Annotated in this window: 95 protein-coding genes, 1 tRNA gene and 1 pseudogene (2 of these 97 cut by a window edge); 54 read left to right on the top strand and 43 right to left on the bottom strand. The window is 73.2% G+C overall.

From position 1 onward, the window contains the following. Positions 1-420, top strand: the end of a protein-coding gene (locus tag LUZ64_RS10415) for a S1 family peptidase (RefSeq protein ID WP_232390411.1). 501 nt of this gene lie to the left of the window's left edge; the window shows 420 of its 921 coding nt (coding positions 502-921); its start codon lies beyond the left edge, outside the window; it ends in the stop codon at positions 418-420. A 112-nt stretch (positions 421-532) separates the two neighbouring features. On the opposite strand, the gene LUZ64_RS10410 is transcribed toward LUZ64_RS10415, so the two are convergent. Beyond that, complete coding sequence (locus LUZ64_RS10410) at positions 533-994, bottom strand: subtilase-type protease inhibitor (protein WP_095579566.1); 462 nt, start codon at positions 992-994, stop codon at positions 533-535. A 413-nt stretch (positions 995-1,407) separates the two neighbouring features. On the opposite strand from LUZ64_RS10410, the gene LUZ64_RS10405 reads away from it, so the two are divergent. The 4 genes from LUZ64_RS10405 (at position 1,408) to LUZ64_RS10390 (ending at position 7,240) form a co-directional block, all read left to right on the top strand. Next, positions 1,408-2,370, top strand: a complete 963-nt coding sequence (locus LUZ64_RS10405) for an ABC transporter permease (RefSeq protein ID WP_095579567.1) — start codon at positions 1,408-1,410, stop codon at positions 2,368-2,370. Positions 2,371-2,441: 71 nt separating this feature from the next. Next, complete coding sequence (locus LUZ64_RS10400) at positions 2,442-4,226, top strand: ABC transporter substrate-binding protein (protein WP_095579568.1); 1,785 nt, start codon at positions 2,442-2,444, stop codon at positions 4,224-4,226. Between the two features lie 6 nt (positions 4,227-4,232). Continuing rightward, a complete protein-coding gene (locus LUZ64_RS10395; protein ID WP_095579569.1) occupies positions 4,233-5,225 on the top strand; it encodes an ABC transporter permease in 993 nt (330 codons plus the stop codon). Positions 5,226-5,353: 128 nt separating this feature from the next. Then, positions 5,354-7,240 carry a dipeptide ABC transporter ATP-binding protein gene (locus LUZ64_RS10390; RefSeq protein ID WP_232390410.1) on the top strand — a complete coding sequence of 629 codons (1,887 nt, stop codon included), beginning with the start codon at positions 5,354-5,356 and terminating at the stop codon, positions 7,238-7,240. Here the strand turns inward: LUZ64_RS10390 and LUZ64_RS10385 are convergent. Together LUZ64_RS10385 and LUZ64_RS10380 are read right to left on the bottom strand one after the other, a co-directional pair. Beyond that, a complete protein-coding gene (locus LUZ64_RS10385) occupies positions 7,220-8,158 on the bottom strand; it encodes a terpene synthase family protein (protein ID WP_095581156.1) in 939 nt (312 codons plus the stop codon). The genes LUZ64_RS10390 and LUZ64_RS10385 overlap by 21 nt on opposite strands. Positions 8,159-8,345: 187 nt before the next feature. Continuing rightward, a complete protein-coding gene (locus LUZ64_RS10380) occupies positions 8,346-9,389 on the bottom strand; it encodes a YhgE/Pip domain-containing protein (protein WP_095583694.1) in 1,044 nt (347 codons plus the stop codon). A 218-nt stretch (positions 9,390-9,607) separates the two neighbouring features. On the opposite strand from LUZ64_RS10380, the gene LUZ64_RS10375 reads away from it, so the two are divergent. The 4 genes from LUZ64_RS10375 to LUZ64_RS10360 all read left to right on the top strand — a co-directional run bounded on the left by LUZ64_RS10375 (position 9,608) and on the right by LUZ64_RS10360 (position 15,886). Beyond that, on the top strand, positions 9,608-13,201 hold the full coding sequence (locus LUZ64_RS10375; RefSeq protein ID WP_095583693.1) for a DNA polymerase III subunit alpha: 3,594 nt from the start codon (positions 9,608-9,610) through the stop codon (positions 13,199-13,201). Then, positions 13,198-14,217, top strand: a complete 1,020-nt coding sequence (locus tag LUZ64_RS10370) for a DNA polymerase Y family protein (protein ID WP_095583692.1) — start codon at positions 13,198-13,200, stop codon at positions 14,215-14,217. The genes LUZ64_RS10375 and LUZ64_RS10370 overlap by 4 nt, the downstream gene beginning before the upstream one ends. Before the next feature lie 163 nt (positions 14,218-14,380). Beyond that, positions 14,381-15,253, top strand: a complete 873-nt coding sequence (locus tag LUZ64_RS10365) for an esterase/lipase family protein (protein ID WP_095583691.1) — start codon at positions 14,381-14,383, stop codon at positions 15,251-15,253. 135 nt (positions 15,254-15,388) lie between these two features. Further along, a complete protein-coding gene (locus LUZ64_RS10360; protein WP_095583690.1) occupies positions 15,389-15,886 on the top strand; it encodes a ribonuclease FAU-1 family protein in 498 nt (165 codons plus the stop codon). Positions 15,887-15,935: 49 nt separating this feature from the next. On the opposite strand, the gene LUZ64_RS10355 is transcribed toward LUZ64_RS10360, so the two are convergent. Then, complete coding sequence (locus LUZ64_RS10355; protein WP_232390409.1) at positions 15,936-16,160, bottom strand: hypothetical protein; 225 nt, start codon at positions 16,158-16,160, stop codon at positions 15,936-15,938. Between LUZ64_RS10355 and LUZ64_RS10350 the strand changes: the two genes are divergently transcribed. From LUZ64_RS10350 to LUZ64_RS10315, 8 genes are all read left to right on the top strand, one after another. Beyond that, on the top strand, positions 16,150-17,049 hold the full coding sequence (locus LUZ64_RS10350) for an RNA-guided endonuclease InsQ/TnpB family protein (protein ID WP_232390408.1): 900 nt from the start codon (positions 16,150-16,152) through the stop codon (positions 17,047-17,049). The genes LUZ64_RS10355 and LUZ64_RS10350 overlap by 11 nt on opposite strands. A 118-nt stretch (positions 17,050-17,167) precedes the next feature. After that, entirely contained in the window at positions 17,168-18,724 is a 1,557-nt protein-coding gene (locus LUZ64_RS10345; RefSeq protein WP_095584482.1) for a carboxyl transferase domain-containing protein, read from the top strand. Between the two features lie 242 nt (positions 18,725-18,966). Next, positions 18,967-20,220, top strand: a complete 1,254-nt coding sequence (locus LUZ64_RS10340) for an ATP-grasp domain-containing protein (protein ID WP_095584481.1) — start codon at positions 18,967-18,969, stop codon at positions 20,218-20,220. Continuing rightward, positions 20,217-21,965, top strand: a complete 1,749-nt coding sequence (locus tag LUZ64_RS10335) for an IucA/IucC family protein (protein ID WP_095584480.1) — start codon at positions 20,217-20,219, stop codon at positions 21,963-21,965. The genes LUZ64_RS10340 and LUZ64_RS10335 overlap by 4 nt, the downstream gene beginning before the upstream one ends. A gap of 102 nt (positions 21,966-22,067) precedes the next feature. After that, complete coding sequence (locus LUZ64_RS10330; protein ID WP_095584479.1) at positions 22,068-23,774, top strand: IucA/IucC family protein; 1,707 nt, start codon at positions 22,068-22,070, stop codon at positions 23,772-23,774. Beyond that, complete coding sequence (locus tag LUZ64_RS10325) at positions 23,771-24,958, top strand: type III PLP-dependent enzyme (RefSeq protein ID WP_211305161.1); 1,188 nt, start codon at positions 23,771-23,773, stop codon at positions 24,956-24,958. The genes LUZ64_RS10330 and LUZ64_RS10325 overlap by 4 nt, the downstream gene beginning before the upstream one ends. A 310-nt stretch (positions 24,959-25,268) precedes the next feature. Further along, positions 25,269-27,131 carry an asparagine synthase (glutamine-hydrolyzing) gene (gene asnB, locus LUZ64_RS10320; RefSeq protein WP_095584478.1) on the top strand — a complete coding sequence of 621 codons (1,863 nt, stop codon included), beginning with the start codon at positions 25,269-25,271 and terminating at the stop codon, positions 27,129-27,131. Between the two features lie 55 nt (positions 27,132-27,186). Continuing rightward, complete coding sequence (locus tag LUZ64_RS10315; protein WP_095584477.1) at positions 27,187-27,561, top strand: GntR family transcriptional regulator; 375 nt, start codon at positions 27,187-27,189, stop codon at positions 27,559-27,561. Positions 27,562-27,697: 136 nt separating this feature from the next. On the opposite strand, the gene LUZ64_RS10310 is transcribed toward LUZ64_RS10315, so the two are convergent. Continuing rightward, entirely contained in the window at positions 27,698-28,903 is a 1,206-nt protein-coding gene (locus LUZ64_RS10310; RefSeq protein ID WP_372472038.1) for a DUF5925 domain-containing protein, read from the bottom strand. Positions 28,904-28,973: 70 nt separating this feature from the next. Here LUZ64_RS10310 and LUZ64_RS10305 point away from each other — a divergent pair, with 70 nt between their 5' ends. Then, positions 28,974-30,353 (top strand): glycoside hydrolase family protein, encoded by a 1,380-nt coding sequence (locus LUZ64_RS10305; RefSeq protein ID WP_095584476.1) that lies wholly within the window; start codon positions 28,974-28,976, stop codon positions 30,351-30,353. A 62-nt stretch (positions 30,354-30,415) separates the two neighbouring features. Here LUZ64_RS10305 and LUZ64_RS10300 read toward each other — a convergent pair whose 3' ends face one another. The 6 genes from LUZ64_RS10300 to LUZ64_RS10275 form a co-directional block, all read right to left on the bottom strand. Next, a complete protein-coding gene (locus LUZ64_RS10300) occupies positions 30,416-34,369 on the bottom strand; it encodes a lipopolysaccharide biosynthesis protein (RefSeq protein ID WP_095584475.1) in 3,954 nt (1,317 codons plus the stop codon). Further along, the gene (locus LUZ64_RS10295) at positions 34,362-35,162 is read right to left on the bottom strand and encodes a polysaccharide deacetylase family protein (RefSeq protein WP_095584474.1); all 801 of its coding nucleotides are present in this window, start codon (positions 35,160-35,162) and stop codon (positions 34,362-34,364) included. Before LUZ64_RS10295 ends, LUZ64_RS10300 begins: the two co-directional genes overlap by 8 nt. Continuing rightward, positions 35,159-36,223: a glycosyltransferase family 2 protein gene (locus tag LUZ64_RS10290; RefSeq protein ID WP_232390407.1), complete on the bottom strand. Its 1,065-nt coding sequence runs from the start codon at positions 36,221-36,223 to the stop codon at positions 35,159-35,161. The genes LUZ64_RS10295 and LUZ64_RS10290 overlap by 4 nt, the downstream gene beginning before the upstream one ends. Next, entirely contained in the window at positions 36,220-37,035 is an 816-nt protein-coding gene (locus tag LUZ64_RS10285) for a glycosyltransferase family 2 protein (protein WP_095582395.1), read from the bottom strand. Before LUZ64_RS10285 ends, LUZ64_RS10290 begins: the two co-directional genes overlap by 4 nt. 421 nt (positions 37,036-37,456) lie before the next feature. Next, positions 37,457-38,551, bottom strand: coding sequence for a GNAT family N-acetyltransferase (locus LUZ64_RS10280; protein WP_095582396.1), 1,095 nt, complete (start codon positions 38,549-38,551; stop codon positions 37,457-37,459). A 1-nt stretch (position 38,552) separates the two neighbouring features. Further along, positions 38,553-38,897 (bottom strand): hypothetical protein, encoded by a 345-nt coding sequence (locus LUZ64_RS10275; RefSeq protein ID WP_232390406.1) that lies wholly within the window; start codon positions 38,895-38,897, stop codon positions 38,553-38,555. A gap of 406 nt (positions 38,898-39,303) precedes the next feature. Between LUZ64_RS10275 and LUZ64_RS10270 the strand changes: the two genes are divergently transcribed. Next, positions 39,304-40,134: an SGNH/GDSL hydrolase family protein gene (locus LUZ64_RS10270; RefSeq protein WP_095582398.1), complete on the top strand. Its 831-nt coding sequence runs from the start codon at positions 39,304-39,306 to the stop codon at positions 40,132-40,134. On the opposite strand, the gene LUZ64_RS10265 is transcribed toward LUZ64_RS10270, so the two are convergent. Further along, entirely contained in the window at positions 40,123-41,793 is a 1,671-nt protein-coding gene (locus tag LUZ64_RS10265) for a serine/threonine-protein kinase (RefSeq protein ID WP_095582399.1), read from the bottom strand. The genes LUZ64_RS10270 and LUZ64_RS10265 overlap by 12 nt on opposite strands. Positions 41,794-42,035: 242 nt before the next feature. Here LUZ64_RS10265 and LUZ64_RS10260 point away from each other — a divergent pair, with 242 nt between their 5' ends. Then, entirely contained in the window at positions 42,036-42,299 is a 264-nt protein-coding gene (locus LUZ64_RS10260; protein WP_095582400.1) for a hypothetical protein, read from the top strand. A 156-nt stretch (positions 42,300-42,455) separates the two neighbouring features. Here the strand turns inward: LUZ64_RS10260 and LUZ64_RS10255 are convergent, their stop codons facing one another. Further along, complete coding sequence (locus LUZ64_RS10255; RefSeq protein WP_095582401.1) at positions 42,456-43,241, bottom strand: ABC transporter permease; 786 nt, start codon at positions 43,239-43,241, stop codon at positions 42,456-42,458. Next, positions 43,238-44,228 (bottom strand): annotated as a pseudogene (locus tag LUZ64_RS10250) (ATP-binding cassette domain-containing protein). The gene LUZ64_RS10255 and the pseudogene LUZ64_RS10250 overlap by 4 nt, the downstream one beginning before the upstream one ends. Positions 44,229-44,292: 64 nt before the next feature. On the opposite strand from LUZ64_RS10250, the gene LUZ64_RS10245 reads away from it, so the two are divergent. Beyond that, the gene (locus LUZ64_RS10245) at positions 44,293-45,027 is read left to right on the top strand and encodes a TetR/AcrR family transcriptional regulator (RefSeq protein ID WP_095582402.1); all 735 of its coding nucleotides are present in this window, start codon (positions 44,293-44,295) and stop codon (positions 45,025-45,027) included. Positions 45,028-45,121: 94 nt separating this feature from the next. Here LUZ64_RS10245 and LUZ64_RS10240 read toward each other — a convergent pair whose 3' ends face one another. Both LUZ64_RS10240 and hmgA read right to left on the bottom strand, forming a co-directional pair. Next, positions 45,122-45,871, bottom strand: a complete 750-nt coding sequence (locus LUZ64_RS10240; protein ID WP_095582403.1) for a GntR family transcriptional regulator — start codon at positions 45,869-45,871, stop codon at positions 45,122-45,124. 10 nt (positions 45,872-45,881) lie between these two features. Further along, positions 45,882-47,216 carry a homogentisate 1,2-dioxygenase gene (gene hmgA / locus LUZ64_RS10235; protein WP_095582404.1) on the bottom strand — a complete coding sequence of 445 codons (1,335 nt, stop codon included), beginning with the start codon at positions 47,214-47,216 and terminating at the stop codon, positions 45,882-45,884. A gap of 227 nt (positions 47,217-47,443) precedes the next feature. Between hmgA and LUZ64_RS10230 the strand changes: the two genes are divergently transcribed. Further along, entirely contained in the window at positions 47,444-48,862 is a 1,419-nt protein-coding gene (locus tag LUZ64_RS10230; RefSeq protein WP_095582405.1) for an aldehyde dehydrogenase family protein, read from the top strand. Positions 48,863-48,921: 59 nt separating this feature from the next. Then, entirely contained in the window at positions 48,922-50,019 is a 1,098-nt protein-coding gene (locus LUZ64_RS10225; RefSeq protein ID WP_095582406.1) for a Zn-dependent alcohol dehydrogenase, read from the top strand. Between the two features lie 36 nt (positions 50,020-50,055). Here the strand turns inward: LUZ64_RS10225 and LUZ64_RS10220 are convergent, their stop codons facing one another. After that, positions 50,056-50,604: a DUF2165 domain-containing protein gene (locus LUZ64_RS10220; RefSeq protein WP_095582407.1), complete on the bottom strand. Its 549-nt coding sequence runs from the start codon at positions 50,602-50,604 to the stop codon at positions 50,056-50,058. Between the two features lie 205 nt (positions 50,605-50,809). Between LUZ64_RS10220 and LUZ64_RS10215 the strand changes: the two genes are divergently transcribed. Together LUZ64_RS10215 and soxR are read left to right on the top strand one after the other, a co-directional pair. Continuing rightward, positions 50,810-51,427, top strand: coding sequence for a TetR/AcrR family transcriptional regulator (locus LUZ64_RS10215; protein ID WP_095582408.1), 618 nt, complete (start codon positions 50,810-50,812; stop codon positions 51,425-51,427). Between the two features lie 14 nt (positions 51,428-51,441). Next, positions 51,442-51,903, top strand: coding sequence for a redox-sensitive transcriptional activator SoxR (soxR, locus tag LUZ64_RS10210; protein WP_087928793.1), 462 nt, complete (start codon positions 51,442-51,444; stop codon positions 51,901-51,903). Between the two features lie 136 nt (positions 51,904-52,039). On the opposite strand, the gene LUZ64_RS10205 is transcribed toward soxR, so the two are convergent. From LUZ64_RS10205 to LUZ64_RS10185, 5 genes are all read right to left on the bottom strand, one after another. Next, positions 52,040-53,482 carry an amidase gene (locus LUZ64_RS10205; protein ID WP_095582409.1) on the bottom strand — a complete coding sequence of 481 codons (1,443 nt, stop codon included), beginning with the start codon at positions 53,480-53,482 and terminating at the stop codon, positions 52,040-52,042. Between the two features lie 110 nt (positions 53,483-53,592). After that, complete coding sequence (locus LUZ64_RS10200) at positions 53,593-54,204, bottom strand: hypothetical protein (protein WP_095582410.1); 612 nt, start codon at positions 54,202-54,204, stop codon at positions 53,593-53,595. A 171-nt stretch (positions 54,205-54,375) separates the two neighbouring features. Further along, positions 54,376-55,728 carry an alpha/beta hydrolase family protein gene (locus LUZ64_RS10195; RefSeq protein WP_095582411.1) on the bottom strand — a complete coding sequence of 451 codons (1,353 nt, stop codon included), beginning with the start codon at positions 55,726-55,728 and terminating at the stop codon, positions 54,376-54,378. A 110-nt stretch (positions 55,729-55,838) separates the two neighbouring features. Then, positions 55,839-57,176 carry an erythromycin esterase family protein gene (locus LUZ64_RS10190; protein WP_095582412.1) on the bottom strand — a complete coding sequence of 446 codons (1,338 nt, stop codon included), beginning with the start codon at positions 57,174-57,176 and terminating at the stop codon, positions 55,839-55,841. Positions 57,177-57,597: 421 nt separating this feature from the next. Continuing rightward, entirely contained in the window at positions 57,598-58,869 is a 1,272-nt protein-coding gene (locus LUZ64_RS10185; RefSeq protein WP_232390405.1) for an exo-beta-N-acetylmuramidase NamZ family protein, read from the bottom strand. 152 nt (positions 58,870-59,021) lie between these two features. On the opposite strand from LUZ64_RS10185, the gene LUZ64_RS10180 reads away from it, so the two are divergent. Both LUZ64_RS10180 and LUZ64_RS10175 read left to right on the top strand, forming a co-directional pair. Next, a complete protein-coding gene (locus tag LUZ64_RS10180; RefSeq protein ID WP_087928799.1) occupies positions 59,022-59,801 on the top strand; it encodes an SDR family oxidoreductase in 780 nt (259 codons plus the stop codon). Then, a complete protein-coding gene (locus LUZ64_RS10175; RefSeq protein WP_095579169.1) occupies positions 59,798-60,418 on the top strand; it encodes a TetR/AcrR family transcriptional regulator in 621 nt (206 codons plus the stop codon). Before LUZ64_RS10180 ends, LUZ64_RS10175 begins: the two co-directional genes overlap by 4 nt. Positions 60,419-60,545: 127 nt before the next feature. On the opposite strand, the gene LUZ64_RS10170 is transcribed toward LUZ64_RS10175, so the two are convergent. The 4 genes from LUZ64_RS10170 to LUZ64_RS10155 all read right to left on the bottom strand — a co-directional run bounded on the left by LUZ64_RS10170 (position 60,546) and on the right by LUZ64_RS10155 (position 64,503). Next, on the bottom strand, positions 60,546-61,778 hold the full coding sequence (locus LUZ64_RS10170; RefSeq protein ID WP_095579168.1) for an acyl-CoA dehydrogenase family protein: 1,233 nt from the start codon (positions 61,776-61,778) through the stop codon (positions 60,546-60,548). 6 nt (positions 61,779-61,784) lie between these two features. Beyond that, positions 61,785-62,867 (bottom strand): phosphotransferase family protein, encoded by a 1,083-nt coding sequence (locus tag LUZ64_RS10165; protein WP_095579167.1) that lies wholly within the window; start codon positions 62,865-62,867, stop codon positions 61,785-61,787. 127 nt (positions 62,868-62,994) lie between these two features. Beyond that, on the bottom strand, positions 62,995-63,933 hold the full coding sequence (locus tag LUZ64_RS10160; protein WP_095579166.1) for an MBL fold metallo-hydrolase: 939 nt from the start codon (positions 63,931-63,933) through the stop codon (positions 62,995-62,997). Positions 63,934-64,062: 129 nt separating this feature from the next. Beyond that, positions 64,063-64,503 (bottom strand): MarR family winged helix-turn-helix transcriptional regulator, encoded by a 441-nt coding sequence (locus LUZ64_RS10155; RefSeq protein WP_095579165.1) that lies wholly within the window; start codon positions 64,501-64,503, stop codon positions 64,063-64,065. A 185-nt stretch (positions 64,504-64,688) separates the two neighbouring features. On the opposite strand from LUZ64_RS10155, the gene LUZ64_RS10150 reads away from it, so the two are divergent. Continuing rightward, a complete protein-coding gene (locus tag LUZ64_RS10150) occupies positions 64,689-66,197 on the top strand; it encodes an MFS transporter (RefSeq protein WP_095579164.1) in 1,509 nt (502 codons plus the stop codon). A gap of 34 nt (positions 66,198-66,231) precedes the next feature. Next, positions 66,232-67,158 carry an NADP-dependent oxidoreductase gene (locus LUZ64_RS10145; RefSeq protein ID WP_095579163.1) on the top strand — a complete coding sequence of 309 codons (927 nt, stop codon included), beginning with the start codon at positions 66,232-66,234 and terminating at the stop codon, positions 67,156-67,158. 374 nt (positions 67,159-67,532) lie between these two features. Here the strand turns inward: LUZ64_RS10145 and LUZ64_RS10140 are convergent, their stop codons facing one another. Beyond that, positions 67,533-68,078, bottom strand: a complete 546-nt coding sequence (locus LUZ64_RS10140; RefSeq protein ID WP_095579162.1) for an NUDIX hydrolase — start codon at positions 68,076-68,078, stop codon at positions 67,533-67,535. A gap of 96 nt (positions 68,079-68,174) precedes the next feature. After that, positions 68,175-69,059, bottom strand: coding sequence for a DMT family transporter (locus tag LUZ64_RS10135; RefSeq protein ID WP_095579161.1), 885 nt, complete (start codon positions 69,057-69,059; stop codon positions 68,175-68,177). Between the two features lie 232 nt (positions 69,060-69,291). Here LUZ64_RS10135 and LUZ64_RS10130 point away from each other — a divergent pair, with 232 nt between their 5' ends. After that, the gene (locus LUZ64_RS10130) at positions 69,292-70,248 is read left to right on the top strand and encodes a hypothetical protein (RefSeq protein ID WP_095579160.1); all 957 of its coding nucleotides are present in this window, start codon (positions 69,292-69,294) and stop codon (positions 70,246-70,248) included. Between the two features lie 80 nt (positions 70,249-70,328). Here the strand turns inward: LUZ64_RS10130 and LUZ64_RS10125 are convergent, their stop codons facing one another. From LUZ64_RS10125 to LUZ64_RS10115, 3 genes are all read right to left on the bottom strand, one after another. Further along, positions 70,329-70,739: a (2Fe-2S) ferredoxin domain-containing protein gene (locus LUZ64_RS10125; RefSeq protein ID WP_211304932.1), complete on the bottom strand. Its 411-nt coding sequence runs from the start codon at positions 70,737-70,739 to the stop codon at positions 70,329-70,331. Positions 70,740-70,875: 136 nt separating this feature from the next. After that, positions 70,876-72,327: a uridine transporter UriT gene (uriT, locus tag LUZ64_RS10120; protein ID WP_095579159.1), complete on the bottom strand. Its 1,452-nt coding sequence runs from the start codon at positions 72,325-72,327 to the stop codon at positions 70,876-70,878. A 164-nt stretch (positions 72,328-72,491) separates the two neighbouring features. Then, a tRNA-Leu gene (locus LUZ64_RS10115) sits at positions 72,492-72,576 on the bottom strand. 313 nt (positions 72,577-72,889) lie between these two features. Here LUZ64_RS10115 and LUZ64_RS10110 point away from each other — a divergent pair. The 3 genes from LUZ64_RS10110 (at position 72,890) to LUZ64_RS10100 (ending at position 75,650) form a co-directional block, all read left to right on the top strand. After that, a complete protein-coding gene (locus tag LUZ64_RS10110; protein WP_095579158.1) occupies positions 72,890-74,233 on the top strand; it encodes a M20/M25/M40 family metallo-hydrolase in 1,344 nt (447 codons plus the stop codon). A gap of 129 nt (positions 74,234-74,362) precedes the next feature. Further along, a complete protein-coding gene (locus LUZ64_RS10105) occupies positions 74,363-74,596 on the top strand; it encodes a chaplin (protein WP_095579157.1) in 234 nt (77 codons plus the stop codon). A gap of 145 nt (positions 74,597-74,741) precedes the next feature. After that, positions 74,742-75,650 (top strand): chaplin, encoded by a 909-nt coding sequence (locus tag LUZ64_RS10100; RefSeq protein WP_095579156.1) that lies wholly within the window; start codon positions 74,742-74,744, stop codon positions 75,648-75,650. Positions 75,651-75,731: 81 nt separating this feature from the next. On the opposite strand, the gene LUZ64_RS10095 is transcribed toward LUZ64_RS10100, so the two are convergent. Together LUZ64_RS10095 and LUZ64_RS10090 are read right to left on the bottom strand one after the other, a co-directional pair. Continuing rightward, positions 75,732-75,920 carry a DUF5703 family protein gene (locus LUZ64_RS10095; RefSeq protein WP_095579155.1) on the bottom strand — a complete coding sequence of 63 codons (189 nt, stop codon included), beginning with the start codon at positions 75,918-75,920 and terminating at the stop codon, positions 75,732-75,734. 147 nt (positions 75,921-76,067) lie between these two features. Beyond that, on the bottom strand, positions 76,068-76,274 hold the full coding sequence (locus LUZ64_RS10090) for a hypothetical protein (protein WP_095579154.1): 207 nt from the start codon (positions 76,272-76,274) through the stop codon (positions 76,068-76,070). A gap of 109 nt (positions 76,275-76,383) precedes the next feature. On the opposite strand from LUZ64_RS10090, the gene LUZ64_RS10085 reads away from it, so the two are divergent. The 5 genes from LUZ64_RS10085 to LUZ64_RS10065 all read left to right on the top strand — a co-directional run bounded on the left by LUZ64_RS10085 (position 76,384) and on the right by LUZ64_RS10065 (position 81,131). Beyond that, entirely contained in the window at positions 76,384-77,604 is a 1,221-nt protein-coding gene (locus LUZ64_RS10085) for a helix-turn-helix transcriptional regulator (RefSeq protein WP_095579153.1), read from the top strand. A 204-nt stretch (positions 77,605-77,808) separates the two neighbouring features. Then, the gene (locus LUZ64_RS10080) at positions 77,809-78,033 is read left to right on the top strand and encodes a helix-turn-helix transcriptional regulator (RefSeq protein WP_095579152.1); all 225 of its coding nucleotides are present in this window, start codon (positions 77,809-77,811) and stop codon (positions 78,031-78,033) included. Further along, positions 78,030-78,923: a bifunctional DNA primase/polymerase gene (locus LUZ64_RS10075; RefSeq protein WP_095579151.1), complete on the top strand. Its 894-nt coding sequence runs from the start codon at positions 78,030-78,032 to the stop codon at positions 78,921-78,923. Before LUZ64_RS10080 ends, LUZ64_RS10075 begins: the two co-directional genes overlap by 4 nt. A 196-nt stretch (positions 78,924-79,119) precedes the next feature. After that, positions 79,120-80,361, top strand: coding sequence for an AAA family ATPase (locus LUZ64_RS10070; RefSeq protein WP_095579150.1), 1,242 nt, complete (start codon positions 79,120-79,122; stop codon positions 80,359-80,361). Between the two features lie 323 nt (positions 80,362-80,684). Further along, positions 80,685-81,131: a hypothetical protein gene (locus tag LUZ64_RS10065; protein WP_095579149.1), complete on the top strand. Its 447-nt coding sequence runs from the start codon at positions 80,685-80,687 to the stop codon at positions 81,129-81,131. A 566-nt stretch (positions 81,132-81,697) separates the two neighbouring features. On the opposite strand, the gene LUZ64_RS10060 is transcribed toward LUZ64_RS10065, so the two are convergent. Further along, a complete protein-coding gene (locus LUZ64_RS10060; protein WP_095579148.1) occupies positions 81,698-82,636 on the bottom strand; it encodes a recombinase family protein in 939 nt (312 codons plus the stop codon). A gap of 2,058 nt (positions 82,637-84,694) precedes the next feature. On the opposite strand from LUZ64_RS10060, the gene LUZ64_RS10055 reads away from it, so the two are divergent. Next, entirely contained in the window at positions 84,695-85,021 is a 327-nt protein-coding gene (locus LUZ64_RS10055; RefSeq protein WP_143593020.1) for a hypothetical protein, read from the top strand. Between the two features lie 198 nt (positions 85,022-85,219). Here the strand turns inward: LUZ64_RS10055 and LUZ64_RS10050 are convergent, their stop codons facing one another. From LUZ64_RS10050 to LUZ64_RS10030, 4 genes are all read right to left on the bottom strand, one after another. Next, entirely contained in the window at positions 85,220-85,678 is a 459-nt protein-coding gene (locus tag LUZ64_RS10050) for a hypothetical protein (protein WP_095579146.1), read from the bottom strand. Positions 85,679-85,751: 73 nt separating this feature from the next. Next, positions 85,752-87,590 (bottom strand): FtsK/SpoIIIE domain-containing protein, encoded by a 1,839-nt coding sequence (locus LUZ64_RS10045; protein WP_232390404.1) that lies wholly within the window; start codon positions 87,588-87,590, stop codon positions 85,752-85,754. A gap of 544 nt (positions 87,591-88,134) precedes the next feature. After that, positions 88,135-89,064: a hypothetical protein gene (locus tag LUZ64_RS10035; RefSeq protein ID WP_095579144.1), complete on the bottom strand. Its 930-nt coding sequence runs from the start codon at positions 89,062-89,064 to the stop codon at positions 88,135-88,137. Continuing rightward, on the bottom strand, positions 89,061-89,228 hold the full coding sequence (locus LUZ64_RS10030; RefSeq protein WP_170116660.1) for a hypothetical protein: 168 nt from the start codon (positions 89,226-89,228) through the stop codon (positions 89,061-89,063). Before LUZ64_RS10030 ends, LUZ64_RS10035 begins: the two co-directional genes overlap by 4 nt. A 302-nt stretch (positions 89,229-89,530) precedes the next feature. On the opposite strand from LUZ64_RS10030, the gene LUZ64_RS10025 reads away from it, so the two are divergent. From LUZ64_RS10025 to LUZ64_RS10015, 3 genes are all read left to right on the top strand, one after another. Beyond that, a complete protein-coding gene (locus LUZ64_RS10025) occupies positions 89,531-89,992 on the top strand; it encodes a helix-turn-helix domain-containing protein (protein ID WP_095579143.1) in 462 nt (153 codons plus the stop codon). Positions 89,993-90,243: 251 nt separating this feature from the next. Further along, entirely contained in the window at positions 90,244-91,212 is a 969-nt protein-coding gene (locus tag LUZ64_RS10020) for a tyrosine-type recombinase/integrase (RefSeq protein ID WP_232390403.1), read from the top strand. 149 nt (positions 91,213-91,361) lie between these two features. Then, positions 91,362-92,078: a hypothetical protein gene (locus tag LUZ64_RS10015; RefSeq protein ID WP_232390402.1), complete on the top strand. Its 717-nt coding sequence runs from the start codon at positions 91,362-91,364 to the stop codon at positions 92,076-92,078. 296 nt (positions 92,079-92,374) lie between these two features. Here the strand turns inward: LUZ64_RS10015 and LUZ64_RS10010 are convergent, their stop codons facing one another. Next, a complete protein-coding gene (locus LUZ64_RS10010) occupies positions 92,375-94,918 on the bottom strand; it encodes a helix-hairpin-helix domain-containing protein (RefSeq protein ID WP_372472043.1) in 2,544 nt (847 codons plus the stop codon). 542 nt (positions 94,919-95,460) lie between these two features. Continuing rightward, positions 95,461-96,444 (bottom strand): aldo/keto reductase, encoded by a 984-nt coding sequence (locus LUZ64_RS10005; protein ID WP_095579139.1) that lies wholly within the window; start codon positions 96,442-96,444, stop codon positions 95,461-95,463. Between the two features lie 218 nt (positions 96,445-96,662). On the opposite strand from LUZ64_RS10005, the gene LUZ64_RS10000 reads away from it, so the two are divergent. Further along, positions 96,663-97,712 (top strand): LLM class F420-dependent oxidoreductase, encoded by a 1,050-nt coding sequence (locus LUZ64_RS10000; RefSeq protein ID WP_095579138.1) that lies wholly within the window; start codon positions 96,663-96,665, stop codon positions 97,710-97,712. 291 nt (positions 97,713-98,003) lie between these two features. After that, positions 98,004-98,792 carry a hypothetical protein gene (locus LUZ64_RS09995; RefSeq protein WP_095579137.1) on the top strand — a complete coding sequence of 263 codons (789 nt, stop codon included), beginning with the start codon at positions 98,004-98,006 and terminating at the stop codon, positions 98,790-98,792. A gap of 123 nt (positions 98,793-98,915) precedes the next feature. On the opposite strand, the gene corA is transcribed toward LUZ64_RS09995, so the two are convergent. After that, positions 98,916-99,908 carry a magnesium/cobalt transporter CorA gene (corA, locus tag LUZ64_RS09990; protein WP_095583948.1) on the bottom strand — a complete coding sequence of 331 codons (993 nt, stop codon included), beginning with the start codon at positions 99,906-99,908 and terminating at the stop codon, positions 98,916-98,918. Positions 99,909-100,054: 146 nt separating this feature from the next. Here corA and LUZ64_RS09985 point away from each other — a divergent pair, with 146 nt between their 5' ends. From LUZ64_RS09985 to LUZ64_RS09965, 5 genes are all read left to right on the top strand, one after another. Continuing rightward, a complete protein-coding gene (locus LUZ64_RS09985) occupies positions 100,055-100,759 on the top strand; it encodes a histidine phosphatase family protein (protein ID WP_095583949.1) in 705 nt (234 codons plus the stop codon). Positions 100,760-100,872: 113 nt separating this feature from the next. Continuing rightward, positions 100,873-101,463, top strand: coding sequence for a DUF3090 domain-containing protein (locus LUZ64_RS09980; protein WP_095583950.1), 591 nt, complete (start codon positions 100,873-100,875; stop codon positions 101,461-101,463). Next, complete coding sequence (locus LUZ64_RS09975; protein WP_095583951.1) at positions 101,427-102,335, top strand: SCO1664 family protein; 909 nt, start codon at positions 101,427-101,429, stop codon at positions 102,333-102,335. Before LUZ64_RS09980 ends, LUZ64_RS09975 begins: the two co-directional genes overlap by 37 nt. Positions 102,336-102,459: 124 nt before the next feature. Continuing rightward, positions 102,460-103,689 carry a cysteine--1-D-myo-inosityl 2-amino-2-deoxy-alpha-D-glucopyranoside ligase gene (gene mshC, locus LUZ64_RS09970; protein ID WP_095583952.1) on the top strand — a complete coding sequence of 410 codons (1,230 nt, stop codon included), beginning with the start codon at positions 102,460-102,462 and terminating at the stop codon, positions 103,687-103,689. Positions 103,690-103,900: 211 nt separating this feature from the next. After that, entirely contained in the window at positions 103,901-104,860 is a 960-nt protein-coding gene (locus LUZ64_RS09965; protein ID WP_095583953.1) for an SMP-30/gluconolactonase/LRE family protein, read from the top strand. A gap of 169 nt (positions 104,861-105,029) precedes the next feature. Here LUZ64_RS09965 and LUZ64_RS09960 read toward each other — a convergent pair whose 3' ends face one another. Further along, complete coding sequence (locus tag LUZ64_RS09960; protein ID WP_095583954.1) at positions 105,030-105,254, bottom strand: hypothetical protein; 225 nt, start codon at positions 105,252-105,254, stop codon at positions 105,030-105,032. Between the two features lie 129 nt (positions 105,255-105,383). Here LUZ64_RS09960 and LUZ64_RS09955 point away from each other — a divergent pair, with 129 nt between their 5' ends. Further along, the gene (locus LUZ64_RS09955) at positions 105,384-106,043 is read left to right on the top strand and encodes a TetR/AcrR family transcriptional regulator (RefSeq protein WP_095583955.1); all 660 of its coding nucleotides are present in this window, start codon (positions 105,384-105,386) and stop codon (positions 106,041-106,043) included. On the opposite strand, the gene metH is transcribed toward LUZ64_RS09955, so the two are convergent. Continuing rightward, positions 106,030-109,539 (bottom strand): methionine synthase, encoded by a 3,510-nt coding sequence (gene metH / locus LUZ64_RS09950; RefSeq protein ID WP_095583956.1) that lies wholly within the window; start codon positions 109,537-109,539, stop codon positions 106,030-106,032. The two genes, LUZ64_RS09955 and metH, sit on opposite strands and share 14 nt — an antisense overlap. 395 nt (positions 109,540-109,934) lie before the next feature. Between metH and LUZ64_RS09945 the strand changes: the two genes are divergently transcribed. The 4 genes from LUZ64_RS09945 to LUZ64_RS09930 all read left to right on the top strand — a co-directional run. Then, on the top strand, positions 109,935-110,699 hold the full coding sequence (locus LUZ64_RS09945; protein WP_095583957.1) for an IclR family transcriptional regulator: 765 nt from the start codon (positions 109,935-109,937) through the stop codon (positions 110,697-110,699). A gap of 325 nt (positions 110,700-111,024) precedes the next feature. Beyond that, the gene (locus LUZ64_RS09940) at positions 111,025-111,807 is read left to right on the top strand and encodes an MIP/aquaporin family protein (protein ID WP_095583958.1); all 783 of its coding nucleotides are present in this window, start codon (positions 111,025-111,027) and stop codon (positions 111,805-111,807) included. 41 nt (positions 111,808-111,848) lie between these two features. Continuing rightward, positions 111,849-113,381 (top strand): glycerol kinase GlpK, encoded by a 1,533-nt coding sequence (gene glpK / locus LUZ64_RS09935; protein WP_095583959.1) that lies wholly within the window; start codon positions 111,849-111,851, stop codon positions 113,379-113,381. Between the two features lie 2 nt (positions 113,382-113,383). Then, positions 113,384-114,718 carry the 5' portion of a glycerol-3-phosphate dehydrogenase/oxidase gene (locus LUZ64_RS09930; RefSeq protein WP_095583960.1) on the top strand. Its footprint extends 273 nt past the window's final position, so only the first 1,335 of its 1,608 coding nucleotides appear in the window; the start codon lies at positions 113,384-113,386; its stop codon lies beyond the right edge, outside the window.

The following is a 114,718-nucleotide window of genomic DNA, read 5'->3' as shown; positions in this document are numbered from 1 at the left end:
ACCGAGAGCGGACCGGTGTTCCCCGGCCACGACTACGCCCTCGCCGCGTACACCGACCCCGCCGTCGCCCACCCGGGCGTGGTGGACCTCCACGACGGTACGACCCAGCCCGTCGCCACGGCCCGCGAGGCGGTCGTCGGCGAAACGGTCCGGCGCAGCGGCTCCACCACGGGGGTGCGGAGCGGCGTCGTCAAGCGCACCGGGGTGACCGTCACCTACCCGGAGGGCCGGGTCACGGGCCTGACCGAGACCACGGCCTGCGCCGAACCCGGCGACAGCGGCGGTCCGTTCTTCTCCCACGGCGACGCGCTGGGGCTTCTCTCCGGCGGCAGCGGCGACTGCGCCGCGGGCGGGACGACCTACTTCCAGCCCGTGGTGGCGGCCCTCGCCGCGTACGGCGCGGCCCTCGGCGGCTCCTGACCCGGACGCACCGCCCGTACGCACGGGGCGGCCCCCGGACACACCTCCACGGTGTCCGGGGGCCGCTTCACGTCCGGGCCCTGGGGCCCGGAGCCCGTTCCTCGAATCCGCCTCAGAATTCGAAGACCAGGCCCTTGCCGGCCTTGGCCGTGCAGGGGTTGGCGAACGTGTGCTCGTAGCTGACCCGGCGTCCGTCCCAGACGCCCTCGGCGGTCACGACGGTCGGGTTCCACTCCTTGGTGCAGACCGTGTCCGACTTGATCCGGGTGACCTTGTCGAAGTCGCCGCCGGCGGCGCGCAGCTGGGAGCAGGCACCCTTGGCGTCCGGGTGGCTGCCGGCGGCCTTCGGCGTACAGGTCAGCGTGACCGCGCGCTGTACGCCGGACTCGGCCGCGGTGGCGCCCTGGCCGACGGTCAGTACCAGCGCGGAGGGCGCGTACAGGCTCTGGGTCTGGGCTTGCGCGGCCGGGACGGGCTTGGGTGCGGCGCTCGCGGTCGTCGTGCCGGCGGCCGCCAGTCCGCCGCCCAGAATCAGCGCGGCGCCCATCGCGATGCCCCCAGTGATGTACCGCATTACGAACACTCCCTTGGTTGTCGGTTCAGATAACGGACCGGAGTCTTGCCCAAGTTGGGCATGAACGCACGTCCGACGGATACTTTCGGTCGCTGGTTGAAAACCCTGAGTAGTGGCCGGATCGGGAGTGAGGCACCTCTCCTCGCAGTCGTCCGGCGGCCGTTCGAGTTCGCACTCATGACCGATTTGACGGGAAGTGGGCGAATTAATGTTACGGGGATGTTGACCAGCAAAGATTCCTTGTAATCAATGATGAATTATCCAAGTTGCCTTCGAAATTATGATTTGCAGTCGCTTGAGCCATCGGATCTAATGAGCCGCACCCCGGGGTGGGAGACCCCCGCAACCCGGCCGAAAAGTGGCCCGCCAGATGACCCACCGGCGGCCGGAGTGATTCAGGAGCGGGGCAGCAAATGGCCGAAGTGCACTCAAGAGGACGGCCTTCCCGGGGCCCTTTCGCCACCGCCGCGCGGGCCTTCCGGCGCGACCGGACCGGCATGGCCGCCCTCGTGGCCGTCCTCCTCTGCGGCCTCCTCGCGCTCGCCGCCCCCCTGCTCGCCGCGGCCTACGGCAAGAACCCCACGACGCACTACGGGCAGGACGAACCCGGCCTGCTCAGCGCCGAGGGCCTGCCGGTCCTGCCCAACGGCGGGATCTCCGGCGAGCACTGGTTCGGCATCGAACCCGGCCTCGGCCGCGACGTGCTCACCCAGCTCCTCTACGGGATGCGCACCTCGCTGCTGGTCGCCCTCGCCTCCGTCGCGGTGATCGCCGTCGTCGGCGTCGTCCTCGGGGTGACCGTCGGCTACCTCAGCGGCCTCGCCGACCGGGCCTTCACCTTCGTATGCAATGTGCTGCTCGCCTTTCCGACACTCCTGCTGCTCCTCGCCCTCAGCCCGGTCATCCAGACCCGCTTCGTCGACCCCGGGGAGAACGAGCCCGCCTGGATGCAGTTCACCTCGCTCATCCTGGTGTTCGCCGCCTTCGGCTGGGTGCCGCTCGCGATGGTGCTGCGCACCGCCGTACGGTCGCTGCGCGAACGGGAGTTCGTCGAGGCGGCGCGGGCCCTCGGCGCGAGCCGCCGGCACATCGTCCTGCGCGAGCTGCTGCCCAACGTCTGGGCCCCCGTGCTCGTCCACGTCACCCTCGCCGTCCCCGGCATCGTCACCGCCGAGGCCGCCCTCTCCTTCCTCGGGGTGGGCATCAACGAACCCGTCCCCGACTGGGGCCGCATGATCTCCCGCGGCTCCGAGGTCTTCTACGACGACCCGACCTACATGGTCTTCCCCGGTGTGGCGATCCTCGTCTTCGTCCTCGCCTTCAACCTCCTCGGCGACGCCGTACGGGACGCGCTCGACCCCCGTACCGCGCGCTGACCCCCACCACGACCTCTTCCGCTTTCCGTCACGGCAACACTTTCCAGCCCTTCCGAACCACGGAGTTCACCATGCCCCGCTTCCGCACGCGCACCGCAGCCCTACCGGCCCTCGCCACCGCCGCCGTCATGCTGCTCTGCTCCTGCTCGGCCGGCGCGGGCGAGGGGGACGCGGCGAAGGGGAAGGGCGCCGGCGGCGCGCCGAAGAGCGGCCAGCGGCTGACCGTCACCCTCGGCACCGCCGAGGACAGCAAGGGCCCGGCGCCCGAGGTCCGCGGGGCCCGCGAGGGCGGCACGATCAAGATCGCCAACCTCAAGGACTACAGCCACCTCGACCCGCAGAAGATCTACGCGGGCGAGGGCTACAGCACCTCGCTGCTGTGGGGCCGCCAGCTGACCCAGTACCAGGTCGTGGACGGCAAGCCGAAGCTCGTCGGCGACCTCGCCACCGACACCGGGCGCTCCTCCGACGGCGGCCGCACCTGGACGTACACCCTGAAGGACGGCGTGGCCTGGGAGGACGGGCAGCCGATCACCTCCGAGCACGTCAAGTACGGCATCGAGCGCACCTTCGCGCCCGGCTTCGAACTCGGCCCCACCTACTGGCCCGAGTGGCTCACCGGCTCCGAGGACCGCACCGCCGCCGTCAAGAAGTACGGCGGTCCCAAGGACGGCCACCTCGACGCCATCGAGACCCCGGACGCGAAGACCCTCGTCTTCCGCTTCCCCAAGCCCCAGTCCGACGTCCCCTACATGGCCGCGCAGTCCTCCTCGTCCCCGGTCCGCGAGGACAAGGACACCGGCACCGGCTACGACACCAGGCCGTTCGCCACCGGCCCGTACAAGATCGTCGAACACAAGCAGAACCAGAGCCTCACCCTGGAGCGCAACCCGCACTGGAAGGCGGAGACCGACCCCATCCGCCACCAGTACGCCGAGCGCTTCGAGTTCACCTTCGGCAAGAAGATCCTCAACACCGCCCAGGAGGTCCTCAACGGCCGGGGCGACGGCGCCGACACCGTCACCACCAAGAGCGAGGTGCCGCCGGAGCTCTACGCCGAGGCCCAGCGCGACGCGAAGAAGAAGGACCTCCTCGTCGCCGGCAGCCAGGGCGCCTACACCAACGACCTCTACATCAAGAACAGCCGGGTCACCGACCCCGAGGTCCGCAAGGCCATCCACTACCTCTTCCCGCGCGAACAGGCCCGCCAGGTCCTCGGCGGCCCGCGCGTCGGCGACTTCGCCACCACGCTCTCCTCGCCCGCCGTCGTGGGCTGGAAGAAGTACGACCTCTACCCCGTCAAGCCCACCGGCGACATCGAGAAGGCCAAGGAGCACCTGGCCCGGGCCAAGAACAAGCCCGAGTCGCTGACCTACGCCTACGAGACCGAGAGCCCCCAGGACGACCGGCTCGCCCAGGTGCTGGTGGACGCCTTCGCCAAGGCCGGCATCAAGCTCGTCACCAAGCCCCTGGAGCCCGCCGCCTTCACCAGCGAGGTCTTCCGCGGCGACGCCCCCTACGACCTGTGGATCTCCACCAACTCCGTGGACTGGCCCACCCCGTCCACCCTGCTCCCCGACAGCTACCACAGCAAGCTCGACGCCCTGGCCAACGGCATCCGCTACGCCAACCCCGCCGTCGACAAGGAGCTGGAGCGCATCGCGGACATCGGCGACGCGCGGCAGAAGGCGGACGCGCTCATCGACCTGGAGCAGGTCGTCATGAAGGACGTCCCGGTCGTGCCCTTCCTCTACACCGGCGTCACCCAGTTCCGCGGCGAGAACATCGGCGGCGCCGCCATCCACCCGATCTACGGCTCCATCGCGGCGGCCGGTCTCTACCTCAAGAAGTCCTGATCCGACATGACCGGTTACGTCCTGCGGCGTGCCCTCCAGGCCGCGGCGGTGCTCCTCGCGATCACCGCCGCCGCCTTCGGGCTCTTCTACGCCGCACCCTCCGACCCCGCCCTCATCGCCTGCGGCCCCAAGTGCGACACCGGCCAGGTCGAGGCCGTCCGCCACAGCATGGGCCTGGACCAGCCGCTGGCCGGGCAGTACGCCGACTACCTGCGCGGCCTCGTCGCCGGGCGCGTCATCGACGACGTCGACGGCACCCCCATCGACTGCGCCGCGCCCTGCCTCGGCTACTCCTACACCCTCCACCAGCCGGTCCTCGACGCCATCGGCGACCGCTTCCCCGTCACCCTCTCGCTCGCCGGCGGCGCGCTCGCCGTGATCGTCGTCCTCGGCGTCGGCGTGGGCTTCGCCGCCGCGCTCCGCCGCGGCACGGCCACCGACCGGCTGCTCTCCGGCTTCACCCTGGTCGGCGCGAGCGTACAGATCTACTTCCTCGGCTACGCCCTCCAGTACCTGCTCGTCTACACCACCGACCTCTTCCCCGTACCCGGCTACACCCCCTTCGGCGACGGCCCCGGCGCCTGGGCGGCCGGGCTGCTGCTGCCCTGGCTCGTCCTCGGCTTCGTCAACGCCGCCGTCTTCGCCCGCCTCGCGCGCTCCCAGATGCTGGAGACGATGCACGAGGGGTACGTCCGCACCGCGCGCGGCAAGGGGATGAGCGCCCTGCGCGCCCATCTGAAGTACACGGGCCGCGGCGCCGCGGCGCCGCTGGCACAGCTGCTCGGGCTGGAGGCGGGCGCCCTGTTCGGCGGGGCGTTCATCACCGAGACCGTCTTCGGGCTCGGCGGTGTCGGCAAGCTCGCCGTCGACGCCGTCGTCCAGAACGACCTGCCGACGGTCGTCGGCACCGTCCTGCTCGCCGCGTTCTTCGTGGTGCTCTTCGTCGCCCTCGCCGACCTGGTGGTGGCCTGGCTCGACCCGAGGGTGAGGCTCGCATGACACACGTGCCGCGCACGGATCCGGTACCGGATCCGGCACCTGTCCCGGCACCTGTCCCGGCACCTGTCCCGGCACCTGTCCCGGCACCGGTGTCCGCGCCCGCGGGGAGCGGGGACCCGGTGCTCCGGGTGCGCGACCTGACCGTCTCCTTCACCGGCCGGGGCCGGTCGGTGACCGCCGTCCACGGCCTCTCCTTCGACCTCGCCCGCGGCGAGGTCCTCGGCCTCGTGGGGGAGTCCGGCTCCGGGAAGTCGACCGTCGGCCTCGCCGCGATGGGGCTGCACGACGCCGCTCGTACGACCGTCGGCGGCAGCGTCACGGTCGGCGGTGCCGAGGTCGTCGGCGCGCCCGACTCCGCCGTACGCGCCCTGCGGGGCGCGCGGATCGCCATGGTCTTCCAGGACGCGCTGGCCGCGCTCTCGCCCTTCCACTCCGTGCTGGACCAACTGGCCGAGGCGTACCGCCTCCACCACCGCGCGGCGGGCCGCGCCGAGGCCCGGGAGCGGGCGCGGGCGATGCTCGACCGGGTCGGCATCCCGGCGGCCCGCGCCCGCGACTACCCGCACCAGTTCTCCGGCGGGATGCGGCAGCGGGTGATGATCGCCATCGCCCTGGTCAACGCCCCCGACGTGCTGATCGCGGACGAGCCGACGACGGCGCTCGACGCGCGGGTGCAGCGCCAGGTGCTCTCGCTCCTGGCGGAGCTGCGGGAGGAGAGCGGCACGGCGGTACTGCTGATCACCCACGACGTGGGCGTCGTCGCCGCGACGTGCGACCGCATGCTGGTGATGAGAGCGGGCCACCTCGTGGAGTCGGGGCCCACCGGCAAGCTGCTGACGCAAGCGGAACACCCGTACACGCGCGCCCTGATCGGCGCCGCGCCGACACGGGAGACGGTGCCGGGGACACGGCTGCCCACGGTGGAGTCGGCGGAGGCGTCCGCAGTGGATCCGGGCGCCGCGGATCCGGGCGGCGCACCGGCCGGCCCGGCGCCCGCCGGGCGCGTCCGGGCGGGCGCGCCGGGGACGCTCGTCGGCACGGCGGGCGCGGTCCGGGCCATGGCTCCCTTCGCCGCGACGGCCGAGGGCGGCGCCACGGGCTCCGGGGCGCCGGGCCTCGCGGGGGCCGTGTCCGGCGGCGCCGCGCGGGACTCGGCCGGGCGGGAATCGGCCGCGCCGGCCGCGCCGGCCGCGCCGGCCGCGCCGGCCGCGCCGGTGAAGCCTCCGGCCGGCGGCCCGCTCGCCGAAGTCGTCGATCTCCACGTGTCCTTCGGCGGTCGCCGCCCGCTCCTGGGCCGGCGGTCCGAGCCCGTGCACGCCGTACGCGGGGTGAGCCTGCGGGTGGGGGAGGGGGAGACACTCGGGCTCGTGGGGGAGTCCGGTTCCGGGAAGTCCACGACGGCCCGGGTGCTCGCGGGGCTCCGGAAGCCGACGTCCGGGAGCGTCCGTTTCGACGGGCGCGACATCGCGCGGGCGGCCGTCGACACCCGGCTCCGCCGTGAGCTCAGCCGTGAGGTGCAGCTGGTCTTCCAGGACCCCTACGCCTCGCTCAACCCGCGCCGCACGGTCGAGGAGAGCGTCACCCTGCCCTTGCGGGTGCACACGGACCTCGACGCGGCGGCCCGCCGGGACCGGGCCGCCGGACTCCTGGAGCAGGTGGGGATGTCCGCGGACCATCTGGACCGCTATCCGCACGAGTTCTCCGGCGGTCAGCGCCAGCGCGTGGGGATCGCCCGCGCCCTCGCCCTCCGCCCCCGCCTGATCATCGCGGACGAGCCGGTGTCGGCGCTCGACGTGTCCGTGCAGGCACAGGTGCTCAACCTGCTCATGGACCTCCGTGACGAACTGGGGCTGTCCCTCCTGTTCGTCTCGCACGACCTCGCCGTCGTCCGGCACTTCTGCGACCGCGTCGCGGTGATGCGGGCCGGGACCGTGGTGGAGAGCGGGCCGCGCGACGAGGTCTTCGACGACCCGAAGGCCGCGTACACGCGGGAGCTACTCGCGGCCGGCATGTGACGTCCCCGCGCCGCCGCCCGTGGAGGGGACGGGCGGTGGCGCGGGGCGCCGGGCGCGCAGCAGGTCGACCGGGGCCCCGGTGATGTCGTCGGTGAGGCTGAGCCGGCCGCCCTCCAGGGGGCGGACCCGGTCACCGGGCGGGGCGGGCCCGCCGATCCAGAGGGTGAGCGCCTCGGTGTAGGCGGAGGCGGCCGACACCGCCGCCGCGGGCAGCCGGCGCCGCGCCATGTCCCGGTGCAGGGCCGCGAGCGCGAGCCGGAACGTCTCCCGCCGGGCGGTGAGGAGCTCGGACTCCCGCTGCCCGGACCGCTGCCGGGCCGGGGAGACGGCGGAAGGGGGCCCGGGGCAGAAGAGGGCCGCCGCGTCGTCCATCGCCCGGAAGGCCGGCAGCGCCCGGACCCCGGCCGGGACCTCGTACCCGCTGGTGTACTCGACGAGGGCGAACAGCGGCCGGGCCGGCTTCGCCGCCGCCCCGGACCCGAGGAACTCGCGGAAGCGGGCCAGGAACCGCAGGCGCCACTCCGGCGACATCGCCGGGGCCACCATCCGCCAGGCGTCGGCCAGGCCGCGCTGGAGCGCGGTGCGCGGCGGGGGAGCGAGGCCCGCGTCAGGGGGGAGGAACGGCAGGAACTCGGGCGGTGCCTCGGCGGACGGCAGCGCCCGCTCCCGCTCCTCGGACTGGTCCAGGAAGATGAAGAACCAGACGAGCCAGGCCGTGCCGCGCTTTAATCGCTCGCACTCCGCGTCGGGCATCACCCGTGCCGCGAACGCGGCGCAGTCCGCCCTGCGGAAGCGCCGCTGAGCGGTGAAGGACTGGATGAGCCCGGTCCGCCGCACCCACCGTTCGATGAACTCGGCGGCCTCCGCGGCATGGCGGTTCACCCGGAGATCGGTGCTCGGCGGCCGCTCACTGGGCATGGGGTTCCTCACCGGGGAGTGCGCTCTCGGGGACCTGGGGGGTCCTCAAGTTCTACCCGGTGCGGGGCCGGGGCCACGGCTCATCAGCGCATCGAGGGGCGTGCGTGGGGGGCGTGCGCGCGGGGGCGCGGAGGGGGCGTACGGAGGCGTGCGGCATGGGTGTACGACGCGGGGGCGCACGGCCGCGTCACGGGGCCGCCGGCTCCTCCTCCCTCCGCCGGAACACCGCGCACGCCATCGTCACCGCCGTGCCGGCCACCGCCCAGGCGGAGAGCACCAGCAGCGGGCAGGTCAGCGCGTTGCCCTGGAAATAGGCGATCGAACGGGCGGACCAGGTGCCCGCGCCCGGTGGCAGCGCCGGGCCGATGGCGCGCCAGAAGGGGGGCAGCAGCGGGTAGGGGTAGGCGCCGCCCGCGCTCGGGTTGCCCAGCACCACGACGAGCGCGATCGCCAGACCGATGCCGACGATCCCGGCCAGTCCCTGGAGGGCCAGCGTGGTGGCCCCGACGGCGAAGACCACCAGTGTGCCCAGCCCCCACAGGCCGAGGACGCTGCCGGGCAGCGCTCCCAGGACCGGTCCGGTGATGACGGCGCCGAGCAGCCCCGCGACCGCCGCGTAGAGCGCGAGCGCGGCGAGCCGGAAGCCCGCCCGGCGGGCGTTGGCGGGCCGGGCTCCCGCGCTGATCGCGAGGATCGCCGCGCACAGGTAGCCGCCCACGCACCAGCCCACCACCAGGTAGAAGGAGCTCAGGCCGCGGGAGTCGCCGGCCGCGACGGGGGCGACGTCGGTGACCTTGAGGGAGCGCTGTTCGGCGGCCTCGGCCCGGGTGACGACCGCCTCGGTGGCCTGGGCGAGCGAGGAACCCGCGCCACCGGCGACGAGCAGGGTGTCGGTGGCGCCGCGCGGGTCGACGACCAGCGCGGCGTCCAGGTCGCGCTCCCGGATCTGCCGGACGGCCGCCGCCCGGTCGGGCACCGCGCGGACCTCCAGGGCGCGGCCCGGCAGCCTGCCCAGCCGCTCGACCAGCTGCCCGCTGAGCGCCTGAGGCGCGACCACGCCGACCGCGACGTCCTTCGGCTTCGGGGCGTGGAAGGCGCCCACATAGGAGGTGATGAACGCCAGCTGGAGCACCAGCGCGCCGATCACCAGCAGCGCGGCACGGCCGGTCACCGCCTCCCGCGCTTCCTCGGCGAAGGTGGGGCGGGCGGTGTCGCCGGGGGTGCGGTCCATGTCCCGAGCCTGCGGGGTCCGCCGGGCCGCCGCAGGCGGTGCGGGCCGTTCGGGCGACCGCGGACCGGCAAGGGACGCCCCCACCTCGGCGTTCGTACGAATGTTCGAGTCGTGGTCTATGGTGGAGAAGGAAGGGCGGAAATCAGCCAGGGCGCCCGGAGGGTGCCAGGGGGGTGAGGGAACAGCGAGGACCACGTGGGAACGGCAGGAGGCGCGCGATGACGGCATTCACGCATCTGCGCACCGTCTCGGGGTTCTCGGCCCGTTACGGGGCCAGCCACCCGGAGCGGCTCGCCGAGCGCGCCGCCGAGCGCGGCATGGACGCCCTCGCCCTCACCGACCGCGACAGCCTCGCCGGAGCCGTCCGGTTCGCCAAGGCGAGCGCCCGGGCCGGGGTGCGTCCGCTGTTCGGCGCCGACCTGGCCGTACGGGAGCCCGCCCCCGGCGCCGACCGGGCCGTACGCCGCCGCACCCCCGTGCGCGGCGGCGCCTTCCTCGACGAGTCCGCGCCCCGGGTGACCTTCCTCGCCCGCGACGGCGCGGCCGGCTGGGCCGCCCTGTGCGGCCTGGTCTCCGCCGCCCACGCGCTCCCCGCCGACCCCGTGCCCGGCGCCCCCGCCGCCCGGCCCGGGCTGACGCGGGAGGACCTCGCGGCGGCCGCGCCCGGCATCCGGGCCCCGCTGACCGCCCTCCTGGGCCCGGACTCCGACGTCGGCCGCGCGCTCGCCGCCGGGCGCCCCGACCGGGCCGCGCGACTGCTCGTGCCATGGCGCGAAATGTTCGGTGACGAGCTGCGTCTGGAGGCCGTCTGCCACGGCCGCGCCGGCACCGGCCCCGGCTCGCTGCGGCTCGCCGCCCGCACCGTCGGCCTCGCCGCCGACCTGGGCGTACGGGCCGTCCTGAGCAACGCCGTGCGCTACGCCGACCCCGGCCAGGGGCCCGTCGCCGACGTGCTCGACTCCGCCCGCAGGCTCGTCCCCCTCGACCCCCGCAGGCCGGACGCCCTCGACGGCGGGGAGCGCTGGCTCAAGGGCCCCCGCGACATGGCCGCGCTCGCCGCGCGGATCGTGGAAGCCGCCGGCTTCCGCCGCGACACCGCGCACCGGCTGCTCGCCACGACCGAGGAGACCGCCGCCTGCCGCGTCGACCCCGAGGACCACCTGGGCCTGGGCACCGTCCACTTCCCCGAACCGCACCTGGTCGGCGCCGGGCGCCGCACCGCCGACCGCGTCCTCGCCTCCCGCTGCGCGGCGGGCATGGTGCTGCGCCGCCACGACCGCGACCGCCGCTACTGGAACCGGCTGGAGGACGAGCTGGACGTCATCGCCGGGCGCGGCCTCGCCTCGTACTTCCTCACCGTCGCCCGCGTCGTCGACGACACCCGCGCGCTCGGCATCCGCGTCACCGCCCGCGGCTCCGGCGCCGGCTCCCTCGTCAACCACCTGCTCGGCATCGCCCACGCCGACCCCGTCGAGCACGGCCTGCTGATGGAGCGCTTCCTGTCGGCGCGCCGGACCGCGCTGCCCGACATCGACATCGACGTGGAGTCCGCGCGCCGCCTCGAGGTCTACCGCGCGATCTTCGACCGCTTCGGCGCGGACCGGGTCGCGACCGTCGCCATGCCCGAGACCTACCGGGTGCGGCACGCCGTCCGGGACGTGGGCACCGCCCTCGGCATGGACCCCGCCGAGGTGGACCGGCTCGCCAAGGCGTTCCCGCACATCCGGGCCCGCGACGCCCGCGCCGCGCTGCGGGAACTGCCCGAACTGCGCGGGGTGGCCCAGGAGGAGCACGGCCGGCTGTGGGAGCTGACCGAGGCGCTGGACGGGCTGCCGCGCGGCACGGCCATGCACCCGTGCGGGGTGCTGCTGTCGGACGCGACGCTGCGCGCCCGTACCCCCGTCGTGCCCACCAGCGGCGAGGGCTTCCCGATGGCGCAGTTCGACAAGGACGACGTCGAGGACCTCGGGCTGCTCAAACTCGACGTGCTGGGCGTGCGGATGCAGTCCGCGATGGCGTACGCGGTGGGGGAGATCGAACGGGCCACCGGACACCGCCCGGACCTCGACGACCCCGCCCAGGTGCCGCCCGGCGACCGGCGGACGTACGAGCTGATCCGCTCCACCGAGACGCTCGGCTGCTTCCAGATCGAGTCGCCCGGCCAGCGCGACCTGATCGGCCGGCTCCAGCCCTCGACCTTCCACGACCTCGTGGTCGACATCTCGCTCTTCCGGCCCGGCCCGGTCGCCGCCGACATGGTCCGGCCCTTCGTCGAGGCCCGGCACGGCCGGGTGCCCGTCCGCTACCCGCACGAGGACCTGGCGGACGCGCTGCGGGAGACCTGCGGGGTGGTCGTCTTCCACGAGCAGATCATCGAGATCCTGCACGTCATGACCGGCTGCGACCGGCACTTCGCGGACGAGACGCGCCGCGCGCTGTCCGACCCGTCGCTGCTGGGCCGGGTGCGCGCCTGGTTCGCGGAGCGGGCACGCGGGCGCGGCTACTCCGCCGAGGTCGTCCGCCGCACCTGGGAGATCGTCGAGGCGTTCGGCAGCTACGGCTTCTGCAAGGCGCACGCCGTCGCGTTCGCCGTGCCGACCTACCAGTCCGCCTGGCTGAAGGCCCATCACCCGGCGGCCTTCTACGCCGGGCTGCTCACCCACGACCCGGGGATGTACCCGAAGCGGCTGCTGCTCGCGGACGCGCGGCGGCGCGGGGTGCCGATCCTGCCGCTGGACGTGAACCGGTCGGCGGCGGCCTATCGGATCGAACTGGTGTCCGATGGTGGCGTCGGGGAAGAGGCTCCCGGGGCTGCTGAGACCTTCCGGACCGCCCGGGCTCCCGGGACCGCCGGTGTTTCCGGTACCTCCGGGGTCTCCCGGCCCTCCCGCACCCCCGGCGCGCGGACCTACGGCGTCCGGCTCGCCCTCTCCGAGGTGCACGGCATCACCGAGGCGGAGACGGACCGCATCGCGGCCGGCCGCCCGTACACCTCGCTCCAGGACCTGTGGCTGCGCGCCCGCCCCGGCCGGGCCGTCGCCGAGCGGCTCGCGCGGGTCGGCGCGCTGGACGCCTTCGGCGCCAACCGCCGAGACCTGCTGCTGCACATCGCCGAACTCCACCGGCGGCGCCGGGAGTCCACCGGATCCGCCGCCCAGCTGCCCCTGATCGACAGCGCCCGCCCCGAGCCGGCCGGTCTCCCCGACCTCGACGCGCGCGAGCGCCTCGACGCGGAGCTCGGCGTCCTCGGCATGGACGTCTCCCGCCACCTGATGTCCGACCACCGGGCTTTCCTGACGGAGCTGGGCGCGCTCCCCGCCCGGCGGCTGCGCGACGCCCGGCACGGCGAGACCGTCCTGGTCGCGGGCGCCAAGGCCGCCATCCAGACCCCGCCGGTCCGCTCCGGCAGGCGGGTCATCTTCACGACCCTCGACGACGGCACCGGCCTGGTCGACTGCGCCTTCTTCGATGCTCCCCCCGGCCACGCCGTGTGCGCGCACACCGTCTTCCACTCCTGGCTGCTGCTCGTCCGCGGTGTCGTCCAGCGCCGCGGCCCGCGCAGCCTCAGCGTCGTCGGCGCGGCGGCCTGGGACCTCGCGGAACTCACCGCGCTGCGTGCCGAAGGCGGCCTGGACGCGGTGGCGGAGCTGCTGGCGGCCCCTGCGGAAGAACCGGTTCCGGGAGGTGCGGACCGCCGCATCCGGCTGTCCACCGGCTACACCATGCACCCCTGGTCCGACCTCCGGCCCGCGGGCGAAGGCGCGCCGACCGGGCGCAAGTTGTGGCACGCGAGCCCCGGGAGCGCGGGATGACCGGCCTCGCCACCCCCCTCGCGCCCGGAGCCGTCCTGTACGTGCGCTTCCACCCCGTCGGCCGGCCGGCCCTCGGCGAGGACGCCTACGACGGGCTGCTCGGACTGCTCGCCGAGGTGACCCCCGTGGTGCAGGCGCTGCCGCCCGACGCCGCGCTCATGGACGTACGGGGCGCCGTGCGGTACTTCGGTCACGACCCGGAGGGGCTCGCCCGCCTCGTACGGCTGCGGTCGCTGTTCCGCTACGGGGCCGACTGCGCGGTCGGCATCGCGGGCAACCCGATGCTCGCGCGGATGGCCGCGCGGGACGGGGCGCCCGGCTCGGTCCGCACGCTCCCCGCGGACCCGGACGCGGTGACCGCCTTCCTCGCCCGCAGGCCGGCCGCCGCGCTGGACGGCGTCGGCCCCGCCACCGCCCGCACCCTGTGCGCGTACGGGCTCGACAGCGCCGGCCGGATCGCCGCCGCACCGCTCCCCGCGCTCCAGCGGATCCTCGGCGCGGCCGCGGGCCGCCGGGTCCACGAGCGGGCGCGCGGCATCGACCCGACACCCGTCACCCCGGGCGCGCGGGCCCGCTCGACGGGGGCGGAGCACCGCTTCACCGGGGACGAGCTGGACCCGGACCACCGGCGGCGCGCGCTGCTCACGCTCGCCGACGGGCTGGGCGCGCGGCTGCGGGGAACCGGCCAGGTCGCCCACGGACTGACCCTCACCGTCCGCTACGCGGACGGCTCTTCGACCACCCGCACCCGGACCCTCGCCGAACCGACCGCGCACACACCGGCGCTGACGGCCGCCGCGTACGCCCTGCACGGCGCGCTGGGACTGCAACGGGCACGGGTACGCGCGGTGGCACTGCGCGCCGAGGGGCTCAAGGACGCCCGACTCGCCGCGCACCAGCTGACGTTCGACCCCGCCGACGACAAGGCGCGCCGCGTCGAGGCCGCCGTCGACAAGGCGCGGGCGCGCTTCGGCGCGGCGGCGGTGGGGCCCGCGGCCCGTCTGGAAGTGGCCTGATTCACTTGGTGCGATTCCTGCGGATTTGCTTGACGAAAGCAAGAAATTCCCCGCAGTCTACTCGCAAGTAAGTTCACGCCCTCGTAACGCACCCGAAACACGGCTCGCCGTGCGCTTCGCCCTGCCCGCAGGCGTGACTACCCCCCACCCGCGAGGAGTTCAGATGCACCTGCGCCGGAGATCCCTCCGCACCCTTGTTTCCGCCGTGGCGCTGACCGTGGCGGCCGCCGTGGCGCCCACCGTCGCGACGGCCACCCCGGCCCACGCCGCCGGAGTGACCAGCGGCTGGAACGACACCTCCTGCAAGCCCTCGGCCGCGCACCCGCGCCCCGTCGTCCTCGTGCACGGCACGATGGAGAACAAGACCAACAACTGGTGGTCGCTCGCGCCCTACCTGGTCGACCGCGGCTACTGCGTCTTCTCCTTCGACTACGGTCAGCTGCCGGGCGTCCCCGTCTTCTACGGACTCGGCCCGGTCGACAAGGGCGCCGAGCAGCTCTCCACCTTCGTCGACAAGGTGCTCGCCGACACCGGCGCGTCCAAGGTCGACCTCGTCGGCCACTCCCAGGGCGGCATGATGCCCCGCTACTACCTGAAGTTCCTGGGCGGCGCCCCCAAGGTCGGCACCCTGGTCGGCCTCGCGCCCAACAATCACGGCACCACCATGTCCGGCCTGACCAAGCTTCTCGACATCGTGCCCGGCGCGCGTGACGCGATCACCGGCGTCGCCCCCGGCCTGACCGACCAGGTCGTCGACTCGCCCTTCATGCGCAAGCTCAACGAGGGCGGCGACACCGTCCCCGGCGTCAACTACACCGTGATCGCCACCCGGTACGACGAGGTCGTCACACCCCACACCTCGCAGTTCCTCACCGGTCCGAACGTCAAGAACATCCTCATCCAGGACCGCTGCGCCGTCGACATCTCCATGCACCTGACGCTCGGCACCATCGACCGCGTCGCCTTCCACGAGACGGCCAACGCCCTCGACCCGGCCAACGCCACACCGTCCTCCTGCGCCTCGATGGTCAGCTGACCCCTCTCGCCCACGGCGGGCCCGGCGCACACGGCGCCGGGGCCGACCGGCGTAAATCGCTGGCCAGGGCCCCCGTCCCCGGGAGAGGCTGCCTCCGGAACCGACCGGTACGGACGAGAAGAGCGAGGCACGGGGATGAGCGGAACGCTGACAGCGGGCGGCGAGGTGGCCGTCAGGCTGGTGAAGGCCGGGCGCACGAAGGTGACCTACCCCGCGCTCGTACTGGCCGACGACGGCACGCACGCCGTCGTCCGCGCCCCCTGGGCGGGTGACGCGGCCCGTGACTTCGGCTTCGTCCGCTTCGAGACCGGCGACGTCTTCACCGAGCACTACTGGCGCGACCGCTGGTACGCCGTCAAGGAGGTCCGCACCGCCGACGGCGTCCTCAAGGGCTGGTACTGCGACGTGACCCGCCCCGCCGGCATCGCCCCGAACGGCCTCGTCGTCGAGGACCTCGACCTCGACCTGTGGGTCTCCGCGGACGGCACGTCCGTGCTGCGCCTGGACGAGGACGAGTTCGCGGACAGCGGCCTGGAGTCCCGCGACCCGGCGGCGGCCGCCAAGGCCCGGGAGGCCCTGGACGAGCTGGAGACGCTCGCCCGCGCGGGCGGGCTGGAGGGGCTGCTCGGCTGAGCCGCTGCCGGGCGCCTTCGTGGGCACGCACCCGCGGAGCCCCCCCCGCTCACCCCGCCCGCCGCCTCCCCGCGTACGCCACGAACCCCCGGGCCGCCACCGCCAGTGCCGCCGGTATCGGCAGCAGCATCCCCGCGAACGCCGGCACCGCCGTCGTGAACAGCGCGCTCGCGGCCGCCGCCCACCACGGGAGGGTGCGGCGGGGGAGGAGAGCCAGGGCCGACAGGAGACCGGCGAGGGTGACCGAGGCGCGGCAGGTGGACGTGGCGCGCATCAGGCGGTCCAGGTCCGCCGCGCCCAGGGCTCGCCTCCGCTGGACCAAGGACCTCCCGGTCGGCAAACACGCCGACAAGCACCACAGGATCACCGGGGCGCGGCTGGCCAAGGACGCCCTGGGCCGGCACATCGCCTTCCGTGTGACGACCCTGGCCCAGGTCCCGGGACCGCGTCCGGGCCCCGAGGTCGGCGTCGACGCCGGGATCACCATCCCCCTCGCACTGTCCGACGGCGAGGTCGTCGAGCACGGCCCGTGGCCGACCAAGAAGGAAGAGGCCCGTCTGCTGCACTACGAGCAGCGCGCCGCCCGCCGTAAGGGGCACCGCAAGAAGGGCCGGCGCACCGGCCGCCGCCCGCACAAGACGTACGACCAGATCGCCCGCATCCGCGCGACAGTCAAGCGCCGACGCGACGACTGGCAGCACAAAACCACCACGTCCATCGCCGAGACGTACGGCACGGTCGTGGTCGAAGCGCTCTCCATCACGAACATGGTCAAGTCCGCCAAGGGCACCGCCGAGCAGCCAGGCGAGAACGTCGCACAGAAGGCGGGCCTGAACCGCTCCATCCTCGGCGAGGCGTGGGGCCGGACCGTGCAACTCCTGGCCTACAAGGTCGCCCGCCGGGGCGGCCGCTTGGCCGAGGTGCCCGCCCCGGGCACCTCGCAGGAGTGCGCGCAGTGCCACACGGTGACCGCGGGCAGCCGACGCACCCAGGCCGGGTTCGTGTGCAACGACCCCGCGTGCGGCTGGGAAGGTAACGCCGACCACAATGCCGCCCGCACGGTGCCGCGCCGATACCGGACGGGCCACGCGCTCGTCCCGGCTGCCGGGAGGGCAGTCGTCAGGCGTGCTTCACACGGCGTCAAACCCGCCACCGCAAGGTAGGCAGGAATCTCCCCCGTTCACGGGGGAGAGAGCTTCAACAGCACGTCACCAAGGATGTGGTCGAACCGTTGGCCCCCTGACACCCCACCGGGCGCGCCGCCGTGGCAGGGTGATCGACATGACTGAGAACCGCCCCCGTACGTCCGCCCGCGAGCTCATCGAGGCGGTGGTCGACCCCGGCAGCTGGCAGTGCTGGGACGAGCCCGTCGAGGTGACCACGGACGACCCCGCCTACCGCGCCGACCTCCTCGCCGCCCGCGAGCGCACCGGGCTGGACGAGTCCGTCGTCACCGGCGAGGGCCGGATCCGCGGGCGCCGGGTGGCGCTGGTCGCCTGCGAGTTCCGCTTCCTGGCCGGGTCGATCGGGGTGGACGCGGGGGAGCGGCTGGTACGGGCCGTGGAGCGGGCCACCGCCGAGCGGCTGCCGCTGCTCGCGGCGCCCGCCTCGGGCGGCACCCGGATGCAGGAGGGCACCATCGCCTTCCTCCAGATGGTCAAGGTCGCCGCCGCGATCACCGACCACAAGGCGGCCGGGCTGCCCTACCTCGTCCACCTCCGCCACCCCACCACGGGCGGCGTCCTCGCCTCCTGGGGTTCGCTCGGCCACCTCACCTCCGCCGAGCCGGGCGCCCTCATCGGCTTCCTGGGCCCGCGCGTCCACGAGGCCCTCTACGGCGAGGAGTTCCCCCAGGGGGTCCAGCTGGCCGAAAACCTCCTGGCGCACGGCCTGGTGGACGGGGTGCTGCCCGCCGAGCGCCTCGCGGAGGTCGCGGCGCGGGCCCTCGCCGTGCTGTGCCGGGACGCCGACGGCGGTGCCGACGCCGATATGGACGCGGGGCCCGCGCTCGTACGCCCGTCCGGCGGCACCTCCGGCGCCCCCGACGTCCCCGCCGCCGAATCGATTCGCCGCTCGCGCAGGCCCGACCGCCCCGGCGTCGCGGAGCTGCTGGCGGCCGCCGCGACCGAGGTGACCCCGCTCAGCGGTACGGGCGCGGGCGAGCACGACCCGGGGCTGCTGCTCGCGCTGGCCCGGGTCGGCGGCACCCCGTGCGTCGTGCTCGGCCACGACCGGGGCAGCCACTCCACCCCCGCCTCGGGCGTCCCGGCCGCGGGCCAGGCGCTCGGGCCGGCCGGGCTGCGCGCGGCCCGGCGCGGCATGCGGGTCGCCGCCGAGCTGGACCTGCCGCTGCTCACCGTGGTGGACACGGCGGGCGCCGCGCTCTCGCGGGACGCCGAGGAGGGCGGCCTGGCCGGGGAGATCGCACGCTGCCTCGCCGACCTGGTGACGCTGTCCGCCCCGACCCTGTGCCTGCTGCTGGGCCAGGGCGCCGGCGGCGCCGCGCTCGCCCTGCTCCCCGCGGACCGGGTGGTGGCCGCCCGGCACGCGTGGCTGTCACCGCTGCCGCCGGAGGGCGCCTCGGCGATCCTGTACCGCACCACGGAGCGGGCGTTCGAGGTCGCCGCGCGCCAGGGCGTACGGTCCGCGGACCTGCTGGCGCACGACATCGTGGACCTGATCGTCGAGGAGGAGGCGGACGGGGAAGCGGCCGGTGCTTTCCTGCCGCGCCTCGGCGCCCTGCTCGGCACCGAGCTCGCCGCCCTCTCGGCGCGCGACCGGGACGAACGCCTTGCCGCACGCCGGGCGCGTTATCGACGCATCGGCCTGAACGGGTGACGGCCCGGCGGGGATGAACGGGGCATTGCGGGTATACGTACAACGGGAATTGACAAGGTAAGGCTTGCCTAACCTAGGGTCTTCCTTGTGAAGGAGACCGCTCCCGCCGCCCCTCGGACCGCGGGCGGGCGGCCGGTGCCCACGCGCCGCGCCGCGCCGTCCGCCACCGGTGGGCAGGCCCCGGCGGAGCTCCTTCCCGAGCCCCACGCCATTCCCCGCGGCCTGCCGAAAGGCGTATCCCCATGCGGCTCCACCTCCTCGCGCTCAACCCCACCGACTCCGTCACCGACGGCTTCCTGCCCGCCGCCGCCCGGCTCGGACTGGACGTCACGCTCCTGACCGACCGGCCCGAAGCGCACCGGCGCGCGTACGAGGAGGCCGGCGGGGGCGCGGCGGGACCCCTCCCCGCGCTCGACGTCGTGGGCTGCGACGTACGGGACTTCCGCGAGGTCATCGGCCGGATCTCACGGTGCGGCCCGCGGGCCCGGCCCGACGCCGTCTTCACCAACAGCGACCACCTCCAGACCCAGGCCGCCCTGGCCGCCGGCTACTTCGGGCTGCCGGGCAAGGACTGGAAGGCCGCGCTGCGCACCAAGAACAAGGCCGAGCTGCGCCGCGCCCTCGCCGGGGCCGGTGCCGACACCGTGCGGTCCGTGGAGCTCGGACCCGGCGAGGACGTGGACGCGTTCACCGCCCGGGCCCGGACGGACCCGCCCGGGGGGCTTCCCTTCCCCTGTGTGGTCAAGCCCCGCGAGGGCGTGGCCAGCGAGGACGTCGTCCTCGCGGCGGACGGGGACGAACTCGCCGCCCGCTGCCGGGAGATCCGGGCCCGCCGCCCCGGCGCCGCACTCGTGGCCGAGGAGTATCTGGACGGGCCGCTGCACACCCTGGAGACGCTGGGCGACGGCCACGTGCTGCACACCCTGGGCGCCTTCCGTACCCACCTGTCCCCGCCGCCCCACTTCGTCGAGGAACGGCTCGAACTGCTCCCCGCCCCGCCGCGGCCGCACAGCGACCGGGTCCTCGATCAGCTCCGCGCCCTCGGCGTCGGCTTCGGCGCCTGCCACACCGAATACGTCGCCCAGGGCGACCGTGCCCGCCTCGTCGAGGTCAACTACCGCGCCATAGGCGACCAGTGCGACCTCCTCCTCGCCGATGTGCTGGACATCCCCCTGTTCGCGCACATCCTGCGCACCCATCTCGGCGAACGGCTCCCCGCCGACCTCGGCGCGCGGGCGGACGGCCGGGCGCGCGTGGAGTATGTATGCGCCGGTCGCGGGGGTACGCTCGAGAAGGCACCCCCGGCGAGCGACAGCGAGCGCGACGGCGTGCGGCTGGTCTACCGGCCGCTGAGGCGGACCGGCGAGGCGCACCCGCTCTACCGCACCAACCGCGACTATCTCGGGGTACTGCGGGCGACCGGCACCGACCAGGGCCGGATCGACCGCGCCGTCGAGGAATTCCTGGCCGCTCGGCGCTGGGAGATCGTGTCATGAGCCTGACCGGTACGGACGTGGTGGAAGGCGAGCTGCTCCAGCGCGTCCTCAGCACCCTGCTCCGCGAGGACGTCTACGGGCTGCGCGGCGGCGCCCGCCCCGAGGCGCGCCCCGACGGCGACTGGCTGCGGATCAGGGCCGGCGAGGAGACCCTGCTGCTGCCCGTCGGCCCCGAGGGCTTCCAGTGCGAGATCGCCGCCCGCAGCCCGGTGGTCGAGACCGCCGACGGCACCCTCACCGGGCTGCGGCCCGTCCTCGCCCGGCTGCGCGCCGCGGCGCCGGACGAGGACCGGGCGGGCTACGACGCCTTCCTCGCCGAGTGCGACGAGGCCCTCGCCACCATCCGGTTGCAGGGCCGGGTCCGCGAGGACGTCCTCGCCCGGCTCGCCGGAGCCCACGGCCCCCGCACCGCGCACTGGACCGGACTGCGTCATTCCGTCGCCTACGACACCCTGGCCGCCTTCCGCGACCACCCCGTCTACCCCACCGGCCGGTCCCGCTCAGGCCTCACCGAGCCCGAATTGCGGGCCTACGCACCGGAGTTCCACCCCACCTTCGCCCTGCGCTGGCTCGCCCTCCCGCGCGCCGCCGTCCAGGGCGACGCGGGCCGGCTGCCCCCCTGGTGGCCCACGCCCGCCTTCCTCGGCCTGCCCGGCCTCGACGCCACCCACCTCGCGCTGCCCGTCCACCCCCTCACGGCGGCGGGCCCCCTCGCCGCCGCCCTCCGCGCGGGCGGCCCGCCGTACCGCGCGCACCTGGCCGAGCGGCCCTGGCTGGACGTGGTGCCCACCCTCTCCACCCGCACCGTCGCCGTGACCGCCGACCCGGCCACCCACCTCAAACTGCCGCTCGCCACCGCCACCCTCGGGCTGCGCAACCGCCGCACCATCAAGCCCGGCACCCTCCCCGACGGCGAGGCCGGCCAGCGCCTCCTCGAAGAGGTCGTCATCCGCGAGCCGCGCTTCGCGGGCGCCGTGCTCCTCGCCGACGAGAGCACCCACCTCCAGGCCGGTCACGAACTCCTCGCCGCCCTCGTCCGCCGCTACCCGCCCGGCCTCCGGGGCGCCCACGTCGTGCCCGTCGCCGCGCTGCTCGCCCGCGCGCCGGACGGCGCCCTCGTCGCCGAGGAGCTCGCCGACCTCTACTACGGCGGCTCCCTCACCGCTCTCCTGGACGCCTACCTCACCCTCCTCCTCGACTGGCACACCACCCTCTTCGGCTACGGCATCGCCCTGGAGTCCCACCAGCAGAACACCTCCCTCGTCCTCGACCGGAGCGCCGGAGACACCCGGCTGCGGCTGCTGTTCAAGGACAACGACGGGCCCCGCGTGCACACCGCCCGGCTCGCCGGCCGGCTCGGCGCCGCCGCCGGGCAGCTCCTCGGCTTCGACGACCGGCGGATCCTCGTCAGCGGGGACGCCCCCGTGGCCGACGTCTTCGCGACCATCGCCGTCCACCTGTGCGCCGGAGCCCTCGCCTTCGAGCTCGGCCGCCTCGGCCTCGTCCCGCTGCCGGACCTCCTCGCCCTGCTCCGCGCCCGGCTGGCCGAGGCCGTCGCCCGCCTCGCGGACACCGCGCCGGGCGCCGCCGCCGTCCTGCGGCTGCGCGTCCTGGACGCCGACCGGCTGCCGGTCAAGGCCATGATCACGGCCGGCACCCTGCTCACCAAGGAGCGCTCCGGCGCCACCGACATCAACAAGCACTACGTCGACGGCCCCAACTACCTCCGGGACACGCCCAGATGACGGCCGGCCCGTCCGGGACGCTCCGCCTTCCCCCGCCCCTCCCCTCTCCGCCCTCGGCCCCCTCGCACCCCCACACTCCTCCGCACCCGCTGGAGCCGCCGAATGTCCTCCGCACGCACCGCCCTCGCCGGGGTGGCCTCCGCCGACCACGTGGTCGCCCACACGCTCCTCAACTGCCTGCTCCGCGAGGTCTCCGGCCCCGAGCACCAGACCGCCGTCACCGACGGGCATCTGCTGCTGCGCCTGCCCCACCGCGGCGTACTGCTCCGGGCCGGACTGCGGCGCGTCTCCCTCGTCGGCGCCCACCGCTTCACCGGCCCCGTCGCCGAACGGCGCGGCGACACCTGGACCGAGCTGAGCTGGCGGGCTCTCGCCACCCACATCCACCGCGAGCTGGAGCTGCGCACCGGCGTCCGCAACGACGAGTTCCTGGGCCAGGTGGCCGCCAGCCACGCCGGCGTACGGGCCGCCCTCGGCGCCGCCCGCCCGTCCGGCACCGGTGACGCCTACATGGACTCCGAGCAGTCCCTGCTCTTCGGCCACCGCTTCCACCCCACCCCCAAGGCCCGCACCGGAACCCCGGCCGACTGGAGCCGCTACGCCCCCGAGGCCCGCGCCCGGTTCCGCCTGCGCCACCTGGCCGTACGCCGCCACCTCGTCCGCGAGGAGACCGCGGCCGAAGGCGCCCTCGACCCCCTCGACCGGCAGCGCCCCGTGCCCGAGGGCCACGTCCTGCTGCCCGTGCACCCCTGGCAGTACGCCATGCTCGCGGGCCATCCCGCCCTGCGCGCCGCCCTCGACCGCGGCGACGTCCTCGACCTGGGCCCCGGCGGGGAGCGGTTCGAGCCCACCGCCTCCGTACGGACCCTCTACGACGGCCGGGACTTCCTGAAGTTCAGCCTCAACATCCGCATCACCAACTGCCTGCGCAAGAACGCCGAGTACGAGCTGGCCGGAGCCGTCGCCCTCACCCGCCTCCTGGAACCCGTGGCCACCGGCCTCGCCGCCCGCTTTCCCGGCGCGGACCTGCTGCGCGAACCCGCCTACCGCACCCTCGACCTCGGCAGCCGGGACCTCGCCGAGGGCTTCGGCGTCATCGTCCGCGAAGGGCTCGCCGCCCGCCTCGCCCCCGGCCTCACGGGGCTCCTCGCCGCCGCCGTCGCCGACGAGTACCCCACCGGCGGCGCCCACCTCGGCCACCTCCTGCGCGGAACCGGCCCCGAGCAGGCCCTCGCCTGGTGGGACGCGTATCTGAGACTGCTCGTCCCCCCGGTCCTCGCCGCCTACTTCGACCACGGCGTCGTCCTCGAACCCCACCTCCAGAACGTGATCGTCGGCGTCGCCGCCGACGGCACCCCCCGGCAGGTCCTCTTCCGTGACCTGGAGGGCACCAAGCTGCTCGCCCGCCACCACGCGGCCGCCCTCGCGGCCCTTCCCCCCGACGTCGCCCGGCCCCTGACCTACGGGCGCGAGCGCGGCTGGGACCGTGTCGTGTACTGCCTGCTCGTCAACCACGTCGCCGAGATGCTCGCCGCCCTCGCCGACCGCCACCCCCACCTCGAACCCGAACTCTGGTGCGCCGTCCGCCGCGTCCTCGCCGCGCGCGCCGCCGCGCACGGCAACCCCGCGCAGCTGCGCGCCCTGGTCGCCGGGGCGCCCCTGCCCGCCAAGGCCAACCTGCTCACCCGCTGGGAGCGCAAGTCCGACCGCGACGCCGGCTACGTCCGCATCGCCTCCCCGCTGATGTCGGACCTGCTGGCCACGCTCACCACCGCCGACCGTGCCGAGCCCTGGAGCGCCGCAACGTGATCACCCCTCGCGCCGCCGGCCACGCCGCGCGGCTGCCCCAGGGCGAGCTGCCCGCCTACGTCCACGACCTCGCCGCCCTGGACGCGCACGCGCGCGGGATCCGCGCCGCCCTCCCGGAGCGCGTCGAGCTGTACTACGCGGCCAAGGCCAACCCCGCCCCGGGCGTCCTCACCGCCCTCGCCCCCCACGTCACCGGCTACGAGGTCTCCTCCGGCGGCGAACTCGCCCATGTGCGGGCGGCCGTGCCGGGGGCGCCGCTCGCCTTCGGCGGCCCCGGCAAGACCGAGGAGGAGCTGCGCCTCGCCCTCTCCCTCGGCACCGAGCGCCTCCACGTGGAGAGCGTGGGCGAGCTGCGGCTCCTCGCCGCCCTCGCCGGGGAACGGCCGGGCGGCGCGCCCGTGGACGTCCTGCTGCGCGTCAACCTCCCGGCCGGTGACGGCGAACTGAGCGGCGCCGCGCTGGCCATGGGCGGCCGGCCCGGCCCCTTCGGCCTCGACCCGCGCGACGCCGAGGCGTGCCCGGCCCTGCTGCGCGGCGGCCCGCTGCGGCTGCGCGGCGTCCACGCCCACCTGGCCAGCGGCCTCGGCGCCCCGGCCCAGCTCGCCGTCGCCGGCCGGGTCGTCCGCTGGGCCCGCGCCTTCGCCCGCCGGCACGGCCTGCCCCTGGACGAGGTGAACGTCGGCGGCGGCATGGCCGTCGACTACGCCCGCCCCGGCGCCCGCTTCGACTGGGCGGCCTACGGCGCGGGCCTCGCCGCCCTCGCGGCCGCCCACCCGGGCCTCACGCTGCGCGTCGAGCCCGGCCGGTCGCTGACCGCCCACAGCGGCTGGTACGTCACGGAGGTCCTCGACCTCAAGCACAGCCACGGCGAGGCGTTCGCGGTCCTGCGCGGCGGTACCCACCACCTGCGCACCCCCGCCGCCAAGGGGCACGACCAGCCGTTCACCGTGCTGCCCGTCGAGGAGTGGGCCCGCCCCTGGCCGCGCCCGGAGGCCCTGGCCGAGCCGGTGACCCTGACCGGCCAGCTGTGCACGCCCAAGGACACCCTCGCGCGCCGGGTCCCGGTCGAGCGGCTGCGGGCGGGGGACCGGGTCGCCTTCGCGATGGCCGGGGCGTACGCCTGGAACATCTCCCACCACGACTTCCTCATGCACCCGAACCCGACCTTCCATTTCCTTTCCTGAGCGCCGTTCCCTGAAGGCCGTTCCCCGAGCGCCGGTCTCCGCGCGTCGGTTCCGGGGCGCCGGCCAAGGGGGCGGCTGCCGTGCGGACACCCGTTCCGGACAAGTGGCGCGCGGCTCCGGCCGGTTGGCACCCCCCAGGCTCCCGGAATAGGACGTTCAGGTTTCGCGCGCTCTTAGATGGTGAATGCATCTATATGGCGGACGGTGATCACCGGCCGGCCGCCGGCCGACGACGGAACGCGCTGTACGGGGGCAGAGCCACGCCCGGGAACCCCACCCGGGCGGCCTACCGAGAGGGGAGACCGCGACCATGTGCGGGATCACCGGATGGATCGCCTACGACCAGGACCTCAAGGCCGGCCCCCTGGAGGCCCGGGACACCCTCGACGCCATGACCCGGACCATGGCCTGCCGGGGCCCGGACGCCTCCGGCACCTGGCTCGACACCCACGCCGCCCTCGGCCACCGCAGGCTCGCCGTCATCGACATCGAGGGTGGCGCCCAGCCCATGCGCGTCGAGCACGACGGACGCACCCTCCTCGCCACCACCTACAGCGGCGAGGTCTACAACTACCGCGAACTGCGGGCCGAACTGGAGGCCCTCGGCCACACCTTCCGCACCAGCAGCGACACCGAGGTCGTCCTCCACGCCCACCTCGCCTGGGGCGAGGCCGCCACCGAGCGCCTCAACGGCATGTACGCCTTCGCGTTATGGGACCCGCGCACCGAGGAACTCCTCCTCGTCCGCGACCGCATGGGCATCAAGCCGCTCTTCTACCACCCGACCCCCGACGGCGTCCTCTTCGGCTCCGAGCCCAAGGCTGTCCTCGCCCACCCCGCCGTCCGCCCCGTCGTCGACGCCGAGGGCCTCGCCGAACTCGTCTCCTTCACCAAGACCCCCGGCCACGCCGTCTACAAGGGCATGTACGAACTCCCGCCCGGCCACACCCTCCGGGTGCGCCGCCAGGGCCTCGTCCTTCGCCGCTACTGGGCCCTGGAGGCCCGGGAACACACCGACGACCTGCGCACCACCGTCCACCACGTACGCGAGCTGCTCGACGACATCGTCACCCGCCAGCTCATCGCCGACGTCCCCCTCTGCACCCTGCTCTCCGGCGGCCTCGACTCCTCCGCCATCACCGCGCTCGCCGCCCGGGGCCTCGCCGACGCCGGCCACGGCCCCGTCCGCTCCTTCTCGGTCGACTTCACCGGCTACACCGAGCACTTCACCCCCGACACCCTGCGCGCCACGCCCGACGGCCCCTACGCCCACGCCCTCGCCGCGCACGTCCGGGCCGACCACTCCGACATCGTCCTCGACACCGCCGCCCTGATGGACCCCGCCCACCGCGCCGCCGTCCTGACCGCCCGCGACGTGCCCCTCGGCCTCGGCGACGGCGACACCTCCCTCTACCTCCTCTTCAAGGCCGTCCGAGAACAGTCCACCGTCGCCCTCTCCGGGGAATCCGCCGATGAGATCTTCGGCGGCTACCGCTGGTTCCACACCCCCGAGAGCGTCCACGCGGCCACCTTCCCCTGGCTCGCCCCCGGCGGCATCGACCACTTCTCGGGCACGGGCGAGGGCCGCGCCGCCCTCCTCGACGGCGGCCTCCTCACCAAGCTCGACGTGACCGGCTACCAGGAGGCCCGCTACCGCGAGGCCCTCGCCGAGGTGCCCCGCCTGCCCGGCGAGAACGGCCTGGAACGGCGCATGCGCGAGATCAGTCACCTGCACCTCACCCGCTTTGTGCAGTACCTCCTCGACCGCAAGGACCGGGCGAGCATGGCCGTCGGTCTGGAGGTCCGGGTGCCGTTCTGCGACCACCGCCTGGTCGAGTACGTGTTCAACACCCCCTGGGCGATGAAGACCTTCGACGGCCGGGAGAAGTCCCTGCTGCGCGCCGCCACCCGCGACCTCCTCCCGCCCGAGATCGCCGACCGGCTCAAGAGCCCCTACCCCAGCACCCAGGACCCGCGCTACAACGCCGCCCTGCGCACCGAGCTCGGCCGGATCCTCGCCGACCGCGACGCGCCCGTACGCCCCCTCCTCGACGCCGCGACCGCCACCGCCTCGCTCGCCGAGGGCGGCGGGGCCCGCTACCGCACCGCCACCGAGCTCGCCCTCGGTCTCGACGCCTGGCTGCGCCGCTACGGCGTCGCACTGGAGCTGTGACGGACCCCCTGGCGCACAATGGGTGCACGACCCGCGCCCAGCCAGGAGTACCGCCGTGGCCTTGCAGATGACCGTCGACCCCGACGCGGCCGAACCCCCCTACGAGCAGATCCGCGCCCGGATCGCCGAACGCGCGCGCACCGGCGCCCTCCCCGTGGGCTACAAGCTCCCGACCGTACGCGGCTTCGCCGAGGAACTGGGCCTCGCCGCCAACACCGTCGCCAAGGCCTACCGCGCCCTGGAGGCCGACGGCGTCATCGAGACCCGGGGCCGCAACGGCACGTTCATCGCGGCCCCCGGCGACACGGCCGCCCGCGAGGCGGCCACCGCGGCGGCGGCGTACGCGCAGCGCGCCCACCGCCTGGGCCTGGACCGCGCCGCGGCCCTGGCGGCGGCGGAGGAGGCACTGCGCGCGGCGTACGGGAAGTAGCCCGGCCCGCCCGGCGCTTCGAGGACCGGGGCCCGGGACGGAGCCCCGGTCCGGGAAGGGCGGGCGGGACAGGATCCCGCCCGGAGGGCCCACCGGCGCCGGCCCCGCCCGGTGACAGGCGCGGCCCCGCCCCACCTCACAGATACAGGCCCGCGTCCACCCCGTCCGTCTGCGCCGGCACCGACGCCGGCCCCGTCCCCCGCCGCAGCGCGAAGAGCTCGGCGAGCGTCGCCCCCTCCCGCCCCAGGCCCGTCTCCTTGCCCGGCGCCTCCCGCGCCAGCCACTCCGCCGACTCCTTGCGCGTCAGCGGCCCCACCTCGATCCGGGCCAGGCACCGCCCCGGCCGCACCACCGCCGGATGCAACCGCTCCAGGTCCTCGTTGGTGGTGACGCCGACGAGGACGTTGCGGCCCTGGCCCAGCAGACCGTCCGTGAGGTTCAGCAGCCGGGACAGCGCCTGGCCGGCCGTGTGCCGGGCCTCGCCGCGGATCAGCTCGTCGCAGTCCTCCAGCAGCAACAGCCGCCAGCGGCCCCGCTCGGTGCCCTCGTCCTCGCCGATCGCGATGTCCATCAGATAGCCGACGTCGTTGAACAGCCGCTCCGGGTCCAGCACGCAGTCCACCTGGCACCACTCCCGCCACGAGCGGGCCAGCGTCCGCAGCGCCGACGTCTTTCCCGTGCCCGGCGGCCCGTGCAGAAGCAGCAGCCGGCCCGCGACATCCGCCGGAGTGATCTTCATCAGCCCGTCCAGCGCGTCCGCCACCGGCGCCGTGTAGTTGGCCCGGACCTCCTCCCAGGTGCCGGCCGAGATCTGACGCGTCGTCCGGTGCGGGCCGCGCCGCGGCGAGACGTACCAGAAGCCCATCGTCACGTTGTCGGGCTGGGGTTCGGGCTCGTCCTCCGCACCCTCGACCGCCTGGGCCAGCACCGATTTCGCCAGGTCGTCGCAGGTCGCGGTCACGGAGACGTCCGCGCCGCGGTTCCAGCGGGACACCAGCAGGGTCCAGCCCTCGCCCTCGGCGAGGGTCGCGCTGCGGTCGTCGTCCCGCGCGGAGCGCACCACGGTGGCGGCCGGCGGCAGCAGCGTCGCCCCGGATCTCACCCGGTCCACGGAGTGGCTGTGCGCGTAGGGCTGCTCGCCGGTGGCGAAGCGGCCCAGGAAGAGCGCGTCGATGACATCGGACGGCGAGTCGCTGTCGTCCACGTTCAACCGGATCGGCAGGGAACGCTCCGCGGGCGTGGGGTCCGCTTCGGTGGGCAGGGTCTGCCTCCTGGCTTCGGGTCGGCGCTCGGCACACATGGCGCCCATGATCCGGCACGCGCCGCCCCCGCGCACCCGCATTTTCGCCGGATCCGCCGGAGTTCGTCCGGAAGGCGCCCATACGGTTTCGGCCGCCGATACGCTTGCCGCAATGGGACGTCATCGCGTGGGACGGGTGATCGCCAGGGCGGGGCGGTGGCGCGTCATCGCCCTGTCCGGCGCCGGCCTGGTCGCCCTGGCACTGCTGGTCACGATGCTCGCCGGCGGCTTCCCGGGCCTCGGCCCCGGTGGTACGGACGGGCGCGGCGGCAGCAGAGTCCCCGCCACCCTCGGCTGGGGCTTCACCCACACCCAGTACAGCGCCGACCACGGCGGGGACGCCGCCCGCCGCACCGTCGCCGAGCTGCTCTCCGGCAGCCCCATGCCGCAGAACCAGCACATCATGGGCTGGGGCGCGGACAACCCCGAACCCCGGCCGGGCGTCTACAACTTCCGCGACCTCGACCGCCGCGTCGCCCTGATGCGCCGCACCGGCGGGACCCCGGTGCTCACCCTCTGCTGCGCCCCCGACTGGATGAAGGGCGGCGGTCCCCGAACCGACTGGTCCCAGAAGTCCCTGGAGACGGCACCCGACCGCGCGCACTACAAGGACTTCGCCAAGCTCGCCGGAGTGATCGCCAAGCGCTACCCGGACGTCCGCCACTTCATCGTCTGGAACGAGTTCAAGGGCTTCTTCGACGAGTCCAGGAACCGCTGGGACTACGAGGGGTACACCGAGCTCTACAACCTCGTCTACCGCGAACTGAAGAAGCGGAACGGCGCCAACGCCGTCGGCGGCCCCTATATGAGCCTGGACAGCAATTCTCCCGGCGAGGGCGCCAACGCCTCCTCCGTGCGGGGCCCCTGGGGCTCCGTCGACCAGCGGGCCGTCGACGCCCTCACCTACTGGAACGACCACAAGGAGGGCGCCGACTTCGTCGCCGTCGACGGCTCCAGCTACACCCGCGACGGCAACCGCCTGCTGCCCGACGAGTTCGGCGCCACCCAGAAGTTCGCCGACACCACCGCCTGGCTGCGCAAGGCCACCGGCCTGCCCGTCTGGTGGTCCGAGTGGTACGTCGAGCCGGGCGACGCGAACGACGACCGCAAGGGCTGGACGGAGGAGCGCCGCACCGCCGTCCAGGCCACGGCCATGATGCAGCTGGCGGGCGCGGGCGTCGCCACGGCCTTCTACTGGAACCCCCAGGAGACCACCGCCGACTGCCCCGGCTGCCTGTGGCGCAGCACCGAACTGAAGGACGGCGGCACGGGCCTCCCGATGCTGGAGCTGCTCTCCCGCTTCGCGAAGGCGTTCCCGCCCACGACGGACCTCCGCACCCCCGAGCTCGCCGGACCCGGCCGCTCCGAGGTGCGGGCCCTGGCCTCCGAGGCGACCGCGCTGGTCGTCAACACCCAGGACCGCCCCGTCACCGTCACGGTGGACGGCCGGGGCGTCGACCTGGGGCCGTACGAGATCCGCTGGCTGGACTGACGCACCCCGGGCCCGGGGAACGCCGCGGCACCGCCGGCCGACGGCACCGCCCGGCCGCGCCGCTACGACATCGTCGCGAACCGCTGCACCAGCGCGGCCAGCAGCACCACCAGCAGCGGCAGCGCGAACCAGAACGAGCTCTGGAGCCACCGCAGCTGCCGGACCCCGGGGCCCGCCACGACCCGCACCAGCTCCCGCGCCGTCAGCAGCACCAGCAGCGCCGCCGCCGCGAGCGCCCCGGCCACCGACACCGGCGTCCACGTCACCCGTGGCCCCGCCGGGCCCGGCCGGGGCTCCGGCACCTCGCCCGTGGGCCGCTCCGTCAGCTCGTACAGCACCGCGTCCTCGTTCGACAGCACCCGGCGGAGCTCCGGCCGGCCGTCGAGGGAGCTCCGCAGCCGGCCGTCCCAGCCCGGGGCGTAGCCCGCGTCGAACTCCAGATACACCGACTGGCCGCGGTTGACCATGAGGTACGAGCCCGGCCCGGCGGTCCGCAGCGCGCCGACCAGGTCGTCCACCCGCGCCGGGTCGCGCGGGGCGAGCGTCGGGCGGTAGTTCACCCGCTCCATGTCACGGCCGCCCCACGGTACGGCCGGAGTGACGCTCTTGACGGGGTCGCTGCTCATCCACAGCACCCGCACGGTCGGCCGGTCGTGGGCGTACACATAGTCCATGGCGGCGACCTCGCCGGGGCGGACGCGTTCGAAGGGCTCGTTGCCCCAGCGGGCCACCAGGAAGCCGAGGACGAGCACCAGGCCCGCCACCAGTGCGACCACGGGGCCCGTCACGGCCCGGGCGGCCGGTCGGCCGGTGCGCGGGAAGAGCGCGAGCGCGGCGAGGACACAGGCCCCGGGCAGCGCGAACAGGAAGACGCGCAGCGCCACCTCGCCGCCGTAGGACTGCATCCCGAAGGCGAGGAACGGCACCGCCGTGAGCACCAGCAGCGCCGTGTCGCCGATGCCCGCCCTGCGGCGGCGCCACCAGCCGAGCGCGGCGCAGGCCAGCACCCCGCCCGCCAGCGCCACCCGGATGTAGAGCACCAGCTTGTGGGTGGCGCTGCCGCCCTCGATCCGGCCCGAGACCGACGAGGAGACATTCCCGCCCAGGGAGCCCAGCCCGCCGAACAGCTCGTCGAAGTGGCCCGACCAGTACGGCTCGGCCAGGAACCCCACCCACACCGCCAGCATCACGCCGCACAGCAGTGGCAGCCCGCGCAGGGTGGAGCGGCGGACCAGGACCAGCGCGGTCAGCACGCCCAGCATCACGAACGGCGTGAGCTGATGGCTGACGACCGAGGCGGCGAACAGCGCCACCAGCAGCGCCAGCAGCGCCCCGCGCTCCCGGCGGCCGGCCGGCGCGACCTCCGCCTCGCCCGGCAGCAGCTTCCCGCGCAGCTGCCTTGGCCAGCGGAACCAGACCAGCACCACGGCGACGAACAGCAGGTAGAAGAAGTAGTTCAGCGCCTGCGGTGAGAAGTAGTCCTGCCCCACCCAGCCGCACAGGACGAACAGCCAGGCCGCCGTCCACTTCGCCCGCCAGCCGGCCCGGACGGCCCGCAGCAGCAGCGCCAGCGGCGCCAGGCAGAGCAGCTGGAGGACCGTCGGCCACCAGCGGAGCACCTCGGACAGATCACCGACGCCGCAGGCCCGGGCCGCGAAGGCGGCGACGGCGAAGAAGCCGGGCCAGCTCCAGCGGGCGTCGAGATCCGGCGCCGCCACGCCCGTACGGTCGATGAAGTCGAGGAAGCCCAGGTGCTGCCAGGCCGTGGCGAACCGGGGCTGCTCCTCCAGCACCGCCGGCACGGCGTGCAGGGAGACGACCGTCAGCAGCAGCACCGCCGCCAGCAGCGCCCGGCGCTGCTCGCCCAGCCGCAGCGCGCCCACGAAGGCGAGCACCAGCAGCGCCGCGCCCAGCAGCGTCGCCACGGGCAGGGCGGACACCAGCCCGAGCCCGCCCATGCCGTCCAGATCCGCGCGGCCGACGAAGGCCAGCGGCACCCAGTACAGCGCCAGCGCCGCGGCCAGCAGCAGCCAGACCCCGGCACCGGGACGCCGCCACCAGGGCACCGGATTCCGCGCCGCGGCGGGTGCCTCGCCTCCGGACGCCCCGGCCGCGGACTCCCCGCCCGGGGGCCCGTCACCCCGGGGCTGGGCCACGGCGGGGGCCTGGACGGGCGTGGGCCGCGCCGCGCCCGGCCGCGTGGCCGGCTCGGGCGAGGGCGGCCGGACGGGCTGGGAGGGCTGCGCGGCCTGAGAAGCCTGGGGCGGCTGAGAAGCCTGAGAAGCCTGAGAAGGCTGGGAAGTCTGAGAAGAAGAAGTCTGAGAAGAAGTCTGAGAAGAAGGGGCCGCCTTGGAGACGGGCGGCTTCGCGGCGGGGGACAGATTGACCGCCTCCGGGGTGTGCCGGAGATCGGGGCGCCTCTCCAGGTGGTCGAAGTCCAGCCGCACGCCCAGCGGCATCGTGTCGGCGTCCAGCGCCGCCCGCAGTGCCCAGCGGGTGCCGTAGCCGGGGCCCTCGCGCTGCCCGGCGGAGGGAGGACCGGCCTCCCTCCCTAACCCCCGCGCGATACCGCGCCGGACCTCCCGCCTCTCGTCCGACGGGGCGTCCCGCCGGTCGCCCCGGACCGCCAGATCCGCCAGATCGCCGTCCGGCGCCACATGCGGCGCGTACGCCACGGGGCCCGTGAACTTCGCCCCGGGCGTGGGCCGGAGGACCTTGCGGAGCTTGACCGCCGCGATGGTGACGATCACCGTAAGGCTGATGATCTCCGCCACCCCCGCGCCCGTCAGCCCCATCCGAGGCAGGAGCACCAGCGTCAGCCCCAGCACCAGCACGCACAGCAGCCCCTGGAGGTAGGCGAGGCCCGCCGTCCGGCTCTGCGCCCGCAGCACCGCGAAATAGACCTCCATCACCACCCGCAGCGCCGCCCCCACCGCGAACCAGCGCAGGAGCGGGGTCGCCGCGTGGGCGTAGCCCTGCCCGAAGACGCCCAGGATGTACGGCGCGAGGACGAAGAGCAGCACGCACACCGGCACCATGATCCGGGCCATCCGGCCCAGCGCCGCCCGGCAGTTCTCCGCCAGCCGCTCCGGGTCGTGCGCACCCTCGACGGTCAGCGACGCGCCCATGTTGATGGCCAGCAGATTCACCGTGCCGCTGATGGTGGAGGTGATGTAGAAGTAGGCGTTGTCGGTGGAGCTGACCTGTGAGGCGATGATCACCGGCACCAGATAGACCACGGCCAGCGAGAACAGCGAGCCGGTGTAGTCCCCGGCGAGGAAGCGCCCTATCTCCCGGGAGGACGCCGGCCGGGCCGTCGCCTCCGTCGCCGCCACATGGCGCCGCACCAGCTTGCGGAACACCAGCCAGCCCAGCGGCAGCACCGACACGGCGATGGAGACGACCCAGGAGACGAAGACCCCGGACATCGGCAGCGCCGACGCCACGGCCACCAGCAGCGCCAGCTTCGCCGCGGAGAAGACCGTGTTCCCGACGGGCACCCAGAACGCGCTGCGCAGCCCGGTCAGCACACCGTCCTGGAGGGTGAGCACGGACCAGGCCACGACGGCGAGGACGAACACGGAACCGCGCAGCCCGCCGTGCAGGAAGCCGTACGACGGGCCCCACAGGTCGAGCGTCAGCAGGAAGACGCCCGCCGCGAGCGCGACGAGCAGCGAGCTCCCCGCGTACGTCCGGAACACGAGGCGGCCCGTCGTCCGCCCCGCGATGGGGATGAAGCGGGCCAGCGCCCCGGTCAGGGTGACCGCGGCGAGGCCCGCCAGGAGTTTCATCGCGGCGATGGCCGCGGAGCCCTGGCCGACCGCCTCCGCCGCGTAGTAACGGGCGGCGATCAGCCAGTACCCCACACCGAGGACGGCGCTGATGCCGGTGTTGAGCATCAGCGCGAAGGCGTTGCGGAACAGCGGACTTCCGCCGCCCCGGCCCGGCAGCCGCAGCCTGCGGCCGGCCGGTCCCGCCGTCTCCCGTTCCTGGGCGCGGGTGGACGTGTCAGACACGGGCTTCGCTTGCCTTCCTGACGACCTGTCGGGTTCTGCGGACGACGGCGTACCCCTTCGTCAGGACCCGGTCCCTGACGAAAAGCCGGCCGAGGCCCCGGCCCTCGACGAGCCGCTCGAACTCCCCGATGCCGGTGGACCGGCGCACGGTCACCCGCTCCAGGGCGTACGGGCCCTGGGGGCGCTCGGCGAGGGCGTTGCCCACGGCCAGGGATATCGTGAAACCGGCCGCGCGCACGGTGTCCCGCACCCGCCGGTCGGAGTAACCGTAGGGATAGGCGAAGGACACGGGCGGCTCGCCCAGTTCCTCCGCCAGGATCTCCCGGCACCGGGCGACCTCGAACCACAGCTGCGCGTCCGTGAGCTGGTCGAGCTGGGGGTGGGAGTGGCTGTGCCCGCCGATCTCCACCCCTGCCGCGGCCAGCTCCCGCACCTGGTCCCAGCTCAGCATGAGATCGAGCGCGCCACCGGACTCGTGCGCGCCGCGCACCCACCCCGTGGACGCGAACAGCGTCGCCGCGAAACCGTGCTCGACGAGCGTCGGGAGGGCGTGCCGGTGCACGCCCTCGTAGCCGTCGTCGAAGGTGATCAGCACCGGTTTCTCCGGCAGCCCGGAGCCGGTGCGCCACGCCTTCGCCAGCCGCTGGGCCGTCAGCGGGGTGAACCGCCGCTCGGCCAGCAGCCGCATCTGGGCCGCGAACGCCTCCGGGGACACCGACAGCCCGTAGGTGGCACGGGCCGGCGAGTGTGCCACGGAGTGGTACATCAGTATCGGGACACGGTCCACGCTCATGGGCCGGCCTCCGGTCGGGGCGGGTCGGGAGGCACCGCCGGCGCCGGGACGTCCGCCACGTCCGTGACCCCCGCGACGGCGTACCGGCCTCCGCCCCGGTACGCACGGACCCGGCCGAGGGCGTAGCCACCCGCCGCCGCCGCGACACCCGCCACGATCGCCCCCGCCCGTCCCGCGCCCCCGGCCCGGCCGAGCAGGGCGTCCCGCACCCCGCGCGCCACGCCCGCGGGCAGCACGCGCGTGGCGTAGCGGCGCTCCGTCGCCAGCCCGTCCCGCGCCCCCACGCTCCGGGACACCAGGGCCTTGGAGAGGCCCTCGGCGTACGCGCGGGTGCGGAAGTAGCGGAACCGCTCGCGGGCGGCCGGCACCCGGTGGTGGATGACCGCGCGGTCGTCGATCAGCACCACCGCCTCCGGCATCGCCCGGGTGAGCCGGATGCACAGCTCCGTCTCCTCGCAGCCCAGCGGCAGCCGGTCGCCGTCCCGCCCGATGCCGCTGGCGAAGCCGCCGGCCACGGTGAACGCGGACCGGCGGAAGGAGGCGTTGCCGCCGAGGACGTTGCGCACCCGGACCCGCCCGGGGGGCAGGCCGCGATAGGTGCAGCCCACCACCCAGTCGAACTCCTCCGGGAACCAGGCGGGCCGCCGCCGGGACTCCCAGACGGGCCTGGTGCGCCCGCCCACCGCCATGACCCGGGGGTCGGCGTACGCCTCGGCGAAGTGCCGCAGCCAGTCCCGCTCGGCGACCGCGTCGTCGTCGAGGAAGGCGATCACCTCGCCGGAGGAGGCGGCGATGCCGGTGTTGCGGCCGGCCGACAGGCCGCGGGGGCCCGCGTTGGCGAGCACCCGGACCCGGTCGGCCGGCGCGCCGGCGCCGTCGTCCCCGTACCGCTTGGCGAGCCGTCGCAGCAGGGCGGGGTTGTGGTCGACGACCACCAGGATCTCCAGGGCGGGCAGGGACTGGCCTGCCACCGAGGCCACCGCGGCGAGGATGTCGCCCCAGCGGTCCTCGGTGTAGACACAGATGACCACCGACACGCCCGGCGGGGGAGTGGTGCTCAAGACACTTCCCCGCGGTTCGCTGCGGGCGCGATGGCGAGCCGCTGCGGGCGGCGCCCGCGCCGGGCGCCGTGCTCCCGCAGGATGACCTTCAGGACCCGCAGTCCGTCGCGCACGGCCCGCAGATTGCTCGCGCCGTGGATGCGGACGAACTCGTGGCTCGGGATCTCCTGGACGCGCAGTCCGGCCTTGACGACTCTGATGTTCATCAGGGTCTCCACCTCGAAGCCGGCGCAGTCCAGGGCGATCTCGTCCAGGCAGCGCTTCCAGAAGGCGTTGTAGCCGTAGCACAGGTCGGTGTAGCGGGCGCCGAACTTGTGGTTGACGAGGGAGCACAGGACGCGGTTGCCGAGCTTGCGGATGGGCGTCATGTCGTCCGTGCCGCCGCCGTTGGCGAAGCGGGAGCCCTTGGCGAAGTCCGCGCCGCCGACCAGCGCGGAGACATAGCTGACGATCTCGTTGCCGTCGGCGGAGCCGTCGGCGTCGACCATCACGATGATCTCGCCCGAGCAGGCCGCGAACCCGGTGATCAGGGCGTCGCCCTTGCCCTTGCCGAGCTGCTGGACGACCTTGACCCCCGGCCACAGGGCGCGGGCCACCCCGATGGTGTCGTCCGTGGAGTTGCCGTCGACGAGGACGACCTCGTGGATCCACTCCGGCAGCGTCTTGAAGACGTACGGGAGGTTCTCGGCCTCGTTCATGGCGGGGATCACGACGCTCACCGGTGGCGCTATCGCGAAATGCGAGCTCACCGGGCGATATGGGCCGGCCGTCGCCGGCTCCTGATCGGCCGCGGGCCGCAGGAAGGAACTCATGATGGAAGATTTCCCTCTCGTCCGGTGGACCGCTCTCCCCGAGCGGTCCGGTGACGTATCCGGTTCGAAAAGGGGGTACTCACCCAGGCCCGGGCGGCGTGAATCACCGCATGGGCAAGGTGAGATGCAACGGCTGCCGACCGCGCGGTACGCGACTCGGCGACTGTGGTCCTACCGAACGCGGCACCCCCCACCGCGCTCCCGCCCCGGGCACCATCGCAACGCTTGAGCCCTCCCCTTGAGCCGCTTACCGATGGGCCGATGCGGGTGGATGTACGACGGTATTGATGCTTGAGACTGTATGGCAAGAGGTGGTGCGGTGACTCCTCCTTTGGGTGTTTTTTGCGCCCGATTCACACGTCCAGTTGACGTTGTGCGCCGTTGACGGCGCATTAGGGGCGCATTAACGGCGCAATGCGCCTCACCCGCCTTCGCGAATGCGCCCCATGCGTTTCAGCAATCGGTCCGCGGGTTCGAAGAGTTCCGGCCGGGCCAGCACGGTGTTGCGCAGCGCCCGCACCGGCGCGCGCCGTATCCGGTGCCCCAGCGCGACGGGATGACGGCGTGTCACCCAGCCCTCCGAGACGCTGAGCTCCCTGGTCTTCAGCGAGTCCTTGTACGCCTTCTCGCCGCGCCCGAGGTCCAGGTAGGCCAGGCCCCCGGTGGCGGCCCCCTCCGCCATCCGCAGATGCAGCACCAGGCCCGGGGAGTACTTGGCGAACGACGGGTCGTACGCCGGGAACCAGCAGGCGAGCACCGACCGCGAGCGCAGCCCGAAGTGGGCCGCGAGCGGGCGGTCGCCGGCGTAGAGGACCGAGAGCAGCCCCGCGAAGGACTCGGTGCGGGTGTGGAACAGCTGCTCGACCAGGAGGGATATCCAGGGCCGCGCGAAGCGGTCGCTGCGGCCCGTTCTTCGGTACTGGGCCGACTTCCAGCCGACCAGGGTGCGCAGGACGTCCGGATCGCGCTCGTCGTGGACGTAGCGCACGTCGCCGAGGTCCCGGGACATCCGGCGCTCCTTGGCGAGCGTGGTGCGGGTGAACTTGGGCGACTGCTTGCGCAGCGTCGCGAGGTAGGCGCCGAAGCCCTGCTCCACGTCGACGACCGGGGAGGCGTACGAACCGGAGGCGCCGGTCTCGAACGGCTTCTGGCCCTCCACCAGGTGGTCGAACTCCCAGACGGACAGCCCGCAGGCGAGCAGCAGCTCGCGGGCGTCCCACTGGAACCCGGGGCCGTGCACCAGCCCCTGGGCGTCCGAGACCCCGAGACCTATCGCCCGGCCGACGCCCAGCGGGGTCCGCTGATAAGGGAAGAAACCCACCGGCTCGCCGTCCTCGCGGACCACCGCTATCCGGGCGGAGCCCCGGCAGCGGCCGACGGCCAGGGCGAACTCCGGTGCGAGGAAAGGATTCGCGAGCTGCGGCGAGCCGTCCGCCACCGCCCGTGACTGGAGAGCTGTCCACGCCGCCCGGTCGGCCGCTGTGAGCTCGCCCGGGCGGTACACGCTGATGTTCACCTCAGGACGTCCGACTTCTCTCCGTGCGACCCCGGTGGCGCCGCGCGTGTGCCAGCAGGAACAGAAGGAGGCTGACGGCCGCGACCGCGGCCACACCGCCCCGCACCGTCCAGACGTGCAGCGCGAGCATGGTCTGCGCGATCAGCAGATCGACGGCCACGGCCCCGCCGGCCGCCACCACCGACCGGCTGAGCGGATCGAGCCCCCGCAGCGCGGCCCCCACGGCGCACGCGGGCGCGACGATCAGGAAGAACAGGGTGAGCGGTGCCCGCAGCGGTGAGCCGATGTCGGCGAGCGCGAGCACGGCGCCCGTTCCCGCGATGGCCGCGGCGGCCCCCGCCGCCATGGGGAGGGAATCCCCGGCCGGCGGTCTCCTCCCGGTGTCGCCGCATTCGTCGATCGAAGGTTCGGACGGACTATTGGGATCGGTGAGACCGGTGGGATCTGTGAAGCTCTGCATTGGCGACTTTGCCCCCCGAAGCGCCGGATGCCGAAGCCTTCAATGTCGCGCAATCGGCGGAGGCCCGTCAAGATGTGAAGGCCGTGCAAACGGCCTCCGGTTACGCCGTCGGGGTGGAAACCGGAGTCTTTCCGTCGAATGAACTTCGGCGAAAAACTGGCAGCTCGTCAGAAATCTTTCCCGTCGCGAAGCCGACCGCTTCCCTTTCCCCGCAGTTTTGACATGGACACTTCCGGCAACCCTCCGTGGCTGCTATCCAGGACACACCGGAAACCCTGGTAAAGGAGAGTCCATGAAACTGTCCTGGTTCGTGAGTTCCGTATCGGCGTTCGCCCTGACCGCCGCCCTCACCCTCGGTGTGGGCGGGGTCGCGCACGCCGACGGGAAAGCGGAGCGGAGACCCGCGGAGAGAGCCGCGGCCACCGGCTACGTGGCCCTCGGCGACTCCTACTCCTCGGGCGTCGGCGCCGGCGGCTACGACGCGAACAGCGGCTCCTGCAAGCGCAGCACCAAGGCCTACCCCGCCCTCTGGGCGGCGGCCCACAAGCCGTCGAGCTTCGCCTTCACGGCCTGCTCGGGCGCCCGTACGGGTGATGTGCTGAGCGGCCAGCTCGGCCCGCTGAGCGCCTCCACCGGGCTCGTCAGCATCAGCGTCGGCGGCAACGACGCGGGATTCGCCGACACCATGACGACCTGCGTGTTCAACGGCGACAGCGCCTGCCTGAGCCGGATCGACCGGGCGCGCGCGTACATCAGCGGCACCCTGCCCGGACAGCTGGACAAGGTCTACTCCGCCATCTCGGCCAAGGCCCCCGCCGCCCGGGTCGTCGTCATCGGCTACCCGCGCTTCTACCACCTCGGCGGCGGCTGTATCGGCGGGCTGAGCGAGAAGAAGCGCTCCGCCATCAACGCCGCGGCCGACCACATCGACACCGTCATCGCCAAGCGCGCGGCTGATCACGGCTTCGCCTACGCCGACATCAACACCACGTTCGCCGGACACGAGATCTGCTCCGGCAAGCCCTGGCTCAACAGCGTGGCGCTGCCCGTGGACGAGTCCTACCACCCCAACGCCGCCGGGCAGTCGGGCGGCTATCTGCCGGTCTTCGCCTCAGCCGCCTGAACGGCCCGGCCCCACGGCGCCGCCGTAGGTCGTACCGCCGTCCGTGCCCTCCGTGCCCGACGGCGCGCCCGCCGACGCCGACGGCTTTCCCCGGCCGCTCGGTGAGCCGGGACGTGAGGGCGGGGCGGGTGACGAGGTGCCGTCCTTCGGCTCCTTCCGGCAGTCCACCGTGAACGAGACATGGGAGGAGGTCAGTCGCTGCGGGCTCCTGATCTCCATCGCGATCCAGTCCTTGCCCGGGTCCGTCGCCCGGCGCCCGGACTCCGTGTGCCGTACGGTCGTGCGCCGCTCGGTGAAGCGTTCGGTACGCCAGCCGCCGTCCGTGACTTTACCGCTGCCCGTCACCCAGCGGTAGGTGACCTCCACCGGCACACGCCCGACGGTGACGGTCGCGGAAAAGGCCGGCGCGGCCGCCGCCGGCGGCGGGCAGGGGCCGGTGTAGCGGTCGCGCACGGCGTCGAGCGCGACCCGCGCCGGGCCGTCGGCGGAGGCCGCTCCGGTGGCCCGGGACGAGCCGGCCACGGCGTCCTTGCCCTCGCGTGCCGAGGCATCGCCGCCCGGCTCGTCGTCACCGCCCGCCAGCGCCCAGGCCAGCCCGCCCGCCAGCGCGGCGGTGACCAGCACCGCCGCGGCCACCACGGGTCCCGTCCGCTTCCGCCGCCCGCCGTCCGGTCCGGCGGGGGCGACCGGACCGTCGGCATCGGGGCCGCGCGGCGCGTCCCCGCCGGCGCGCGCCCTGTCCGGCGCCGGGGGCGCGGAGTGCGCGACGACGGTCGGGGCGTACGGGACGTCGGGCGCGCGCCCGACGGGGGCGGCGCCCGCCGCCGCGGCGCGCAGCATCCGCTCCGCCTCCGCCGCGCCGAGCCGCTCCGCCGGGTCCTTGCGCAACAGCCCTTCCAGTACGGGCGTGAGGGCTCCCGCCCGGCGCGGCGGCGGGAACACCTGGTCCACCACGGCCCGCATCGTGCTCAGCGGGGTGTCCTGGCGGAACGGCGAGAAGCCCTCCACCGCGGCGTACAGCATCACCCCGAGCGACCAGAGGTCCGAGGCGGTGCCGGGCGGACGTCCCAGCGCGCGCTCCGGCGCGAGGTACTCGGGGGAGCCCACCAGCTCGCCGGTCCGGGTCAGCGCCGTGTTCCCCTGGACCGTCGCGATGCCGAAGTCGGTGAGGACCACCCGGCCGTCGGCGGCGACGAGGACGTTGCCGGGCTTCACGTCGCGGTGCAACACGCCGACCCCGTGGGCGGCTCGGAGCGCGGCCAGCACCTCCGCGCCGATGTGCGCCGCGCGCGCCGGTGCGAGCCGCCCCTCCGCCTCCAGGACGTCGGCCAGCGACAGGCCGCGGACCAGCTCCATCACGATCCAGGGGCGGCCGTCCTCGGTCGCCACGTCATGGACGGTGACGACATTGGGGTGCGCGATCCGCGCCGCCGCGCGCCCCTCGCGCTCGAGCCGCGCGTGGAGCAGGGTCACCTCGTGCTCGAGGAGGCCGGCCGGCGCGCGGACCTCCTTCACGGCCACCTCGCGGTCCAGCAGCTCGTCACGGGCCCGCCACACCACGCCCATGCCGCCGTGTCCCAGCCGGTCCACGAGCCGGTAACGGCCCGCCACCAGCCGGGCCGCCCGGCCGTCCCCGGAAGCCCCGAAATCCCCGCTCATCGCCGGGTCCCCTCCCGCGAGAGAGTGATTCCGGGTGAATGTACCGCAACGGAGCGTGATTGCCCCCGGTTACGCACATTCCGGTCCCGATCAACTCGCCCACAGTGACGGCAGGTTCACGCCAGGTTCGTCAACGCCCTTGACGTAACGGTGAATCGGCACCGCCGATGCGTGGGTGACGGAAAGGGGCGGTAGGGTTACCCTGCCTGGGCCGGGTGCCTCGTACGGGTGGGGAGACTTCGATGGATCAGATAGCAATGCGCGGGCGGGCTCGAGTGCCCGCCATCAACTGCAAAAGCAGCGCCTCCAGCGCGCGGCTCGACCGCCATCTCGCGGTGCTGGGCGGCCCCGCCGTCCCTCAGCGGGAGGTCGAGGGCGCGACCCTGCTCATGCGTGAGCTGACCTCGCGTGACCAGACGCGGGCCAAGCAGGGCCGGACCGCCAAGGTCTCGCTCCTGGCGCCCCTGAAGCGGCTGCGCCGCTCCCTGTTCGGCAACCACGGCTGACCCCGCACCCGGCCCGGACAGCGGAGCCCGCCGCGCCGGCCCGGACAGGCGCAGTCGGCCGCGCACCCTCTCCCCGGGGGCGGTCGCACGGCGCTGCCGCCCGCCCGCCCCGAGACCTTCCCGCCGCTCGCCGTCCGGCCTCCCGCCGACGCGCCGTCAGGCCGAGTCGCGCCCGTACCGCCGGACGGTGAGCGGCACGAACACCGCCAGCAGCAGGACGCACCACCCGACCGACGCCAGGACGGGATGGGCGACCGGCCAGGAGACGTCCGCTGCCGGACCGCCGTTGCCGAAGAGGTCCCGGCAGGCGGTGACGACCGCGCTGATCGGGTTCCACTCGGCCACCGTCCGCAGCCAGCCCGGCATCCCGTCGGTCGGCACGTAAGCGTTTGACAGCAGCGGCAGCATGAAGGTGGCCGCGCCCAGCTGACCGGCGGCCTCCTCCGTGCCGACCAGCAGTCCGATGTAGTGCCCGGTCCAGGCCGTGGCCAGCCGGAAGAGCAGCAGCAGCGCGAAGGCCCCCGCCGCGCCGGCCGGTCCGCCCTCGATCCGCCAGCCGACCGCCAGCCCGCACAGCACCAGCGGCACCAGGCCGAGCGCCGCGAGCAGCACGTCCGAGGCGGTCTGCCCGGCCGGGATCGCGAAGCGGCTCATCGGCAGCGTGCGGAAGCGGTCCATGACGCCCCGCTGGCAGTCCTGGGCGGAGGCCAGCATCGCGGTCATGACGCCGTTGACGGCGGTCGCCACGAGCAGGCCCGGCACCAGATAGGCGCGGTAGCCGCCGTCCGCCACCACCATCGCGCTGCCGAAGACGTAGCCGAAGAAGAGCAGCATGGTCACCGGCATGGTCATGGTGATGACGAACAGTCCGGGCGCGTGCCGCATCCGCCGGAGGTTGCGGCCGAGCATGGCCCGGCTGTCGGACAGGACGAAGGCGGTCATGCGGCGATCCCCTCGGTGTCGGTGTCGGTGTCGGTGCCGGTCGTGGCGTCGGCGGGAGCGGTGAGGCGTAGGAAGACCTCGTCCAGGGTGGGCCGGCGCAGCGCGGCGTCCACGATGGGCACGCCCGCCGCGTCGAGCTCGCGCACCAGGCGCGGCAGGGTGAGCGAGGCGTCCGTGGTCGCCGCGCCGGCGGTGCGGCGCCCGGCGTCCAGGGCCGGGCGGTTGCCGGTGAGCCGGTCCAGGACCACCGCGGCCCCGGGCAGCGCGGCCTCCTCGGCGACGACCACCTCCGCGTAGGAGCCGATCTCCGCCTTCAGCGCGTCCGGAGTGCCGCGCACGGTGACCCGGCCCTGGTCGATCAGCGCGACGTCGTCGGCCAGCTGGTCCGCCTCCTCCAGGTACTGCGTGGTCAGCAGCACGGTGGTGCCGGAGAGGGTCAGCTCGCGGACCACCTCCCAGATGGCGTTCCGGCTGGCGGGGTCGAGGCCCGTGGTCGGCTCGTCGAGGAAGAGCACCCGGGGCCGGGTGAGCAGGCTCGCGGCCAGGTCGAGGCGGCGGCGCATGCCGCCGGAGTAGGTGCGGGCCGGGCGGTCGGCCGCCGCGCCGAGGCCGAACCGGTCCAGCAGCACCTCGGCGCGGGCGTGCGCGGTGTCGCCCCGCAGCCGGTGCAGCCGGGCGAACAGCCGCAGGTTCTCGCGGCCCGTCAGATCGGTGTCCACCGAGGTGGCCTGGCCGGTGACGCCGATCGCGCGGCGGACCTCGCCCGGCGCCCGCACGACGTCGTGCCCGGCGACGCGGGCGGAGCCCGCGTCGGGGGTGAGGAGTGTCGTCAGGAGGCGGCCCGCGCTCGGCGACTTCTCCCGGGCCGTTCGGCCCGAGCAGGCCGCACACCGTGCCCTCCGGCACGGCCAGATCGAGGCCACGCAGCGCGTGGACACCGGCGAAACGCTTCTCCAGACCTTCACTAAGTACAGCGTACGTAGTCATGGGGCGAACCATACTCCACTACGTACGCCGTACGTAACTACGATGGTGGACGAGGTGATGATTCATGGCAGCCAGCGGCCGAACGGCCCGCCCCGAGGTGATCTGGGCGCGCCCGGAAAGGGCCGGCCGCGGCCCGCGCCCCGCGCACACCCGCGCCGAGATCGCGGCGGCGGCCGTGCGGGTCGCCGACGCCGAGGGGCTCGACGCCGTCTCCATGCGACGGGTGGCGGCCGAGATCGGCTGCGGCACGATGTCGCTCTACAACTACGTGCCGCGCAAGGAGGAGCTCTACGAGCTGATGGTCGACGCGGTCGTCGCCGGCTACGACCTCTCGCGGGAGCCCTCGGGCGACTGGCGCGCCGACCTGAAGGCGCTCGCCGGGCAGACGCGCGCCCTGATGCACCGCCATCCCTGGGTGCCCCGCCTGATGTCGCCCGTCTACGGCTTCAGCCCGAACGCCCTGCGCTACTTCGAGTACGCGCTGTGGGCCATGGAAACGCTGGACGTCGAGAGCGGTACGAAGGTGGAACTGCTCGCCATGCTCAACGGTGTGATCACCGCCTACGTCTCCAACGAGCTGGCGACGGCGGAGCGGGCTCGTGCCTCCCCGTACCCGCCGGGGGAGGAGGAGGCGGTGCGGGCGGCGTATCTGATGCGGGTGCTGTCGGAGGGGCGGTATCCCCGGATGGCACGCACGCTGACGGAGGGGCCCGGGGCGATCGATCTGGACGAGGTCTTCGCGCGGGCGATCGACCGGATCCTGGACGGCTTCGAGGCGGAGGGCCGGAGCGGCGCGTAGCCGGATCCGGGCGGGGCCCCGCCCGCTGCCGGAAGGCGACCGGGCGGCGGCACCGCGACCCGCGCCCGCCGTGCCCGGGCGGAACGCCGCCGTCTCAGTGCGCGTCGAGCGTGACCGTGAACGAGAAGCGGTCGCCCCGGTAGCGGATCCGGGCGATGTCCACGGCCCGGCCGCGGTCGTCGTAGGTGACGCCGGTGTAGTGCAGGATCGGGCTGAGCAGCGGCACCTGGAGCAGCTTGGCCGTCTCCGGGTCCGCGAGCCTGGCCTCCACGGTGTCCGTGATGCGGCTGATCGTCACGCCCACGGCGTCACGCAGCACCTTGGTCATCGGCCAGCGGGTGAGGTCCGCGAGGTCGATGCGCCCGGCGAGCTCGGGGCGCACGAGGTTCTCCGCCCAGTTCGTCGGTTCGCCCGTCGCGCCGTCGCAGCGCAGCCGCCGGTAGGACACCGCCTCCTCCAGGTCCGGGAAGTGCTCGGCCAGTTCCGCCGGGATCTTCTCCGGGCCGTGGTCCAGGATCTCCGTGCGCTCGCCGGACTGCTGGGCCACGATGGTGTCCACCGAGCCGAGCAGCCGCACGGGCGAGCCCCGCCGGGCGCTCGGCTCGATGAACGTGCCGCGCCGCCGGTGCCGGGTGATCAGCCCCTCCGCCTCCAGCTCCTTGAGCGCCTGCCGCATGGTCAGGACGCTGACGCCGTAGTGGGCGGCGAGGGCGTCCTCGGTGGGCAGCCGCAGGGGATCGCCGGCACGGCGCCCGAGTATGGAGGCGCGCAGCGACTGTGACACCTGATACCACAGCGGCAGCTTGCGGTTGAGGGCGAGGGAGTCGGGGGCGAAGGTGGTCACGGAAACTCCCTCACTGGCGGAAATGGCGCTCCAGACCCTGCCACACCGCGTCGTAACGCGCCTGGAGGTGGCGGGCGGTCCGGGCCTGCTCCGCCACGGTGATCGGCCAGCGCGTCTCGAACATGAAGGCGAGGCCGTCGTCCACCTTGTGCGGCTTCAGCTCCGCGGCGCTCGCCTTGTCGAAGGTCTCCCGGTCGGGTCCGTGCGCGGACATCATGTTGTGCAGCGATCCGCCGCCGGGGACGAAGCCCCCCTTGCCGGCGGCCTTGGCGTCGTACGCCCCCTCGATCAGGCCCATGTACTCGCTCATCACGTTCCGGTGGAAGTACGGCGGCCGGAAGGTGTCCTCGCCCACCAGCCAGCGCGGCGCGAAGACGACGAAGTCGACGCCCGCCAGGCCCGGGGTGTCCGAGGGGGAGGTGAGTACCGTGAAGATCGACGGGTCCGGGTGGTCATAGCTGATCGAGCCGATCACATTGAAGCGGCGCAGGTCGTAGACGTACGGCACGAGGTTGCCGTGCCAGGCGACGACGTCCAGCGGCGAGTGGTCGTAGGTGGCCGCCCAGAGGTTCCCGCAGAACTTGTTGACCACCTCGACCGGGCGCTCCACGTCCTCGTAGGCCGCGACGGGCGCGCGGAAGTCCCGTGCGTTGGCCAGGCCGTTGGCGCCGATCGGCCCGAGGTCGGGGAGGACGAAGGGCTGTCCGTAGTTCTCGCAGACGTAGCCGCGCGCGGTGCCGTCCGGGAGCTCCACCCGGAACCGCACCCCGCGCGGGATCAGCGCGACCTCGCCCGGCGCGGCGCGCAGCAGCCCGAACTCCGTGCGCAGCAGCAGCGCGCCGTGTTCGGGGACGATCAGCAGCTCGCCGTCGGAGTCGCTGAAGACCCGGTCCGTCATCGAGGCGTTGGCGGTGTAGAGGTGCACGGCCATGCCCGTGCGCTGGGTGACGTCGCCGTTGCCGCCCAGGGTCCACAGGCCGGTGACGAAGTCGGTGCCCTCGGCGGGCTCGGGCAGCGGGTCCCAGCGCAGCCGGTTGGGGTCGGGCACGGCGTCGGCGAAGGGCGCGGCGGCGAGGGCGCCGTTGCCGGTCCGGGTGAAGGGCGGATGGGCGGCGGAGGGCCGGATCCGGTAGAGCCACGACCGCCGGTTGCTGCGCCGGGGCTCGGTGAAGGCGGTGCCGCTCAGCTGCTCCGCGTAGAGCCCGAGGGGGGCGCGCTGCGGCGAGTTCCGGCCTTCCGGAAGCGCGCCGGGTACCGCCTCGCTGCTGTGCTCGTTGCCGAACCCGGACAGGTACGCCGGCTCGTCGGCCGGTGTCCGCGCGTGTCCGTTGCCCGTGTCGCTCATCGCGTGCTCCCAGCGCCGATGGATTCCTATGGGAGACCGTAGGATTCCGTGCCGGGCACGTCAATGGATCAGCCGCGGCGGGCCGCGCGCCGGCGCCGACCTGTTACCGGCCGTACCGGAACCGGTGCCTCTGGTGTGCCCCGGTCATCCCCATTAGGTTGAGACGGCACGGGGGTTCGGGGTCCGTCACGGGGCTCCGGGAGACCGACACCGCAAGGAGATGGCCAGTGATCGCGCACGACGGCATGTACATCGACGGAGACTGGCGACCCGCCGCCGGCACCGACACGATCGAGGTCGTGAACCCGGCCGACGAGCAGGTCATCGGCACCGTCCCGGCCGGCACCGCGGAGGACGTCGACGCCGCCGTGCGCGCCGCCCGCGCCGCGCTGCCCGGCTGGTCCGCCACCCCGCCCGCGCGCCGCGCCGAGCACCTGACCGCGCTGCGCGAGGCCCTCGCGGCCCGCGCGGACGAGATCGCGGCCACCGTCACCGCCGAACTCGGCTCGCCCGCCGGTTTCGCCCGCCGCGTCCACACCGGCCTGCCGATCGCCGTCACCGGCTCGTTCGCCGAGCTCGCCGCCACGTACCCCTTCGAGGAGCGGATCGGCAATTCGACGGTGCTGCACGTGCCGGTCGGGGTCGTCGGTGCCATCACCCCCTGGAACTACCCGCTCCACCAGATCGTCGCCAAGGTCGCCCCGGCGCTCGCCGCCGGCTGCACCCTCGTCCTCAAGCCCGCCGAGGACACCCCGCTCACCGCGCGGCTGTTCGCGGAGTGCGTGCACGCCGCGGGCCTCCCGGCGGGCGTCTTCAACCTCGTCACCGGCCTCGGCCCGGTCGCCGGCCAGGCGCTCGCCGAGCACCCCGGCGTCGACCTGGTCTCCTTCACCGGCTCGACCGCCGTGGGCAAGCGGATCGGCGCGATCGCCGGCGGCGCCGTCAAGCGCGTCGCGCTCGAACTGGGCGGCAAGTCCGCGAACGTCATCCTTCCCGGCGCGGACCTGGAGAAGGCCGTCACCGCCAACGTCGCCGACGTCTGCCGCAACACCGGGCAGTCCTGCAACGCCCTGACGCGCACGCTCGTCCACGCCGACCGGTACGAGGAGGCGGTCGCCCTCGCGGTCGCCGCCGTCGCGGCCTACGTCCCCGGCGACCCGTCCGACCCCGAGGTCCGCCTCGGCCCGGTGGTCAACGCCCGGCAGCACGCCCGCGTCCGCGACTACATCGACAAGGGCGTCGCGGAGGGCGCCCGGCTCGCCGCCGGCGGCTCCGAGGCCCCCGAGGGCCGAGACAAGGGCTACTTCGTCCGCCCCACCGTCTTCGCCGATGTCACCCCGGAGATGACGATCGCCCGGGAGGAGATCTTCGGCCCGGTCCTCACCTTCATCAAGTACACCGACGAGGACGAGGCCGCCCGCATCGCCAACGACTCGGACTACGGTCTGGGCGGCGCCGTCTGGGCCGCCGACGAGGCCACGGCCGCCGCCTTCGCCCGCCGCATGGACACCGGACAGGTCGACATCAACGGCGGCGGGTTCAACCTCCTCGCGCCCTTCGGCGGCCACAAGCGGTCGGGCGTCGGCCGCGAGCTGGGCCCGCACGGCCTGGCGGAGTACCTGCACACCAAGTCGCTCCAGTTCTGACGGCTCCCCGACGTCCCACGCCGAGGGTGCCCCCGACCCCGTAGGAGAAAGGGACCGACATGGTCCGCGCCGTCGTACTGACCGCCGTGGGCGAACCCCCGCGGACGGCCGAGATCGACCTGCCCGCGCCCGGCCCCGGCCAGGTGCGGATCGCCCTCGCCGCCGCCGGGGTGTGCCACTCCGACCTCTCGCTGTCGAACGGCACGCTGCGGCAGCCCGTACCGGCCGTCCTCGGCCACGAGGGCGCGGGCACCGTCACCGCCGTCGGCGAGGGCGTCGGCCACGTCGCGCCCGGCGACCGGGTGATCCTCAACTGGGCGCCCTCCTGCGGCGCCTGTCACTTCTGCGGGCTCGGGGAGCCCTGGCTGTGCGCCGACGCGGCCGGGGCCACCACGACCCCGTACGCCACGCTCGCCGCCGACGGCACCCCGCTCCACCCCGCCCTGGGCACCGCGGTCTTCGCCGAGGAGACCGTCGTACGGGCCAACGCCGTCCTGCCCCTGCCGGACGGGGTGCCGCTCGCCGAGGCCGCGCTGCTCGGGTGCGCCGTCCTCACGGGCTACGGCGCCGTGCACCACAGCGCCCGGGTCCGCCCCGGTGAGACCGTCGCCGTGTACGGCGTCGGCGGCGTCGGGCTCGCCACCCTCCAGTCGGCGCGCATCGCGGGCGCCGGGGCGGTCGTGGCCGTCGACGTCTCGCCGGAGAAGGAGGAGCTGGCCCGCGCCGCCGGGGCCACCGACTTCCTCGTCGCGGACCCCGGCGGCGACACCGCGAAGGCCGTCCGCAAGCTCACCGGCGGCCACGGCGCCGACGTGGCCGTCGAGTGCGTGGGCCGCGCGGAGACGATCCGCGCGGCGTGGTCGTCCACGCGCCGCGGCGGGCGCACCACGGTCGTCGGCATCGGCGGCCAGGACCAGCGGGTCGTCTTCTCCGCCCTGGAGCTGTTCCACTTCGGGCGTACGCTCGCGGGCTGCGTCTACGGCAACAGCGATCCGGCGAGGGACCTCCCCGTGATCGCCGGGCATGTCCGCGCCGGGCGCTTCGACCTGTCCGCGCTGGTGACGGACCGCATCGGGCTCGACGGGGTCCCGGCCGCGTTCGACGCGATGCTCGCGGGGCGCGGCGGGCGCTCGCTGGTGGTCTTCCCGCGGCCCTGACGGCTCCGGCCGGGCGCCCGGCCGCCGGGGCGCCGCTCAGCGGTCCGGGGCGGCCCGGGCCCCCGGGAGAGGCAGATGGATCACCACGAGGGCCACGCCGCCCAGCGTGACATTGCGCGCGGCGGCCGCGAGGCCGTTCCACTTCGCGGACTGCCACATCGCGAACCACTCGCCGCCTATCGCGAGGAACCCCATCCCGAACAGCAGCAGGAACATCACCAGCCCCAGTGTGCTGACCCGCCGCGCCTTCGCGAACCCGCGGCCCCGGTCCCCGCGCGCGACCAGCCCGCGCGCCCACAGGGCCGTCCCCGCGAGCAGCGCCAGGGCGGTGAGCGTCTCCCAGGCGATGACGGCGACATAGGCGGCGTCCTGGAGGCCGCGGTCCGTGATCGCCCGCCACATCAGGTCGTCGTCCCGGAACGTCGTGTCCATCGCCAGGACGTGCCGGACGAACTCCTGGTTCGTGCCGAAGTCCGTGACGTTGCCGAACACAACCAGCGTCATGTACAGCGCCACGGTGGCGGTGAGCGCGGCGGCCGCGAGCGGCAGCGCGCGGGAAGCGGGGTGCCGGCCGCCGTCGGACATCACGCCTCCCCCTTCCGCTTCCCCGGCCCGCCCCGTCGCGCCGCGGCGGTCCCGTCCCGTATGCATGCCCGCGCCGACGGGGGCGTACGCGCGCGGCCCGGCCGGTCCGGCCCGGGTCCGGCGCCTAAGCGCTTGCTCAGGTCGCGGTATGGTGTTCGTCCCGCGGGCGGAGGGCCCGTGGCGGGCCGGGAGAGCGGGGCGTGGGATGGGCGCGGAGCCGAAGCGTACCGAGGAGTGGGCCGACGTCACACCGGACGCCGCCCGCCGGCTGGTCACCGCCGCCGTCGCGGCCTTCGCCGAGCGCGGCTACCACGCCACCACCACCCGGGACATCGCCGGCCGGGCCGGCATGAGCCCCGCCGCGCTCTACATCCACTACCGGACCAAAGAGGACCTGCTCTACCGGATCAGCATCGTCGGCCACCGGGCCGCCCTCGACCTGCTCCGGCGCGCGCGGCGCCCCGGCACCGACCCCGCCACCCGCCTCGCCGACGCCGTACGGGCCTTCGTCCGCTGGCACGCGGAGCACCACACCACCGCCCGTGTCGTGCAGTACGAGCTCGGGGCGCTCGGCGAGGAGCACTACGCCGAGATCGTCGGGCTGCGGCGCGAGACGGACGCGGAGATCCGGGCCGTCATCGAGGACGGCGTCGCCTCCGGCGACTTCGCCGTGCCGGACGTGCCCGGCACCACCGTCGCCGTCCTCTCCCTGTGCATCGACGTCGCCCGCTGGTTCAACGCGGAGGGCAAGCGCACCCCGGACGAGGTGGGCGAGCTCTACGCCGGCCTCGTCCTGCGCATGGTCGGCCACCGCGCGCCCTGACGTAAGGTCGTGACGTGCCGCAGATTTCGATCGATGTCCAGGAACTCACCGTCGGCCAGCTGTCCGCGCGCAGCGGCGCGGCGGTCTCCGCACTGCACTTCTACGAGTCGAAGGGCCTGATCAGCAGCCGTCGCACGGCCGGCAACCAGCGCCGCTTCGACCGCGACACCCTGCGCCGGGTCGCCTTCATCCGCGCCGCGCAGCGGGTCGGCATCCCGCTCGCGACCATCCGGGAGGCGCTCGCCGAGCTGCCCGACGAGCGCACGCCCAACCACGAGGACTGGGCGCGGCTCTCCGAGGCGTGGCGGGGCGAACTGGACGCCCGGATCCAGCAGCTGGGCCGGCTGCGGGACCACCTGGACGGCTGTATCGGCTGCGGGTGCCTGTCGCTGGAGAGCTGTGTGCTGTCCAACCCGGACGACCGCATCGGCCAGTTCGGCAGCGGCTCGCGGCTCCTGGTCGAACGGCGCGTCTGAGCGGCGCGTTTGAACGGGGTGCCTGAGCGGTGTGCCCGGGCGGTGTGCCCGGGCGGTGTGCCCGGGCGGTGTGCCCGGGCGGTGTGCCCGGGCGGTGTGCCCGGGCGGCCCGGCGGGGCCGGGGCCGCCCTCCGCGTCACCACATCGCGGGGTGCCGGCCCGCCCAGGGCCGGGCCTCCTCCAGCTGGGCCGCCAGCGAGATCAGCGTCGTCTCCGCGCCGTACCGGCCGCCCAGCATGACCCCGATCGGCAGCCCCTCCCCGGTCCAGTGCACCGGCACGCTCACCGCGGGCTGCCCGGTCGCGTTGTAGACCGGTGTGAACGGAGTGAACGGCAGCAGGGCGGCGAACTCCGCCGCCGGGTCCCGGTCGTCGCGCAGCCCTCCCACCGGCAGCGGCGGGGTCGCCAGCGTCGGGGACAGCAGCACGTCGTAACCGGTGCCGGGCGCCTGGAGCCCGTCGGCGATCAGCTGGCCCACGGCCCGCAGCCGGTACATGGCGGTGGCGAACTCCGCCCCGCCGACCCGGGCGCCCCGCTCCCGCAGCATCCGGGTGAAGGGCGTCAGCAGCTCCTCGCGCCCCTCCGGCACCGGCCGTATCGCGGCCACGATCTCCCAGACGCGGGTGAACGCCTCGCCCAGCGTCGGGTCGTCCGGCAGCGCCACCTCCTCGACCGTGTGGCCGAGCTCCCGCAGCAGTCCGGCCGTCTCCTCCGCCGCCCGGACGCACTCGGGGTGCGCCTCGACCCCCGGCACCGGCGGCCGGGTGAACAGCGCCACCCGCAGTCTCCCGGGCGCGCGCCGCGCCGCCGCGGCGAACGTCTCGCCCGGCGGCAGCGAGGGCGCGGTGTACGGATCGCCCGCCTCCGTCCCCGCGAGGACGTCCAGGAGCGCGGCCGCGTCCGCGACCGTACGGGCCAGCGGACCGGAGGTGGCGAGCCCGGTGACGTCGTGCAGGACCGGGCCGGAACTCACCCTGCCGCGGCTGGGCTTGATGCCGAAGAGGCCGCACGTCGACGCGGGGATGCGGATGGAGCCGCCGCCGTCGCTGCCGTGCGCCAGCGGCGCGAGCCCCGCCGCCACCGCGGCCGCCGCCCCGCCGCTCGAACCGCCCGCCGACCGGCCGAGGTCCCAGGGCGTACGGGCCGGCGGAGCGATGTCGTTCTCCGTGTGCGGGGGCAGCCCGAACTCCGGGGTGTTGGTCTTGCCGAGGAGAATCGTTCCTGCTTCCCGGAGGCGCCGCACCACGTGGTCGTCCACGGCCGGCATGTGGTCGGCCAGCGCCGCCGAGCCCATCGTGCACCGCACCCCGGCCACGTAGCTGAGGTCCTTCACCGGCACCGGCACCCCGTGCAGCGGGGGCAGCGGGCGGCCCTCCCGGCGGGCGGCCGCCGCCTCGCTCTCGGCGTCGGCCGCCTGCTTGCGGGCGATCTCCGGAGTGACGGTGACGAACGCCCCCACGGAGGCGTCCAGCCGCGCCACCCGGTCCAGGTAGTGCTCGGTCAGCTCGACGGGGGAGATCTTCCCCGCCCGTACCGCCTCCCCCTGCTCCAGCGCGGTCAGATCGTGCAGCTGCGTCATGCCGTCCGCCTTCTCGTCGCCCGATGTCGCCGTGCGCGGGCATCCTCGCACCGCGACCGGGCGGCGGCCACCCCTCCCCGGCGGCGGTCACCCCCTCGCCGGCGGCCGGTTCACACGGCCGCGTACCGGTCGGCGAACGCGCGGCGGCGGGCCGCGACCAGCGCCCCTGAGGAGAGCACGGGCACCGGCACCACGATGCCGCAGTCCGCGCAGACGGGGCCCTCCATCGGATACCGCTCCAGGTCGCAGCGCCATTCCAGCCGTTCCTGCGCGCACACCGGGCAGGCGTCGACGGGACCCGCCTCCATCGCGGCGATCACCCGGCGCAGGACGTCCGCCAGCCGTGGGCTCGGGAAGACCGTGGGGCTCACACAGGGCACGATGTCACAGCCGCCCCAGGTGTTGCGGTGCCAGTCGTCCAGGGCGCTGGGCTGCCGGATGCCGTCGTGCTTCTCGCGCTTGCGGCGGTCCGCGAAGGACGCCTCGTACGCCAGCCAGACCGCGCGGGCCTCCTCCAGCTCCGTCAGCGCGGCGATCAGCAGGGCCGGGTCGGGGGCCCGGTCGTCGGGGGCGAGCCCCGCCAGGGCGCACAGGTGGTGCCAGGTCGCCCGGTGCCCGTACGGCGCGAAGCGTTCGAGGCACTTGCGCAGGGAGGTCCGCCGCAAGGCGATGGTGTTCCGTGGATTGCGCACCTCTCGTGCGAGTGCTCTGAAACCTGCCACTGCATCCCACCTCCGACTGCGCGGACTCGGATCGACATGGAAGGGACGTAACGCGTCGCGATTCGGATCCCTCATGGCCGGATCCCGTCGGCGCGCTACGCGCCGCCTCCGCTCTGCTACCCCGAAGTCGCGCACAGATGTGGAGAGGTCGCACACACCGGCGGGCTTCGGTCAGCGGACGATCCGCCCCGCGAGCAGGACGACCCGCGCCAGTTCCGCGTGGCAGATGTCGCTGTGCGCGCCCGACGGCGGCCCGCCGCGGGAGACCACCGCCGACGCGTCGACGTTCGCGCAGCCGTCCGCCGGCAGCCCGCCGGCCAGCGCCTCCCGCAGCGAGAGCCGCGCGCAGCCGCCGACCGCCTGGATGCCGCCGTGCCCGAGCGCGCCCCACCGCGAGCCGTCCAGACCCAGCAGCGAGCCGTCGTCCCCGGACACCCGGGACGCGAGCGGATAGAGCACGCCCAGCGCCGTGTCGTGGCGCGAGTGACAGCACACCACCGGGCCCCGCACCCTGCGGTGCAGCCCGCCCAGCGCGCCGCCCCGGTCCGAGGCGAACGGCAGCCGGGGCGCGAAGGCGTAGTGCGAGAAGGCGCCCTGGAGCAGGGTGAGCGAGGCGACGCACGCCGCCTCCGCCGGCAGCCCGCGCAGCGCGAACGACACCAGGCGCGCCCCGAAGCTGTGCCCCGCCAGATGCACCCGCAGCCCGGGGGCGGACCGGGCGAGCTCCCCGAGCAGCGGGCCCAGCCCCACCCGCCCGACCGTTCCCGCGCGCCGCTTCATCGTGAAGTACGAGGTCTGGCGGAGCAGTTCGTAGGCGCCGTGCCAGAGCTTCTTCAGCCCGCCGCCGAACAGCTCGGGCGGCACGGCGCCCACGCTCGCCAGGGCCGCCGTGAAGCTCTCGCACACCCGCCGGGCGTCATCGGTGAGCATGGCGGGCGGGGCGTCCCCGATGTCGCCGTCTTCGTCCCCGCCGTACCGCCCGTCCCCGCCGTACCGCCCGTCCCCGCCGTACCGCCCGTCCACGGCGCCGGGCGGCCCCGGCGCCGCGAGCCCGCGGGCGAGCGCCGCGAACTCGTCCAGGGACGCCCGGTCCTCCGGCCTGCGCGCCAGCAGCTCCGCCAGCCGGTCGGCCACCGCCTCCTCGCAGGGCAGGATCTCGACCAGCGCCCGCCGGGTGGCCGGGTCGAGCGCCGGCGGGCACACCGCCGCCACCCGGTGCTCCGGGAAGTCCGGAATCGGTTCGTCCGCGAAGTGCATCGACGGCCAGAACACCCCGGCGTAGCCCACCCGCGCCCCGTCGGCCACGCCGCCCCCGCCGAGCACCCCCGGGAACGGCGCGAAGAAGCGGTCGTACAGCCGGGTGGCCGTCGACCGCTCGTTGTTCCAGCCGTGCGCGAACACCACCAGATCGGTCAGCCCCGCGCCGGCGGCCCCGCGTATCAGCGCGTCACGGTCGCCCGGCCGGATGTCCCCGGCGGCGTCGAACGTCAGCTCCCAGTACGGCTCCACACACATGCCCGCCATGGCAAGTCCCCCTTGAGGCGGTCCGCTGTGCGCGCATCGTCCCGCTGTCAAGGGGGCCTGTCCAGCCTTCTCCCGCCCTGTTCACGCTTCCGTGTGGGAGCGGGGCGCCGCTACGGGGCCAGCAGTCCGGCCTCCCGGACGCGGTGCAGGTGGATGAGGATGTCGTACGAGGACGCCAGCGCCGTCATACGCTCCGGCTCGGGGTAGGACGTGCCGATGTTGCGTGTGAGCCGGGCCTCTTCCAGCCACTTCCGCGCGGGGGCGGGCGCGGTCCGCATGTCCAGCGCGTAGTCGCGGTGGGGCACCCGGTCGAGGGTGTGCTCGTTGCTGCCGGGGCGCGCCGGGTCCAGCGTCACCACCCGCGTGCGCCCCTTGTCGTCCAGCGCGTTGAACGCGCCGCGGTCGAACGTCAGCCGTACGTTGACGTAGCCGCGGCCCAGCCGGTCGCGCAGGAACGCGCCCTGCATCCGGGGGTAGCTCCCCGGGTCGTCGGACACGTAGGAGACATGGGCGTTGTGCGCCGACAGGAGGACCTTGGCGCCCGTGCGCTCGTGCCACCAGGCGGTGTTGGCGGCCATCACCTCGTCCCGGTAGCGCATGCCGTCGGCGACGCCCTTCGGGTCCCCGAAGTCGAAGGCGTACATCCCGGCCACCTGCGAGATCGCCCGCGCGTGCTGCAGGGCGAGCTCGAACTCCCGCCGGTCGCCGTCCGCCCGCTGCCCGGCCAGCAGGTCGAGGGCGGTACGCGCGTCGGCGGCCATGGCGCGCCGCTCGGCGAGCGGGCGCTTGAGCAGGCCTTGCATGGCGTCGCCCACGCCGACCCCGGGAACGGGCCGCTGGGCGCGGTACAGCTCGGTGAGGCGGGGCAGCAGCGCCGGGTGGTGCGCGCGGACGTAGTCCGCCACCCGGTCGAAGGGCTCCGGGCCCGCGTAGGCCGCGTCGTTGCCGACGAAGTGGATCTTCCGCGCGTGCTGTGCGTTGTACGTCCGCATCCACTCGATCAGGTCCAGGTACTCACGGGTGTTCCACAGGCGGTACGCGTCCTGGAACTCCTCCCGCATGATCTTCCGTATGTCGCCCTTGCCGTGGACGACGTAGTCGTCGATCCGCAGCCCGGAGCTCCAGTTCGCCTCCAGCGCGAAGGCGGTGAAGCCCTTCTCCTCCACCAGGTAACGCAGGACGCGGTGCTTGTTGGCGAAGAACTCGTGCGAGCTGTGCGTGGCCTCGCCGAGCCCGACGACCTTCGCACCGCCGATCATGCGCCCGAGCGGCCGGAGATCGGCCGTCGGGCCCGTGGGCTCGGTGGTACGCAAGGGGTGGGCGGCGCTGGTGAGGGAGGGGATCGGGTCGGGGCCGGTGGTGGCGGCGGTGGCGGTGTTGGCGGCGGTCAGTGAGCCCAGGGTGAGCAGGACAGTGAGCAGCAGCGCCGGGCGGCGTGGGAATGCCATGGGTTCCCTCCTCGGAGGGTGGATGGACGGGTGACTGCCGTTCCACGGTGCCGGTGGGGGCGGGGTCGGGGCCATCCGATCGGCCCCCGGACGCGAGTGGGGTTTGCCCTACCTTGTGACGGCCGCCGCGCGGGGCCTTTCCCCGGCCCCGCCCCTTCCCGAATCCAGGGAGGTCCCCGGGCCCCGGTTCCGCGCTGCCGCGCGGTGGCCTCGAACGCCGGCCGGGCTGGATTTCGCCCTTGTCCGAAGCCGGCTCTCCGCAGGCCGGCTTTCCGCTGCGCCAGGGGCGGCCTTCCCGCCCGGTTCCGGGCAACTGCTCGGCCCGTCCGGCGATTGAGGACCGGGGCCCGGGGCGGAGCCCCGGTTCGGGAAGGGGCGGGTAGGGGACAAGGCCCCGCGCGGCGGCCCGCACCAACCGGCGTCAGTACAACAAGTACCGCTCCCGAACCTCCCGGAACGCCGCCAACCCCGCACTCCACGCCCCCACCACCTCGTCCACGGAACCCCCCTCCGACACCACCCTCCGCACCACCCCTGTCCCCGCCACCCGGTCCACCCACCCGTCCGCCCGCCACCCGAACCCGCCCCACACCCGCCGCGCCGTCACCAGCAGCGCCACCCCCGTCCGCACGGGGTCGTACACCCGCCGGTCGTACACATGGAGCTGGACGCCCCCGATCGTCCGCCCCTGGAACTTCGAGAACACCGGCACCGCGTACGCCTCCCGGAACCGCACCCCCGGCAGCCCCAGGGCGTTCGCCGCCTCCGCCCACCGGTGGTCGATGCCCTCCGCGCCGAGCAGTTCGAAGGGGCGGGTCGTGCCGCGCCCCTCGGAGAGGTTGGTGCCCTCGAACAGGCAGGTGCCCGCGTAGGCGAGCGCCGTGTCGGGGGTGGGCATGTTGGGGCTCGGCGGCACCCAGGGCAGTCCGGTCGCGTCGAAGAAGTCGTCGCGCCGCCAGCCCGCCATCCGCACCGTCTCCGGACCCACGGCCCCGCCCAGGTACTCCCCGTCGAACAGCAGCGCGAGCTCGGCGACGGTCATGCCGTGCATCAGCGCGAGGGGCTCACGGCCCACGCCCGAGGCCAGGGCCCGGTCGAGCACCGGCCCGTACGCCCCGCGCCCCGTCAAGGGGTTGGGGCGGTCCAGGACCATCAGGCGGACGCGCGCGAGGGCGGCGGCGGCCATGCAGTCGTAGAGCGTCCAGATGTAGGTGTAGCAGCGGGTCCCCACGTCCTGGATGTCAAAGACGACCGTGTCCACCCCGGCGCGCGCGAAGACCTCCGCGAGCTGCCGGGGGCTCCGCCCGTAGGTGTCGTGCACCGGCAGCCCCGTCGCCGGGTCGCGGTACGAACCCTCCGAGCCCCCCGCCTGCGCCGTGCCCCGGAAGCCGTGCTCCGGCCCGAACACGGCCCGGAGGTCGACCCGGTCGTCCTCGTGCAGCACGTCCACGAGGTGACGGAGGTCCGCCGTGACCCCGGTGGGGTTGGTGACCACGCCCACGCGCCGCCCCGCGAGCCGGGCGAACCCCTCCCCGGCCAGCCTGTCGAAGCCCGTCCGCACCCGGGGCCGGCGGGGGAGCGCCCGGGCCGGCTCCGGCGGGAGCGCGACCGCTCCGCCGGCCGCGGTGGCCAGGACCTGTCGCCGTGTCAGCGGGCGTGCGCACGGGGGCCGTCCCCCGGAAGAGTGCGGCATGGACAGGAACGCTAGCCCGTCGGTACCCCTGACCGGCACCATTGCGGAGGGCGCGCCTCCAGGCCCGTCCCGGCGGGCCGCCGCACCCTTCCGCTCGTACATACCGACTGGTTAGTCTGCCGGTGGAGCGGATCCGAGCCGAGGGAGCGAGCGTGGGCACAGTGCGGGACGCCGGAGTCGTGGTCACCGGAGCCGGAGGCGGCATAGGTGCCGCCCTCGCCCGCAGATTCGCCGCCGAGGGCGCCCGCGTCGTGGTCAACGACCTGGACGTCGCCAAGGCCGAGGCGGTGGCCGAGGAGATCGGCGCGATCGCCGTCCCCGGCGACGCCTCCGGCGTCGTCCCCGCCGCCCGTAAGGCACTCGGCGGCCGGGTCGACATCTACTGCGCCAACGCGGGCGTGGCCCCCGCCGGCGGCCCCGAGGCCGACGAGGACGTGTGGGAGGCCGCCTGGGACGTCAATGTCATGGCGCACGTCCGGGCGGCCCGCGAGCTGCTCCCCGAGTGGCTGGACCGAGGCAGCGGCCGCTTCGTCGCCACCGTCTCCGCCGCCGGGCTCCTCACCATGCTCGGCTCGGCCCCGTACAGCGTCTCCAAGCACGCCGCGCTCGCCTTCGCGGAGTGGCTCTCGCTCACCTACCGCCACTGCGGCGTCGACGTCCACGCCATCTGCCCGCAGGGCGTGCGCACGGACATGCTGCGCGGCACCGGCGCCGCCGGCGAGCTGGTGCTCGTCCCCACCGCGATCGAGCCCGCGCAGGTCGCGGACGCCCTCTTCGAGGGCATGGCGGCGGGCCGCTTCCTGATCCTGCCGCACCCCGAGGTCGCCGACTACTACGCGGCGCGCGCCACCGACCCCGACCGCTGGCTGCGCGGCATGAACCACCTCCAGCGCCGCCTCGAGGAAGTGCCGGGCCAGGGGGTGGGCAGATGACCTCGGCGGACACCGCCCCCCTGACCGGGGGCGCGGCCGGTGACGACGCGAGACCGGTGCCGCAGCGGCTGCTGGCCGCCGCCACCCGGCTCTTCGCCGACCGGGGCTACGACCGCACGTCCGTCCAGGAGATCGTCGAGGCGGCGGGCGTCACCAAGGGCGCCCTGTACCACTACTTCGGCTCCAAGGACGACCTGCTGCACGAGGTGTACGGGCGCGTCCTGCGCCTCCAGCAGGAGCGGCTCGACGCCTTCGCGGAGGCGGACGCGCCCGTGGAGCGGCGGCTGCGCGCCGCCGCCGCGGACGTCGTCGTCACCACCCTGGAGAACCTCGACGACACGAAGATCTTCTTCCGGTCGATGCACCACCTCGGCCCCGAGAAGCTCGCCCAGGTCCGGGCGGAGCGGCGCCGCTACCACGAGCGCTTCCGCGCGCTGGTCGAGGAGGGCCAGCGCGCCGGCGTCTTCACCGCCGCCACCCCGGCCGACCTGGTGGTGGACTACCACTTCGGCTCCGTCCACCACCTGGGGAGCTGGTACCACGCGGGAGGCGCGCTGGGCCCGCACGAGGTCGCGGACCACCTGGCGGACATGCTGCTGAGGGTGCTGCGGCCGTAGCCCCCGGCGCGGGAGCCTCACCCGCACGGAGCCGAGGGGCGCCCTCCCGCGTCCTCGCGCGTGGGGGAGTTCCGCCCCCACGCGTGCGGGCTCCGCCCTCCGGCCCTGTCCGTGCGGGGTTCCGCCCCTACGCGTACCGCCGCAACTCCCGCCGCGCCAGGGACCGCTGGTGCACCTCGTCCGGCCCGTCCGCCAGCCGCAGCGTCCGCGCCGCCGCCCACAGCTCCGCCAGCGGGAAGTCCTGGCTCACCCCGCCCGCCCCGTGCAGCTGCACCGCCTTGTCCAGGATCCCGGCCACCGTCCGCGGGGTCGCGATCTTGATGGCCTGGATCTCGGTGTGCGCCCCGCGGTTGCCGACCGTGTCCATCAGCCACGCGGTCTTGAGCACCAGCAGCCGCAGCTGCTCCACCGCGACCCGGGAGTCGGCGATCCACTCCTGGACGACGCCCTGCTGCCCCAGCGGCTTGCCGAACGCGGTACGGGACACCGCCCGTCGGCACATCAGCTCGATCGCCCGCTCGGCCATGCCGATCAGCCGCATGCAGTGGTGGATCCGGCCGGGCCCGAGCCGGGCCTGGGCGATGGCGAAGCCGCCGCCCTCCTCGCCGATGAGATGCGTGGCCGGGACGCGGACGCCGTCGAGGACGACCTCGGCGTGACCGCCGTGGTAGTGGTCCTCGTAGCCGTACACCCGCATGGCCCGGCGGACGGTGAGCCCCGGGGTGTCCCGGGGGACCAGGATCATCGACTGCTGACGGCGCGGGTCCGCGCCCTCCGGATCCGTCTTCCCCATGACGATGAAGATCTCGCACGCGGGGCTCATGGCGCCGGAGATGTACCACTTCCGGCCGGTGATGACGTAGTCCGCGCCGTCGCGCTCGATCCGCGTCCCGATGTTGGTGGCGTCCGAGGAGGCGACCTCCGGCTCGGTCATCGCGAACGCCGAGCGGATGTCACCGGCCAGCAGCGGCTCCAGCCACCGCTTCCGCTGCTCCTCGGTGCCGAACTGCGCGAGCAGCTCCATGTTCCCGGTGTCCGGGGCCGCGCAGTTCAGGGCCGTGGGCGCGAGCTGGGGGCTGCGGCCGGTGATCTCGGCGAGCGGCGCGTACCGGAGGTTGGTCAGCCCGGCGCCGTACTCCTCGCCGGGGAGGCCGTGCTGGTTGGTGAGGAAGAGGTTCCACAGCCCCCGGCGCCGCGCCTCCGCCTTGAGCTCCTCGACGACCGGTGGGGTGTCCCAGGGGGAGGCCAGGGCGGCCCGCTGCTCCTCCGCGACCGCCTCCGCCGGATACACGTGCTCGTCCATGAAGGCCAGCAGCTCGCCGCGGAGCTCCTCGGTACGCGCGTCGAATGCGAAGTCCATGGTCGCTCAGCCCTCCTGAAGGGTGGTGAGGCCGTTGTCGATGAAGAGCGGGACGAGGGCGCCTATCCGGTCGAAGCCCGCGCCGACGGTCTGCCCGAGGGTGTAGCGGTAGTGGATGCCTTCGAGGATCACGGCGAGCTTGAAGTAGGCGAAGGCGGTGTACCAGGGCAGCGCCGACACGTCGCGGCCCGAGCCGGCCGCGTAGCGCTCGACGATCTCCGCGGGGTCGGGGTGGCCCGGGGCGCCCCGGGTGGTGCTGATCGGGGAGCCGGGCACGGCCTCCTGCTCGCTGTACATCACCAGCAGGCCGAGGTCGGTGAGCGGGTCGCCGAGGGTGGACATCTCCCAGTCCAGGACCGCGCGCACCGAGTCATCGGCGCCGGTCAGGACGTTGTCGAGGCGGAAGTCGCCGTGCACGACGGTGGCCGCGGGGGAGTGCGGAAGCGCCTCGCCGAGCGCCGCGTGGAGCGCGTCGATGCCGGGCAGCTCCCGATCGCGCGAGGCTTCCAGCTGCTTGCCCCAGCGCCGCAGCTGCCGCTCCAGGAACCCCTCGGGCCGCCCGAAGTCCGCGAGGCCGGCCGCCGCCGGGTCCACCGCGTGCAGCTGTACGAGCGTGTCGGCGAGGCCCAGCACCACCCGGCGGGTGCGCTCCGGGCCGAGCGCCGTGAGCTGCTCGGCCGTGCGGAACGGGGTGCCCTCGACGAACTCCATGACGTAGAACGGCGATCCGATCACGGACTCGTCCTCGCACAGCAGCAGGGGCTCCGGCACGGGGACGGCCGTCGGGTGCAGCGCGCTGATCACCCGGTGCTCGCGCCTCATGTCGTGCGCGGTGGCCAGCACATGTCCCAGGGGCGGGCGCCGCACCACCCAGCGGCCCACCCCGTCCGTGACCGCGTAGGTCAGGTTGGAGCGGCCGCCTTCGATGAGCTCGGCGGTGAGCGGCCCCCGCACCAACCCCGGCGCCTCCCGCTCCAGATGCGCGCGCAGCGCCTCCGGATCGAGCCCCGGCGGGCCGTCCTCGCCGCTCGGCGGGCCGGCCGGAGGGGATGTCGCGGGGCTGGTCGGGCGGCTCGGCGGATGGCTCATCGACTGCTCCTCCAGGGGGATCGAGCCCGCGGGCGGTACCGTTCGGGATCATCATGCCGACCAGTCGGTATGCCGTCCAGAGGGCATCGCTTCCCCATGTCCCCCGACCGGCCCCGGAGCGCCGGGTTCAGGCGTGGCAGGCCATCGGCCGCCCGCCGTTCATGATCTGCATGTCGCCGAGGACGGTGGGCAGGTCGAGCGGGGAGCCCAGCGGCAGACCGTCCAGCTCGGCGTACGCGCGGTGGATGTTGGCGACCAGCCGCTCGCCCTCGCGCAGCGCCGCGAACTCGCCGAGGTCCGTCGCCCGGGCGACCTCCAGCGGGGTGCGGCCGGCCGCGCGCCCGTCGCGCGCGAGCTCCTCGACCCAGCGGAAGTAGCGCTCCAGAGTGTCGTACACCCCGGGGTCGGTGACCCGGCCGTGGCCGGGCACGACGGTCCCGGCGTCGAGTCCGCGCAGGATCTCCAGCGAGCGCAGCGAGCCGCTGAGGGAGCCCATGAGGAGGAAGGGCGTACCGCCGTTGAAGACGAGGTCGCCGGTGAAGACGACGCCCTGCCCGGGCAGCCAGGCGATGGTGTCCCCGACGGTGTGGGCGGGGCCCGGGTGGATCAGCCGCACCTCGGTGTCGCCGAGGTGCAGGGTCATCTCCTCGGTGTACGTGACGGTGGGCGGCGCCACCGTCACGTCGCCGTACTCGACGCCCGGCCAGATGGCGTGCAGCTGGAGCCCCGCGGCGAGCGTTTCGGAGCGGCAGGCGGCGTGCCCGACGACCGTGGCCTCGGGGAAGACGAAGTTGCCGTAGGTGTGGTCGCCGTGGTGATGGGTGTTGACGACCGTGGTGGGCGGTGCCGCGCCCTCCGCGAGCGCGGCGTCCCGCAGCAGCCGGGCCCGGCGCTCGGTCGCGGCGGTGTCGATCAGCGCTGTGCGGCCGCCGCCCGTGAGGATCCCCGCGTTGTTCAGGCACCAGCCGCCGTCGGGCTGGACGAAGGCGCGGACGCCGGGGGCGAGGGGGACGGTGTAGGGCTCCGTCCCCTCCGCGAGGGCGTCGGTGGTGGGCGTGATGGTCATCGTGGCCTCCCCTCGCCGTCCGCGCGGGGTGCGCGGATCGGACTGCCCGTCAGAATACGGGCGCTGTCCGTCCGCTTGTGCAGGTGCCGGGGAGGCGGCGCCGGGCGGCGTTCGGGGTGACGGCCCGTCTCAGGCGCGGTGCTCCATGCCCGGCCGGAGTCGTTCCAGCAGCCCGTAGAGGGTGGTGCGCTCGTCCTCGTCCAGGGCGTCGAGGGCCGTGTGGGTGGCCTGCATCTCGGCCCGGACGCGGTGGATGGTCTCGCGGCCCTCGTCGGTGGCCACGACGTTCTTCACCCGCCGGTCGGCCGGGTCGGGCTCGCGGCGGACCAGGCCGCGCGCCTCGAGGCGGTCGACGATGCCGGTGACGTTGGAGGCGTCGCAGACCAGGAGGGTGGCGAGGCCGCGCATCGGGACCGGGCCCTTGAGCTGGGCGAGCAGCTTGGCCTGGACGGAGGTCAGGCCGTGTCGGCCCGCGGCGGCGGCGAAGTCCTGCCACTGGGCGGTGCCGAGCGCCGCCACCAGCTCCAGGAGCTGGGCCTTGGTCGGGGGCTGGGGAGTGGTGGCGGTCATGACGTGAAGTGTACTCAAGAGGTTGAGGTCTTAAAACATTAACTTGACTACCTGAAGTATTCCGGCCTAACCTCTGGCGAGTTGCTTGACCACATCAAGCATCCATGTGCTGAATTAATTCGGTCGTGAAACAACCGGTCGTGAAACAACCCGGTCATGAAGCAACGAGAAGGACCCCGCCACCCATGAGCTCCCCAGCCACCGCCACCCCGAGCCGGTCCGCCGGCGGGCAGGGCAACGAGACGGTCATCGTCTTCGCCCTGAGCCTCGCCGCCATGGTCGTCTCGATGATGCAGACGCTGGTCGTGCCGATCCTCGGCCTCATCCAGAACGACCTGGAGACGACCTCCTCCAACGTGAGCTGGGTCACGACCGCCACCCTGCTCTCCGCCGCCGTCTTCACCCCGCTGCTCGGCCGCTTCGGCGACCAGCACGGAAAGAAGAAGACCCTCGTCGGCGTGCTGATGGTGATGGTCGCGGGCTCCGTCCTCGCGGCCGTCACCCACTCCCTCCTCTGGCTGATCGTCGGCCGCGTCCTCCAGGGCGCCGCGACCGCGATCTTCCCGCTCGCCCTGTCCGTACTCCGCGAGGAGGTGCGCCCCGCCAAGCTGCCCGGCGCCATGGCCATGGTCAGCGGCACCCTCGCCTTCGGCAGCGGCCTCGCGCTCGTCGCCACCGGCCTGCTCACCTCGGGCGACGACCCCGACTACCGCAGCGCCTTCTGGCTGGCCACCGGCCTCGCCGCCCTCGCGCTCATCGCCGTCGCCACCCTGGTGCCCGCCACCAAGGAGACCACCGGCGGGCGCACGGACGTCCTCGGCGCGCTCACCCTCGCCGGCACCCTCGTCCTGCTCCTGCTGCCCATCACGCAGGGCCACGAGTGGGGCTGGTCCTCCGCCCGCACGATCGGCTGCTTCGCAGGCGCCGTGGTCATGGCCGCCCTGTGGACGTTCGTGGAGCGCAAGGTCCGTGAGCCGCTGGTCGACATGAAGATGTTCGCCCACCGCCCGGTGCTCTTCGCCAACGTCGCGGGCCTGCTCGTCGGCTTCGGCTCCTTCGCCCTCTTCATCGGCGTCTCGTACCTCGTCCAGATGCCCTCGAAGGTCGCGGGCTACGGCTTCGACGCCAGTGTCCTGCGCGCCTCCGTCGAGTTCCTGCTGCCCAGCACGATCGTCTCGCTGCTCGCCGCCCCCGTCGGCGGCCAGCTCGTCCGCCACAAGGGCCCGCGCCTGGTCCTGCTGCTGGCCTCGCTCATCGGCACCGCGGGCTTCGTCTGGATCGCCCTGGACCACGAGCACGCCTTCTCCGTGATCGCCGCCGGCATGTTCGTCGGCGCGGCCATCAGCTTCGGCTACGCCGCCATGCCCGCCGTGATCGTCGCCAGCGTGCCGCACCACCAGACCGGCATAGCCAACGGCATCAACTCCATCTCCCGCTCCACCGGCAGCGCCATCGGCAGCGCCATGATCACCACGGTGCTGGCCTCCAAGAGCGTCGAGCACCTCCCGCCGGGCGTGCCGAAGCTGCCCGCCGAGAGCCAGTTCTCGCTCACCTTCGTCATCGCGGGCACGGCGTTCCTGCTCGTCGCCTTCGTCGCCTGGACGGGCCTGCGGAAGATCCACGGCCCGCGCCCCGCCGCGGTGGCGGCCGGTGCCACCGCGAAGGACGCCGGGACCGCACCGGCCCGCGCCTGACCCCGACCCACCCCCCACGAGGAGCGCAAACACCATGAAGGCCATCAGCTACCGCGCCTACGGCGGACCCGAGGTCCTGGAGCTCGGCGAGCTGCCCGACCCCAAGGTCGGTCCCGACTCCGTCCTGATCAAGGTCAAGGCCGCCGCGGTCAACCCCGTCGACTGGAAGGCCCAGGCCGGCTACCTCGACTCCGTCCTGACCCCCGTCTTCCCCGTCGTCCCCGGCTGGGACGTCTCCGGCGTCGTGGTCCAGCCCGGGGCGGACGTCTCCGAGTTCCGGGCCGGCGACGAAGTCATCGGCTACGTCCGCGAGGACTTCCTCTCCCGGGGCACCTTCGCCGAGTACGTCGCCGCCCCGGTGCGCACCCTCGCCCGCAAGCCCGCCAACCTGAGCTTCGAGCAGGCCGCCGGACTGCCCCTCGCGGGCCTCACCGCCTACCAGGCGCTGGTCAAGGCGCTGGAGGTGCGGCAGGGCGACACCGTCCTGGTCCACGCGGCGGCCGGCGGCGTCGGCACGATGGCCGTCCAGATCGCGGTCCACCTCGGCGCCCGCGTGATCGGCACCGCGAGCGAGCGCAACCACGACTACCTGCGCGGCCTGGGCGCCGAGCCGGTCGTCTACGGTGACGGGCTCGCCGAACGGGTGCGGGCCCTGGCTCCGGAGGGCGTCGACGCCGCGCTCGACCTGGCCGGCGGCGACGCCCTCACGGCCTCCCCGGCCGTCCTCAAGGACGGCGGCCGCCTCGCGTCCGTCGCCGACCCGTCCGCCCTCGGCCTCGGCGGCCGCTACGTCTTCGTCCGCCCCGACGCGGCCGACCTCACGGCCCTGACCGAGCTGGCGGAGCGCGGCGCGCTCACGGTGGAGGTGGCACGGACCTTCCCCCTGGAGAAGACGGCGGAGGCCCAGCGCCTGAACGCCGAGGGCCACACCAGGGGCAAGATCGTGGTGACCGTCGACTAGACGGGACGGGCCGCCGCGCCGCGCGCGGGTGCACGGCCGTCTCCGAACGACGCGACGCGGCCACCGCACCGCGACCCCGCCCGCCGGTGACTCCCACGGGCGTCCGTGCGGTTCCGGGGCGCCGGCGGGGCGGAGGTCCGACGGGCGGCGTACGAGGGCACGGTCCGCCCGGTGGGGAGCGCGGAACGAGGTCCGTCCGGCGTCCGGGCCCGCCCCCGCCGCGAGGCCGGCGGCTTCACGGCCTGGCGAACGGGACTTTCCCGGGCGCGACGTTCGGCCTCCGGTCCTCCGGGCACCCGTACGGGCCGGGGCTCCGAGCCGCCCGGGTGCCGAGGCTCTCGTACGGTGCTCGCCCCGAGCGCCCGTACGGTGACCTATCCCCGCCCCGCCCGGCGCTCCCGCAGCAAGCGGTACGCCTCGAATCCGTCCGGTACCCAGTCCCACTCCGCGAGCCTGGCCTCCACCTCCTCCTCGGCGAGGAACGCGTGCCAGGCCACCTCCTCCGCCTGAGGCTCGACCGGCCCGTCCCACCGCACCTCGTAGACCGCCGACCACCACGACTGTCCCTCCGGCCCCTCGTAGAGGAACCGGAAGAGCGGCGTCGGGGACGGCAGGCCCGAGACGCCCAGCTCCTCCTGCGCCTCCCGCAGCGCCGCCTCGTCGTAGGACTCGCCCGCCGCCACGACACCCCCCACGAACATGTCGTAGCGCGACGGGAAGACGAGCTTGCCCGGGGTGCGGCGGTGGACGAAGATCCGCCCCTGCCCGTCCCGGGCCAGCACGAACACGCACCGGTGCCGCAGCCCCCGCGCGTACGCCTCGCCGCGTGGCGCCCGGCCCACCACCCGGTCCGCCGCGTCCACGATGTCCAGTACCTCGTCCGCCGGCGAAGGGGCCGCCGGCTGCCGCTGCTCGCTCATGGGCCCATCCAACCAGCGGGCCCCGGCGAGCGGACCCGCGCGGTGGGGGTCGTACGGCGGACGGGCCGCCTCGGTGCGGCGGGAGGTCGCGCACCCTCAGCGCGGCTGGAGGTCGCGCACCCGGCCCGGCTCCGCCGAACCCGACGGCATCGCCGGATGGCGGCCGATCAGCACGATGCCGAGGACGATCGCGGCCAGCCCCGCCGCCTCCCACGCCAGCGCCCCCGGCGTCGTCCGCAGCCGGTCGCCCAGGAAGCCGACCCCGCAGACGATGCCCGAGATCGGCTGCGCCGCCGTCAGCGCGGGCAGCGACATCCGCAGCGGCGCCGTCTCGAAGGCGCTCTGCACCAGCACCAGCGCGGTGACCCCGAGGACCAGCACCCCGTAGGGCTGCCAGCTGGTGACGAGAGTCGTCCAGCCGCCGTCCTTCAGCCGCTCGCCGCTGACCCGGGTCAGCGCGTCCTGCACGCCGTAGAGCATCCCGCCCGCGACCGCCAGCAGGGCCGCCTCCACGCTCATCCGCAGCCGCTTCGCGAGCGCCGCCAGCAGGATCGCCCCGCCCACCATGAGCCCCACGATCAGCCAGTGCCGCAGGGGATCGGTCACGGACTCACCGCCGCGCGGGCGGCCCGCGACGACGAAGGCCGCCACGCCGCCCGCCAGCAGCCACAGCCCGCACCAGCCCGTACGGCCCAGCCGCTCACGGGTCTGCCAGCGCGACAGGGCCATCGCGAACAGCAGGTTCGTCGCCATCAGGGGCTCCACCAGCGACACCTCGCCGTGGCCGAGCGCGATCGCGCCGAGCACCATGCCGACGATCATCAGCCCGATGCCGACCAGCCAGCGGGGCATGCGCATGAGGTCGAGCAGCAGCCGCGGGGAGAGGAAGTCGCTCATCGGGGCCCGCTGGGCGGCGTTCTGCTGGAAGACGAAGCCGATGCCCAGGCAACAGGCGGCACCCAGGGCGAAGGCGAAGACCATCACGTCGCGCACCTCAAGACCGGGTGGTCGTAGGGGACTTGACAGAGAAACGATAGCCGCCGCGGGGGCGGTGCGACGGCTGGGTACCCCTCTTCACGCCGTCCATCCCCGTGGAAGATCGGCCTTGACTCGGAGCTGTGACTACCGCTTTGCTGTGCGTGACCGGCATGGTCGTCCCGCGGGCTCCGCCCCGGCGGCCGGAGGGGACGCACTCCGTGGAGGAAGCCCGTAGATGACGCCCCCGCCACCCCTGGGCCGCCCACGCCGCAAGGGCGGCCCGGCCTTCGACCCCGCCCTCGACGACGCCGCGCTCGCCACCGCCCGTGACGCCCTGGCCCGCGGCCGCTGGGCCGCCGCCCGCGACCTCCTCGCCGGGACGGGCGACGACTGGGACCGCCGGGGCCACCGCCTCGTCGTCCTCGCCGAAGGCGCCGGCAGCGCCGCCCGGGCCCGCGAATGGCAGCTCGCCGAGCCCGGCAGCCCCGACGCCTCCGCCCTCCTCGCCTGTGCCGCCGTCCGTCGCGCCGTCGCCGGCGGGGAGAGCCCCGACACGGCCCGCGCGGCCTGCCTCGCCGCCGCCCGGCTGGCGCCCGCCGACCCCTCGCCCTGGCTCGCCGTCCTCGTCCTCGCCCACCGCACCGGCACCGACGACGAACGGGCCCGCGCCTTCGACCAGGTGCGCGCCCGGCACCGCGACCACCACCACGCGCACCACCTGATGGCCGCCTGCCTGGCCGAGCGGCAGCGGGGCGACCGGGACGACCCCCTCCACGAGGTCTACGACTTCGCCTCCTGGGCCGCCGAGCAGGCACCCGCCGATTCACCCCTGGCCGTGCTCCCCGTCGTCGCCCACGCCGAGCGCTACCGCGTCCTCGCCCGCGCCGGTCTCGAACCCCGTGACCCCGCGCGCTCCGGCCACTGGACCGGCCGTCGCGCGCGCCAGGTCATGAAGGCCGCCTTCGACTGGTGGCTGGAGTGGGACGTCGACGACGGCACCGCCCACCCCCGGCGGAAGATCGACCTCAACTACCTCGCGCACGCCAAGCTCCACGAGGGCCGCCCGGCCGAGACGGCCGCCCTGCTCACCCGCATCGGCCCGCACGCCACGCCCGCCCCCTGGTCGTACCCCGACCGGGACCCCCGAAAGGCGTTCCAGGCCGCGTGCCGCGCCACGTTCGGCGCCGCCTGAGGGCGCCGTGACCGCGTACGCGCCCTGCCCGTGCCCGGTTCCCGCGTGCCGGCCGGTGTGCCCGGACGCCGCGGGCGGGGTCACTCCTCCAGTCCCTTCCCCACCCGCCGCGAAGCCGTGAACGCGTACAGATCGAGCACCCCCGGCGCCTCCACGATCCCGGGACCGCCGCCGCGTACCCACTCCGCGATGTCCGCCAGCGCGTCGTCGTCATTGACCAGACCCAGCCACACCGGCCTGCCTCCCGCCGCGCGGCCGGCCGCCGAGGGCTGGACGACCACGACGTTCGCCTGCTCGCAGACGTCCAGGCACTCCGACGCCCGTACCCGCGCCGCGTCCCCCACGGCCGCGCGCAGACGGGCGATCTGTCCGGCGTGGTCGACGCCGGGCACCTTCCGCGGGTCGCCGCAGCAGCAGCCCCGGCACACCGTGATCCGGCAGGGCGCGGAGGCGGGGGCGGGCACGGCACGGCGGGAGCGGTTGGTGATCATCGGGCGATGATACGCAGCGTGAACGCGCCCGGGACATGACGCGTCCCCCACGGGAAGCCCGTGGGGGACGCGTCATGTCCCGCGGAGCGGGAGCGAAGGGAAGAGGGGAAGAGGGGAAGAGGGCCCCGGCCGTCCGTCAGTCGTGCGCCTCCGCCGTCACCGGCTTCGGGATCAGGAAGGACGTCGCGAGCGCGGCCGCCAGGATGACGACTCCGGCGATCATGCCCGAGGTGTAGCCGGTGGACGAGGACGCGTCCGAGGGGTCGGTCGCGGTCTTCACGGCGTACAGCAGGGCGAAGCTCAGGCCCGCGCCCAGGTTGAACGCGCCCGCGTTGAGGCCGGGCAGGAAGCCCGGGTTGTCCTCGGGGGAGAGGACGACCCCGAGACCGTTGAGCACGATGTTGGCCACGCCCGCGTAGGTGATGCCCACCAGCAGCGAGGCCACCAGCAGCATGACGCGCGAGTGGGACGGGAGGGTGACGATCATCAGGACGACGGAGGCCGCGGCGCCGACGAGCCCGATGCGCAGGACGCGCCCGTACCCGTAGGTGGCGGCGAGCCGCCCGGCGATCGGGCCCGTGGCCAGCCCGGCGAGGGCGTACGGCGTCAGCGTCCACCACGCGGACTGTTCGGCGCTCATGCCGAGACCGGCCTCGGCGTCCTGCGCGAACGACGGGATCAGCCCGTTCATGACGGCGAAGACGCCCGTCATGGTGAGCACGGTGGTCAGCAGGATCGCCCAGGTCGCGCGCCGGCGCAGGTGGTGGGTGGCGACCAGCGGGTGGGCGCTGCGGTCCTCGGTCCGCCAGAACAGGGCGAAGGAGACGGCGGCGACGGCCGTCAGGACGCCGACGAGCGTCCAGTTCGCGGCGCCCAGCTTGCCGGCCTCGTTGAGCGCGACGAGCAGCGAGCCGACCGAGACGACCAGCAGGCCGACACCGGGCCAGTCCATCCGGCTCGCGGCGGGCACCTTGGACTCGGGGGTCAGGGTCGCGACGAGGACGGTGGCGACGACGGCCACGACGGCCATCGCCCAGAAGACGGCCTGGAAGCCGTGGTTGTCGGCGAGGAAGCCGCCCGCGAGGGAGTCGACGCCGGCGATGCCGCCGTTCACCGCGGTGATCACGCCCAGCAGGGTGCCGTACCGCTTGGGCTCGGTGACCTCCACCCGCAGCATGATCAGGCAGAGCGGGACCGTCGGGCCGGACACGCCCTGGATCACCCGGCCGACGAAGAGCATGGGCACGCTCTGCGCCAGCGCGGCGACCACGCAGCCGACGGCCATCAGGGCCAGCATCCCGGCCAGGACCTTCCGGCGCCCGATGACGTCGCCGAGGCGCGGCAGGAAGAGCGAGAACAGGGCGGCCGAGGTGAAGAACGCGGTCTGGGTGAGCCCGATCTCGGCGGAGCTGGCACCGAGGCTGTCCTCGATGCTCTTGAGCGCCGGGCTGAGCATGCTGGCGTTGAGCTGGAAGGCGACGCAGGCCGTGAGCAGTGCGGTGACCAGCACCGCCACTCGGGTGGGGCGACTGCTGGTCGCGCCGGTGGGCCGGTCGCCGGGGGTGCGGTCAGTGCGGGAAGGGTTCATGCCTCGTGGATCTCTGCGAGCGCAGCGAAGCGGCTGCTACCGGAGTGATCAAAGATACCGACTCCGGTCAAAAGGGTCATTTCTATGGGTAACCGCTCGCGCGGATGGGCGAGTGGGCTCCCAAACACAGAAAAGCCCCAGCAAATGCTGGGGCTTTCCTTCGGTGTCCGAGGGGGGACTTGAACCCCCACGCCCGATAAAGGGCACTAGCACCTCAAGCTAGCGCGTCTGCCATTCCGCCACCCGGACCGGGTGTTTCGTCTTCCGGGCTGTTCCCTTCCGACGAGGAAAACAATACCAAAGATCTGGGGGTGCTCGATCACCCGCTCAGCCGGACCCCGGCGGACCGGCCCGAGGCTCCGGTGGCGGGTTCCGCGACGGGGGCTGCGGCGGGCGTGGCGACGGGCTCCGGTAGCGGCCCCGGGCGGCCTTCGTGACGGGCGGATGTCGGCGGTATTGCGGCCTTGGGCTGAGGCGGACGGAGAGAGAGGATGGCGATGGACCACGCCGCGGGCCCGGCCTTCTCCGGGCGGGCGCGCGGCAGCGAACCAGAGGAGGCAGCGTGAGCGAGTCGAAGCCGGCCGGCGCCGGGACGGGCAGGAGCGCCGGGGACGCCGAGAGGGAGGTCGTCGACCTCTGCCGCGATCTGATCCGGATCGACACCAGTAACTACGGCGACCACTCCGGGCCGGGCGAGCGCGCCGCCGCCGAGTACGTGGCCGAGAAGCTCGCCGAGGTCGGGCTGGAGCCGCGGATCTTCGAGTCCCACAAGGGCCGCGCCTCGACGGTGGCGAGGATCGAGGGCGAGGACCCGTCCCGCCCGGCCCTGCTCATCCACGGCCACACCGATGTCGTCCCGGCCAACGCCGAGGACTGGACCCACCACCCCTTCGCGGGTGAGATCGCCGACGGCTGCCTGTGGGGGCGCGGCGCGGTCGACATGAAGGACATGGACGCGATGACCCTCGCGGTCGTCCGCGACCGGATGCGCTCCGGGCGCAAGCCCCCGCGCGACATCGTGCTCGCCTTCCTCGCGGACGAGGAGGCCGGCGGCGTCTACGGCGCCCGCCACCTGGTGGACAAGCACCCCGGGCTCTTCGAGGGGGTCACCGAGGCGATCGGCGAGGTCGGCGGCTTCTCCTTCACCGTCAACGAGAACCTGCGGCTCTATCTGATCGAGACCGCGCAGAAGGGCATGCACTGGATGCGGCTCACCGTGGACGGCACCGCCGGCCACGGCTCGATGACCAACAAGGACAACGCGATCACGGAGCTCTGCGAGGCGGTCGGCCGGCTCGGGCGGCACGAGTTCCCGGTCCGGGTGACCAAGACCGTGCGGTCCTTCCTCGACGAGCTCTCCGACGCGCTCGGCACCCCGCTCGATCCCGAGGACATGGAGACGACGCTCACCAAGCTGGGCGGCATCGCCAAGATGATCGGCACCACCCTGCGCAACACCGCGGCCCCGACCATGCTCGGCGCCGGGTACAAGGTGAACGTCATCCCGGGCCAGGCCGTCGCGCATGTCGACGGCCGCTTCCTGCCGGGGTACGAGGAGGAGTTCCTCGCCGACCTCGACCGGATCCTCGGGCCGCGGGTCAGGCGCGAGGACGTCCACGCGGACAAGGCGCTGGAGACGAGCTTCGACGGTGCCCTCGTCGACGCGATGCAGTCGGCGCTCAAGGCCGAGGACCCGATCGCGCGGGCCGTGCCGTACATGCTCTCCGGCGGCACCGACGCCAAGTCCTTCGACGACCTCGGGATCCGCTGCTTCGGTTTCGCGCCGCTCCAGCTGCCGCCGGAGCTCGACTTCGCGGGGATGTTCCACGGCGTCGACGAGCGGGTGCCCCTGGAGGGCCTGAAGTTCGGCGCACGGGTGCTCGACCGGTTCATCGATCAGTGCTGAAACATCGTAAATTCGTTTCTTCGCCACCGGAAAGAGTGAATGAATTGAGGGTTGCGTAGCCCGATTACCTCCTCGTCGTTACAGGTGTGCGGTCCGCGGCTGGGACCGCTTGCCAACTAGGAGGAATCAATGCTCAAGAAGGTTGTCGCTGCTGCGGCGGTCACCGGTGGTGTCGTGCTCGCGGGCTCGGGCGTCGCCATGGCCAGCTCGGGTGCGCAGGGCGCCGCGGTGAACTCCCCCGGCGTCGTGTCGGGGAACGTCATCCAGGCCCCGGTGCACGTCCCGGTGAACGTCTGCGGCAACTCGATCAACATCGTCGGGCTGCTGAACCCCACCTTCGGCAACAAGTGCGTCAACAACTGACGTTGTGCCTCATCCCGTAAAGGGTGTGAAGGGCGGCTCCGGGGCGCGCTGCGCGCGTGCCTCCGGAGCCGTCCGGTCTTCCTGCGCGTGGGCCTCGTGCGCCCACGCGTGTTCCGCACGGTAAGGCAAGAGAGGCAGTAACGTCATGCGACAGGTGGCCAAGAAGAGCTTGATCACCGCGGCGGCGGCAAGTGGCGTGATCGCCATGACCGGCGCGTACTCCTACGCGGACTCGGGGGCCCACGGCGCGGCCTCCCACTCGCCGGGTGTGGCGTCCGGTAACACCGTCCAGGTCCCCGTACACATCCCGGTGAACGCCTGCGGCAACACCGTGAATGTGATCGGTGCGCTCAACCCGGCCTCGGGCAACCGCTGTGCCAACGGCGGCGGCCACGGCAAGGGCGGCCACGGCAAGGGCGGCGGCAACCACGGCTCCGGGGGCGCGCACGGCGCGGCCTCCCACTCGCCGGGTGTCGCCTCCGGTAACACCGTCCAGGTCCCGGTGCACGTCCCGGTGAACGCCTGCGGCAACAGCGTCAACGTCGTCGGCATCGGGAACTCCACCACCGGAAACGGCTGCGCCAACGCCGGTGGCCACGTCGGTGGTCACGACCACCAGTGGCCGGGTCACCCCGGGCACAACAACCCGCCCCACCAGCCTCCGGGCAAGCCGGGGCACCCCGGGGAGCACAAGCCCCCCACGCACCACACCCCGGGTCACGAGCAGCCCGGCCACAAGCCGCCTGCCCACCCCCACAAGCCGGCGGACCACAAGCCCGCCGAGCACCCGACCGGCCACAAGCCGGGCGGACACCCCACGGGTCACAAGCCCACCGGGGAGCACCCCGCGCACATCACCCCCGCTGCGCACCGCACCCCGGCCGAGGTGAAGGACGCCCACCGTGACGGTGGCGTCCTCGCGGCCCCGGCGGCCAAGGCCGTCGAGCTCGCGCACACCGGCGCGGGTCAGCTCGGCATGGCCGGCGCCGCCAGCGCCGGACTGCTCCTGGGCGGGGCGGTCATCTACCGCCGCGCCCGCGCCGCGCAGAACTGATCCGGCTCACCCCGGACGGAGCGGCACCAGGCACACAGCACGGAGCGGGGCCCGCGGCCGCGGGCCCCGCTCCGTATGCGTTCACCACGTCGCACGCAGCTGGCGGATGATCCGGCGTCGCAGCCGCACCCGGCGGCTGCCGTCGGGATAGAGTCGCAGTCGGTCCAACTCCCAGTGTCTGTACTCGGCATGGTCGGTCAGCAGGCGTGTGGTCGCCCCTCGGGAGACCCCGCGAGGCACATACACATCACAGAATTCGTATTCCGGCATCGCATCTATTGTGTGGCCTCCACGCCTCCCTGACCAGGGGCCATGCCCCGGAACCCCATCTGACCTGCGCAGGAAGCGGCTACGGGTGTAACCGAGTGGCTAGGGGTGGCCAGAGGTGACCTGTACGGCATGTGTACGCCGAGACGGTCACTGCGGGCGGCCTCTGAAAACCGTCCCCGGGCGCCGCAGCGGCGTCCCCTCCCCCTTACACCGGTAGCACTGGCACAGCGGCCACCGGTCATCGATCAACGGCGCGTTGGGCAGTTCCTCGATCCTGGCCGACCACGACTTGACCTCCCGCATCTGCTTGGTCTGCCCGTTGTAGTCGTACACCTTGATCCAGAGATGCGTCATCGCTGATTCCGTCCGGTCGCGTGCAGGGCGTACCTGCCAGAAAACCGGCCGGGTGGATCTCGCAGAGAGTGCCTGTCTGTAGTCCTGCCCGTAATCCAGAATTGGCGACATGGCAGGCGTGGAAAACATCGGTCCGATGATCCGGAGACTGCGCCAGGAACGTGGCTGGTCTCAATCCGACCTTGCCCGGAAGCTGAACGATGCTGCCGGAGGGTCGCCGACACTCGACAGGCAGCACGTCTACCGGTGGGAGACCGGCCGCCGCACCCCCCGGGACTGGCTCCCGTTCCTGGCCGCCGTGTTCCGGGTGGACGTGGAGACGCTGGAGCGGGCCACTGCGGCAGGCAGGACGGCCGCCACGCCTCCCGTGCCGACCGTGGCCGACTTCCTGCCCGAGGGTGACCCGTTCGCCCCCCTGGCGACGCGTGAGGGCCGCCGGATCGGGGCCAGCACCGTGGCCGACCTGAACGGGCGGGTGCACGGCCTCCGGCTGGCCGATGACGTCGTGTACGGCCGGGACCTGATCGGCCGGGCCCTGCGGGAGCTGCGGGCGGCTGTGACCCTCTACCGGGAGTCGACGTTCACGGACGAGACCGGCCGCCAACTCTTGCAGGGCATAGGGGAGTTGGCGCAGATCGCCGGTTGGATCGCCTCGGACGCGGGCCAGCATGAGGACGCGGAGCGCATCTATCGACTCGGTCTGTCGGCGGCACATCAGGCCGGGGATGCCACCCTGGCGGGCAACCTCCTGGGATCGCTCGCCTACCAGACGGCCAATATGGGGGATCCCCTGGAGGCCGTGGCCATGGCGCAGGCGGCGGCCGACGGCGCGGGGGAGGCTCCGCCCCGGGCGCGGGCCCTGTACCTCGATCGCGTGGCGTGGGCTCACACGCAGGCCGGGCAGGCGCAACCGGCCATGCGGGCACTCGGGGAGGCCGGGGAGGCGATCACGGAGCACACGGACGGCACGGAAGAGCCGGGGTACCTCTACTGGGTGTCGCCGGACGAACTGAAGGTGATGGAGGCCCGGGTGTACACGGAGCTGCACCGGCCGCTGCGGGCCGTCCCGCGCCTGCGTGACGTCCTCGGACAGTACGACGCGACGCACGCCCGGGAACTGGCCCTGTACCTGTCCTGGCTCGCCGTGGCCCTGGCCGACGCGAACGAACCGGAGGAGGCGGCGGCCACGGCGGACCGCATGATCCGGATGTCCGCCGACGTGGCGAGCGACCGGACCGACGGGCGGGCGGCCGTCGTGCTGAAGCGGCTGGAGGACTTCCGGGACGTCCCCGAGGTGGCCAGCCTCCTGGAGGAGTTCCCGGCCGCGTAGGCGGCAACGACCCCTCCGGGAAAAGTTTCTGACGGGTCCTCCTGCCCAACCTGATGAACCTGTTCCGAGGTTGAGCCCTGCCCTCGCTCCTGGTGCAGCGTGAGACGCAGTCAGCCGCTTGACGCACCGTTTCGCCGGTCTATGCTCGGAGGTAGATCACTCATAGCAACGGATGGTGCTGATACAGCACCAGAGGAGGCGGATATGGCAACGGCGCAGGCGACCGAGACCCGTAAGGCGGTGCTCACGCCCCGGCAGGTCGAAGAGGAGTACAGCATCAGCGTTCACACCCTGCGGGCCCACCGGTACCGCAAGACGGGACCCAAGTACCTGAAGGCTCCCGGCCGCAGCGGACACACCCGCTACCGGCGCGCGGACATCGAGGAGTGGCTGAACGGGCAGGTCATCGACCCCGAGGCGCAGCGATGAGCGCCGGGCAGGTGGCCACGGCCCTGGAGCTGGCCGCCCTGGGCGTCCCGGTCTTCCCGCTGCGCGGTAAGCGACCCCTGGCGCTCTGCCCGGCCTGTGAGGGCAACCGGTGCGGCGGACGGCCGCACATGCGCTCCAAGGGACTGTGCCGGTGCCCGAGGCCCTGCCACGGGTGGGCGGCGGCCACGACCGACCGAGGCGTCATCACATCCCCGGCGTGGGCTCCGGCGTGGCGGCAGGCGGACGGCGTGGGCTGGCACCCCGGCGGCGCCTTCACGCAGGGCGTGACGGTCGTCGACCTGGACGACGCGGCGGCCGTGACGTGGGCCAGGGCAACGCTCCCGGCCACCCGGACCGTGCAGACCTCCCGGGGCGAGCACTGGCTGTACCTGGGCGGCATGACCTCCTCGAACGCCGTACGCCCCGGGGTCGACCTGAAGTCCCGCATGGCGTACGCCGTCTGGCGCGGCCGGGGGACGGGACAGATGGTCCGGCTCCCGGAGGCCGTCCGCGTCCTGGGCTCACGGGAAGAGGCCACCTCCTCCTCCTCCTCCTCGGGCCGCATCGTTCTGTCCGCTCCGCGACCGGCGGCGGCCTCCTCGGTACGGACGTCGTGGGAGCGGGAGGTGACCACCGGGTGCCGTCACACGGAGGGGTACGTGAGCCGGGGCGTGGAGCTGGCCCGGCAGCACATCACGGCCCACCGGACGAACGGCGCCGGGACGGCCACGTACGGCCGCGCCAGGGCGATAGCCAGCGCTCACCGGGACTGCCCCGGGCCCTGCCCCCTGACGGGCGTCTGGCAGGCACTGAAGGACGCGGCCGTGTCGGTCGGCGTCCCCGAGGAGTACGCGGTGCGGCAGGTCAGGCAGGGAATCGCCGCAGCGTGAACGGTCAGCCGGCTGGCCTAGGCCGATCGGTGTGCAGGCAAGCGGAAGGGCCCAGGGTTGCAGCCCCGGGCCCTCCAGAAGAAGTCAGAAGTCCGTCCCCTGGGGGCGGCCCGCAACCTCTCCTTTCCAGTACCCACGGTACAAGAGTCGGCGGGCCAACCACAGGTCGACGGCATCACCTTCAGGAGACACAGTGATGCCCGAACAGAACGACTGGAGCGACATCCCCGGAGCCATCCCGCCCGAGGAGGCCGAACGGTCCATCGGGGAACTCCGTTCGTGGGCCATGGCGAACGGCATCGACCCCGACACCACGTCGGCGGCCAACATCCTGGCCGCACGCAAGGCGGCCATGAGCGCGGCGCAGGCGGCCGTGCCGCTCCCCGGCCCCCGGGCCGCCACCGGGGCCATGTCCGGCATGAACAGCCTGAACCTGACGGACGGCTGGCAGTACGACGTGGCGTCCATCGGAGCGGAGCCGCACCTGATCCGGGACGTCCTGGAGCGCCAGTCGGCCGCGTGGCTCGTCGGGCCGTCCGGCTCGTACAAGTCGTTCATCGCCCTGTCCATGGCCATCTGCGTGGCCACCGGCCGCCCCTGGTACGACCGCGAGACGTACGCCGGGCCGGTCGTCTACATCTGCTCCGAGGGCTCCAAGGCGTGGGGCAAGCGCATGGCGGCCTACGCGCAGGTGCACGGGATCTCCGGCGACCGGCACCCGTTCTACCTGCGCCCGGCTCCCATCGAGATCGGGAGCGAGGAGTGGGAGGCCCTGGCCGCCCTCCTGGAGCACGTGCGGCCCGCTCTCGTCGTCGTCGACACGCAGGCGCAGTGCGCCACGGCGGCCGACGAGAACAGCAACTCCGAGATGGCGCGCATCGTCAAGCGGCTGGCGGCTATGGCCAACCGGACCGGCGCGGCCGTCCTCACGGTCCACCACTCCGGCCACGGCAAGGAAGGCCGGGACATCCGGGCCCGAGGCGCCTCCTCGATCTACGCGGCGGCGGACACGGAGCTGAAGGTGGTCCCGAAGGAACAGACCATCGACGACCGGGGCCAGGAGTCCATCCGGTACATCTCCCTGGAGGCCAGCAAGCAGAAGGACATGCCGACGGGCCCGGTCGTCACCCTGTCCCCGCACGTCGTGGAGATCAACGGGGCGACCGACTACTACGGGAGGCCGGTTACGTCCCTGGTGCTGGTCGACATCGACCCGCCCAAGGGGGACGACGCGAGCACCCCGGAGGAGTGGGCCGCCATGCTCTACGCGGCCGGTGTGCGGGAGGCCATGGGCCGTGACCGGCTGATCCAGGAGGCGAACGTGAAGGGCCTGGAGGGCTTCCCCCGGAAGGCGGCCGAGGCGGCGAAGGTGGCCAAGGCGCACAAGGAACTGATCGCCCGGAAGGCGGCCGAGGGACAGGGCGCGTTCGACGAGTAGGCGGAGGGCTCCCGGGCGACTGTTCCCCTGTTCCCCGTTCCCGGGCCTCCTGAGCACAGCCCCCCAACCGTGTCCGGTATGGGGGGTTTTGCTTGTTCCCCAGACCTGTTCCCAGGGGCCTGTTCCGACCATGATCGGGGAACAGTTCCCCGGACTGTTCCCACTGTTCCCTGATCTTGTAAAGGTGCAGGTCAGACCTGTTCCCACCCTCGGGAACAATTGTTCCTGGGCGTCCACTGTTCCCTGTTCCCCCCCCTATAGGGGGGAACAGTTGGGACGGCGGGAACAGGTCGGAGGAACAGAACAGGCGGCAGACTGGCCGCATGAGCGCTTTCTACGACTACTCGGGGGGCGGTCGCTTCCCGCAGTACAGGGACTTCAGGCCCGGCGGCACGGGCGTCAACGACTACGGCGAGACGTACGAGGAACTGTTGCGGCGCCTCCTCCTGGGTGGCCCAATGCCGGTACGGCTTCCCAGGACGTCACAGGAGGCCGTCAGGGGCACTCCCGCGCCCGTGGAGGTATCCGAGGAACCGTCGGCCGGAGCGGGCCCGCAGGAGTGGGCACAGTGGCTCTACGACAACGGCGTGACCCGTCCCGGCGGGCGGGACGCTCTCCGGCGCCAGGCCCTCCGCCTCGGGGCGCAGCGGTACCCGGGGAAGTCGACCATCGGGGCGGCCGTCGCCAGGGCTCACCGGCAGGTGTGCGCCGACGCGGCACGGGAGCGCTCCAAGCTCGCCTACGCCGAGGGGTTCGGGGTGCGTCCCTGAGAACGGGTCTCCCACCGGCCTACGGCCGGTGCTCGCAGAAGAGGCCACCTCTTCCTCCTCTTGGTCCCTGACGTCCGGGAGCGCGGGAGCGGGTGGCCTCTTGCTCTTGGAGCACCCCGCGCAGCGGGTGCGACTCCCACGGCAAGGGCGTGACAGGCTGGCCGTGTGCGCCGAGGAGGGTGCAGCAGAGAGCCCCCGGCCGCTTCCCTCGGTCGGGGGCTCTCGACGTCTCAGGCGGCCGTCTGTGGTTACCAGTTTTTACCAGTCGGCCCCAGGGAGAAGAGGACCGTCAGGGGTTCTCAGGCGGCCGTCTGTGCCCTCGGGGGCTCCCGGTCCTCCGGCCGTCCGTCACGGCGCCTGCCGGGGCGGACATGACGAGAGCCCCGCCAACTCGAATGGCGGGGCTCTCAGGGGGTGTCAGCGGGCCGTATGCGGCCTTACCGGCTGGCCACCCGTCGGCGGTTCCGTTCCGCCCTCTTGGCCGACAGGACGGCCAGCACCGTGGCCACGGCGTGGATGATCTCGAACATCTCAGATACTCCTCGGGTTGATCGCGGTCGGGTGCTTCAGGCGGACAGGGCGGTCACCTTGTCGGCGTACTTCTGGCGGGCCGCCAGTGCCGCCTTGGGGGCGCCGGTCACGGTCATGCGGGCCATGGCCTCATGCGTCCGGACCGGGGCCAGGACGACCCACAGCTTGCCGCGCGGCTCCGCCTGCGCCACTGCGCGTTTCATGTCCTCCGTGCCCTGGCTGAACACGACGGCCCGGTAGCTGTCGGCCATGGGTACCCGCACGTACTCCTCTTCGGTCACCTCCACGGCTGTCTGCCCGGTGCCCTCCTCCACGGTCACCGGCTCCGCCCCGGTCGTGCTCCCGTCCTTCACGTCCGTCTTGCTCCCGTACTCCACGGACGTCTTGTCGTGTTCCTTCAGGGCCTGGGAGATAGCTCCCACGGACGGGTTCCGCGTCTTCCCGTCGGCCGTCCTGTACGTCAGGTGCGGCTGAATCTGCCGGATCGTGAATCCCTTCTCCCGCAGCGCCACGGCCTGCGCGGTCATTGCCTCGGACATGACCGGCCGACGGCCGCCGATGCGCCCCCTCTTCCGGGCCGCCTCCAGGCCGTTCTTTGTCTTCTTCACGATGTCCCGGCGCCGGTCCTCCGCCAGGGCGAACGCCAGGTCAAGGATCAGACTCCGCTCCGTGTGCTCGCCCCGGGCGATGCCGTCGAGAACCTTCACGGAGTAGCCGCGCTCGAACAGGTCGGTCAGCATGATCAAACCTTCGAGGAGGTTGCGACCGAGGCGGTCAACTTCCTGCACGCAGAGCATGTCTCCGTCTCGCATGAACCCGAGGGCCGCTTGCAGCGCCGGACGCTCCGCCACGTTCGTCTTGCCGCTGATCTTCTCTTCGAAGATCCGGATGCACCCTGCCTCCTTCAGGGCGTCGTGCTGGCGTGCCGTCTCCTGCTTGTCGGTGCTCACTCGCACCAGACCGATCAGTGCCATGACCTCTCCGTTCATCAAACGTGCTTGCCGACAAGATGAACAGTAGCACATAGATGAACGGGTTGATGAACAGATCAGAGGTTGGTCGGCGGGTGAACAGGGGGAGTTGGCGCAGGTTCACCTAACGACCGTTTGATGAACAGGTCTCCAGGCTCTGCATACCCCGTGATCACACGCGTGAGCCTGCGCGTGTGCGCGTGCGTGCGCGCGGGCGCGGGCGCGCGAGGCCCCGAGGATCGACAAATAAAAGCGGCAGGCGTGCCCGTCGGCTTTTGAGGTCTGAAGGTTTAGACCAGTCGATTTGGTCGGCTGGCACTTCACGACTCGCGTGCGCCTGCGCGACGCACGGCGCGGGCCGACGGGCCCGGCGGATAGTCGGGGCATGGGAATGCCGGGCGAATGCGTGCGTGCGTGCCCAGGGGTGCCAGGGGGCGCCATGTTGCGCCGTGCGTGGCTGACAGGAGACGGGGGAGGCATGGGGAGGCTTGCCGGGGGTGCCAGAGAAAATCCGGGCGGGCCGGAAGCCGGGCGGATCGAGAAAAAGAACTCCCGGGAGAAAACCAATTTCTCTCACGAATGCGAGATTGGGTCCCCGGTTTAGGTCGTCTGTCCGTTCACGCGTGGCTCACGTGGGCGAGTGATCAAAAACGGCCCGCAGAATGGGGCCTCTGGCGGCCTGCCAGCGTTGCCCCGGTGTGATTCCCTCCGGCCCGCCCTGCGGGGCTCTCTGGCGGCCGTACAGAGGGCCTGTCCTGAAGGCCGTAAACCCCCAGGTCAGAGCGCTGCGGATCGAGCCGGGCGAGCCCTTGTCGTGACGCATAGCGGTACATAAAGGCGCGAAACGGGCACGGTTTGCGCGGAACCTTGCGGTAGGCCATGCGCGACGGCGGCCACCGGGCATGATCGGCAAGGCCGGAGGGTGTCCGGAAGGGTTGCGCGGCCCTTTGCGCCCGACCTTGCGGCAGGCCACTTCGGGTTCCTATGCGGCAGGCTGGCGCGGGTCGGCGTGCGGGCCCTTGCGCCCGGCCTTGCGGCAGACCTCCCCCGGGGGAGTGTCCGGGCAGGTCAGAGGGTGTCGAGGAGTGTTGCACGGGGGTTGCACAGCCGGTTGCGGCGGCCAGAAAACCCCAGAGGACAGCCGGTCGGCCGAATCCGGAGGGCGAGAAAATCCGGCGCCGCTTGTTGACGCGGAGCCAGCCGGCCTAGGCCATCAACCCTGGTCAGTGGCCCTGTCGTTGCTGACACCCGTAGGCGTGCGAGAGCCCCCGGGGCTCGTCAGGTCCGGGGGCTCTCTGGGTGTTGACCGCGTCGGGAGGCTGGCCAGCCGACAGGTACAGCCTAGTCCCGCCACGTTCCCTCGCGTATGCGCCGGTTGCGTTCGTTCTGGTAGGCGTTGAATTCGTCGGCGCAGGGGCGGCACCGGATCCGGCCGTCTGAGGGCTCCCCGCATCGGATGCACAGACCGGCCTGACGGCGGTTCTTTCTGCGTCTGGTCACGAACGCATGGCTTGCGGGCCGCTGAACGGCGCGGCACTTCTCGCACCATCGGAAGGCGCACGCCTCGGGCAGGGGGTCTCCGCACCGGGTGCACAGTCCGAGTGCGCGGGCCAGGGTGCGTTCCCTCTCGCTGCTGAACTGCACGGCCTACGCCTCCGCCGTGTCCACGGCGTTGTTCACGAATGCCTTCTGGCGTTCCCTCTTGCCGGGCATCTGTCGGCAGTGGCATTCCGGGCCGCCGAGTTCCGTCAGACCCGTGCAGCCGTCCGGGCCGTGCCGCCGGGAAGTGTGCGAGCAATTCGGGCACACGGCAGCGGTTTTGATGGTCCACCCGGAGTTGAGGCCCGGCCCTTTGCGGCCGTCGTTCATGTGGACCCACGGTCGGAATGCGGAACCTGTTGCCATGGGGTGGACCATACGGGGGAGAATGGGCGGCGGAAAGAGGCATTCCCCGGCCTCGAATCAACCGACTTGGCCGGAGGCGTGATGAAGAGACGGGGTGGCTTCTTTCCGGAGCCGTGCGCCGACAGGCGCAGGGCGACCCATATGCGGGAGGCTGGCATGGCGTACGACATTCCCGGTGGCATCGGAGTGACCGGGTACAGCGACACGGACGACATTCTGAAGCGGCTGGACCGGCTCCGGGAGAGCGGCCCCACGTGGGACGACTTCAAGGGGCGCGCGGCCGACGGTGCGGGCCGGACGGCCAGCCTGGAGGAGGTCCGGGACCTCCTGGGGCCGGAGAGCGGCGGCCAGCGGCCGACGGCCAGCACGGCGGCCCTGGCGGAGATCCGGGATCTCCTGACGGATGTTCCGGTCCTCCTGGAGGAGTCGGCCCTGAAGTCGGTGGTCCTCCAGGAGAGCGGCCGTCTCATCCGGGCCGAGTGAGGCGCCCCTGAAACGCAGAGAGCCCCCCAGGGTGATCCTGAGGGGCTCTCGTGTGTCAGCGGTGGCCCGATTCCGGGTGTGCTTCCAGGTGGATTCCAGGTGCCTGAAGTGCCGTTTCCCGTGGAGGCCGTGGCCTTCATTCCGAGTCGGATTCCAGATCTTCCAGATCTTCCGAATCGGCCCGAATCGGGCAGGCGGTCAGCCGTTGTTGGACTTGTACGTGAGGCCGGACGACTTCCGGTTGGTGATCGTGGAGCCCCGGTAGTCGTTGACCACCTTCCGGGGCCCGCGCTGCGCGGCCGACCGCAGCACCAGCCACAGGAAGAGGCCGCCTACACCGAGGGCGGCAGCCAGCTCCAGGGAGACGGCCTGGAGGACGCCCCGGACGCCCTCCAGGGCCAGCCACACGCCTGCGCCAGTCGTGGGGGCCGCCAGGGCAACTCCCTTGGCCCACGCGGGCATGGGCTCCGGCGGCCGGACGGGATCCGGCTGCGGGACGTACGGCGTGGAGGCGAAGTGCCGGGCCTCCTCGCGGTGCCGCTCCAGGAGGGCCGCCACGTCCGGCCGGACGGCGGGACGGGACTCCGGCGCGTACGCCTGCGCGATCAGCCGCGCCGACTCGCGCTCTTCCTCTTCGGTCATGGGGTTGTGGGACATTGGGTGTCCTCCTCGTGAGTGGGAGAGAACGGGGCCCCGGTGCTGTGACGGGCAGGGGCCCCGTACTGCGGCCTTACGCGGTTTCTGCCTTGAGTGCCTGAAGGATCCGGCCGACCGAGGCCCGGGGGATTCCGGTGCTCTCTGCGATTTCGTCGACCGTTCGCGCTCCGCTCTGCTGCGCACCCTGGATCAGTCGAATGCGCGTTTCCCTGTCGGCCGGTGCTTTACTCGGCTCTTCCTTGACCAGGGTCAGGGTTCGGGACGGTGTGGGGTCCTCGGGGCCTTTGCCGTTTCCGGAATTCCATACGTTCGGCGGAAGTGCCAGGACTCCCGCATCGTCGAGCGTCCATGTCCGGATCATCCGAGGGCCGTAACCCTTCAGGTATCCGTGGCCGCGCCATTCCTTGCCCTGGGGGATTTGGTGCGGCGCGTAGTGCGCGCAATCGTCCAAAGCCACCTGAGCCTGAGTCGTACCGGCGACGCGGAGAGAGAAGCGCGTCAGGAGGTTGGGGGCGATCAGGTTGTGAACGCCGGGCGCCCGTCCGTCGGTCACCGGATATTGCGTCGCCCACCACAGAACGACACCCCGGGACCGGCCGAGGGAGGAAAGTTCGACGAGACGCTGTAGCCGTTCCTTGTCCTTGGCGATCTGAGAGAGCACCACCTGACCCTCATCGATCACGACCGTGATCTGTCGGCCGTCCCACACGCTGATGCCTCGCGCCTTCATATCGCGCTTGCGGCGGTTCATTTCGGCGTGAGTTTCATCGATCGCAGCGTCTATCTCGTCCGTTTCGATCGCTACGCGGCAGACTTTCTCCCAGATATTCGCCTCTTCGCCCTTGCCATCGATCAGGACGAGATCCCCGCGCAGGTGCGCGGTCGCCATGAGCGGACGCGTCGACCACGACTTGCCGGTGCCGCTCGCGCCCGAGACCAACAGGCGCTCGTCGAACGGGACCAGCACCTGTTCGCCGGTCTCGGTGTCGACCCCCAGGGACATCAGGCCCGGATCCGACGGGATCAGGTCGGGCGTCCACACGGAGGACGTGCCGTCGGTCGCCTTGCGTGTGGCGAGCGAGATCATGGCCCACCCGCCACGCGTGCCGGACGTGATCCGGATCCGCAGGGACGTGCGGGCCCCCAACAGGTTCCGGATGTTGTCGGCCTTGTCGGCAAGGCCCTTCACGGTCCACGTGCCATCGAGCCGGATCGCGCACCTGATGCCGCCGGGCGTGACGTCCGGGGGAGTGGTCACGGTGCCCTCCAGGCCCCGTTCCGGCGCATGCTGAACCCACCAGGAGGGATCGAGCCGGCTGATCAACTGCCGCTCCTCGGAGGACAGTCCATCGTCAACTCTGAGAACGACCGACCGGCGGCCGAGCCAGAGGGCCCCAGCGTTCAGGGCCGCCACGGACGCGGAGAGCGTGGCGGGCCACGGGGAGGTGAGAGCCCACGTGGCGACCGAGGCCGGGACGACGTGAGCGGCGTGCACCTGGAGGGCGCGGGCCCGGAGCGTCGCCGGATAGTTCGCCTTGGCCGCCTTCAGTTCGGTCCGGGCCTCACGCCTGTGACGGCGTGCGCCCTTGTCGGCGGTGCGGGCCGCCCTGCGTTCGGCCGACAGGGGGTTGGCGGTCGCCTTGCGGGCCGCCTGCCGCTGAACCTTCGCGGTGGCGGCCGTCGACCGGGCCGCCGTGTTCTCGCGCTGCGCCTTGATCAGGGCCTTCAGGTTGGCCGGTGTGCGCAGTGCGTTCCTGCGGTCCGCCTCCGCGTCCCATCGCTGGGCGAACGGGGCGAACGTGGGGGAGAGGGTGTCCAGGGTGTTGGTCACGGCCGACGCGAACGCGCCGAACTTTGACGTTCCGGTGTCCTCCTCGGTCTTGCCGACCGTGGGAGCATGCGTGATGTCCACGTGTTGCCTCTCAGGGTTGCGTGGATCGGGCCGGAGTCCTGCCAGGGGCTCCGGCCCTCTGTCGTTCTGTGCGGGGTGCTACGGGGAGTGACGGCCGTCCCGGTGAGACGGTGAGACGGCCGGGGCCCCTATAGGCCCGGGATACCGGGGTGAGATGACCTGATGTGCCCCGGATTGCCCGAGACGCGTGAGACGTCCGAGACGTCATGATCTTTGGTCACGGACTGTGATCCACCGGGCCGGAGGTCCTAGGGTGTCCCTGTGTCGCCTGTCGGCACACGAACGGCCCGCCCTCAACTCGAATGAGGGCGGGCCGTTCTCTGCGTGCTGTGCGGCCTGCGATTACCACCAGCGGCGGCGGCCGGGTACCAGGGTCGGGTGTCCGTTCAGCATGTGGTCCACACACTCGGCGCAGTCAGTGCGCCGGTCCTGCCGGGCGTGGATGCTCTTGTCGTGAGCGTGCCTCCAGCACTGCGGGCACTCTCCGGGCGGCGGGTTGTTCGGGTCTGCCATGGCGGCCTCCTTGGGTGGCTTCTTCCGGGTGTCAGTCGTGGGAGTCGGCGTCGGCGCGCAGGGCCTCTTCGTGCCGGTAGAGCTGATCGATAAGAGCGTTGGAGCCCTTCAGGTTCCGGTCCTTCATGCCGTCCCGCATGCGCTCCCGGAACTGCCGGAGGGAGGGCGGCGGGTCGGTCGCGTAGACCTCTGCGGCCAGGAGGCCGAGGGCCTTTTCGTCGACCGTGCCGGGCGCGGTGTGCCGGACCGTGCCGGAGGGCGTGCCACCTGCGGTTTCCGTGTCCGGCACGGCGCCCTCCAGGAGGGCCGCCAGGTCCTCATCCGTGATGAGCCCGAAGCCTTCCGGCACGGTGGCGGCACGGTCCGGCACGGGGTGCGCCGTGGCCGTCTCCGCGTACATCTCGGCGGCCTTGTGGCGCGTCCTCTGCGCCTTCCCCAGGGCCTTCAGCTCTCGGGCCTCCAGGTCGGCCGCAGCGCGGTACCCGTCCGCCTTGGCGGCCAGGGCGGCACGCTCCACGGCGATGCGGTCGCGGGTGGCCGACCGGACGGCGTCGATGCGCCGCTGTGCGTCGGTGCCGACACGCGTTGCGTCCCGGTGGGCGGCCATGATCCATGTCGCCTTGGCCAGGACCGGGATACCGGCCCCGATGGCGGCCACGGCCGCCGTGGAGACGATCAGGCCGTGAGCCAGGATGGCCGCCGACGAGACGGCCAGGAAGAGCCAGCCGAGGGCCTGCGGGAGCCGGGCACTGGAGCCCTGCCGCTTGTGGGCGACCTCCTGAGCCAGGGCGTACAGCCAGACGGCGTCATAGAGGACGGCCGCCGAGTAGGCGAACACTCCGGGCGCCTGATCCACCAGGAGGCCGCCGACGGCCTGAACCGTCCACACGGTCCCGATGGCCGTCAGGACGCCCGGCAGGACCCACGGGGCCGCCTTGCGCATGGTGTGCTTGACGTTCACGCGCGCTCCCCCGTCAGGTCACGGTCCGCCCGGATGCGGTCCATCTCCACCTCGATGGAGTCGAGGTAAAGGGCCACCCGGTGGCGGTCCTCGTCGGTCGTCGGCCCGGTGACCTTCCGCAGGCCGGTCAGCACCATCGACAGGCGCGTTTCGTTCTCGCTCATTGAATTCCCCTTCCATTGGCCCGAGTTGGCCCCAACCGGTCCGTACGGGACGGCCCGGAAGGCGACGACTCGGGTCGTCGTACTCCGCTGCGCTCTGTGGAGTTCTCAAGGAACGGCCGCTTCCTTGGTCCTGGCCGGTGGCCGGTGTCTTCCGGGCGGTGAACCGTTTGGTGCTGAATCAGCACCAGTGCCGATAGTACGCGCTCCAAATGGTGCGTCAAGCGGCTAGGCGTGCCTTTACGCGTAGCAAAGTGGCCTAGGTCGTATCGGATTCCGCACCAAATGGCCCTACCCTGAACCACATGGAACGGAATGAGGACCCCACGGCGGCCACGGTTGCCGCCAACCTGAAAAGACTTCGCACCGGCCGGAGTTGGTCAGTTCGTGAACTGGCCGACCGACTCACGCAGGCGGGCCGGACGTTCAGTCACTCCGCCGTGACGCGCACAGAGAACGGCACCCGGCAGGCCAGCGTCAGTGACCTGGCGGCATTTGCTGCTGTGTTCGACGTCTCACCGCTCGCGCTGCTGCTGCCCATGGCGGCCGACACGGAGGAGGAGGTGGAGGTGACCGGCATGGGGGCTGTACCGGCGGGCGCCCTGTGGCGGTGGGCGGCCGGAGAAGTGCCCCTGGAGGCGGCACGCACCGGATACACGACGGAGGCGGCCCTGTGGCGTTTCCAGACGGAAGGGCTCCCGGTGTTCCGGCGGGAATGGCCGCACCCCGAGGAGTTCCGGCGCAGGTTCGAGGGCGGGACCGAGTAATGGCGCGCGTATGGATCGAGGACCGGTCAGAGCATTCCGAGTACGTGGCGGCCATGGAAAAGTGGCGTGCCTCCGGAAAGAAGAGGCGGGCGCCCGGCCGGTGGCGTGTCCGCTGGTATGCACCGGACGGCAGTCCGAAGTCAAAGACGTGCCCGACGAAACCCGACGCGGAGCGGGAACGGGGCAGGATCGAAACACAGCTAAACGGCGGAACGTACCGGGACCCTTCCCGTAGCGACACCCTGTTTTCCGTGATCTGCGAAGACTGGTTTTCCAACCTGCGCAGGCCGGGGGTCCGTACCAGGGAGGATTACCGGGAGATCCTGGATCTCTACGTCCTGCCCTACTGGGGGGACTGGAAGGTGTCGGCAATCGACTGGGAGAGCGTGGACGAGTGGATCACCCACCTGGACAAGCTCCCCGGCCGCAAGGCTGAAACCACTATGTCGGCGGCACGCGTCATCAAGATTTTCCGCGTCGGCGGCATGGTGGCCAAGCGCGCGATACGTCAGAAGATGATCGCGGAAAACCCGTTCAAGGATCACGAACTTCCCGTGACTGGTGACGGGGGCGAACACGTTTACCTCACTCATGAGGAGGTGGAACGGCTCGCCGCTGCGGCCGGTGCTGTGCGCCCGGAGTTCGGGACCCTGGTCCGGCTGAAGGCGTACTGCGGTCCGCGCTGGGGCGAGATCTCCGCAATCAAGACTGACCGGCTCACGCTGCAAAAGCGGGAAATCCGGATCGTGGAGGCGTGGAGCAAGGTCAAGGGCGGAACGCGCATCCTGAAGGACACGAAGAACCACGAACGGCGGACGCTTCCCGTTCCCGTGTTTCTGTGCGCCGAACTGAAGGCGGTTGCCGCCGGAAAGAAGCGCGGGGAGTTCCTGTTCACCGGGGAGGGAACCGAGGCGATCACGTACGGGGAATGGCGCGGCGTGTGGGCCAAGGCGGTGAAGGCGGCCGGTCTGGACGGCCGGGGGCTCACGCCTCACAAGCTGCGGCACACGGCGGCCTCCCTGGCTATCGCATCGGGTGCCAACGTGAAGGACGTACAGACGATGCTCGGGCACAAGTCGGCGGCCATGACGCTGGACGTGTACGGCCACCTGTGGCCCGAGGGGCTGCACCAGGTGGCGGGCCGTCTGGACGCGGCCAGGGCCGCAGCACTGGCCGCCTCTGCCACGGGGGAAGAGGCCACCCCGGCGCTCGCCGCGTAGGTGTACGGAATATGTACGGGGCGCCCCCTTCCGAGGAGGCGCCCCGACTGTGTTTGTGGGATCAGCCTGCGGACTTTGCCGAACCGTTGCCGGTCCCGATCTCGCATCTATTGTGCGGGAACGGCCCCGGTGCGGATAGCGTCTGCACTATGTCTGATGCTGCGCAGCCAACCGCTGCCGAGGTACGCGCCGCCGCCGAGGCGGTCAAAGCCGCGCTGGACCGTCACCTCGCCGCCGTCGAACGCCGGTCGGGGGAGGACGACCCGGCCGTCTACGCCGCGTTCAACGAGCTGGCCGCGACAGCGGAGGCGTACGACGAACTGCTGTACGACGTCTATGACGAGGTGACCCCCTTCGAGATCCCGGGCGACGACACGCTGCCCGCCTACGCGGGACCGGAGGAGCCCAGCGCCCTGAGCGTCCTGATCCGCCGGGACTACGCGGTGGTCGAGCCCCAGCGGCTCCTCTCCCAGGCCCAGCGGGTCGCCGACCTCGATCCGGACATCGCCGCGGACGCGGGGGTGCCCGGCGGTGCGGCGGGCATCGTCGGCAGCAGTGTGCACGCCGCGCTCGGCGTGCTCTTCGGCGAGTACGAGCCCGACGAGATCGCCTCCCGGCACAAGGAGTTCGGTCTGGAGGAGGGCGACTCCACGCTGTGGGTCGCCGCCGCCGAGGACCAGGCCGAGCCGGGGGAGTGGCTCGGCGCGCCCTTCGACCAGGCCGACCCGCAGCGGGTCATCTGCCGCTTCGACGTCAGCGCCGTCTTCGACGAGGACCTGGACCTCGACGACGACGGTGACGATGCCGACGACGGCGGCGGTCGTGAGGCGGCGGGCGGGCGGGGCTCCGGGTCTTCGGGGCGCTGAACTCGCGCGTACGGGCTCACCCGGGGGCGGGGGAGCCCGTCGCTCCGGTCTGCTTCGGGGGCTGTGCGGGTCGGCCGGTCCTGTGGGGGCCGGGGTGTAGGCCCTTGGCTGCCCGGCGCGGATCCGGTACGCCCCGGCCTGCCCTGCGGGGAGTCCGGGGCGCCTCGGCCCGGGCGGGCCCGTACGCCCCTCTCCGCTCGGCGGGAGGGCCCGTGCGGCGCCCGGGGCACCCCGGGGGAGAGACGGGACGGGGCCCGTCCGCGTCTCCCCCGGCGCCTCACAAGCCTTCGGTGTCGTTACTCCGCCGGGCGCCCCTGGGCCCGTAGCAGGGAACGGAGCCGCGTCGTCCGCTCCTTGGCGGGGACCTCGGCGACGGCGCGGGGCAGCGCCTGCTCGACGCCGTGCACGACCGACAGGTGCCGCTCCGCCCTGCCGAACGCGGTGTAGACCCACGACCGGGTGAGCGTACGGGCGGCGTCGCCCGGGAGCACCACCACGGCGGCCGGCCAGCGCGCTCCGGCGGCCTGGTGCGCGGTCACCGCCCAGCCGTGCCGGACCTCCTCGCCCACCCGCTCCCTCGGGACGACCACGGGCGTGCCGCCGCAGTCCAGGCGCAGCCCTTCCGCGTCCGCGGAGACCACGGTGCCCGTCACCGTCCGGCCGGGTGCCGGGACGTAGGCGATCCGGTCGCCGGGGTCGAAGCCGCCGAACCGGCCGGGGCCGGGGTTGAGCCGCTCCTTGAGCGCCGCGTTGAGCGCGCGGGTGCCGGCGGGGCCGCCGTGGCCCGGTGTGATGACCTGGGTCCGGTCGGCCGGCACGCCGATCGCGCGCGGGATGGAGTCCGCGACCAGCTGGACCGTGCGGTGCACGGCCTCGGCGGGCTCCCGCACGGGCACGATCACGACCTCCTTGCCGGGGGCCTCGACCTGGCCCAGCTCCCCGACGCCGACCCCCGACACGAGCTCGCCGATCGGGCCGGGGTCCGGGGTGCGCGAGACGACCACCGGGCAGGACTGGGCCGCGAGCACGTCCGCGAAGACCCTGCCGGGGCCCGCGGACCACAGCACGCCGGGATCGCCGCTCAGCACCAGCCGGGTGCCGTCCGCCAGCGACTCCACGAGCATCGCGGCGGCCTCGACGTCGAGCTGCGGGGCGTCCGGCACGGCGAGCAGGTCGAGCGCGAGCGCGCCGTCGGCGTCCCGCCCCGGGCCCTCCCGGCCGGCCAGCAGCCCCGCGACGGTGACGGCCGCGCCGTCACCGAGCTCGGCGGCCCGCCGCTTGCCGTCCTCGGTGTGCACGGCGACACACGCCCGCAGGCCCGCCGCCCGCGCCGCGAGGACCATCCCCACGACCTCGGCCCGCGAGGCCTCACCGCCGCTGTGCGCCACGACGCCGGCGCCCGCGACCGCGCGGATCAGCTCGGCGCCGGACGGCGAGACGGCACCGACCGCGAGGGCCTCCCAGTCGGGGGAGGGGGTGGTGCCGACGGCGTCGGCGCTCCCGGGAGCGGCTTCCGTCGGCCCGGCCGCGTCGGCGGCGGAACGGTCCGCGTGGCCGGCGCCCGCCGAGCGGGGGACGTCCCCGTCAGCCGCATCCGGTCCGGGGTGGTCCGCGGCGGCCCCTTCGGGCGCTGCCGTCTCGGCGTCCGTCGAGGCGGTGGTGTCCTCGGCGGGCGTGGTCGGCTCGGCATCGGCGGCCGTGGCCTCAGCGGTTGCCACCGTCTCGGCGTCCGCCGTGTGGGGGACGTCCCTGTCGGTCACATTCGGCTCGGGCCGGTCGGTCGTGGCCTCTGCGGGCGCTGCCGCCTCGGTGTCCGCCGGGCGCGTGGTGTCCCCGTCCGTCGTGCCGGTGCCCGGCGAGCCCGCCGAGTCGTCCGGGGCCCCCGCAGCGGTGGCTTCCGGCGTGCGGGAGCCGGTCTCCGCCGCCTCGTCACCCGCCGCGCCGGGGGCTCCCGGTGCGGCGGCCCGCTCCGGCTCGAAGTTGTTGATCAGGCGGCCCAGGCCGTCCGCGAGGCTCTCCTCGGCCATGGCGTAGCGGTCCAGGCCCAGCAGCAGCCGGACCGGGACCTCCGCGTCCGGGTCGGCCTCGCGCGCGGCGCGGGCGGCGCCCGGGTTCTCCAGCGCCTCCTCGAAGACCAGCACCGCGCCCTCCGCGAGGGATCCCTGAAGGGCCTCGTCCGGGTCCGGCACCGCGTGCCGCGCGAGGGCGGAGCGCAGGACCGACGCCTCCAGCACCGTGTGCCCCGCGTCCGCCGCGCGCTCCAGCAGCCAGACCGTCAGGGCCTGGGCCCGGCGCTCGTCGTCCGGGCCGCACTCTGCGCCGAGCAGGGTCCGGGCGAAGCCGTCCGCCTGCTCGGGCCGTACGCCCGGGACGGCCAGCAGCCGCCAGGGGTCGGCGCGCAGCGCCTCGGCGGCGTGCTCGCCGAGCGCCTCGGTCACCGGGCCGGTGAGCTGCTCCGGAGCGCCGCCCGCGGCCAGCACCTCACGCACGCTCCCGAGTCCCTCGGCGCTGACGACGGGGCGCGCGGGCCGCTCCGCCACGGGTGCCGCCGGGGCGGCGGCCACGGGCGCGCCCGCGCGCTGCGGTGCCGGCCGGGCCGGGGCCGCCTGCCTGCGCGGCTCGTTGAAGAACGCCGTCGCGGGCTTCTCCCCGCTCTCGACGGCCCGCACGGCGGCGGCCAGCGCCTCCGCGACGGCGGACCGCTTGGCGGAGGCACCGCCCCCGCCGCCCTGCGCGTCCGCGCCTTCCGAACGCGCGGCACCGGACCCGGCGGTCTCCGGGTTTGCCCCCGGGGAGTTCCCGCCCTTCGGGACGGCGCCCTCCGCGTCCGCGGTCCCCAGGCTCGCGTCCTCCGAGCGCGCGGCGCCGGCGTCGGCATCCACCGGACCCGCCCCCCGGCAGTTCCCGCCATCAGGGCCCGTGCCCTCCGGGGCGCCGGCCTCCGCGTCCGTGCCTTCCAGGTCCGTGCCTTCCGGGGCCGCGTCCCCCGAGCCCGTGTCCTTCGGGGCGGCGGTCTCCGAATCCGTGCCCTCCGGGCCCGTGTTCTCGGGGGTCGTGGCCCCCGAGTCGGTGCCCGTCGAGGTGGCGTCCCCCGAGCCCGCCTCCTCCGGGCCCGCGCTCTCCGAGCCCGCGTCTCCCGAAGCCGCGTCCTCCGGACGCTCGGTCCCCGGACTCGCGGCCCCCGGCGTCGTGCCGGCCGCGCCTACCTCGCCCGTCGTGGCAGCCGCGGTCTCCATCGCACCCGCACCCGCACCCGCACCCGCACCCGTGCCCGCGGCTCCCGCCCCCGCGCCCCCCGGCGCCTCTCGCTCGGCGGGCGGCGGTGCCGGGGTGGCCTTCTCCGGCTCCGCCGGGGTGGCTTCGCCGGCGGGGCGATCGGTAGTCACAGGGTGCTCCAGTCCTGATCGGGATAGCGGTGCACAGGGGCCGACACATCGTCGAGCGCCTGGCAGATCTCGTCCGGAAGCGTAAGCGCCTCCACTGACAACGCCGCCCGCAGCTGCTGCGCGGTCCGCGCGCCGACGATCGGGGCGGTCACCCCGGGGCGGTCGCGCACCCACGCCAGGGCCACCTTCAGGGACGTCGTCGCGAGGCCGTCCGCCGCCGTGGCGACGGCGTCCACGACCCGGCCCGCCGTCTCGTCCAGATACGGGGCGACGAAGGGCGCGAGGCTCTCCGAGGCACCCCGCGAGTCGGCGGGTGTCGCGTGGCGGTACTTGCCGGTGAGGACGCCGCGGCCGAGCGGCGAGGACGGCAGCACCCCGATGCCCAGGTCGAGCGCGGCGGGCAGCACCTCGCGCTCGATGCCGCGCTGGAGCAGGGAATACTCCATCTGCGTGCCGGCCAGCCGGGTCCGTATGCCCGGCGCGGCCAGCTGCCAGGTGGCCGCCTTGGCGAGCTGCCAGCCGCTGAAGTTGGAGACGCCCGCATAGCGGGCCCGCCCGCTGCTGACGGCGATGTCGACCGCTTGGAGGGTCTCCTCGACCGGCGTCCAGGGGTCGAAGGCGTGGATCTGCCACAGGTCCACATGGTCCGTGCCGAGCCGCTCCAGGGAGGCGTCGAGCGCCGAGAGCAGATGCCCCCGCGAGCCGTCGAAGCGGCGGTCGGGGTCGGGGACGCTGCCGGACTTGGTCGCGATGACCAGATCGCGGCGCGGGACGAGCTCCTCCATCAGCTGGCCCAGGAGATACTCGGCGCCGCCGTCCGCGTAGACATCCGCCGTATCGACGAGGGTGCCGCCCGCTTCCCAGAACGTCTTGAGCTGCTCGGCGGCGTCGTGCTCACTCGTGTCCCGGCCCCAGGTGAGCGTGCCGAGCCCGATCCGGGATACCCGCAGCCCCGTGCGGCCGAGATGCCTTAGCTCCATGAGCGCTGACCCTACTGGCCGCGGCACATCCCGTGGCGCCCTGTGGATAACGCCGCGGACCACCCGTCCACCAGGCGTTGACCGCCCGGTCGCCCGGGCCGCCGCCCGGCCGGCGGCCGACCCGGCGCCGTCACACCGATGACGTACTCCGGTCCGGCGCGCTACAGTCCCCGGGACAACGACGTTACTGATCAGTAAGGGGAGTCGGCATGGGGCGAATGAGGCTCGGAATCAACCTCGGCTACTGGGGCGCCGGGATGGACGCCGACAACCTCGCGGTCGCCCGCGAGGCCGACCGGCTGGGCTACTCGGTCTGCTGGGCCGCCGAGGCGTACGGCTCGGACGCCCCCACCGTGCTGTCCTGGGTCGCGGCGCAGACCGAGCGGATCGACATCGGCTCGGCCATCTTCCAGATCCCCGCCCGTACGCCCACGATGACGGCGATGACCGCGGCCACCCTGGACTCCCTCTCCGGCGGCCGCTTCCGGCTCGGCCTCGGCGTCTCCGGCCCGCAGGTCTCCGAGGGCTGGTACGGCGTGAAGTTCGACAAGCCGCTCGCCCGCACCCGTGAGTACGTGGAGATCGTCCGCAAGGCGATGTCCCGCGAGCGCGTCACCCACGCCGGTGACCACTGGACCCTGCCGCTCCCCGGCGGTCCCGGCAAGCCCATCAAGCTGACCGTCCACCCCGTGCGCGAGCGCATCCCGCTCTACATCGCCGCCATCGGCCCGAAGAACCTGGAGCAGACCGGCGAGATCGCCGACGGCGCCCTCGTCGTCTTCTTCGCCCCGGAGCACGCCGAGGAGACCACGCTCGGCGCGATCCGCGCGGGCCGCGAGAAGATCGGCAAGGACCTCGACGGCTTCGACCTCGTGCCGAGCGTCTCCATCGCGGTCGGCGACGACGTCGGCGCGCTCGCCGACATCTTCCGCCCGCACACCGCCCTCTACGTCGGCGGCATGGGCAGCGCCAAGCAGAACTTCTACAACAAGCTCGCCCAGCGCATGGGCTACGAGAAGGCCGCCGCCGAGATCCAGGAGAAGTACCTGGCCGGCGACAAGGTCGGCGCCGCCGCGGCCGTACCGCGCGAGCTGATCGACTCCACCACACTGCTCGGCCCCGTGGAGCGCATCGCCGACCGGATGCAGGCCTACGCGGACGCGGGCGTCACCACGCTGTCGCTGCTGCCCGCCGGCTTCACCCTGGACGAGCGGATCGCGGCCCTGCGGGCCGGCGTCGAGGCGATGGAGCGCGCCGGCCTGGCGTAGCGGAGGGAAACCTGCGGCCGTGGTGGGGGCTCGGGGTGTCTTCCCCGCCACGGCCGGTACAGAGCACAACGCCCGTACGCGCACGGGGTTACGCGCCGCCGCACCGGAATCCCGTGCGAACCGCACCAGCCGGGTCCCACCCGTTCGGCCCAGCGGCCGTCACCTCCTGTTGCCGACCCGCCCCCGGGCCACTTGACTTTCACCTCGCGGGGCACGCGGATACACGCGGACACACGTCGACGCACGTCGGACACGTGCGACCCGTGCCGCGGACGCAGGGAGGTGACGCCCGTGCTCTCGGCCAGGAGCCTGTTCCAGGAGATCCTCGACAACGACGAGTCGTACCGGCTCTTCTGCTCCATCGCCGCCAGCGGCGAGGCGCAGGGCGGCTGGGAGAACGGCAGGATCGCCGCGCTCGTCCCCGGCACCCAGCACGCGCTCGCTCCGAAGATCGCCCGGCACGGCGCGGACGAGGACAAGCACGGGCGGATCTTCAACGCCCTGCTGCGCAGGCGCGGCCTCGACCCCGTACCGGTGCCGCCCGAGACCGACTACACGATGCTCCTGGAGCGCGGTGGCATCGGCCTCGCCCATGCCCTGCTGCGCGGCGACGACCCGCTGACCGAGCGGGACATCGTGGTCTACCTCGCGCACAGCCGCGTCACCGAGCAGCGCGCCGCGGACCAGATGCGGATGCTCACCACTCACTTCGGCGAGCACCCCGAGGTCGGCAAGGCGATCAGGATGATCTCGCACGACGAGGACAACCACCTCGCGTACTGCCACGAGGAACTGCTCCGGCTCGCCCGCGCCGGACACGGCCGGACCATCCGGGCCGTCCTGCGGGAGAGCGCCCGCGCCGAGATCCGCGTCCACCGGGACGTCAGCCTGGCCGTGACGGCCCGTATGGGCGCCCTCCTCGGCTGGTCCGGGCCGAAGACCCTCGCGCTGTCCCTGGGCATCCGGACGGTCTACCTCCGCGAGCGGCTCTTCGGCTGGCGCCGGATGGTCACCCTGAGCCCGCCGGCGCGCCGCGACCCGCTGGGCGGACCCGCCACCTCGGCGGCCGAGTTCGCCTGAGCCGGAAGCCGGAAGCCGGAAGCCGGAAGCCGGAAGCCGGAAGCCGGAAGCCGGGAGTACGAAAGACAGGGGCGCCCCCGGTCCCGGGCGCCCGCCCCGCCCGTTCCCCCGCCCGTCCCCGCCTCACAACCAGCCGCGCCCCTTGAAGTAGCGGTGCAGCCAGAACACCAGGCCCGCCATCAGCAGCACGGCCGCCGGATAGCCCCACGGCTGGCGCAGCTCCGGCATGTGGTCGAAGTTCATCCCGTAGACGCCGGCGATCATCGTCGGCACCGCGGCCATCGCCGCCCACGCGGAGATCTTGCGCATGTCGTCGTTCTGCTGGACGCCCATCTGCGCGAGGTGGGCCGACAGTATGTCCGTCAGCAGCCGGTCCAGGCCGTCCACGGACTCGTTCGCCCGCGTCAGGTGGTCGCCCACGTCCCGGAAGAACGGCCGCGCGGGTTCCGGTACGAACGGCACACCCGCCCCCGAAAGCCGTGCCATCGGGTCGGTCAGCGGCCACGAGGCCCGCCGGAACTCCATCACCTGCCGCTTGAAGGAGTAGATCCGCGAGGCGGTGTTCCGGGTGTCGCCGCCCACCGGCGCGAACACCTCCGCCTCCAACTCCTCCAGGTCGACCTGGAGCTCGGCGGCCACCTCGATGTAGTGGTCCACGACCGCGTCGCTCACCGCGTACACCACTGCCGACGGCCCGTGCCGCAGGACCTCCGGGTCCTCCTCCAGCCGTCGGCGCACCTCGGCGAGCGGGGCGCCCTCGCCGTGCCGGACGGTCACCACGAAGGAGTCGCCGAGGAAGAGCATGAGCTCACCGGTGGTGACCGTGTCCGCGGCGTCGTCGTAGACGACCGGCTTCAGGACGACGAACAGCGAGTCGTCGTACACCTCCAGCTTCGGCCGCTGGTGGGCCTTCAGCGCGTCCTCCACGGCCAGCGGGTGCAGCCCGAACTCGCTGGTGACCAGCTCGAATTCCTTCTCCGTGGGCTCGTGCAGCCCGATCCACAGGAACGAGTGGCCGTCGGCCCGTGCCTCGTCCAGCGCGTCGGAGAAGTCGGCGGGGCCCTCGGTGCGGCGTCCGTCCCGGTAGATAGCGCAGTCCACGATCACGCAGGGCATTCTGCCGCCGATCGGCCCCGAGTACACCGCGCGGTGGCCACCGGAAGGGTACGGAACGGCGCGGAGCGGGCTCCGGCACCCGTCCCCGGAGCCCGGTCCGGCACCGGCCGGGACGGGCCGGGCGGCCCCGACGTAGGCTGGCGGCCATGCCCACGCTGATCCTTGTCAGGCACGGCCGGTCCACCGCCAACACCGGGGGCGTGCTCGCCGGCTGGACCCCCGGCGTCGCCCTGGACGAGCGCGGCACCGCCCAGGCGGCCGCCCTCCCCGACCGGCTGGCGGGGCTCCCCCTGGCCGCCGCCGTCACCAGCCCCCTGCAACGCTGCCGGGAGACCCTGGCGCCCCTCCTCGCCGCCCGCCCGGACCTGCCCCTGCACACGGACGAGCGCATCGGGGAGTGCCACTACGGCGACTGGTCCGGCCGCAAGATCGCCGAGCTGGTCGACGAGCCGCTGTGGGAGGTCGTCCAGCGGCACCCCGCCGCGGCCGCCTTCCCCGGCGGCGAGTCCGTACGCGCCATGCAGGCGCGCGCCGTGGACGCCGTGCGCGAGTGGAACGCCCGGATCGAGGAGGAGCACGGCGCCGACGCCGTCTACGTCATGTGCTCGCACGGCGACATCGTGAAGTCGCTCGTCGCCGACGCCCTCGGCCTGCACCTCGACCTGTTCCAGCGGATCGCCGTCGACCCCTGTTCGGTCACCGCCATCCGCTACACCCGGCTGCGGCCCTTCCTGCTGCGCCTCGGCGACACCGGAGAGCTGCGCGGCCTCGCCCCGCACACGGAACCGGCGGCCCCCGCCGAGGGGTCCGAGGCGGACGGCGTCGTGGGAGGCGGGGCGGGAGCACCGTGATCGCCCCGCGCAGTAGGGTGGTGACGCGGCTCCGTCCGCCTCCCCGCGCGTGAGCAGCATCCGGAACAGTCACTTCCGCACCACTCCACCACCGAAGCAAATGGAGCAGGACGTTGTCCCGTCAGGTGTTCCTCTATGACCCGCCGGACCGTTTCGTCGCCGGTACGGTCGGGCTGCCGGGTCGCCGTACTTTCTTCCTCCAGGCCTCCGCGGGTGCCCGTACCACCAGCGTCGCCCTGGAGAAGGCCCAGGTAGAAGCGCTCGCCGAGCGGATCGACGAGCTGCTCGACGAGGTGGTCCGGCGCACCGGCGGCAATGCGGCGGTGCCCGCCGTGGCCCCCGCCGAGCTCGCCGACACCGGCCCCCTGGAGACCCCCGTCGAGGAGGAGTTCAGGGTCGGCACCATGGCCCTGGCCTGGGACGGCGACGGGCAGCGCATGATCGTGGAGGCGCAGGCCCTCGTCGAGCTGGCGGCGGACACCGACGAGGACCTGGTCGAGGCCGAGGAGCGGCTGCTCCAGGACGAGACGAACGGTCCGCCGATGCTGCGCGTGCGGCTCACCGGCACCATGGCGCGGGCCTTCGCCAAGCGCGCCCTGGAGGTCGTCAACGCCGGCCGCCCGCCGTGCCCCCTGTGCAGCCTGCCGCTCGACCCGGAAGGACACGTATGTCCGCGCCAGAACGGATACCGACGCGGAGCGTGAGCCCGCAGGAGCTGCTCGCCAAGGGTGAGCTGACGGTACGCGGGCAGGTCCGCGGGGCGTCCAACGCCGTCCTGTACTGCACGGTCGAGTACGACGGGGTGAGCGCCGCCTGCGTCTATAAGCCGGTGGCCGGGGAGCGCCCCCTGTGGGACTTCCCCGACGGGACGCTCGCCCGGCGCGAGGTCGCGGCGTACGAGCTGTCCGAGGCCATGGGCTGGGGCCTGGTCCCGCCCACGGTGCTGCGGGACGGCCCGTACGGGGAGGGCATGTGCCAGCTGTGGATCGAGGCCTCGGAGGGTGCCGAGGGCACCGAGGGCACGACCGGCGCGGCGGACGGCATGGGCGCGGGGCCGGAGGGACCGGCGGAGCCCTCCGGGGAAGGCCCGCTGCTCGCCCTGGTCGACGGTGACGAGCCCGGCGAGGGTTGGAAGGCCGTGGGCTTCGCCGAGGTGGGCGGCCCGGGGGAGGAGCGCACCGCGCTGCTCGTCCACGCGGACGACGTCCGCCTGCGGCGGCTCGCCGTGCTCGACGCGGTGATCAACAACGGTGACCGCAAGGGCGGCCATCTGCTGCCCGCCGCCGACGGCCGGATCTATGCCATCGACCACGGTGTGACCTTCAACGCGGACGACAAGCTGCGCACCCTGCTGTGGGGCTGGGCGGGCGAGCCGCTGACGGAGGAGGCCCTCGACGCCCTTCGGCGACTTTCGGCCGACCTGGCCGACGGCCGCCCCCTCGCCGCCCGGTTGGCGGAGCTCATCACACCGGCCGAAATCCACGCGCTCCGTGCGCGTGTCGCGGACCTGCTGCGGACCGGACGGCACCGTGAGCCCAGCGGTCAGTGGCCGGCTATTCCCTGGCCACCGGTCTGATCCGCGCCGGGCCGCACCGGAAAAGAGTTGTTGCACACCGGCCGGGCGTGCGCAAGAGGGCCTGTTCGGCCAACACCCCGGTCCGGTTCGTATCCGGAACACCCGTCCGGTTACGCTTCTGAACATGCATGCCTGGCCCGCTTCTGAGGTACCCGCCCTGCCTGGCAGTGGCCGCGACCTCCGGATCCACGACACCGCGACCGGTGGACGGGTGACCCTCGTCCCCGGCCCCGTCGCCCGTATCTACGTCTGCGGCATCACGCCGTACGACGCCACCCACATGGGACACGCGGCGACCTACAACGCGTTCGACCTCGTGCAGCGCGTGTGGCTCGACACCAAGCGGCAGGTTCACTACGTCCAGAACGTCACGGACATCGACGACCCGCTGCTGGAGCGGGCCGTGCGTGACGGCGAGGACTGGACCGCGCTCGCGGAGCGCGAGACCACCCTCTTCCGCGAGGACATGACCGCCCTGCGGATGCTCCCGCCCCGGCACTACGTGGGCGCCGTGGAGTCGATACCGAAGATCGTCCCCCTGGTGGAGCGCCTGCTCTCCGCCGGAGCCGCCTACGAGCTCGAGGGCGACGTCTACTTCTCCGTCGCCGCCGACCCCTCCTTCGGCGAGGTCTCCGGCCTCGACGCCGAGGCGATGCGGCTGCTCTCCGCCGAGCGCGGCGGCGACCCCGACCGCCCCGGCAAGAAGAACCCCCTCGACCCCATGCTGTGGATGTCCGCCCGCCCGGGCGAGCCCAGCTGGGACGGCGCCTCGCTCGGCCCCGGCCGCCCCGGCTGGCACATCGAGTGCGTCGCCATCGCCCTCGACCACCTCGGCATGGGCTTCGACGTCCAGGGCGGCGGCAGCGACCTCGTCTTCCCGCACCACGAGATGGGCGCCTCGCACGCCCAGGCGCTCACCGGCGAGCACCCGTTCGCCAAGACGTACGTCCACGCCGGCATGGTCGCCCTCGACGGCGAGAAGATGTCCAAGTCGCGCGGCAACCTCGTCTTCATCTCCAAGCTGCGCCGTGACGGCGTCGACCCCGCCGCGATCCGGCTGGCCCTGCTGGCGCACCACTACCGCGCCGACTGGGAGTGGACGGACGCGGTCCTGAGCGAGGCCGTCGAGCGCCTCGCCCGCTGGCGCGCCGCCGTCTCCCGTCCCGACGGCCCGTCCGCCGAGGCCCTGGTCGAGGAGGTCCGCGAGGCCCTCGCGGACGACCTCGACGCACCGCGGGCGCTGGCCGCCATCGACCGCTGGGCCGCCGCCCAGACCGCCGACGGCGGTACGGACGAGGGCGCGCCCGGCCTCGTCTCCCGCACCGCGGACGCGCTGCTCGGCGTCGCGCTGTAGCGATACCGGTCGTCCACCGGCCGGGGCCGTGATCCGGCCGCGGACCGGCGGAGCCCGGTCACGGGCGGTCGCGCACCGCTCCTTCAGGGGGCGCTCTCCACCGGGGAGCGCCCCCTTTCGTCCGTCCGGATCCGCGTGTGGGGCGGGCTCGGCGGGTAGGGCTGTGCTTCCGTGATCCCGGTCACCTCCACGCCTCGGAAGGACGCACACCATGGCAGGTTCCCTCGCACGCCGAAGACTGCTCGGGGCCGGCGCGGCGCTCGGCGCGACGGCAGTCGCAGGACCTCTGGCGTCGCCGGCCCGCGCCCAGGCCCCCTGGCCCACCCGCTTCCCGCTGCCCGACGGCTTCCGGCCCGAGGGAATCACGATCGGCCCCGGGCCGTACGCCTGGTTCGGCTCGCTCGGCGGTGGCTCGCTCTACCGCGCGAGCCTGGCCACGGGGCGCGGCAGGGTCGTCACCACAGGCGGTGACACCCCCACCATCGGCCTCAAGTCGGACCGGCGCGGCCGGCTCTTCCTGGCCGGCGGCCCCACCCGGCGGCTGCGCGTGGTCGACGGCCGCGCCGGCCGCACCCTCGCCACGTACGAGGTGGGCGCGGCGCCCACGGTTATCAACGACGTGGTGCTCACCCCCGGCGCCGCCTGGTTCAGCGACTCCACCCGGTCCCAGCTCTACGGGCTGCCGTTCGGCCCGCGCGGCGAGCTGCCGCACGCCCGCGACATCGTCACCCTGCCGCTGAAGGGCGAGTGGAAGGAAGCCCCGGACAACGGCTTCACCACCAACGGCATCGAGCGCACCCCGGACGGCTCCGCGCTGCTCGTCATCAACGTCTTCGCGGACGGCGGCACGCTCTTCCGCGTGGACCCGCGCACCGGGGACGCCCGCCGTGTCGACCTCGGCGGCAAGAAGCTCCCCGACGGGGACGGCGCCCTGCTCATCGGGCGCACGCTCTACGTCGTCCAGCAGATCCAGAACGCCGTCGACGTCTTCCACCTGGACTCCACCGGCCTGCGCGGCCGCGCCGTGGCCAGGATCACCGACCCGCGCTTCCGGATCCCGACCACCGTGGCCGCCTTCCGCGACCGGCTCTACCTCCCCAACTCCCGCTTCACCGAGGAGCCGAAGCCGGACACGGAGTACGACGCCGTGGCGGTGCCGCGGGTGAAGTAGCCGCCGTCGCCGGCCGGTGCCGGTCCGGGCCCCCGGCCGGGGCGGGTCCGGGCCCCCGGCCGGGGCGGGTCCGGGCCCCCGGCCGGGGCGGGTCCGGGCCCCCGGCCGGGGCGGAACGGGCGGGGCCGGGGAAACCGTCACCGGCCGCCGGGCCGGCCGCGGCGCCGGGTCACGCGCGCTCGCCGCGCTCCTTCTTCGCGCGGCCCTCCGCCCATCCGGCGAGCAGCGCGCCCGCCGCGCCGGCCACCACGTAACAGGCGAGCCGGACCGCGAAGCCGCCCGGGACCCAGCCGAGCAGCCCGCCGTTGTCGTGGTCGATCAGCAGCCGGATGACGCCCTGGGCGCCCAGTACCAGCAGGACCGCGCCGGCGATCTGCACGATGGTGTACTTCATGACACACACCCCGTTCGTGTTGCGGGGGCCGCCCGCCCCCGAGCCCGTTGATACGATCGAACCATAACACTGAGCGATATTCGTCGCCGCGCTGCACGGGGGAGCGGCGGCGCGGTGAGTGAGGAATGCATGCCCCGACAGGCCGATCACGACCAGCGGCGCCGCCAGATCGCCGAAGCCGTCTGGCGGCTGGCCTCCCGGAGCGGCCTGGAGGACGTGACCCTGCGCCAGGTCGCCGCCGAGGCCGGCGTCTCCGTACGGCTGGTCCAGTACTACTTCGGCAACCGCGACGGCCTGCTGCTCACCTCGCTGGAGATCCTCAACGCCGACGCCGAACGGCGCGCCAAGGAGCGCGTGGAGGCCGCGGAGGAGGCGCCCACCTCACGCGGCACCGTGCGCGGCGTCCTGCTGGAACTGCTCCCCCTGGACGAGGAGCGGCGCACCCGCCAGCTGGTGTACGTGGCCTACTTCGTCCGCTTCCTGAACGACGAGAAGCTGGGCGCGGTCGCCCGCGACGCACCGCCCGAGCTGGAGCGACTGGTCGCGGGCCTGATCGCCTGGGGCCAGGAGCGCGGCGAGGTCCCCGCCGACCTCGACCCGCGCCCGGAGGCGGAGCTCCTGCTGGCGGCGACGGACGGCCTGCAGACCAGCGTCCTTCTGGGGCAGCGCACACCGGAGGAGGCGGTCGCCCTGGTCGACCACCAGCTGAACCGGCTCTTCGTCGGCGTCGGCTACGACCGGCCCGGCCACCCCCCGGGCGGCCGGGCGGGCGACGTCACCGCGCGTTGAAGTACTTCGCCTCCGGGTGGTGGATGACGATCGCGTCCGTCGACTGCTCCGGGTGCAGCTGGAACTCCTCCGACAGGTGGACGCCGATCCGCTCCGGCTCCAGCAGGGCCGCGATCTTCGCGCGGTCCTCCAGATCGGGGCAGGCGCCGTAGCCGAGTGAGAAGCGGGCGCCGCGGTACTTGAGGGCGAACATGTCCTCGACGTCCGACGGGTCCTCGCCGCCGAAGCCGAGCTCGGCGCGGACCCGGGCGTGCCAGTACTCGGCGAGGGCCTCGGCCAGCTGGACCGAGAGCCCGTGCAGCTCCAGGTAGTCGCGGTAGGCGTCGGCCGCGAAGAGCTCGGCCGTGGCCTCGCCGATGCGGGAGCCGACCGTGACGACCTGGAGGCCGACGACGTCCGTCTCGCCGGACTCCTCCGGGCGGAAGAAGTCCGCGAGGCACAGCCGGCGGCCGCGCCGCTGGCGGGGGAAGGTGAAGCGGGTGCGCTCGGTGCCGTCCTCGTGGAGCAGGATCAGGTCGTCGCCCTTGGAGACGCACGGGAAGTAGCCGTAGACGACGGCGGCCTCCAGGAGGTTCCCCGTGTGCAGCTTCTCCAGCCAGCCGCGCAGGTGGGGACGGCCCTCGGTCTCCACCAGCTCCTCGTACGTCGGGCCGCCCGCGCGGGCCTGCTTCAGCCCCCACTGGCCCTTGAAGAGCGCGCCCTCGTCCAGCCAGGAGGCGTACTCCTTGAGCTGGATGCCCTTGACCACCCGGGTGCCCCAGAACGGCGGGGCCGGCACCGGGTTGTCGACCGAGACGTCCGAGCGGACCGAGCCCTTCGGCTCTTCCTCCTCCACCACCGCGGCCACCGCCCGCTTGGGGACCCGCCGCTGCTTGAGCTCCGGCAGGGCCGCGCCGGGCACCCCGCGCTTGACGGCGATCAGCGCGTCCATCAGGCGCAGGCCCTCGAACGCGTCCCGGGCGTAGCGGACCTCGCCCTCGTAGATCTCGTGCAGGTCCTGCTCGACGTACGCCCTCGTCAGCGCGGCACCGCCGAGGATCACCGGGTAGTCGGCCGCCAGCTTGCGCTGGTTGAGCTCCTCCAGGTTCTCCTTCATGATCACGGTGGACTTCACCAGGAGCCCGGACATGCCGATCACATCGGCGCGGTGCTCCTCCGCGGCCTCCACGATCGCCGAGACCGGCTGCTTGATGCCGAGGTTGACGACGTTGTAGCCGTTGTTGGAGAGGATGATGTCGACGAGGTTCTTGCCGATGTCGTGGACGTCGCCCCGGACGGTCGCGAGCACGATCGTGCCCTTGCCCTCCGCGTCGCTCTTCTCCATGTGCGGCTCCAGATGGGCCACCGCCGACTTCATCACCTCGGCCGACTGGAGCACGAACGGCAGCTGCATCTGGCCCGAGCCGAACAGCTCGCCGACGACCTTCATGCCCTCCAGCAGGGTGTCGTTGACGATGTCCAGCGCGGGACGCTCCCGGAGCGCCTCGTCGAGATCGGCCTCCAGGCCGTTCTTCTCGCCGTCGATGATGCGGCGCTGGAGCCGCTCGTCCAGCGGCAGGGCCAGGAGCTCCTCGGCCTTCCCCGCCTTCATCGACTTCATGTTGACGCCCTCGAAGAGCTCCATGAGCCGCTGGAGGGGGTCGTAGCCCTCGGCGCGCCGGTCGTAGATCAGGTCGAGGGCGACCTTTACCTGCTCCTCCTCCAGACGGGCGATCGGCAGGATCTTGCTGGCGTGCACGATCGCCGAGTCCAGGCCCGCCTTGACGCACTCGTCCAGGAAGACGGAGTTGAGCACCACGCGCGCGGCCGGGTTGAGGCCGAAGGAGATGTTGGACAGACCCAGCGTGGTCTGCACGTCCGGGTGGCGGCGCTTGAGCTCGCGGATCGCCTCGATGGTGGCGATGCCGTCCTTGCGGGACTCCTCCTGGCCGGTGCAGATCGTGAAGGTCAGGGCGTCGATGAGGATGTCGCACTCACGGATGCCCCAGTTTCCCGTCAGATCGGCGATGAGCCGCTCGGCGATGGCCACCTTGTGCTCGGGGGTACGGGCCTGCCCCTCCTCGTCGATGGTCAGCGCGATCAGCGCCGCGCCGTGCTCGGCCGCCAGCGCCGTCACCTTCGCGAACCGCGACTCGGGGCCGTCCCCGTCCTCGTAGTTCACGGAGTTGATCACGGCCCGGCCGCCCAGCTTCTCCAGCCCGGCCCGGATCACCTCCAGCTCGGTGGAGTCCAGCACGATGGGCAGCGTCGAGGCGGTGGCGAACCGGCCGGCCAGCTCCTTCATGTCCGCGACGCCGTCCCGGCCGACGTAGTCCACGCACAGGTCCAGCATGTGCGCGCCCTCGCGGATCTGGTCGCGGGCCATCTCCACGCAGTCGTCCCAGCGGGCCTCCAGCATGGCCTCGCGGAACTTCTTCGAGCCGTTGGCGTTGGTGCGCTCACCGATCGCCAGGTAGGAGGTGTCCTGCCGGAACGGCACGGTCTGGTAGAGCGAGGCGGCGCCGGGCTCGGGGCGCGGGCTGCGCTCCGTCGGGCTCATCCCGCGGACCCGCTCGACGACCTGCCGCAGGTGCTCCGGGGTCGTGCCGCAGCAGCCGCCGACCAGCGACAGCCCGTACTCCCGGACGAACGTCTCATGGGCGTCCGCCAGTTCACCCGGGGTGAGCGGGTAGTGGGCGCCGTTCTTGCCGAGCACCGGCAGGCCCGCGTTGGGCATCGCGGAGACGCGCGTACGGGCGTGCCGGGAGAGGTAGCGCAGGTGCTCGCTCATCTCGGCCGGGCCGGTGGCGCAGTTGAGGCCGATCATGTCGATGCCCAGCGGCTCCAGCGCGGTGAGCGCGGCGCCGATCTCCGAGCCGAGGAGCATGGTGCCGGTGGTCTCGACGGTGACCTGCACCAGCAGCGGCAGGTCGGCGCCGGCCGCCCGGAGCGCCCGCCGGGCGCCGATCACGGAGGCCTTGGTCTGGAGCAGGTCCTGGGTGGTCTCCACCAGGATCGCGTCCGCGCCGCCCGCGACCAGGCCCTCGACGTTCTGCTGGTAGGCGTCGCGCAGCAGGTCGTACGAGGTGTGCCCCAGCGTGGGCAGCTTGGTGCCCGGGCCGACCGAGCCGAGGACCCAGCGCGTCCGGCCGTCGCCGGCGGCGAACTCGTCCGCCACCTCGCGGGCGATCCGCGCGCCCGCCTCGGACAGCTCGAAGATCCGGTCGGCCACCTCGTACTCGCCCAGCGCGGCGAGGTTCGCGCCGAAGGTGTTGGTCTCCACACAGTCCACACCGACCGCGAAGTACTCCTCGTGGACCGAGCGCACGATGTCGGGGCGGGTGGCGTTGAGGATCTCGTTGCAGCCCTCCAGCTGCTGGAAGTCCTCCATGCTGGGGTCCTGCGCCTGGAGCATCGTGCCCATGGCCCCGTCGGCCACGACGACCCGGGAGGCGAGCGCCTCCCGCAGTTCGGAGGCTCGGGCGGTGCTGGCGGTCGATGGCGTGAACGAGGCCATGGAAGTGCTCCCGGGGTTGCGACGGCTGTCGGCTTTGCGCCCTCCGGTGGAGGACGCACGCCGCAAGCCTAGCCCCCGGGTCAGGGAAATGGACGGGTGTCCCACCGCTTGATACGGCCCGCCCAGGACTTGATCACGCACTTGGTCAGGTCGGCCGTTACTCCGTCGGGTGGAGGGTCCACCTCCCTTCGGCCCAGGGCCCGTTCGGGGCTCGCGAGGGGGCCGGGCGGCCTCCGCGCGGGGCCCGTGGGGCCTCCGTCAGGGGTGTGACCAGGGCAAGTGCCCGCCCCGGCGATCACTCGGCGATCATGAAAAGGCCCGCGCTCAGCTATCTCTCGGTCGGCATCGGCCGATAGTGTTCAGCATTGCCGAACGGCATTGGAGGAGGTTGCACGATGGCACGGACCATCCAGTCGCTCGAACGAGCGGCGGCGATGCTGCGGCTGCTCGCAGGGGGAGAGCGACGGCTGGGTCTGTCCGACGTGGCCTCCGCGCTGGGGCTGGCGAAGGGCACCGCACACGGCATCCTGCGGACACTCCAGCAGGAGGGCTTCGTCGAGCAGGACCCCGCGTCCGGGCGCTACCAGCTCGGCGCCGAGCTGCTGCGCCTGGGCAACAGCTACCTGGACGTGCACGAGCTCCGCGCCCGCGCCCTGGTCTGGGCGGACGACCTCGCCCGGTCGAGCGGCGAGAGCGTCTATCTGGGCGTGCTCCACCAGCAGGGCGTGCTGATCATCCACCACGTCTTCCGGCCGGACGACAGCCGGCAGGTGCTGGAGGTCGGCGCGATGCAGCCGCTGCACAGCACCGCGCTCGGCAAGGTCCTCTCCGCCTACGACCCCGTGGCGCACAGCGAGGCCGCCGAGGCCGAGCGCGAGGCGTTCACGCCCCGCACCGTCACCGGCCTGGCCGACTTCGAGGGGATCCTGGACCTGACCCGGGCCCGCGGCTGGGCGTCCGACGTCGAGGAGACCTGGGAGGGCGTCGCCTCCGTCGCCTCCCCCATCTACGACCGGCGGCGGATGCCGGTCGGCGCGGTGGGCGTCACCGGCGCCGTGGAGCGCGTCTGCGAGGCCGGCGAGCTGCGGGCGCAGCTGGTCGCGGCCGTACGGGACTGCGCGCGCGCCGTCTCCCGGGACCTCGGCGCCGGTCGCTTCTGAGCGCGAGCCGGCACATGGTGCCGGCCGCCGCTCTGTCCCGTCCGTCACACCTCTGGACAAGATCCCAGGTCGCGGTTCGGTTACTGCCGGGTATCGATCGTCTACTTTCGGCCTTCTGGCCGGGACTTTTCGGTCTCGGAACCCTTGACGAGCTCTTGACGTTGCAGAAAACTGCCGTTCATCGGTCGGCATTGTCGAACACCTAACGACAATATTCGCTATGGTGGACTCTGCCGCGGGCCGATCAAAGCCCTCTCGGAGGGCGCGGACCACCGGAGGGACCCGGGGTTCGCCTTCCCCTGGACGAAGGACAAAGGAGTCGCGGGTGTCCAGCTCCGACATCTTCACCGGTGAGCTCATCGGTACCGCAGTGTTGATCCTGCTCGGCGGTGGCGTGTGCGCCGCCGTCACCCTGAAGCGTTCGAAGGCACAGAACGCGGGTTGGCTCGCCATCACGTTCGGCTGGGGCTTCGCCGTGCTGACCGGTGCGTACATCGGCGCCAAGTCCGGCGCGCACCTCAACCCGGCCGTCACGCTCGGCCTCGCCATCGACGGCGCGACCGAGTGGAAGGACGTTCCGCTCTACATCGGCTCGCAGCTGCTCGGCGCGATGATCGGTGCGACGCTGGTCTGGTTCGCCTACTACGGCCAGTTCAAGGCCCACCTGACGGACCCGGAGCTCGTGGCGAGCCTCAACCCCGCCGAGGGCATGGTCGACCAGACCTCGGCGCCCAAGGCCGGCCCGGTGCTCGGCATCTTCTCCACTGGCCCCGAGATCCGCAACGCGGTGCAGAACCTCGCCACCGAGATCATCGGGACCGCGGCGCTGGTGCTCTTCATCCTCACCATGGGTCTGACCAAGGGCCTGGCCACGAGCGGCACGGGCACCCTGATGGTCGCCTTCGTCGTCGTCGGCATCGGCCTCTCGCTCGGCGGCCCGACCGGTTACGCCATCAACCCCGCCCGTGACCTCGGTCCGCGTATCGTGCACGCGCTGCTGCCGCTGCCCAACAAGGGCGGCTCGGACTGGGGCTACGCCTGGGTCCCCGTGGTCGGCCCGCTCATCGGCGCCGCCCTGGCCGCAGGCATCCACAAGATCGCGTTCTGATCCCCCGCCGAGACCTTCAGATTCCCAGGAGCACACGACACATGACCACCACCGGCACCCACGGCCAGGGCCCGTTCATCGCGGCGATCGACCAGGGCACCACCTCTTCCCGCTGCATCGTCTTCGACCGCGACGGGCGCATCGTCTCCGTCGACCAGAAGGAGCACGAGCAGATCTTCCCGAAGCCGGGCTGGGTCGAGCACGACGCCGCCGAGATCTGGGCGAACGTCCAGCAGGTCGTCGCCAGCGCGGTCGAGAAGGCGGGCATCACCGCCGCCGACGTCAAGGCGATCGGCATTACCAACCAGCGCGAGACCACGCTGCTGTGGGACAAGAACACCGGTGAGCCGGTCCACAACGCCATCGTCTGGCAGGACACCCGCACCGACGGGCTCTGCAAGGAGCTCGGCCGCAACGTCGGCCAGGACCGCTTCCGCCGGGAGACCGGCCTGCCGCTGGCCTCCTACTTCTCCGGCCCGAAGGTCCGCTGGCTGCTGGACAACGTCGAGGGCCTGCGCGAGCGCGCCGAGGCCGGCGACATCCTCTTCGGCACCATGGACTCCTGGGTCATCTGGAACCTCACCGGTGGTGTCAACGGCGGCGTGCACGTCACCGACGTCACCAACGCCTCCCGCACGATGCTGATGAACCTGCGCAGCCTCGACTGGGACGAGCGCATCCTGGAGTCGATGGAGATCCCGGCCGCGATCCTGCCGGCGATCCGCTCCTCCGCCGAGGTCTACGGCACCGCCCAGGGCGGCGCCCTGGCTGGCGTGCCCGTCGCCTCCGCGCTCGGTGACCAGCAGGCGGCCCTCTTCGGCCAGACCTGCTTCTCCGAGGGCGAGGCGAAGTCGACGTACGGCACCGGCACGTTCATGCTGATGAACACCGGCAGCGAGCCCGTCAACTCCTACAACGGCCTGCTCACCACCGTCGGCTACCGCATCGGCGACCAGGACCCGGTCTACGCCCTCGAGGGCTCCATCGCCGTCACCGGCTCCCTCGTGCAGTGGATGCGCGACCAGATGGGCCTGATCAAGAGCGCGGCCGAGATCGAGACGCTCGCCAGCTCCGTCGAGGACAACGGCGGCGCGTACTTCGTGCCGGCCTTCTCCGGCCTGTTCGCCCCCTACTGGCGCTCCGACGCGCGCGGTGTGATCGCGGGCCTGACCCGCTACGTCACCAAGGCGCACATCGCCCGTGCCGTGCTCGAGGCCACCGCCTGGCAGACCCGCGAGATCACCGACGCCATGACGAAGGACTCCGGCGTCGAGCTGACCGCGCTCAAGGTCGACGGCGGCATGACCTCCAACAACTTGCTGATGCAGACCCTCTCGGACTTCCTGGACGCACCGGTCGTGCGCCCGATGGTCGCCGAGACGACCTGCCTCGGCGCCGCCTACGCCGCCGGTCTTGCCGTCGGCTTCTGGCCGGACACCGACGCCCTGCGCGCCAACTGGCGCCGGGCCGCCGAGTGGACCCCCCGCATGGACGCGGACACGCGTGACCGCGAGTACAAGAGCTGGCTCAAGGCCGTCGAGCGGACCATGGGCTGGATCGAGGACGAGGAGTAATCATGACAACCCCGCAGAGCGTTCCGACGCTGGGAACGCACCCGGCTGCCGGTTCCAACCCGAGCCGCGCCGAGACCCGGGACCGACTGTCGAACGCGACATACGACCTCCTGGTGATCGGTGGCGGCATCCTGGGCACCTCGGTGGCCTGGCACGCCGCGCAGTCCGGTCTGCGGGTCGCGATGGTGGACGCCGGTGACTTCGCCGGCGCCACCTCCTCCGCGTCCTCCAAGCTCGTCCACGGCGGTCTGCGCTACCTGCAGACCGGCGCGGTCAAGCTGGTCGCGGAGAACCACCACGAGCGCCGGGTGCTGGCCAAGGACGTGGCCCCGCACCTGGTCAACCCGCTCACCTTCTACCTGCCCGTCTACAAGGGCGGCCCGGTGGGCGCGGCCAAGCTCGGCGCCGGTGTGTTCGCCTACTCGGCGCTGTCCGCCTTCGGCGACGGCGTCGGCAAGGTGATCTCCCCGGCCAAGGCCCAGGCCGACAACCCGGGTCTGCGCACGGACAACCTCAAGGCCGTCGCGGTCTACTACGACCACCAGATGAACGACTCGCGCGTGGCGGTCATGACGGTCCGCGCGGCCGTCGAGTCCGGCGCGGTCGTGCTGAACCACGCCGAGGTCACCGGGCTGCGCTTTACGCACGGCAAGGTCACCGGCGCGGAGCTCAAGGACAGGGTGGACGGTGCCGAGTTCGGCATCGACGCTCGGGTCGTCCTCAACGCCACCGGCCCGTGGGTGGACCACCTGCGCAAGCTGGAAGACAAGGGCGCCAACCCGAGCATCCGCCTGTCCAAGGGCGCGCACATCGTGATGAAGCGCAAGTCGCCGTGGAAGGCCGCCATGGCCACCCCGATCGACAAGTACCGCATCACCTTCGCCCTCCCGTGGGAGGACCAGCTCCTCCTCGGCACCACCGACACCCAGTACGAGGGTGACCCGGCGGACGTGCGCGCCACGGAGGAGGACATCCAGCAGATCCTCGACGAGGCCGCGTTCTCCATCCAGGACGCCGACCTCGACCGCTCCCTGATGACGTACGCCTTCGCCGGTCTGCGCGTGCTGCCGGGCGGCCCCGGCGACGTCGCCCAGGCCAAGCGCGAGACCGTGGTCTCCGAGGGCAAGGGCGGCATGCTGTCGGTCGCCGGCGGCAAGTGGACCACGTACCGCCACATCGGCCGTACGGTCATGGCCAAGCTCGCGAAGCTGCCCGGCAGCCCGCTGACCGAGGAGATGGAGCCCATCTCCAGCCTGGTCCGCCGGACCCCGCTGCCCGGTGTCGCCAACCCGAACGCGGTCGCCCACCGCCTGCTCGTGGACCGCGAGCCCGGCAGC

The organism is Streptomyces albireticuli (assembly GCF_021228125.1).
GTDB classification, from domain to species: domain Bacteria; phylum Actinomycetota; class Actinomycetes; order Streptomycetales; family Streptomycetaceae; genus Streptomyces; species Streptomyces albireticuli.
Note: the sequence above shows the minus strand (reverse complement) of the source record. Positions and strands in the feature narration are given on the sequence as shown.

Coding starts and splice junctions, on each gene's coding strand:
- LUZ64_RS10150 (WP_095579164.1), top strand. CDS start 64,689: ATGAGCTCCCCAGCCACCGCCACCCCGAGCCGGTCCGCCGGCGGGCAG.
- LUZ64_RS10090 (WP_095579154.1), bottom strand. CDS start 76,274: ATGACGCATCTCTGGATCAAGGTGTACGACTACAACGGGCAGACCAAG.
- LUZ64_RS10050 (WP_095579146.1), bottom strand. CDS start 85,678: ATGTCCCACAACCCCATGACCGAAGAGGAAGAGCGCGAGTCGGCGCGG.
- LUZ64_RS10205 (WP_095582409.1), bottom strand. CDS start 53,482: ATGACGCAGCTGCACGATCTGACCGCGCTGGAGCAGGGGGAGGCGGTA.
- LUZ64_RS10195 (WP_095582411.1), bottom strand. CDS start 55,728: ATGGCGGGCATGTGTGTGGAGCCGTACTGGGAGCTGACGTTCGACGCC.
- LUZ64_RS10340 (WP_095584481.1), top strand. CDS start 18,967: ATGCGGCTCCACCTCCTCGCGCTCAACCCCACCGACTCCGTCACCGAC.
- LUZ64_RS10095 (WP_095579155.1), bottom strand. CDS start 75,920: ATGCCGGAATACGAATTCTGTGATGTGTATGTGCCTCGCGGGGTCTCC.
- LUZ64_RS10225 (WP_095582406.1), top strand. CDS start 48,922: ATGGTCCGCGCCGTCGTACTGACCGCCGTGGGCGAACCCCCGCGGACG.
- LUZ64_RS09985 (WP_095583949.1), top strand. CDS start 100,055: ATGCCCACGCTGATCCTTGTCAGGCACGGCCGGTCCACCGCCAACACC.
- LUZ64_RS10405 (WP_095579567.1), top strand. CDS start 1,408: ATGGCCGAAGTGCACTCAAGAGGACGGCCTTCCCGGGGCCCTTTCGCC.
- LUZ64_RS10145 (WP_095579163.1), top strand. CDS start 66,232: ATGAAGGCCATCAGCTACCGCGCCTACGGCGGACCCGAGGTCCTGGAG.
- LUZ64_RS10155 (WP_095579165.1), bottom strand. CDS start 64,503: ATGACCGCCACCACTCCCCAGCCCCCGACCAAGGCCCAGCTCCTGGAG.
- LUZ64_RS10400 (WP_095579568.1), top strand. CDS start 2,442: ATGCCCCGCTTCCGCACGCGCACCGCAGCCCTACCGGCCCTCGCCACC.
- LUZ64_RS10105 (WP_095579157.1), top strand. CDS start 74,363: ATGCTCAAGAAGGTTGTCGCTGCTGCGGCGGTCACCGGTGGTGTCGTG.
- LUZ64_RS10140 (WP_095579162.1), bottom strand. CDS start 68,078: ATGAGCGAGCAGCGGCAGCCGGCGGCCCCTTCGCCGGCGGACGAGGTA.
- LUZ64_RS10060 (WP_095579148.1), bottom strand. CDS start 82,636: ATGGCACTGATCGGTCTGGTGCGAGTGAGCACCGACAAGCAGGAGACG.
- LUZ64_RS10360 (WP_095583690.1), top strand. CDS start 15,389: ATGAGCGGAACGCTGACAGCGGGCGGCGAGGTGGCCGTCAGGCTGGTG.
- LUZ64_RS10275 (WP_232390406.1), bottom strand. CDS start 38,897: ATGGCGGCGGGGGCCGCCGCGGCCATCGCGGGAACGGGCGCCGTGCTC.
- LUZ64_RS10080 (WP_095579152.1), top strand. CDS start 77,809: ATGGCAACGGCGCAGGCGACCGAGACCCGTAAGGCGGTGCTCACGCCC.
- LUZ64_RS10170 (WP_095579168.1), bottom strand. CDS start 61,778: ATGGACTTCGCATTCGACGCGCGTACCGAGGAGCTCCGCGGCGAGCTG.
- LUZ64_RS10135 (WP_095579161.1), bottom strand. CDS start 69,059: ATGGTCTTCGCCTTCGCCCTGGGTGCCGCCTGTTGCCTGGGCATCGGC.
- mshC (WP_095583952.1), top strand. CDS start 102,460: ATGCATGCCTGGCCCGCTTCTGAGGTACCCGCCCTGCCTGGCAGTGGC.
- uriT (WP_095579159.1), bottom strand. CDS start 72,327: ATGAACCCTTCCCGCACTGACCGCACCCCCGGCGACCGGCCCACCGGC.
- LUZ64_RS10065 (WP_095579149.1), top strand. CDS start 80,685: ATGAGCGCTTTCTACGACTACTCGGGGGGCGGTCGCTTCCCGCAGTAC.
- LUZ64_RS10125 (WP_211304932.1), bottom strand. CDS start 70,739: ATGATCACCAACCGCTCCCGCCGTGCCGTGCCCGCCCCCGCCTCCGCG.
- corA (WP_095583948.1), bottom strand. CDS start 99,908: ATGCCCTGCGTGATCGTGGACTGCGCTATCTACCGGGACGGACGCCGC.
- LUZ64_RS09975 (WP_095583951.1), top strand. CDS start 101,427: ATGTCCGCGCCAGAACGGATACCGACGCGGAGCGTGAGCCCGCAGGAG.
- LUZ64_RS10055 (WP_143593020.1), top strand. CDS start 84,695: ATGGCGTACGACATTCCCGGTGGCATCGGAGTGACCGGGTACAGCGAC.
- LUZ64_RS10335 (WP_095584480.1), top strand. CDS start 20,217: ATGAGCCTGACCGGTACGGACGTGGTGGAAGGCGAGCTGCTCCAGCGC.
- LUZ64_RS09945 (WP_095583957.1), top strand. CDS start 109,935: ATGGCACGGACCATCCAGTCGCTCGAACGAGCGGCGGCGATGCTGCGG.
- LUZ64_RS10380 (WP_095583694.1), bottom strand. CDS start 9,389: ATGGACCGCACCCCCGGCGACACCGCCCGCCCCACCTTCGCCGAGGAA.
- LUZ64_RS10260 (WP_095582400.1), top strand. CDS start 42,036: ATGGATCAGATAGCAATGCGCGGGCGGGCTCGAGTGCCCGCCATCAAC.
- LUZ64_RS10265 (WP_095582399.1), bottom strand. CDS start 41,793: ATGAGCGGGGATTTCGGGGCTTCCGGGGACGGCCGGGCGGCCCGGCTG.
- LUZ64_RS10215 (WP_095582408.1), top strand. CDS start 50,810: ATGGGCGCGGAGCCGAAGCGTACCGAGGAGTGGGCCGACGTCACACCG.
- glpK (WP_095583959.1), top strand. CDS start 111,849: ATGACCACCACCGGCACCCACGGCCAGGGCCCGTTCATCGCGGCGATC.
- LUZ64_RS10395 (WP_095579569.1), top strand. CDS start 4,233: ATGACCGGTTACGTCCTGCGGCGTGCCCTCCAGGCCGCGGCGGTGCTC.
- LUZ64_RS10015 (WP_232390402.1), top strand. CDS start 91,362: ATGTCTGATGCTGCGCAGCCAACCGCTGCCGAGGTACGCGCCGCCGCC.
- hmgA (WP_095582404.1), bottom strand. CDS start 47,216: ATGAGCGACACGGGCAACGGACACGCGCGGACACCGGCCGACGAGCCG.
- LUZ64_RS10305 (WP_095584476.1), top strand. CDS start 28,974: ATGGGACGTCATCGCGTGGGACGGGTGATCGCCAGGGCGGGGCGGTGG.
- LUZ64_RS10410 (WP_095579566.1), bottom strand. CDS start 994: ATGCGGTACATCACTGGGGGCATCGCGATGGGCGCCGCGCTGATTCTG.
- LUZ64_RS09955 (WP_095583955.1), top strand. CDS start 105,384: ATGCCCCGACAGGCCGATCACGACCAGCGGCGCCGCCAGATCGCCGAA.
- LUZ64_RS10185 (WP_232390405.1), bottom strand. CDS start 58,869: ATGCCGCACTCTTCCGGGGGACGGCCCCCGTGCGCACGCCCGCTGACA.
- LUZ64_RS09960 (WP_095583954.1), bottom strand. CDS start 105,254: ATGAAGTACACCATCGTGCAGATCGCCGGCGCGGTCCTGCTGGTACTG.
- LUZ64_RS10165 (WP_095579167.1), bottom strand. CDS start 62,867: ATGAGCCATCCGCCGAGCCGCCCGACCAGCCCCGCGACATCCCCTCCG.
- LUZ64_RS10355 (WP_232390409.1), bottom strand. CDS start 16,160: ATGCGCGCCACGTCCACCTGCCGCGCCTCGGTCACCCTCGCCGGTCTC.
- LUZ64_RS10245 (WP_095582402.1), top strand. CDS start 44,293: ATGGCAGCCAGCGGCCGAACGGCCCGCCCCGAGGTGATCTGGGCGCGC.
- LUZ64_RS10365 (WP_095583691.1), top strand. CDS start 14,381: ATGCACCTGCGCCGGAGATCCCTCCGCACCCTTGTTTCCGCCGTGGCG.
- LUZ64_RS10345 (WP_095584482.1), top strand. CDS start 17,168: ATGACTGAGAACCGCCCCCGTACGTCCGCCCGCGAGCTCATCGAGGCG.
- LUZ64_RS10375 (WP_095583693.1), top strand. CDS start 9,608: ATGACGGCATTCACGCATCTGCGCACCGTCTCGGGGTTCTCGGCCCGT.
- LUZ64_RS09965 (WP_095583953.1), top strand. CDS start 103,901: ATGGCAGGTTCCCTCGCACGCCGAAGACTGCTCGGGGCCGGCGCGGCG.
- LUZ64_RS10000 (WP_095579138.1), top strand. CDS start 96,663: ATGAGGCTCGGAATCAACCTCGGCTACTGGGGCGCCGGGATGGACGCC.
- LUZ64_RS10025 (WP_095579143.1), top strand. CDS start 89,531: ATGGAACGGAATGAGGACCCCACGGCGGCCACGGTTGCCGCCAACCTG.
- LUZ64_RS10130 (WP_095579160.1), top strand. CDS start 69,292: ATGACGCCCCCGCCACCCCTGGGCCGCCCACGCCGCAAGGGCGGCCCG.
- LUZ64_RS10070 (WP_095579150.1), top strand. CDS start 79,120: ATGCCCGAACAGAACGACTGGAGCGACATCCCCGGAGCCATCCCGCCC.
- metH (WP_095583956.1), bottom strand. CDS start 109,539: ATGGCCTCGTTCACGCCATCGACCGCCAGCACCGCCCGAGCCTCCGAA.
- LUZ64_RS10030 (WP_170116660.1), bottom strand. CDS start 89,228: ATGAGCGAGAACGAAACGCGCCTGTCGATGGTGCTGACCGGCCTGCGG.
- LUZ64_RS10190 (WP_095582412.1), bottom strand. CDS start 57,176: ATGGCATTCCCACGCCGCCCGGCGCTGCTGCTCACTGTCCTGCTCACC.
- LUZ64_RS10385 (WP_095581156.1), bottom strand. CDS start 8,158: ATGCCCAGTGAGCGGCCGCCGAGCACCGATCTCCGGGTGAACCGCCAT.
- LUZ64_RS10220 (WP_095582407.1), bottom strand. CDS start 50,604: ATGTCCGACGGCGGCCGGCACCCCGCTTCCCGCGCGCTGCCGCTCGCG.
- LUZ64_RS10175 (WP_095579169.1), top strand. CDS start 59,798: ATGACCTCGGCGGACACCGCCCCCCTGACCGGGGGCGCGGCCGGTGAC.
- LUZ64_RS10100 (WP_095579156.1), top strand. CDS start 74,742: ATGCGACAGGTGGCCAAGAAGAGCTTGATCACCGCGGCGGCGGCAAGT.
- LUZ64_RS10005 (WP_095579139.1), bottom strand. CDS start 96,444: ATGGAGCTAAGGCATCTCGGCCGCACGGGGCTGCGGGTATCCCGGATC.
- asnB (WP_095584478.1), top strand. CDS start 25,269: ATGTGCGGGATCACCGGATGGATCGCCTACGACCAGGACCTCAAGGCC.
- LUZ64_RS10255 (WP_095582401.1), bottom strand. CDS start 43,241: ATGACCGCCTTCGTCCTGTCCGACAGCCGGGCCATGCTCGGCCGCAAC.
- LUZ64_RS10330 (WP_095584479.1), top strand. CDS start 22,068: ATGTCCTCCGCACGCACCGCCCTCGCCGGGGTGGCCTCCGCCGACCAC.
- LUZ64_RS10370 (WP_095583692.1), top strand. CDS start 13,198: ATGACCGGCCTCGCCACCCCCCTCGCGCCCGGAGCCGTCCTGTACGTG.
- LUZ64_RS10310 (WP_372472038.1), bottom strand. CDS start 28,903: ATGCGGGTGCGCGGGGGCGGCGCGTGCCGGATCATGGGCGCCATGTGT.
- LUZ64_RS10075 (WP_095579151.1), top strand. CDS start 78,030: ATGAGCGCCGGGCAGGTGGCCACGGCCCTGGAGCTGGCCGCCCTGGGC.
- LUZ64_RS10295 (WP_095584474.1), bottom strand. CDS start 35,162: ATGAGCGTGGACCGTGTCCCGATACTGATGTACCACTCCGTGGCACAC.
- LUZ64_RS10285 (WP_095582395.1), bottom strand. CDS start 37,035: ATGAGTTCCTTCCTGCGGCCCGCGGCCGATCAGGAGCCGGCGACGGCC.
- LUZ64_RS10160 (WP_095579166.1), bottom strand. CDS start 63,933: ATGACCATCACGCCCACCACCGACGCCCTCGCGGAGGGGACGGAGCCC.
- LUZ64_RS10085 (WP_095579153.1), top strand. CDS start 76,384: ATGGCAGGCGTGGAAAACATCGGTCCGATGATCCGGAGACTGCGCCAG.
- LUZ64_RS10270 (WP_095582398.1), top strand. CDS start 39,304: ATGAAACTGTCCTGGTTCGTGAGTTCCGTATCGGCGTTCGCCCTGACC.